The organism is Denitromonas halophila (assembly GCF_007625155.1).
Lineage (GTDB): Bacteria > Pseudomonadota > Gammaproteobacteria > Burkholderiales > Rhodocyclaceae > Nitrogeniibacter > Nitrogeniibacter halophilus.
Genome location: NZ_VMNK01000023.1, coordinates 1 through 115343, shown reverse-complemented (window position 1 = coordinate 115343; position 115343 = coordinate 1). Strand labels below are relative to the sequence as shown.

Annotated in this window: 93 protein-coding genes, 3 tRNA genes and 1 other RNA gene (1 of these 97 running past the window's edge); 73 read left to right on the top strand and 24 right to left on the bottom strand. The window is 61.0% G+C overall.

What is annotated here, in order from left to right; translation table 11 throughout:
• Positions 1–885: the 5' portion of an ABC transporter substrate-binding protein gene (locus FHP91_RS20565; RefSeq protein ID WP_246116394.1), read on the bottom strand. 276 nt of this gene lie to the left of the window's left edge; 885 of the gene's 1161 nt are visible here — the first part of the coding sequence; the start codon lies at positions 883–885; the stop codon falls past the left edge of the window.
• 302 nt (positions 886–1187) lie between these two features.
• On the opposite strand from FHP91_RS20565, the gene FHP91_RS20560 reads away from it, so the two are divergent.
• From FHP91_RS20560 to FHP91_RS20515, 10 genes are all read left to right on the top strand, one after another.
• A complete protein-coding gene (locus FHP91_RS20560; protein WP_144311328.1) occupies positions 1188–3899 on the top strand; it encodes a PAS domain S-box protein in 2712 nt (903 codons plus the stop codon).
• Entirely contained in the window at positions 3874–4518 is a 645-nt protein-coding gene (locus FHP91_RS20555; RefSeq protein WP_144311327.1) for a response regulator transcription factor, read from the top strand. The genes FHP91_RS20560 and FHP91_RS20555 overlap by 26 nt, the downstream gene beginning before the upstream one ends.
• Before the next feature lie 184 nt (positions 4519–4702).
• Positions 4703–6583, top strand: coding sequence for a thiamine pyrophosphate-dependent enzyme (locus tag FHP91_RS20550; RefSeq protein ID WP_144311326.1), 1881 nt, complete (start codon positions 4703–4705; stop codon positions 6581–6583).
• A 2-nt stretch (positions 6584–6585) separates the two neighbouring features.
• A complete protein-coding gene (locus FHP91_RS20545; protein WP_144311340.1) occupies positions 6586–7194 on the top strand; it encodes an indolepyruvate oxidoreductase subunit beta in 609 nt (202 codons plus the stop codon).
• Positions 7195–7279: 85 nt separating this feature from the next.
• Positions 7280–8158 carry a bifunctional methylenetetrahydrofolate dehydrogenase/methenyltetrahydrofolate cyclohydrolase FolD gene (gene folD / locus FHP91_RS20540; protein WP_144311325.1) on the top strand — a complete coding sequence of 293 codons (879 nt, stop codon included), beginning with the start codon at positions 7280–7282 and terminating at the stop codon, positions 8156–8158.
• A 3-nt stretch (positions 8159–8161) separates the two neighbouring features.
• Positions 8162–8665, top strand: coding sequence for a 5-(carboxyamino)imidazole ribonucleotide mutase (gene purE, locus FHP91_RS20535; protein ID WP_144311324.1), 504 nt, complete (start codon positions 8162–8164; stop codon positions 8663–8665).
• 8 nt (positions 8666–8673) lie between these two features.
• Positions 8674–9837 (top strand): 5-(carboxyamino)imidazole ribonucleotide synthase, encoded by a 1164-nt coding sequence (locus tag FHP91_RS20530; RefSeq protein ID WP_144311323.1) that lies wholly within the window; start codon positions 8674–8676, stop codon positions 9835–9837.
• Positions 9830–10837 (top strand): L-threonylcarbamoyladenylate synthase, encoded by a 1008-nt coding sequence (locus FHP91_RS20525; RefSeq protein WP_144311322.1) that lies wholly within the window; start codon positions 9830–9832, stop codon positions 10835–10837. Before FHP91_RS20530 ends, FHP91_RS20525 begins: the two co-directional genes overlap by 8 nt.
• Positions 10838–10867: 30 nt before the next feature.
• Positions 10868–10943: transfer RNA gene (locus tag FHP91_RS20520), tRNA-Ala, on the top strand.
• 507 nt (positions 10944–11450) lie between these two features.
• The gene (locus FHP91_RS20515) at positions 11451–12371 is read left to right on the top strand and encodes a hypothetical protein (RefSeq protein ID WP_144311321.1); all 921 of its coding nucleotides are present in this window, start codon (positions 11451–11453) and stop codon (positions 12369–12371) included.
• A 381-nt stretch (positions 12372–12752) separates the two neighbouring features.
• Here the strand turns inward: FHP91_RS20515 and FHP91_RS20510 are convergent, their stop codons facing one another.
• Genes FHP91_RS20510 through FHP91_RS20480 form a run of 8 tightly spaced genes read right to left on the bottom strand, consistent with a single transcriptional unit; the run spans position 12753 to position 22756 of the window.
• Entirely contained in the window at positions 12753–13088 is a 336-nt protein-coding gene (locus tag FHP91_RS20510; RefSeq protein WP_144311320.1) for a M48 metallopeptidase family protein, read from the bottom strand.
• A 4-nt stretch (positions 13089–13092) separates the two neighbouring features.
• Positions 13093–16014 (bottom strand): type I restriction endonuclease subunit R, encoded by a 2922-nt coding sequence (locus FHP91_RS20505; RefSeq protein ID WP_144311319.1) that lies wholly within the window; start codon positions 16012–16014, stop codon positions 13093–13095.
• A 6-nt stretch (positions 16015–16020) separates the two neighbouring features.
• On the bottom strand, positions 16021–17808 hold the full coding sequence (locus FHP91_RS20500; protein WP_144311318.1) for an ATP-binding protein: 1788 nt from the start codon (positions 17806–17808) through the stop codon (positions 16021–16023).
• On the bottom strand, positions 17805–18842 hold the full coding sequence (locus tag FHP91_RS20495; protein ID WP_222105270.1) for an SIR2 family protein: 1038 nt from the start codon (positions 18840–18842) through the stop codon (positions 17805–17807). The genes FHP91_RS20500 and FHP91_RS20495 overlap by 4 nt, the downstream gene beginning before the upstream one ends.
• Complete coding sequence (locus FHP91_RS20490; RefSeq protein ID WP_144311317.1) at positions 18839–20017, bottom strand: restriction endonuclease subunit S; 1179 nt, start codon at positions 20015–20017, stop codon at positions 18839–18841. The genes FHP91_RS20495 and FHP91_RS20490 overlap by 4 nt, the downstream gene beginning before the upstream one ends.
• The gene (locus FHP91_RS21205) at positions 20014–20151 is read right to left on the bottom strand and encodes a hypothetical protein (RefSeq protein ID WP_186301654.1); all 138 of its coding nucleotides are present in this window, start codon (positions 20149–20151) and stop codon (positions 20014–20016) included. The genes FHP91_RS20490 and FHP91_RS21205 overlap by 4 nt, the downstream gene beginning before the upstream one ends.
• A complete protein-coding gene (locus tag FHP91_RS20485; protein WP_144311316.1) occupies positions 20148–21194 on the bottom strand; it encodes a virulence RhuM family protein in 1047 nt (348 codons plus the stop codon). Before FHP91_RS20485 ends, FHP91_RS21205 begins: the two co-directional genes overlap by 4 nt.
• Positions 21191–22756 carry a type I restriction-modification system subunit M gene (locus FHP91_RS20480; RefSeq protein WP_144311315.1) on the bottom strand — a complete coding sequence of 522 codons (1566 nt, stop codon included), beginning with the start codon at positions 22754–22756 and terminating at the stop codon, positions 21191–21193. Before FHP91_RS20480 ends, FHP91_RS20485 begins: the two co-directional genes overlap by 4 nt.
• A 474-nt stretch (positions 22757–23230) precedes the next feature.
• Between FHP91_RS20480 and FHP91_RS20475 the strand changes: the two genes are divergently transcribed.
• Entirely contained in the window at positions 23231–28360 is a 5130-nt protein-coding gene (locus FHP91_RS20475) for a RecQ family ATP-dependent DNA helicase (protein WP_144311314.1), read from the top strand.
• Between the two features lie 62 nt (positions 28361–28422).
• On the opposite strand, the gene feoB is transcribed toward FHP91_RS20475, so the two are convergent.
• Together feoB and FHP91_RS20465 are read right to left on the bottom strand one after the other, a co-directional pair.
• Entirely contained in the window at positions 28423–30201 is a 1779-nt protein-coding gene (gene feoB, locus FHP91_RS20470; RefSeq protein ID WP_144311313.1) for a ferrous iron transport protein B, read from the bottom strand.
• On the bottom strand, positions 30198–30437 hold the full coding sequence (locus tag FHP91_RS20465) for a FeoA family protein (RefSeq protein ID WP_144311312.1): 240 nt from the start codon (positions 30435–30437) through the stop codon (positions 30198–30200). The genes feoB and FHP91_RS20465 overlap by 4 nt, the downstream gene beginning before the upstream one ends.
• 229 nt (positions 30438–30666) lie before the next feature.
• Here FHP91_RS20465 and FHP91_RS20460 point away from each other — a divergent pair, with 229 nt between their 5' ends.
• Positions 30667–31632, top strand: coding sequence for an acetyl-CoA carboxylase carboxyltransferase subunit alpha (locus FHP91_RS20460; protein WP_144179095.1), 966 nt, complete (start codon positions 30667–30669; stop codon positions 31630–31632).
• The gene (tilS, locus tag FHP91_RS20455; RefSeq protein ID WP_144311311.1) at positions 31604–32977 is read left to right on the top strand and encodes a tRNA lysidine(34) synthetase TilS; all 1374 of its coding nucleotides are present in this window, start codon (positions 31604–31606) and stop codon (positions 32975–32977) included. Before FHP91_RS20460 ends, tilS begins: the two co-directional genes overlap by 29 nt.
• On the opposite strand, the gene FHP91_RS20450 is transcribed toward tilS, so the two are convergent.
• Both FHP91_RS20450 and FHP91_RS20445 read right to left on the bottom strand, forming a co-directional pair.
• Positions 32947–33588, bottom strand: a complete 642-nt coding sequence (locus tag FHP91_RS20450; RefSeq protein WP_144311310.1) for a response regulator transcription factor — start codon at positions 33586–33588, stop codon at positions 32947–32949. The two genes, tilS and FHP91_RS20450, sit on opposite strands and share 31 nt — an antisense overlap.
• Positions 33585–35555: a sensor histidine kinase gene (locus FHP91_RS20445; RefSeq protein ID WP_391527586.1), complete on the bottom strand. Its 1971-nt coding sequence runs from the start codon at positions 35553–35555 to the stop codon at positions 33585–33587. Before FHP91_RS20445 ends, FHP91_RS20450 begins: the two co-directional genes overlap by 4 nt.
• A gap of 139 nt (positions 35556–35694) precedes the next feature.
• Here FHP91_RS20445 and FHP91_RS20440 point away from each other — a divergent pair, with 139 nt between their 5' ends.
• From FHP91_RS20440 to FHP91_RS20360, 17 genes are all read left to right on the top strand, one after another.
• Complete coding sequence (locus tag FHP91_RS20440; protein ID WP_144311308.1) at positions 35695–36699, top strand: TRAP transporter substrate-binding protein; 1005 nt, start codon at positions 35695–35697, stop codon at positions 36697–36699.
• A gap of 213 nt (positions 36700–36912) precedes the next feature.
• Positions 36913–37338, top strand: a complete 426-nt coding sequence (gene ndk, locus FHP91_RS20435) for a nucleoside-diphosphate kinase (protein ID WP_144311307.1) — start codon at positions 36913–36915, stop codon at positions 37336–37338.
• Positions 37339–37410: 72 nt separating this feature from the next.
• Positions 37411–38508 (top strand): 23S rRNA (adenine(2503)-C(2))-methyltransferase RlmN, encoded by a 1098-nt coding sequence (gene rlmN, locus FHP91_RS20430; RefSeq protein ID WP_144311306.1) that lies wholly within the window; start codon positions 37411–37413, stop codon positions 38506–38508.
• On the top strand, positions 38505–39311 hold the full coding sequence (gene pilW, locus FHP91_RS20425) for a type IV pilus biogenesis/stability protein PilW (RefSeq protein WP_144311305.1): 807 nt from the start codon (positions 38505–38507) through the stop codon (positions 39309–39311). Before rlmN ends, pilW begins: the two co-directional genes overlap by 4 nt.
• Positions 39308–40300 (top strand): RodZ domain-containing protein, encoded by a 993-nt coding sequence (locus FHP91_RS20420; protein WP_246116390.1) that lies wholly within the window; start codon positions 39308–39310, stop codon positions 40298–40300. Before pilW ends, FHP91_RS20420 begins: the two co-directional genes overlap by 4 nt.
• 8 nt (positions 40301–40308) lie before the next feature.
• Positions 40309–41553 carry a flavodoxin-dependent (E)-4-hydroxy-3-methylbut-2-enyl-diphosphate synthase gene (gene ispG / locus FHP91_RS20415; protein ID WP_144179087.1) on the top strand — a complete coding sequence of 415 codons (1245 nt, stop codon included), beginning with the start codon at positions 40309–40311 and terminating at the stop codon, positions 41551–41553.
• Between the two features lie 30 nt (positions 41554–41583).
• Complete coding sequence (gene hisS, locus FHP91_RS20410) at positions 41584–42879, top strand: histidine--tRNA ligase (protein WP_144179086.1); 1296 nt, start codon at positions 41584–41586, stop codon at positions 42877–42879.
• A complete protein-coding gene (locus FHP91_RS20405; RefSeq protein WP_144311304.1) occupies positions 42866–43519 on the top strand; it encodes a YfgM family protein in 654 nt (217 codons plus the stop codon). The genes hisS and FHP91_RS20405 overlap by 14 nt, the downstream gene beginning before the upstream one ends.
• Positions 43519–44664 (top strand): outer membrane protein assembly factor BamB, encoded by a 1146-nt coding sequence (gene bamB / locus FHP91_RS20400; protein ID WP_144311303.1) that lies wholly within the window; start codon positions 43519–43521, stop codon positions 44662–44664. Before FHP91_RS20405 ends, bamB begins: the two co-directional genes overlap by 1 nt.
• Before the next feature lie 12 nt (positions 44665–44676).
• Entirely contained in the window at positions 44677–46005 is a 1329-nt protein-coding gene (gene der, locus FHP91_RS20395; protein ID WP_144179083.1) for a ribosome biogenesis GTPase Der, read from the top strand.
• 88 nt (positions 46006–46093) lie between these two features.
• Entirely contained in the window at positions 46094–46339 is a 246-nt protein-coding gene (hfq, locus tag FHP91_RS20390; protein WP_144179082.1) for an RNA chaperone Hfq, read from the top strand.
• A gap of 41 nt (positions 46340–46380) precedes the next feature.
• Complete coding sequence (gene hflX, locus FHP91_RS20385; RefSeq protein WP_144179081.1) at positions 46381–47538, top strand: GTPase HflX; 1158 nt, start codon at positions 46381–46383, stop codon at positions 47536–47538.
• 11 nt (positions 47539–47549) lie between these two features.
• Positions 47550–48794 (top strand): FtsH protease activity modulator HflK, encoded by a 1245-nt coding sequence (gene hflK / locus FHP91_RS20380; protein ID WP_144179080.1) that lies wholly within the window; start codon positions 47550–47552, stop codon positions 48792–48794.
• Positions 48794–49684 (top strand): protease modulator HflC, encoded by an 891-nt coding sequence (gene hflC / locus FHP91_RS20375; protein WP_144179079.1) that lies wholly within the window; start codon positions 48794–48796, stop codon positions 49682–49684. The genes hflK and hflC overlap by 1 nt, the downstream gene beginning before the upstream one ends.
• Positions 49681–49869 carry a DUF2065 domain-containing protein gene (locus FHP91_RS20370; RefSeq protein WP_144179078.1) on the top strand — a complete coding sequence of 63 codons (189 nt, stop codon included), beginning with the start codon at positions 49681–49683 and terminating at the stop codon, positions 49867–49869. Before hflC ends, FHP91_RS20370 begins: the two co-directional genes overlap by 4 nt.
• 12 nt (positions 49870–49881) lie before the next feature.
• Entirely contained in the window at positions 49882–51051 is a 1170-nt protein-coding gene (locus FHP91_RS20365; RefSeq protein ID WP_144311302.1) for an ATP phosphoribosyltransferase regulatory subunit, read from the top strand.
• Positions 51044–52354 (top strand): adenylosuccinate synthase, encoded by a 1311-nt coding sequence (locus FHP91_RS20360; RefSeq protein WP_144311301.1) that lies wholly within the window; start codon positions 51044–51046, stop codon positions 52352–52354. The genes FHP91_RS20365 and FHP91_RS20360 overlap by 8 nt, the downstream gene beginning before the upstream one ends.
• Before the next feature lie 122 nt (positions 52355–52476).
• On the opposite strand, the gene FHP91_RS20355 is transcribed toward FHP91_RS20360, so the two are convergent.
• Both FHP91_RS20355 and FHP91_RS20350 read right to left on the bottom strand, forming a co-directional pair.
• Positions 52477–52563: transfer RNA gene (locus tag FHP91_RS20355), tRNA-Leu, on the bottom strand.
• A gap of 136 nt (positions 52564–52699) precedes the next feature.
• Positions 52700–52786 (bottom strand) — tRNA-Leu (locus tag FHP91_RS20350).
• A gap of 36 nt (positions 52787–52822) precedes the next feature.
• Here FHP91_RS20350 and rnr point away from each other — a divergent pair.
• From rnr to ffs, 4 genes are all read left to right on the top strand, one after another.
• Positions 52823–55108: a ribonuclease R gene (gene rnr / locus FHP91_RS20345; RefSeq protein WP_144311300.1), complete on the top strand. Its 2286-nt coding sequence runs from the start codon at positions 52823–52825 to the stop codon at positions 55106–55108.
• A complete protein-coding gene (gene rlmB / locus FHP91_RS20340) occupies positions 55101–55853 on the top strand; it encodes a 23S rRNA (guanosine(2251)-2'-O)-methyltransferase RlmB (protein ID WP_144311299.1) in 753 nt (250 codons plus the stop codon). Before rnr ends, rlmB begins: the two co-directional genes overlap by 8 nt.
• A gap of 144 nt (positions 55854–55997) precedes the next feature.
• Positions 55998–57674 carry an AMP-binding protein gene (locus tag FHP91_RS20335; RefSeq protein WP_144311298.1) on the top strand — a complete coding sequence of 559 codons (1677 nt, stop codon included), beginning with the start codon at positions 55998–56000 and terminating at the stop codon, positions 57672–57674.
• Between the two features lie 78 nt (positions 57675–57752).
• Positions 57753–57851, top strand: an RNA gene (ffs, locus tag FHP91_RS20330) — signal recognition particle sRNA small type.
• A 56-nt stretch (positions 57852–57907) separates the two neighbouring features.
• Here the strand turns inward: ffs and FHP91_RS20325 are convergent.
• Complete coding sequence (locus FHP91_RS20325) at positions 57908–58822, bottom strand: ZIP family metal transporter (protein ID WP_222105269.1); 915 nt, start codon at positions 58820–58822, stop codon at positions 57908–57910.
• A 321-nt stretch (positions 58823–59143) separates the two neighbouring features.
• On the opposite strand from FHP91_RS20325, the gene dnaX reads away from it, so the two are divergent.
• From dnaX to FHP91_RS20275, 10 genes are all read left to right on the top strand, one after another.
• On the top strand, positions 59144–61006 hold the full coding sequence (gene dnaX / locus FHP91_RS20320) for a DNA polymerase III subunit gamma/tau (protein ID WP_144311297.1): 1863 nt from the start codon (positions 59144–59146) through the stop codon (positions 61004–61006).
• 28 nt (positions 61007–61034) lie between these two features.
• The gene (locus tag FHP91_RS20315) at positions 61035–61358 is read left to right on the top strand and encodes a YbaB/EbfC family nucleoid-associated protein (protein ID WP_144311296.1); all 324 of its coding nucleotides are present in this window, start codon (positions 61035–61037) and stop codon (positions 61356–61358) included.
• Positions 61359–61514: 156 nt separating this feature from the next.
• Positions 61515–62108: a recombination mediator RecR gene (recR, locus tag FHP91_RS20310; protein WP_144311295.1), complete on the top strand. Its 594-nt coding sequence runs from the start codon at positions 61515–61517 to the stop codon at positions 62106–62108.
• Positions 62109–62121: 13 nt separating this feature from the next.
• Complete coding sequence (locus FHP91_RS20305) at positions 62122–63345, top strand: CaiB/BaiF CoA transferase family protein (protein ID WP_144311294.1); 1224 nt, start codon at positions 62122–62124, stop codon at positions 63343–63345.
• 230 nt (positions 63346–63575) lie between these two features.
• Positions 63576–64169, top strand: a complete 594-nt coding sequence (gene petA, locus FHP91_RS20300; RefSeq protein WP_144311293.1) for a ubiquinol-cytochrome c reductase iron-sulfur subunit — start codon at positions 63576–63578, stop codon at positions 64167–64169.
• A gap of 3 nt (positions 64170–64172) precedes the next feature.
• On the top strand, positions 64173–65444 hold the full coding sequence (locus FHP91_RS20295) for a cytochrome b (protein ID WP_144179067.1): 1272 nt from the start codon (positions 64173–64175) through the stop codon (positions 65442–65444).
• Positions 65444–66211 (top strand): cytochrome c1, encoded by a 768-nt coding sequence (locus tag FHP91_RS20290; protein ID WP_144311292.1) that lies wholly within the window; start codon positions 65444–65446, stop codon positions 66209–66211. The genes FHP91_RS20295 and FHP91_RS20290 overlap by 1 nt, the downstream gene beginning before the upstream one ends.
• 93 nt (positions 66212–66304) lie before the next feature.
• On the top strand, positions 66305–66901 hold the full coding sequence (locus FHP91_RS20285) for a glutathione S-transferase N-terminal domain-containing protein (protein ID WP_144311336.1): 597 nt from the start codon (positions 66305–66307) through the stop codon (positions 66899–66901).
• A gap of 61 nt (positions 66902–66962) precedes the next feature.
• Complete coding sequence (locus tag FHP91_RS20280; protein WP_144311291.1) at positions 66963–67388, top strand: ClpXP protease specificity-enhancing factor; 426 nt, start codon at positions 66963–66965, stop codon at positions 67386–67388.
• Between the two features lie 117 nt (positions 67389–67505).
• Positions 67506–67961, top strand: coding sequence for a hemerythrin domain-containing protein (locus tag FHP91_RS20275; protein WP_144311290.1), 456 nt, complete (start codon positions 67506–67508; stop codon positions 67959–67961).
• An 11-nt stretch (positions 67962–67972) separates the two neighbouring features.
• On the opposite strand, the gene FHP91_RS20270 is transcribed toward FHP91_RS20275, so the two are convergent.
• A complete protein-coding gene (locus tag FHP91_RS20270; protein WP_144311289.1) occupies positions 67973–69238 on the bottom strand; it encodes a D-amino acid dehydrogenase in 1266 nt (421 codons plus the stop codon).
• A gap of 145 nt (positions 69239–69383) precedes the next feature.
• Between FHP91_RS20270 and FHP91_RS20265 the strand changes: the two genes are divergently transcribed.
• From FHP91_RS20265 to FHP91_RS20245, 5 genes are all read left to right on the top strand, one after another.
• A complete protein-coding gene (locus FHP91_RS20265; RefSeq protein WP_144311288.1) occupies positions 69384–70385 on the top strand; it encodes a class 1 fructose-bisphosphatase in 1002 nt (333 codons plus the stop codon).
• Positions 70386–70667: 282 nt separating this feature from the next.
• Positions 70668–74333, top strand: coding sequence for a trifunctional transcriptional regulator/proline dehydrogenase/L-glutamate gamma-semialdehyde dehydrogenase (putA, locus tag FHP91_RS20260; RefSeq protein WP_144311287.1), 3666 nt, complete (start codon positions 70668–70670; stop codon positions 74331–74333).
• Positions 74334–74491: 158 nt separating this feature from the next.
• Entirely contained in the window at positions 74492–75682 is a 1191-nt protein-coding gene (locus FHP91_RS20255) for a branched-chain amino acid ABC transporter substrate-binding protein (RefSeq protein WP_246116389.1), read from the top strand.
• A 97-nt stretch (positions 75683–75779) separates the two neighbouring features.
• Complete coding sequence (locus FHP91_RS20250; protein WP_144311286.1) at positions 75780–77510, top strand: autotransporter assembly complex protein TamA; 1731 nt, start codon at positions 75780–75782, stop codon at positions 77508–77510.
• 285 nt (positions 77511–77795) lie between these two features.
• The gene (locus tag FHP91_RS20245) at positions 77796–78818 is read left to right on the top strand and encodes a porin (RefSeq protein ID WP_144311285.1); all 1023 of its coding nucleotides are present in this window, start codon (positions 77796–77798) and stop codon (positions 78816–78818) included.
• Positions 78819–78909: 91 nt separating this feature from the next.
• Here FHP91_RS20245 and FHP91_RS20240 read toward each other — a convergent pair whose 3' ends face one another.
• Positions 78910–79680: an outer membrane lipoprotein-sorting protein gene (locus FHP91_RS20240; protein ID WP_144311284.1), complete on the bottom strand. Its 771-nt coding sequence runs from the start codon at positions 79678–79680 to the stop codon at positions 78910–78912.
• 44 nt (positions 79681–79724) lie between these two features.
• On the opposite strand from FHP91_RS20240, the gene FHP91_RS20235 reads away from it, so the two are divergent.
• Both FHP91_RS20235 and FHP91_RS20230 read left to right on the top strand, forming a co-directional pair.
• Entirely contained in the window at positions 79725–80474 is a 750-nt protein-coding gene (locus FHP91_RS20235; protein ID WP_144179107.1) for an ABC transporter ATP-binding protein, read from the top strand.
• A complete protein-coding gene (locus FHP91_RS20230; RefSeq protein ID WP_246116387.1) occupies positions 80383–81783 on the top strand; it encodes a DUF1302 family protein in 1401 nt (466 codons plus the stop codon). Before FHP91_RS20235 ends, FHP91_RS20230 begins: the two co-directional genes overlap by 92 nt.
• 43 nt (positions 81784–81826) lie before the next feature.
• On the opposite strand, the gene FHP91_RS20225 is transcribed toward FHP91_RS20230, so the two are convergent.
• Positions 81827–82636 (bottom strand): N-acyl amino acid synthase FeeM domain-containing protein, encoded by an 810-nt coding sequence (locus FHP91_RS20225; protein ID WP_222105268.1) that lies wholly within the window; start codon positions 82634–82636, stop codon positions 81827–81829.
• A gap of 255 nt (positions 82637–82891) precedes the next feature.
• On the opposite strand from FHP91_RS20225, the gene FHP91_RS20220 reads away from it, so the two are divergent.
• From FHP91_RS20220 to FHP91_RS20125, 20 genes are all read left to right on the top strand, one after another.
• A complete protein-coding gene (locus tag FHP91_RS20220) occupies positions 82892–83503 on the top strand; it encodes an XrtA/PEP-CTERM system exopolysaccharide export protein (protein WP_449240253.1) in 612 nt (203 codons plus the stop codon).
• A gap of 65 nt (positions 83504–83568) precedes the next feature.
• Positions 83569–85110 carry an XrtA system polysaccharide chain length determinant gene (locus tag FHP91_RS20215; protein WP_144311282.1) on the top strand — a complete coding sequence of 514 codons (1542 nt, stop codon included), beginning with the start codon at positions 83569–83571 and terminating at the stop codon, positions 85108–85110.
• A 10-nt stretch (positions 85111–85120) separates the two neighbouring features.
• A complete protein-coding gene (locus tag FHP91_RS20210) occupies positions 85121–86074 on the top strand; it encodes an XrtA-associated tyrosine autokinase (RefSeq protein ID WP_144311281.1) in 954 nt (317 codons plus the stop codon).
• Positions 86058–87569 (top strand): TIGR03016 family PEP-CTERM system-associated outer membrane protein, encoded by a 1512-nt coding sequence (locus tag FHP91_RS20205; RefSeq protein ID WP_186301653.1) that lies wholly within the window; start codon positions 86058–86060, stop codon positions 87567–87569. The genes FHP91_RS20210 and FHP91_RS20205 overlap by 17 nt, the downstream gene beginning before the upstream one ends.
• Before the next feature lie 3 nt (positions 87570–87572).
• Positions 87573–88652, top strand: a complete 1080-nt coding sequence (locus FHP91_RS20200; RefSeq protein WP_144311279.1) for an XrtA/PEP-CTERM system-associated ATPase — start codon at positions 87573–87575, stop codon at positions 88650–88652.
• Positions 88649–89812: a non-hydrolyzing UDP-N-acetylglucosamine 2-epimerase gene (gene wecB / locus FHP91_RS20195; RefSeq protein ID WP_144311278.1), complete on the top strand. Its 1164-nt coding sequence runs from the start codon at positions 88649–88651 to the stop codon at positions 89810–89812. The genes FHP91_RS20200 and wecB overlap by 4 nt, the downstream gene beginning before the upstream one ends.
• Positions 89809–90642: an XrtA system polysaccharide deacetylase gene (locus tag FHP91_RS20190; protein WP_144311277.1), complete on the top strand. Its 834-nt coding sequence runs from the start codon at positions 89809–89811 to the stop codon at positions 90640–90642. The genes wecB and FHP91_RS20190 overlap by 4 nt, the downstream gene beginning before the upstream one ends.
• Before the next feature lie 50 nt (positions 90643–90692).
• Positions 90693–91700, top strand: coding sequence for a FemAB family XrtA/PEP-CTERM system-associated protein (locus tag FHP91_RS20185; RefSeq protein ID WP_391527584.1), 1008 nt, complete (start codon positions 90693–90695; stop codon positions 91698–91700).
• Between the two features lie 2 nt (positions 91701–91702).
• Positions 91703–92899 carry a TIGR03087 family PEP-CTERM/XrtA system glycosyltransferase gene (locus tag FHP91_RS20180; RefSeq protein WP_144311275.1) on the top strand — a complete coding sequence of 399 codons (1197 nt, stop codon included), beginning with the start codon at positions 91703–91705 and terminating at the stop codon, positions 92897–92899.
• An 8-nt stretch (positions 92900–92907) separates the two neighbouring features.
• On the top strand, positions 92908–94446 hold the full coding sequence (gene xrtA, locus FHP91_RS20175; protein ID WP_186301652.1) for an exosortase A: 1539 nt from the start codon (positions 92908–92910) through the stop codon (positions 94444–94446).
• Complete coding sequence (locus FHP91_RS20170; RefSeq protein WP_144311273.1) at positions 94446–95636, top strand: TIGR03088 family PEP-CTERM/XrtA system glycosyltransferase; 1191 nt, start codon at positions 94446–94448, stop codon at positions 95634–95636. Before xrtA ends, FHP91_RS20170 begins: the two co-directional genes overlap by 1 nt.
• Positions 95637–95646: 10 nt before the next feature.
• Positions 95647–97554, top strand: coding sequence for an XrtA/PEP-CTERM system amidotransferase (locus FHP91_RS20165; RefSeq protein WP_144311272.1), 1908 nt, complete (start codon positions 95647–95649; stop codon positions 97552–97554).
• A complete protein-coding gene (locus FHP91_RS20160) occupies positions 97554–98036 on the top strand; it encodes a hypothetical protein (protein WP_144311271.1) in 483 nt (160 codons plus the stop codon). Before FHP91_RS20165 ends, FHP91_RS20160 begins: the two co-directional genes overlap by 1 nt.
• Positions 98033–98494, top strand: coding sequence for a glycosyltransferase (locus FHP91_RS20155; RefSeq protein ID WP_186301651.1), 462 nt, complete (start codon positions 98033–98035; stop codon positions 98492–98494). Before FHP91_RS20160 ends, FHP91_RS20155 begins: the two co-directional genes overlap by 4 nt.
• A gap of 62 nt (positions 98495–98556) precedes the next feature.
• Entirely contained in the window at positions 98557–99162 is a 606-nt protein-coding gene (locus FHP91_RS20150; protein WP_144311269.1) for a class I SAM-dependent methyltransferase, read from the top strand.
• A 116-nt stretch (positions 99163–99278) separates the two neighbouring features.
• Positions 99279–100484 (top strand): TIGR04063 family PEP-CTERM/XrtA system glycosyltransferase, encoded by a 1206-nt coding sequence (locus FHP91_RS20145; protein ID WP_144311268.1) that lies wholly within the window; start codon positions 99279–99281, stop codon positions 100482–100484.
• Positions 100481–101602 carry a glycosyltransferase family 4 protein gene (locus tag FHP91_RS20140; protein WP_144311267.1) on the top strand — a complete coding sequence of 374 codons (1122 nt, stop codon included), beginning with the start codon at positions 100481–100483 and terminating at the stop codon, positions 101600–101602. The genes FHP91_RS20145 and FHP91_RS20140 overlap by 4 nt, the downstream gene beginning before the upstream one ends.
• Complete coding sequence (locus FHP91_RS20135) at positions 101599–102948, top strand: phenylacetate--CoA ligase family protein (RefSeq protein ID WP_144311266.1); 1350 nt, start codon at positions 101599–101601, stop codon at positions 102946–102948. The genes FHP91_RS20140 and FHP91_RS20135 overlap by 4 nt, the downstream gene beginning before the upstream one ends.
• 28 nt (positions 102949–102976) lie before the next feature.
• Positions 102977–104335 carry a putative O-glycosylation ligase, exosortase A system-associated gene (locus tag FHP91_RS20130; protein WP_144311265.1) on the top strand — a complete coding sequence of 453 codons (1359 nt, stop codon included), beginning with the start codon at positions 102977–102979 and terminating at the stop codon, positions 104333–104335.
• Between the two features lie 8 nt (positions 104336–104343).
• Positions 104344–105291: a polysaccharide deacetylase family protein gene (locus tag FHP91_RS20125; protein WP_144311264.1), complete on the top strand. Its 948-nt coding sequence runs from the start codon at positions 104344–104346 to the stop codon at positions 105289–105291.
• Positions 105292–105295: 4 nt separating this feature from the next.
• On the opposite strand, the gene FHP91_RS20120 is transcribed toward FHP91_RS20125, so the two are convergent.
• Both FHP91_RS20120 and cysQ read right to left on the bottom strand, forming a co-directional pair.
• Positions 105296–107029 carry an SLC13 family permease gene (locus tag FHP91_RS20120; RefSeq protein WP_144311263.1) on the bottom strand — a complete coding sequence of 578 codons (1734 nt, stop codon included), beginning with the start codon at positions 107027–107029 and terminating at the stop codon, positions 105296–105298.
• Between the two features lie 18 nt (positions 107030–107047).
• Positions 107048–107815 (bottom strand): 3'(2'),5'-bisphosphate nucleotidase CysQ, encoded by a 768-nt coding sequence (cysQ, locus tag FHP91_RS20115; RefSeq protein WP_144311262.1) that lies wholly within the window; start codon positions 107813–107815, stop codon positions 107048–107050.
• Positions 107816–108729: 914 nt separating this feature from the next.
• On the opposite strand from cysQ, the gene cysD reads away from it, so the two are divergent.
• Together cysD and cysN are read left to right on the top strand one after the other, a co-directional pair.
• A complete protein-coding gene (gene cysD, locus FHP91_RS21555; RefSeq protein ID WP_281281813.1) occupies positions 108730–109680 on the top strand; it encodes a sulfate adenylyltransferase subunit CysD in 951 nt (316 codons plus the stop codon).
• Positions 109680–111590, top strand: coding sequence for a sulfate adenylyltransferase subunit CysN (gene cysN, locus FHP91_RS20105; protein WP_144311260.1), 1911 nt, complete (start codon positions 109680–109682; stop codon positions 111588–111590). The genes cysD and cysN overlap by 1 nt, the downstream gene beginning before the upstream one ends.
• A 169-nt stretch (positions 111591–111759) precedes the next feature.
• On the opposite strand, the gene FHP91_RS20100 is transcribed toward cysN, so the two are convergent.
• The 3 genes from FHP91_RS20100 to FHP91_RS20090 all read right to left on the bottom strand — a co-directional run bounded on the left by FHP91_RS20100 (position 111760) and on the right by FHP91_RS20090 (position 115174).
• Entirely contained in the window at positions 111760–113046 is a 1287-nt protein-coding gene (locus FHP91_RS20100) for an ArnT family glycosyltransferase (RefSeq protein ID WP_144311259.1), read from the bottom strand.
• A gap of 79 nt (positions 113047–113125) precedes the next feature.
• A complete protein-coding gene (locus tag FHP91_RS20095) occupies positions 113126–113491 on the bottom strand; it encodes a hypothetical protein (RefSeq protein WP_144311258.1) in 366 nt (121 codons plus the stop codon).
• An 81-nt stretch (positions 113492–113572) separates the two neighbouring features.
• Positions 113573–115174: a UbiA family prenyltransferase gene (locus tag FHP91_RS20090; protein ID WP_246116386.1), complete on the bottom strand. Its 1602-nt coding sequence runs from the start codon at positions 115172–115174 to the stop codon at positions 113573–113575.
• Between the last annotated feature and the right edge of the window lie 169 nt (positions 115175–115343).

The following is a 115343-nucleotide window of genomic DNA, read 5'->3' as shown; positions in this document are numbered from 1 at the left end:
AATCCGTTCGCTGCCGTATGTTTCTCGATACCGCGTCAGAAAGGCACTGCGCCGAGCGGTGGTGTCTTCTGAAATGTAGGTTTGCGGCATGCGCGCGCCTTCGGCATTCGGCCCCGCTTCGTCGATGAAATTGGACATGCCGAGTGTCCAGCTTCCGATGAGCGGCACCCGCCAGTCGAGCACCGACATGGCGTTGGCGATATGTGCCAGTTCGGGGCCGATGCCGTAGGTCAGGATGGCCTGAACACCGGCGGCGCGCGCCCGGCGAAGGTGCGAGGTCATGTCCACATCGCGCAGATTGAAGCGCTCGATCACGGCCGGGCCGAGCCCGCGGATGGCCAGCGAGTGCACCAGATCGAGCTTGCCGAGCTGGCCGTAGTTGGTGGCATCGTGAAAAATGGCAATCTTGGTGAAACCGCGCCGATCCACCGCCTCTTCCACAATCATCTCCGCTTGCACGCGGTCATTTGCCGAGACCCGGAAAACGTAGTTGTCGGGATAGCGGGGGGGTTGGAACTGCTTGGTGATGAAGGTGCCGGTGGCCACGCTGGTGATGACGGGCACCCGGGCCTGCTGATAGATTTGCTGGGTGGCGAGGGCGACACCGGTATTGACAATGCCAAGGCCCGCAACCACTTTGTCTTTTTCGATCAGCTCTTGAATGACCTGCGCACCGCGTTCGTTGCGTGCCTCGTCGTCGCGCTCGATGAGCATGATCGGTCGGCCAATGACGCCACCGCTGGCGTTGAGCTCCTGGGCCGCCAGACGAATGCCGTCGCGCATGGACAAACCCATGGGGGCCGACCCACCCGTGAAGGGGCCTGTCACGCCGATCCGGATCGGCTCAGCGCTCCATGCTGGCCAAACCAGTAGCGAGCACAGCAATGCAGCGAGGCATGCGCGCAAGTTGGGGTCTCCTCCCGTTTTTTGACGACTGTAAGACCCGGCTCATGCGATGTGACATTGGCGAAAACCCCTAGAGTTGCCCGGATAAGTATGCCGTTAGTATGGATTTTTCCGTCAATGCCACGGGTGTGACCACAAACGGGCTGATCAACAAGACGGATAAATAAGCGGCCGCCCTAGGGAATCACCCGATGTCGCCGGAGGCGGGGGGCGGTGACAATGCCGATCAATCGCTTGCGTTGATTCCGTTTGCGAACCCCGTCTATTTTTGGCCGGAGGCCATGGCAAAACCCACAGCTGCGCGCGCTCAGGCGCGCACCGAGCTTTACTGGACCGTCCCCTACGTTGCGGTGGTGGTGTTTGCGGTCGCCATGTTGGTGCTGGTGTGGGTGCTGCAACGGCAGGAGACCGAGATCCAGCGCAATGCGATTGCGCGGGACGTGCAATGGGCCGAACAGACCATGCGCCTGCACATGCAGGGCACGGAAGAGTTCCTGACCCAGATGGCGCGCGATCTGGCGGCCGGGTCTCTGGATCTGGACAACTTCCAGCTGCGCGCCAATCAACACATTGCCAACAACCCGCAGCTGATCAACCTGGTATGGGTTGAGCCGGGCGAGGTAGTGCGCTGGAGCGCGCCTTTCGATACGACCGATTGGCTGGCCGGCGATGTGCTCACCAGCACCCAGACCGTGGCTTTCTTTCGGGCGCGAGAGATTGGGCGGCCGGCGTATGGCGACCCCTATGTCAATCCCCGTGGCGAGGCGGTCCTTGAACTCTATATTCCGGTGCGTCACGGGCGGCGGTTCATGGGCTCGATGGTGGCGGTGTATTCCATTGACCAGATCGTCCGTCATCTGGTGCCGTCCTGGTTCTCCGAAAAATACCGACTGGCGCTGATCGGTCCGCGTGGCGACACACTGGCGGTCAATTCGTCGGTGCAGGCGCTGGATGAGTCGGTGGCTTATGCGATCGCGCTCGACCCCCCGGCCAATGGCTTGATGCTGCGTGCCACCGCGTTTCGCACGGTGGGGGCGATCCCGCGCGCGCTGCCGACCATCATGATCATCGGACTGTCGGTGCTGATGCTGTGGAGCCTGTGGTTGCTGCGCAGCCACATGCGGCGCCGGGTGCGCGTCGAAAAAGAGCGTGATCGCCTGTTCAACCTGTCGCTCGATATTCTCAGCATTCTCAGCGCCGACGGCACCTTCCGGCGGTGCAACCCCGCGTTTGAACGCTTGCTGGGCTATCCCGTGGTGCAGATGCCCGGTCGTCCGCTGCTGGATTTTGTTCACGACGATGACATCGTCGCCACCATCGAGCAGTTGCGCCTGCTGGCCAACGGTCAGCCGGTGAGCTTCGAGAACCGGGTGCGCTGTGCCGACGGCCGCTACAAGTGGTTGGTCTGGAGCATCAACCCGGTGCTCGACGAAAAGCTGTTCTACGCGGTGGCCCACGACATTACCGGACGCAAGGCGACCGAAGAGGCGCTGCGGGCCGAGTCGGCGTTCCGGCGCGCCATGGAAGAGTCAGTCGTCACCGGCCTGCGGGCCATCGATTTGTCGGGTCGCATCATTTACGCCAACCCGGCATTTTGCCGGATGGTGGGCTTGTCGTCTGACGAGCTGGTGGGGGCGATGCCGCCTTTTCCCTATTGGCCCGAAGAAGATATTCCGCGCTGCCAGCACAATCTGGATGTCACGCTGGCGGGGCAGGCACCGCCGTCGGGTTTTGAAATGAAAGTGCTGCGCAAGAGCGGCGAGCGGCTCGATGCGCGTTTTTACCTTTCGCCGCTGATCGACGGCAGTGGCAAGCAGACCGGCTGGATGGCCTCGGTCACCGACATTACCGAACCCAAGCGCGTTCGGGCGGCACTTGAAGCGGCGCACAAGCGCTTCGAGGCGGTGCTCGACGGACTCGATTCCGCAGTGTTTGTGGCCGATGCACGCAACGACGAAATCCTCTATGCCAACCGTGCCTTCATGGCGATGCACGGTTTCGACGTGGTCGGTCGCCGCGCCCGTGCGGTGACCCAGCCGCAGCCCGAGCTGGGCGACTACCGGGTCGATCCGCGCAAGCTGCAGCCGGCCGATGTGCCGATGGAGTTGTTCGACGACGAGTTGCGCAATCCGCTGTCGGGCCACTGGTACCACGTGCGTGAGCAGGCCACGCGCTGGGTAGATGGGCGGGTGGTGCGCATGGGCATCGCCACCGACATTACCGACCGGCGGCAGATGGAAGAGATGAGCCGGCAGCAGGAAGAGCGGCTGCAGCGCACCGCGCGTCTGGTGACCATGGGCGAGATGGCCTCCACCCTGGCGCATGAACTCAACCAGCCGCTGGCGGCGATTTCCAATTACGCGATGGGTTGCGTCAAGCGCATGGAGTCCGGCGATTACCGTCAGGACGAGGTGCTGGCCGCCATGCAGAAGGCCAGCTTCCAGGCCGAGCGCGCCGGCAAGATCATTCGCCGGATTCGCGATTTCGTGCGCAAGAGCGAGCCGCGTCGTGCGGCCGTACCGCTGGATGAAGTGGTGGACGACGCGCTCGGTTTTGCCGAGATCGACGCCCGCAAGGCCGCCGTGCGTGTGCGTCGCGATATTGCGCCCAAGCTGCCGCCCGTTTACGCTGACCGGATCATGATCGAGCAGGTGCTGCTCAACCTGGTCAAGAACGGGATGGATGCGATGGGCGACACGCCGGACGACTGCCGGGTGTTGACCCTGTCGGCGCGCGTGGTGCGCGAGGGGCTGGTCGAGGTGTCGGTGGCCGATCGCGGTCACGGCATTCGCGACGAAGACGCCGAGCGTCTGTTTACCCCGTTCTTTACCACCAAGTCCGAAGGCATGGGCATGGGCCTGAATATCTGTCGCTCGATCATCGAATTTCATGACGGGCGCCTGTGGACCGAACCCAATCCCGAAGGCGGCACCGTTTTTCGATTTACGCTGCCCGTGGAGATTGCCGGTGAACGGAACGCCCGAAGCGCCTGAACAGATCATCTACATCGTCGACGACGACGAAGCCCTTCGCGATTCGCTGGTGTGGTTGCTGGAGTCGAACCGCTATCGCGTCGCCCAGTTCGCCTCGGCCGAAGCCTTTCTTGAGGCTTACCACGCCGACATGGCCGGCTGCATCGTGCTCGATGTGCGCATGCCCGGCATGAGTGGCCTGGAGCTCTACGAATGCCTGCGCGAGCGCCACGCCACCTTGCCGGTGGTGTTCATCACCGGCCATGGCGATGTGCCCATGGCGGTGTCGGTGCTCAAGAAAGGTGCGGTCGATTTCATCGAAAAGCCGTTCAGCGATCGCGACATGCTCAAGCTCATCGAGCAATGCCTCGCCACCGAGCGCGAAAGCCGCAGCCGTGTGCGTCAGGACGCCGTGGTGGCCCGTCGTCTCGACTTGCTCACCCAGCGCGAGATGGAAGTCCTCGAACTGATCATTGCCGGTCGGCTCAACAAGCAGATTGCGGACGATCTGGGCATCAGCATCAAGACCGTCGAAGTACATCGCGCACGCGTGATGGAGAAAATGGAGGCCAACTCGCTGGCTGAGCTGGTGCAATCCGTGATGACCTGCGAGGCGGCGCGAGGGCGTTTCGTCGACTGATCCCTTTGCGTGACGTTCGCTGCGTGCGTCGCGTTTGATTCAAATCAACTGTAATTCGTTGACCGATCGGTAAATTAATCCCCGGCCGTTAATGTTGACGGCGCGCGTCGCTCAGCGATGCAGGGCGGTCGGTGCGTTGCCAAGGCTTGGCGCGCGTCGTTCGCGGGTCCCGGAGGCAGCGTCCATGGCAGCAGTGCAACCCGCGCCGGCACATAGCCGGCAATTTCTTTCTGGCAACGAAGCGGTCGCACGGGCCGCCTGGGATGCCGGCGTGCGCGTCGCCGCCGCCTACCCGGGCACGCCTTCCACCGAGATTCTCGAAGTCCTCGCACGCTTCCCCGATCTCTATACCGAATGGTCGGTGAACGAAAAGGTCTCGCTCGAAGTCGCGCTGGGCGCCTCGATGGTGGGGGCACGTGCGCTGTGCGCGATGAAGCATGTCGGCCTGAATGTAGCCTCCGATGCCTTGATGACGCTGACCGTCACCGGCGTGGAAGGCGGCCTGGTGATCATCGTTGCCGACGATGTGGGCATGTCGTCCTCGCAGAACGAGCAGGACTCCCGTTTCTGGGGGCGCTTCGCCCACTTGCCGGTGTTTGAACCGGCCGATTCGCAAGAAGCCTATACGCTCACTCGCGCCGCGTTTGCCGTGTCGGAGCAGTTCCGCACCGCGGTGATCGTGCGTCTGACAACCCGCATCTGCCATGTCAAAGGCGCGGTCACGGCGGGCGAGCGCGAGGTGATCGAGCCTGCCGGTTTCGAGAAAGACCCGCCGCGCTGGGTGATGGTGCCCGGCCATGCCAAGCCGCGCCTGCCGCTGATGTTCGATCGCGAAGCCGCCTTGCGCGAGGCCGCCGAGGCGTCGGAATTCAATGTGCTGGAGCCCGGTAAGGACATGCGCGTGGGCTTCGTGACCTCCGGCCCGGCGGGCATGCATGTGCTCGAAGCCTTTCCCGATGCGCCGGTGCTGCGCCTCGGGTTTTCGTACCCACCGCCGATCGAGCGCATCCGCGCGCTGGCAGGGCAGGTCGAGCGCCTGGTGGTGGTTGAAGAAACCGAACCGCTGCTTGAAACCGAACTCAAGGCGGTGGGTATCGACTGTCACGGCAAGGACATCCTGCCCCGGCTCGGCGAGTTGCCGCCGAACATTCTCACCCCGGCCATCGACCGCCTGCTGCGCGGCGACGCGCCGGTCGAGATCGACCGGCCGGCGCCTCAGCCGGTGTTCCCGCGCCCGCCCACGCTGTGCGTGGCTTGCCCGCACCTGGGTGTCTATTACACGCTCTCACAACTGCGTAATGTGATCATCTCGGGTGACATCGGTTGCTACACGCTGGGCGCGGGCCACCCGTGGAATGCGCTCGATACCTGCATCTCGATGGGCGCATCGATGGGCATGGCGCTGGGTATGGACAAGGGGCGGGGCGCGAAAGACGCGAACAAGAAGATTGTGGCCGTGATTGGCGACTCGACCTTCATGCACATGGGCATGCAAGGCCTGCTCGACATCACCTGGAACCGAGGCAACGTCACCATCTTGTTGCTCGACAACCGCACCGTCGGCATGACCGGTGGCCAGGACAACCCGGCCTCCGGTCGCGACATCCATGGCCAAGAGGCGCCGCGGGTGGATTTCGTCCAACTGTGCGAAGCACTCGGTGTACGCCGCGAGCGCATCCGTAAGCTCGACCCCTACGAGTTGCCGACATTGTTCAAGGCGCTGCGCGAAGAGACCAAGATTGACGAGCCCTCGGTGATCATCACCGACCGCCCCTGTGTGCTGATCGGCGAGTACAAGCCCACCCAGGCCTACAAGGTCATTGACGACACCTGTACCGGCTGCGGCAATTGTCTCGATGTGGGTTGCCCGGCCATCCACGTAACGCGTCGCGGGCAGGAAACCAAACCCTCCGGCAAGGTCGTCGATCTGGCCTTTGTGCGTATCGATACTGCCGCCTGTACCGGCTGTGGCCTGTGTGTTCAGCCCTGTGCGCCCGAGGCGATCGTGCACGCGCAGAGGCTCCAGCCTTTGTCATTCATCCGTCAGCCCGGGAGTACCGCATGAGCATGTCGATTACCAATATTCTGGTCTGCGGCATTGGCGGGCAGGGCGTCATGACCGCGACGGAAATCCTCGCCGAGGCCGCGCTGTCGCTGGGCTTCGATGTCAAGAAAACCGAAGTGGCCGGCATGAGCCAGCGCGGCGGGGTGGTCACCTCGCACCTGCGCTTTGGCGCGCGCGTGCTGTCGCCGCAGATCGCGCCGGGCGACGCCGATCTGCTGGTCGGCTTTGAAGCCGCCGAGACCTTGCGCTGGGTGCACATGCTGCGTCCAGGAGCCGAGGTGCTGACCAACATCGGTCGCATCGTGCCGCCGGTGGTCAACAGCGGGCGCTATGACTACCCGGATGATCCGGTAGCGCAAATGACGGCGCTAGGCCTCACGGTGCATGCGTTCGACGCTACCGCCATCGCGCTCGAACTCGGTGAAATCCGGCTCGGCAACACCGTCATGCTCGGCGCCATGGCCGCTCGGTTACCGTTTCCGGATGATGTGCTGGAGCAGGCCGTGTTGGCCCGTTTTGCCCGGCGCAAGCCGCAGTTGCTTGAATTGAATCGTGACGCCTTCGCGCGGGGGCGTGCCGCGGTCGCCGTGGCGGCAGCACCGGCGGGATAGGCGCCAGCCGGAACGTCGCCATGCTGCTTCGCACAAGCCTCTGATCCTGCGATAGAATCACCGGTTTTTCCCGAGGGCAGTTTCGATGTCTGCACGCATTCTCGACGGCAACGCCTTGTCTGCCGATGTTCGCGCCCAGCTCGCTGAAAGCGTCAAGGAAGTCAAGGCGCGCGGCGTGACGCCCTGCCTGGTCGTCATCCTGGTGGGCGACAATCCCGCCTCGGCGGTATATGTGCGCAACAAAGTGGCTGGCTGCGAAAAAGCGGGCATGCGCTCGCTGCGTTTTGACTATCCCGCCGACACCGACCCGAAGCGTGTCCTCGACAAAATCGCCGAGCTCAATGCCGACGACAGCGTGCACGGCATCCTGGTGCAGCTGCCCCTGCCGCCGCAGTTCGAAGAAAAGGAAGTGCTCGAGGCCATCTCGGTCGACAAGGACGTGGACGGTTTTCATGCCGAGAACGTCGGTCGCCTGTCGCAAGGCCAGCGCGCCTTCTTCCCCTGCACGCCGCATGGCGTCATGAAGCTGCTGGCTGCCGGCGATATCGACGTGTCGGGTGCCGACGCCGTGGTCATTGGCCGCTCCAATATTGTTGGCAAGCCGATGGCCATGCTGCTCACCCAAGCCGGCGCCACGGTGACCGTCTGTCACTCCAAGACCCGCGATCTGGCCGCGCATACCCGCCGGGCTGACATTCTCATTGTGGCCATTGGCCGTCCGATGTTCATCACCGGCGAGATGGTCAAGCCGGGTGCGGCGGTGATCGATGTGGGCATGAACCGCATTCCCGCCGGGCTGCCCAACGAAGGCAAACTGTGTGGCGATGTCGATTTCGCGTCCGTCAAGGATGTGGCCGGCGCCATCACCCCGGTGCCGGGTGGCGTCGGGCCGATGACCATCACCATGTTGCTGGCCAACACCCTCGAGTCGGCGCAGCGCGCCGCCGAGCGCAAGGGAGTCTGAACAATGAGCGAAGACGTCAAGATCGGCATCATCATGGGCTCCAATTCCGACTGGCCGACCATGCAGGCGGCCGCGCGGATTCTGGATGACTTCGGCGTGCCCTACGAGGCGCGCGTGGTGTCGGCGCACCGCACCCCCGATCTGATGTTCGAATACGCCGAAGCGGCGCGTGGTCGCGGACTCAAAGCGATCATCGCCGGCGCCGGCGGCGCGGCGCATCTGCCGGGCATGGTGGCCGCCAAGACCACCTTGCCGGTGCTGGGCGTGCCGGTGCAGTCGCGGGCGCTGTCAGGGCAGGATTCGCTGCTGTCGATCGTGCAGATGCCCAAAGGGATTCCAGTCGCCACGTTTGCAATCGGCGAGGCCGGTGCCGCCAACGCCGCGCTGTTTGCCGTGTCGCTGATGGCCAATGAAGATGCTGCGCTGGCTGACAAGCTCGCCGCCTTCCGTCAGAAGCAGACCGACACCGTGCTGGCCATGGCCTTGTCGCCGGTCGAGCAGGGCTGACGCCGCGCATGAGCACGATCGACGCGATCCTCCCGCCCGCCACGCTGGGCATGCTCGGTGGCGGTCAGCTTGGCCGCTTCTTTGTTCATGCCGCTCACGAAATGGGTTACCAGGTGTGGGTGCTCGACCCCGACGCCAACAGTCCGGCGGGCCGCGCGGCGGACCGCCACATCCTGGCCGAGTACGAAGACTTCGCCGCGCTCGATCTGATGGCCGAAACCTGTGCCGCCGTCACCACTGAATTCGAAAACGTGCCTGCCGGCACGCTGGACTACCTCGCCAAGTTCATCCCGGTGCGCCCCGGCGCTGCGGCCGTGTCGGTGTGCCAGAACCGCATCGTCGAAAAAACCTTCCTCGCCGACAACGGCCTGCCGCACGGCGCATTTCGTGCGCTGCGCAGCGTCGATGACCTCAACGATCTGCCCGACGATCTGTTTCCCGCCATTCTCAAGGTCGCCCGCTTTGGCTATGACGGCAAAGGGCAGGTGACGGTGCACGACGCAGCGCAGGCGCTGCACGCCTTCAACGAGTTTGGCGGCGAAGCCTGTGTACTCGAAAAGCGCCTGTCGCTCGATTGCGAAGTCTCGGTGGTGCTCGCGCGCGAGGCCTCGGGCAGCGTGACCGTGTTTCCGGTGGCCGAAAATCGGCATCGCCACGGCATTCTCGATGTGTCGATCACCCCCGCGCGTGTCGATGACGCGCTCGCGGTGCAGGCGCGTCAGCTCGCCGAGCATATCGCCACGCAGCTCGGCTACGTTGGCACGCTGGCGGTGGAATTCTTCATTTCCGGCGGCGCGCTGTATGTGAATGAGATGGCCCCGCGCCCGCACAATAGCGGTCACGCCACCATCGACGCCAATGTCACCGATCAGTACATGCAGCAAGTACGCGCCCTGTGCGGCTTGCCGCTGGGCCTGCCGCGCGCCCACAGCGCCGCCGTGATGGTCAATCTGCTCGGTGACCTGTGGTATCGCACCGGCGACGAACGCGCCCACGAGCCAGACTGGTCGGTGCTGCACGCCGTGCCCAATCTGCGCCTGCATCTGTACGGCAAGCACCACGCTCGCGCCGGTCGCAAGATGGGCCACTTCACGGTGGTCGATACCGACGTCGAGGCCGCGCTGGTCGCTGCCCTGGCGGCTCGCACAGCGATCGGCATCACGGATGACTGAGCTGTCCCGCGCGCTGCGCGACGCGGTTGCCGCCTTGCGCGCCGGCCAGCTGGTCGGCCTGCCGACCGAAACGGTCTACGGCTTGGCCGCCGACGCCCGCAACCCGCAGGCGGTGGCGCGTATCTTCGCCGCCAAGGGCCGGCCAGCCAATCATCCGCTGATCGTTCATCTGGCCTCGGCCGAGCAACTTGACGACTGGGCGCGCGAGATTCCCGACGCCGCTCGCCAACTGGCCGCCGCCTTCTGGCCCGGCCCGCTTACCCTGATCCTCAAGCGCCAGCCCGATGTGCCCGATGCCGTCACCGGCGGCCAGGACACCGTCGGCCTGCGCGTGCCGGCCCACCCGGTGGCCCATGCACTCCTGGCGGCGTTTGGCGGCGGCCTCGCCGCGCCCTCGGCCAACCGCTTCGGTCGCATCAGCCCGACCACTGCCGACCATGTGCGCGAAGAACTCGGCAATGCCGTCGCCGTGGTGGTCGACGGTGGTGAATGCGAGGTCGGCATCGAATCGACCATTGTCGACCTCTCGCGTGGTGTGCCCGTCATGCTGCGCCCGGGTCGGGTCTCCATCGACGACATGCGTCGCGTGCTCGGCGCACCAGTGCTTACGCCCGACGCCGCCGACACCACCGCACCACGCGCCTCCGGCACGCTGGCCTCGCACTATGCGCCCGCCACCCCGGTGCGCCTGCTCGACGTGCCCGCCCTGTACGCTACCGTTGTGGCCGCCGCGCAATCGGGCCAACGCATCGGTGTGCTGTCACGCACCTTGACCGACGCCGCCCCGGCGAATGGTTCGGTCTGGCTGCAACTGCCCGGCGACCCGGCCGGCTACGCGCGTCGTCTCTATGGCGATCTGCGTCGGCTCGACCAGTGCGGCGCGACCCTGCTGCTGATCGAAGCGCCACCCACGAGTCCCGAATGGCAAGCCGTCAACGACCGCCTCAAGCGCGCTGCAGCCGATCGGCCCGCCGAGGGCGAGGGGCTTCCCAAGCCCTGAGGGCGGGACTATAATTTTTCGCTCAAGCGTGGGGGGGTAGCTCAGCTGGGAGAGCGCCGCGTTCGCAATGCGGAGGTCGGGAGTTCGATCCTCCTCCTCTCCACCACAAAACACCTGAAAATCAAACGGGTTGGCAAAGGCCAGCCCGTTTTTTTGTGCCTCACCTTTGCTTGTGCGAGCCCGCTTGCGCAAACCGGACGCAAGATAATCCGCTCGGGCGTCCTGAACAGACCCGCTCGTCAAAAGGCGCGGGCGCTCAAAAACTGCCGGTAGTGGTTGATCATTCACACCGTGTCTACACCCAGGACGGCGGAAGCGCCGGGCCATGGCGTTGACTGGGGCAGCTCACGTTCGGCATCAAACGATGGCCTTCAAGAAACCCCGCCGTTGGCCACTGCCGACCACCATGTCATCGGGTCTGTGCGAAAATCTGCGCAAGCGGATGAATCCGAAGCTTGGCCGGATAGCCTGGGCTCATGAAGAACGTCGAACCCGCATCTGCTGATAGATCCCGCGCTGAAAGACAGCACCCCGTCAGGCTACACATGCGCGCAACGGTATCGCATGCCGGCCATTCACTTCTTCTTTGTCGTTTGCCTTCTCGCCTATGACCATGAGCAAGACGAAAAAGACCGCGATCACTCTTCTCGTACTGTTTGTGGTCGTGTGCAGTTGGTATCGACCGATCACCCAACTGGCTGCGGAGAGCGTTGATGCCGGCTTGCAACGCTCGCTGATCAGCTTCGCATCGGCGCGAGCGCTCAACGGCGTGATTTCCGTGCTGCAAGGCACCGAGGTCGCCGTGCACCCGATGGGCTTCGGCGTGTCGCTCTCGATTGGCGAAATTCTTGACCCGATCAACGACCTGGTCGAATCGCTTTCATCGGTCATGCTGATGGCCAGCGTCGCCTTCGGCATTCAGAAGCTGCTGCTCACGATAGGATCGAACTGGACGGTTTCGGCGCTCGTCACAGCCGTCGCGCTGCTATGGTGTTTGCTGTTCGTACGGCGAAGCGCACCGCCCTGGTTGGGCAGCCTCATGCTGGCGCTCTTGTTTGTACGATTTGTGATGCCGGCGACGATGATCGGGAGCGCGTATGTGTTCGAACAGTTCGCCGCCGACGAGTACCAACAAAGTCAGGCCGCGCTGGACAGTACATCGACCAAGCTAAAGGCATTCTCTCTGGATGAGGTTGGCGGCGACGGGAAAATAACCGCTCAGGCGGGCGGCTCACCGCCGCCGGCTGCAGACCCCGAGGCGAAAGCCACGGGTCTTTTCGACCGGCTGGGCGACACGATGGCCGCGATGGGGAAAAGCGCAACCGACACCCTGTCGAGCTTCAAGGCCCCGACAGACAGAATGAAGAAGAAATACGACGATTTGAAAGCCGCGGCAGAAAGTGCAGCAGAGCGAATGATTCGCCTGATCGTTGTTTTCCTGATGCAGACCGTCGTCGTCCCGCTGTTGCTGCTGTGGGGGTTGTACCGACTGACCGTGGGCCGACCGCCAAGGAGCGCGCCGGCGCCGATCTGAGTGCAGGCGGCCCCTGGAAGGCCACCACACCTCGAAAGCGCAGCATCGGCCCGCCGCCGCGATTCGTCAGCCAATCAATCGCCACGGCGGTGCGTTCCTCGTTCGGACAACGGCTCAGAATCAGGCGCCGTCCTTGATCGTGGCTGAAAGCCGCCAGTCAGACGAATCAAACAACGAGGTCAGCATGCCGACCCGCTGCGGTCGCGAGACCGAGCTGAGATTCGAGCGCCTTCGGCTGAAGATTTGTCGCAGGTGATCAGGCGGCGGCGCCTCGGCCGGAGCACCAATCAAGAGCAGTCTGATTCAGCCAGTTCCTTGGCCCAGGACTGTCGTATGGTTTGCTCCGAGGTGGTCATTCAACGATAAGCTTAGCGGCGTGCGTCAGCGCGCCCGCTGTTGCGAAACGTTTTGCGCTATACGCTTTAACTCGTTTTCATGTGACTCATATTCACCCAGATGGGCGCGCATCAGGCTTTTCCAAAGTCTTCCATGGTTCGGAACAAAGAAGTGGAGCAGCTCGTGGACGATGACGTAATCCCATAGCTCGGATTTCAGGCCGAGCAGTTCGTCACTGAAGTTCAGGTGGCCGCTGGTGGAGCATGAGGCCCATTTGTTGCGCATGGGACGGACGCCCAGCCAAACAACGTTCACCTCCAGCTTGTCGGCCCAGCGGCGGACACGTTGCTTGAACTCGAGCTTCTGATCGGTCGCAGTCATCACGTCAAATCCGGTCTGCCTTGTCCAGCAGGGTAAACAGCGCGTTCACCATCGCTGCCACCCGATCCAGATCGTCAGTTTCCGCGAAGATGGCGAAGGTGACTTTCTTTCTGAGCTCGCGGAGGGCGTTTTCGCTTCGCTTCCAGTTCGGAAAATCAGCAAAGGCCTGGCGAATCTTGCGGCTGACCGCCTCGGCGTTCTCAATCTTCGCATCGAGCAGGCTGCGATAGACGAAATAGGTCAGGCCATCGAACGACTTCTCGGCCTGCTCCTTTTTGCGAATCTCATTCGTCTCAACTTCCTTGAGCAATGCCGCCAACGCCTCGGCGGTGCTGGTCTGGCGCTGCTCGAAGCTCTCCTGCACCGCCCGCGCGCGCTCCGCCATGGCAATGAGGTAGGGGTCATCACTGCCTTCCTCGGCCAGTTTTTCAATGCTTTTGATCAGGTTGATGACTTTGGTGCCGTCCCCACCGCGCTTGTTCTTGATCAGCTCAATCGTATTGCCATCGATCGCGACAATCTCACCCAGACCGCCCACGCCATAAGTGCTCACCTGCTCCTGCACCAGATGATTTGTCTTGGCCTGAAACTCGCGGTCTACCATCACGGTTTTGGTGTAGGCCTTGCGCACGACCTGATAGATCGCCGATAGCGTTCCATAGTTGGCAATGAACGGGCGCAGGAAGGCATCGGGCGAGATGATCTCGTAGAGCATCTCGATCTCCTTGTATTCCTTGAAGAACTCCTTGCGCCGCTCAGGATCGCGGAAGTGCTCGATCAGGGTATCCACGTCCTTGTCGTTGAAGTTGCGCTCGATCAGCCCGAGGTAGTCCGGGGCCTTGGACGCCATCTTGTTCTTGAAGAGCACCTTCAGCAGCTTGAGATCCTTGACGATGGCGTTGATCTCCTCGCTGTCGAAGGCCAGCGCCTTTTCCAGCTTGTCGAAGATGCCGACGAAATCCAGCACGAAGCCATGCGGCTTCACCATCTCCTGCGCCTCGTTCTCGTAGGGGCGGTTCACCCGGGCAATCGCCTGCAGCAGGGTGTGGTCGCGCATCGGCTTGTCGAGATACATGGCGTAGAGCACGGGCGCATCGAAGCCGGTGAGCAGCTTCTCGGTCACGATCAGTATCTTCGGCTGCTGGTCGAGCTTGCCGAAGCGCTTGCGGATCTGCCGCTCTCTTTTCGGGTCGAGGTGGAATTCCTTCAGCAGCTTGGCGTCGTTGCTGCTGCCGGTGTAGACCACTTCGGAATACTCCGGCGGCAGATACTGGTCGAGCGCGTGTTTGTAATGCGCGCAGGCTTCGCGGTCGACGCCGACGAGGAAGGCCTTGTAGCCGAGCGGCTCGACGTTTTCGCGGTAATGCTCGGCGACGAACTGCGCCACCTGCTGGATGCGCTCCTTGCCCTTGAGGAAGTTCTTCAGGTTCACCGCCCGTTCGAGAATCTTGTTCAGCTCCTCGATGTCGGCCACGCCTTCGGCTTCGGCCAGCGACAGGAACTCCTTGTCCAGCGTCTCGTGCGGCACCAGCATTTCGTTGGGCGCAAGCTGGTAGTAGAGCGGCAGCGTTGTGCCGTCCTCGATGCTGTCGGCGATGGAATACTTGTGCAGGTAGCCCTGGTCATCCTCGCAGCCGAAGGTCTTGAAGGTGCCCTTGCCATACACCGTCTTGTCCACCGGGGTGCCGGTGAAGCCGAGGAAGGTCGCGTTCGGCAGACCGGCCATCAGGAAGTTGCCGAGGTCGCCACCGGTGGTGCGGTGGGCTTCGTCGATCAGGACGTAGATGTTCGAGCGCGTGTTGAGGTCCGCCGGCATGTCGCGGAACTTGTGGATCATCGTCACGATGATGCCTCGGTAGTCGTCGCGCAGCAGCTGGTTGAGCCGGGCGATGCTGCTGGCGTGTTCCAGATTGCCCAGGCCAAGCGCGGCGAGGTTCTTCAGCATCTGATCTTCCAGCTCGTTGCGGTCGATCATCAGCAACACGGTCGGCTTGTCCGCCTCGGGTGCGCGGAACAGCCGCTCCGCCGTCTTGATCATGGTGAAGGTCTTGCCGCTGCCCTGGGTGTGCCAGACGAGGCCGCGCGTGCGCTTTGGGTCGAGGGCACGGCTGACGGTCGCCTCTACCGCGCCGGTCTGGTGCTGGCGCAGGATGTATTTGTTGAGTTCCTCGTCTTTCTCGGCAAAGACGATGTAGTCCTTCAGGAAGGCGAGCACCTGCGGAATGGCGCAGAAGCTCTTCACCTTGGCCTCCAGCTTGCCGACCTCCTCATCCTTCCAGTTGAAGATGTTCCGCCGCACCGTGTTCCAGCTCACCCCGTAAGAAAAGCCGATGGCGTCGGTGGCGGTGAACACCTGCTGCGACACGAACAGCTCGGGCGTCTCGCGGTGGTAACGGCGGATCTGGTCCACCGCCAGGGCAATCGCCTCGTCCTTGTTGGCGTTCTTGCACTCGATCACCAGCACCGGAATGCCGTTGATGAGAAAGACCACATCCTCCCGCGTGCCGAAGTGGCCGTTGTGAAAGGCCCACTCCTCGGTGACCTCGAAGACGTTGCGCGCCGGGTCGTCGTAATCGATCAGGATCAGGTCACGCTCGCGCTTCTCCTCGTGGTCGAAGAACTTGCCCCGGTTGCGCAGGTGCTCGACGAACTCGCGGTTGCCGTAGATGTCGGTGTGGAGATGGCGGAACTGGCCGAGCAAGGCACCCTCGGCCTCGGCATAGCGCGGATTGAATTCCCGTAGCTTGGCGTCGAGCAGGTCGTCGAAGAAGAGGGAACGGTTCTTGGCGCGTTCGGTGGGCGGAACTTCCGGATCGAACCCGCGCCGCTGCTCGGCTTCCTCGCGAGGCACAAACGTCCAGCCGATGGCCTCGGCGTAGCCGAGGATGCGGGCTTGGACGGTTTTGTGTTCGCCGGGTGTGGGCATGGGGTATCAGGTTCCAGACTTTGGTGCAGGAGTGGGAGGTTCTTGAATCGCTTGCTTTCTCCAGCTAGCGACCGAATCCGAGAGTTTCGCGATTTCCTTGTCTTCGCTCCACCTATCCCAAAACGGAACCGTGCCGCTGTTCGGTTGGCTCGTTGGCCGTTGAACTCTTACGCGAGTCGGGAGCAAACTTGCGTCGCCCACAACAAGTGCTTCTCCAGTATCAAGCACAGGAAGAAGCTCGCTGAAACCACCCAAGCTGTCAGGGAGTAAACGTCGAACCACGTTTTGGTCATCACCATTCGTCAATCGCATCGCGACCAAGTTGTTGCACTGGCTCAAGACAGTTCGATTCACCTCAGAAGGTCGCTGGCTAATCACGACCAGGCCAACGCCGTATTTGCGGCCTTCCTTTGCAATCCGCTCGAACGCGTCCACCGCGAAGGCCTCCCCACCACTGGATGACTGGCGTTCAGGAATGTAAAGATGAGCCTCATCGCAGAACAAGGCGATTGGGTGCCGATTCTCCGTCGGGGTCCATTGCTGTATCGAAAAGACTAGCTTCGCGACCAAGCTAATGATGAGCGGGAGCATGTCGGAGGGAACCTCCGAGAAATCCACGATCTTCACGCCCCCTAACCTATCTGCTTGGTCTTTAGTGCCAGCCACCAAAGCTGCGACGAGTTTATCGAGCCAATCAAACTCCATCGTATCCGCCGGGGCTTGGAACAGAAAGCCGAGACGACGATCTGTCTGCTTGTTCTTGAGCCTCTCGATAAGGCGAGAAAGTTTTCCGTTGAATGCACCTGCCTTCTCGGTGCCCGCTCTTGCGCCGGGTATCATTTCGGCATCCAGTTCTTCCAGGCGCGCTATGACATCAGCAATCGAGAACGGAATCGGGCTGTCAATTGTGAAATTGTCGAGCACTTCGGCATGTTTGCCGGCCTCCAAATAGTTGCGCTTCGCCTCGATAATTGTCCGCGACATGAGCATCGCCTGGTTCGGCGCGTTTTGATCACTGCGATCGACGAACATCGAGACCATCGCCTCGTAGGCCAGCAGCCAATAGGGAAGGTGAATCACGCCGTCCGCCAGCGTGCTCTTTGCGTCGAGGTCCTTTGGGCCGGCGATTCGAAGGTGGCGAATGCCATCGGCTTTCAGAGGGCGGTATTCGCCATGAATATCGAAAACGATCCCGTTCGCGTTGGGTAGCCCGGCCATGCACTCGAGCACGCGGGCAGTGGTCCAGGATTTGCCCGAACCTGTGCTCCCGACAATGATCGCGTGGCGTTGAAAGAACTTGTTCCCGTTCAGGAATGCCTCGGCCTTGTCGTCCAGAGTGTAGTGCCCAAGGGACAGGCGCTCTCCATCGCCCGAGATGTTGGCAATGACTCTCATGAAGTTCGTCAGCGCCTCCCCTTCGACAGCAAAACAGTTTGCGTCGATCTCGGGGACCGTTTCCAAGGTGCGAAGGAATACGTTGGAATCAGTGCCGAGCTTGTCCACCATCGTGCCGATTAGGGTGATCCGGACAAGATTTAGCTCGGCTGCGATTTTGAGTCCGTCCTCGTCTCCTTCCACTTCACCCAGCTCCCTAGCCTCGACGGAGTTGCGGGTGATCTTCTGAATAATTCCGATCAGGTGCTGACCCGGGCGGCTACTTTGGAGGACGGCAAGCCGGTTGACCTGCAGTTTTCGGAGCCGCTCTACGTCCGCCACTTGGACGATGACAATTGCCGTATCGACTGACTTCACATTGCCGAGGGCATCGCTGTCGCTGTATTTGAAGATGCTCATGAGATTACCAATTTTAGAAATTCACCAAGCTGCCAGATCGATTCTCCTGCGATCTCTTCACCGGTCGGAAATTCCCGGCTGTAGACTCGCGCACCGGACGGGGCTTCCTCGATCGCCAGATACTTTCCGCACTTTCCGCTGGCGAGAAACGCCTTCGCAGTCGCCGATACCCCCTTGGTCAGCAGGACCAATGGGACATCCTTTCCGCGGCATCTCTCGACGAGTGTTGTTTGGAGGTGCGTATCGTTGAAGCCGTAACCAACACAAAGATACGAATCGGCACCTTGGAGGGCTTTGTCCGCCTCCGATTTAATGGAATGGAACGGCTCATCGTGGGTGAGCCGATACTTCTCAATTCCTGGTGTGACGATCACGGGAAAGACATTTGTCGGACGCCTGGTGGCAATGGGCAGACCAACGACGACTCCGTCGTTGTCTCGGAACCAATCAAATGAGCCATGTACTTTCCAAATATTCACAGTGCGGGCTGGCGCACCTCCAAGATGAATCCTCGGCCGCCCGTTCACAGCCCGAGCCCGAATGTGCCCATAGTGAAAGCCCGTGTAATGCGCCAGCTTTCCGGCATCAGCTGCGTATTCTGCAATCCGGTCGTAGTTCGGCGTGACCACGTGAATATCGTTACGCGTGCTGTTGAACAGGTGGAGGAACAGTTTCGTGAGCGGAAACAGATCGTGGTCGACGATCGCCTGCTCAAAGACCTTTCGGTCGTAGGGCGCGAGGTAGTCCCATGTTGATTCAACGACGAGCGCTGTCAATAACTCGGGAAGTCGGACCTCATCAAGCGCGGTCTCAAGGTCGGTCGTTTTCAGCTTTGTTTGAAACTCAGTCCACTTGGCTTCGTCGTCCGGTTTTGAGGTCTTGGGGCATGCGACGCCGAGCAGATGGTCTTTCAATTGAGGCATCCCCGGGATCCCGTAAGCCGCCGATGCGCCACTCCCAAGGATGATAACGGGTGCCTTGCTGATACATTCCTGCGCGAGTTGGAGGACCGACGCTTTGGCGTCTGAGCTCATGCGGAAATCTCCAGTTCGTGAACGCGGGTCTTCGCGGTCATCAGATCGTGAAGGAGGCTTCGGGAGAGGTCTTGGAGTTGAATTTGTTTCTGTTCATGAATCTCCTTCTTCCGTTCGAGGTTTTGAATCGCTGAAGCGATCTCTGCCTGAGTCGCTAAATCGGGAAGTGGGATTTTGAATGCAGCGACCTCGTGGCCCATCAAGGTGCACGTTCCGTGACCCGAGCGCCCGACCTTCTTGAAAAGGTTTTCCCGTAGTGTCTCCAAGGCGTAGAGAAGGAAGTCTGAGCGGAGCTTGAGCCCAGGAATGATTGCCTTCATGTCTTGGTTGATGGCCATGGGAACTTCTGCGAGTGCGACGGGAACGGTCTTTGCCAAGATCATTCCGCGGACGACTACGAAGACAGAACCGGCGGGTGCGAGTTTGCTTCCGCTTTCGAGAGCTTCCTTTGAAATGTGATCTGCAACGTCATCGAGTCGCGGACGCTTCATGTCCTTCGGCGATACCCATGGAATTGTTCCCTTCCAGAATTCCGGATTCTTCTTCGATGGGGTTCCACCGCTCTGGAATCGACACACATCCGAGAGCGGGACCACCCCCCAGCTTTCGGGGACGGCGCCGATGTCGGTTTGTTTTTGGGGTTCGTTGCGGAGGCCTTCGGTGAAGAGCTTGTGCATGAGGGCTTTTTTCAGCTCGGTGGTGGTCTGAATGATCCGCTCCTGCGCTTCGATCGCCCGCTGCACCGTCGAAAGGATGTGCGCGATCTTCTTCTGCTCGGGGAGTGGGGGGAGCGGGAGCCTCCGCTCGCTGAGGATTGTGAAGTGGCGGTTGTAACCACGACTCGGAATCTCCAGCGCCAGCAACGCGAAGTAGTAAAACCTCGCGTCGTAAAGCTTTTTATTCGGAAGAAGAACCTTGGTTCCATCAGCCCCAAGCACGAACGGGAAGTCGACGTATTTGAAGCAGCGAGTGTGATCGCCGAATATGATCAGCGGCAGGTCGAAATCGATGACCTTGCTTTCGTCATCGCAGTAACCGGCAATGAACTTCTGCCCTTGGTCGACGACCGGGAAGCGACCAACCTCCGCGATGTCCTTTGCGGGGATTTGGTTTTGCCGACCGACCTTGTTCTTAACGAACGAATCGGGCACGGCGCATGTTTGCCATTCGCTCATACCCCGATCTTCTCCAGAATCCCCTTCAAGGCCATGTTTAACCGCAGATGTCGCAGATTGGCGCAGATCAAGAATTTCAAAAAACCATCTGCGTTCATCTGCGTCATCTGCGGTTGAAAAATCTTCCCGGTCATTCCGCGTCTCCTTCCACGTTGCCCATCCCCAGCACCTGGGCGTCGAAATCCGAGACAAACAGGCAATCCTGGACGATACGGTACTTCTCGAACTCGGATTCGGCGTGGGCCTTGGCGATTTCGGCGGTGACTTTGCCGGCGTCCTGCAGGATTTCCCGGTCGGTGGCTTCGATGAAGCGGTTGAGGCGTGTTTCCCAGTCCTGCATGGTCATGGGGATGTGCCGCTGGGCCATGTCTTCAGCGATATCGAGGTAGGCGTTGACGAGGCGGGCGAGTTGCGCCATCTCCGGTTCGGTGAGGTAGTTTTTGGCGACGCTGACATCGAACTTCTGGATCTTTCCGTGGGGTGCATCTTTCCATGTGCTCAGGCCCATGTGCTGTTTCCCGGCATCGGCCCGGTCCACGATGACCTCGGCGGCGGTGTGGCCGTGGATGGCCCAGTGGAGCTTGTTCTGCACGGCGGCGAAGAAGCGCTGGGTGGCGGTGGCGCTGCGGTCGTAGTCGATGGCGGTGGCGTAGATGTCGGTGATCTTCTGGTAGAACTTGCGCTCGCTGAGGCGGATTTCGCGGACGCGCTGGAGTTGTTCTTCGAAGTACTGTCTGGTCAGGACGGTGCCACCTGCCTTGAGGCGCTCGTCGTCCATCGCGAAGCCCTTGATGGTGAACTCCTTGACTACGGTGGTCGCCCATTTGCGGAACTGGACGGCCCGCTCGGAGTTGACTTTGTAGCCGACGGCGATGATGGCGGAGAGACTGTAGTGGCCGGTGTCGTAGTTTTTGCCATCGGCGGCAGTTATTCGAAATTTTCGAATAACTGCATGCTCCGTGAGTTCGTTGTCGGCGAAGATAGTTTTGAGGTGGTAGTTGATGGTGGGGGTCTTCACGTCGTAGAGGACACCCATCATTTTTTGCGTCAGCCAGATGTCCTCGTCGGCATAAACCACCTCGACGCCACCTTGACCCTGTGCAGCGACGAAGGTGAGGTATTCGACGGCGGATGAACGCGCGAGGGAAGTTTTCTTGTTGTCTGGCTTCTTTTTCATGCCGACACGCCCAGTTGTTTGAGGATGTCCCGCAATGCCTTGTCGGTCTCCCGCGCCCCGGCCTCGATCACGGCCAGTTCCTCGACGATCTCTGCAATGGGCCGGTAGGTTTCGGCATCTGAGGTGTGGATGTAGCGGCTGGGGGAGATGTTGTAGTCGTTTTTCGCAAGCTCGGCGTGTTCGACGATGCGGCTGAGTTTTTCGGCTTCGGTCCAGCCGATGAGCGTGTCGGCGATGCGCTGGATGCCTGCATCGGGGATGAAGTTCTTGGGGTCGCCCTTTTCAAAGACCTGGCTGGCGTTGACGAGGAAGACCTTGCCCTTGCGATCTTTCGGCTTGGCCTTGTTGAGGAACAGCACGATGCCGGGGGCGGTGGTGTTGTAGAAAAGGTTTTCGGGCAGGTAGAGGACGCTCTCGATGAGGTCGTGATCGACGAACCACTGGCGGACGGTCTTTTCCTTGTTGGTGCCGGCATTGCCCGATCCTCGCGAGGCGGCGCCGGTGTCGAGGACGACGGCGGCGCGACCGGTGGCGTTGAGGCTGGCATGCATGTGCTGCACCCAGCCCCAGTCGGCGGAGGATTTGCCGGGGAAGCCGGCCCCGGCGGGGAAGCGGTCGAGTTCGTCGTTGTCGTAGTCGGCCTCGGTGAACCAGTCCTGGTTCCACATGGGATTGGCGACGACGCGGTCGAAGGTGCGGAGTTTGCCCTGCCTGGTGCGGAATTTGGGGTTCTTGAAGGTGTCGCCGATCTCGATCTGGCCTTCCATGTCATGGATGATCATGTTCATGTTGGCCATGGCCCAGGTCTCGGGGGTGAATTCTTGGCCGAACAGTCTCAGCGGGGCGACGGTGCGCTTCTTGCCCTGGGTGCGTTCCTCCATGGCGATCTCGCATTTGACGAGCAGCCCGCCGGAGCCGCAGGTGGGGTCGTAGATTTCCATGCCGGGCTCGGGCTGGAGCACACGGGACATGATGGTGCCGACTTCGGGCGGGGTGTAAAACTCGCCGGCGCTCTGGCCGCCGCCCTCGGCGAACTTGCGGATCAGGTATTCGTAGCTCTTGCCGATGATGTCGGCCTCGACGTCGTCGAGCCCGAGGCGCTTGGTGCTGACAGCCTCGATGAGGTTGGAGAGGCGGTCGTCGTCGAGGTCGCGCTGGCCGTGGGTGGTGGCGTTGAAGTCGACGCGGTCGATGATGCCCTGCAGCAGCGGGTTTTCGCGGGCGATGGCGCGCATGTGGGTGGTGACGCCTTCGCCGATCTTGTCTGCGAGCTTGCGGATGACGGACCAGACCGGCTGCTCGGGGTCATCCGGCACGAGGGGGAGGTAGAAGCGGACGAGCTTGTGGTCGGCCTTGGCGAGCTGGAAGGCCTTCTTGCGCGAGCCGACTTCCTTGGCGATGCGATTCAGTTCATCGTCGAAGACATCGCAGAGGCGCTTGGTGAAGATCAGCGGGAGGATGTAGTCCTTGTATTTCGGTGCATCCTTTGCCCCGCGGATGGAGCAGGCAGCGTCCCAGATCCAGGATTCGAGGGATTTTTCTCTACCAGTATTGCTAGCCATCAGCGTAATGCCCTTTCGTGTTTACTAACTACTTATTGGTACAGAGTGAAAACTTGAGACATCCTGCCATCATACAAATGGGAAGGAAAATCCGAAGGACGGTTTTATACCGATTGCGGACTATATCAAAGCGGGCATCATCAGGCCGCTCCGGCCGAAGAGCCGCTGTAGCTCATAGTCAAAGCGGCCCATTCAGACTGCCGACCGGCGACGGCCAAGCGTCAGAGCTGCGCCGCTAGAAGTAGGAGTAGCGTGCTGATAGCACGCATTCGCGCCGGGCTCTGTGGTGATTCCAATACCGTATGCATTGCACCATTGTCAGCGACCCTTCACGACTATCATCGTCATGAGGGCTGAAACGTCGTTATCATGCGAGCTTGTCTGCAGATGCCGGCGTATCGTGCTTGCCGCGTGTTGGATTGTGCGGTGTCTGTATCAACGTCAACCCTGCCGAGGCGAGCGACAGAGCATCGAATGGCGCAATTAACGCAGCCCAAATGCCTGGTTCTGGATCTGGAAACCGTGCCGCCGCGGGACGGTGGGCCTGAGCAGATTATCAAGATCGGGGCCCTTCGGCCGGACACGGGCGAAACCCTTGAAGTCAATGCGGGCAAGCGGCTCGATGCGGCGCTGGCGCGACTGGAGCGTATGTGCGAGGGGGCGAGTTTCATTCTCGGCCACAATCTCGTTGCGCACGATTTGCCGGTGTTGCGCTCGGCGGCCCCCGCTTCGGCGGCGTTGCAGTTGCCGGTTGTCGATACGCTGCGATTGTCGCCCTTGGCGTTTCCGCAGAATCCGTATCATCGGCTGATCAAAGACTACAAACTGATCCGCGATAGCCTGAATTCGCCGTTGTCGGATTGCCGTGCCACGCTGACGCTTTTTGCCGATCAGCAAGCGGCGTTTGCGAAGCTGTTTGAGAGCAACGCGGATGAAATGCTTTGCTATCAGGCTTTGATTGCACCTCGCACCGGCCCGGGGCTGGGCAACTTCGTGTTTTCTCTGACTCGGCAGGCGCCGTTGTCGATAGCGGATGTCGCGCAGCGTATCCCTTTGCTGCTTGCTGAGACTGATCCGGCGCTGTCCCGGGCGCTGAAGGTGTGCAGCGTTCGACTCGGTCGGTTGATCGAGCAAGACCTGCAGCAAACCGAGCTTCACTGGTCGATCGCCTATGTGCTTGCCTGGTTGAGCGTGTCCGGTGGCAACTCGGTGCTCGCGCCGTGGGTTCGACATCAGTTTCCGGCCGTTGGACAGTTGATTGCCGAGCTGCGCGACCGCCCCTGTGATGACCCGGCCTGCTCGTATTGCAGCACGACCCACGACCCCCGGCGGGAGCTCAAACGCTACTTCGGGTTTGATGATTTTCGTTACGAGGCGGCGGGGCAGAGCGCGCAGCACGATATCGTGCTTGCCGGCATGCGTGGCGAGTCGGTGCTGGCGGTGCTTGCGACGGGCGGGGGGAAGTCCATTTGCTATCAGCTACCGGCGCTGAATCGCTATCACCGCAACGGTAGCCTGACGGTGATCATTTCGCCCCTGCAGTCGCTGATGAAGGACCAGGTTGATGGTTTGCTGGCGCGTAACGTGCAATGCGCTGCGGCATTGAACGGGCTGCTGACCATGCCGGAGCGCGCGGATGTGCTCGAAAAGATCCAACTCGGCGACGTGGGCATCTTGCTGGTGTCACCTGAGCAGTTCCGCAACAAGGCGTTCCGACGGGCCATCGCGAACCGGCAGATCGGTGCCTGGATCTTCGATGAGGCGCACTGTTTGTCGAAATGGGGCAATGATTTTCGGCCGGACTATTTGTACGCTGCACGTTTCATCCGCGAGTTTTCGGGCGCGGGCAAACTTGCGCCGATTGGGTGTTTTACCGCCACCGCCAAACAGGATGTGCTGGAGGATATTCGCGCGCATTTCCTGGATGAACTCGGTGTCAGCTTCAAGTCGTTCATCGGCACGCCGGAGCGCCCCAATCTGCATTTCGAAGTGTTTCCCGTCAGTGCGGGCGAGAAGTTCGCACGTACCCACCAGTTGCTTGCCGATGAGTTGCTGGCGCGCGAGGGCGGCGCGGTGGTGTTCGTGTCCAGCCGGAAGAAGGCGGAAGATCTGGCCGATTTCCTGATCGGCCAGAATTGGCCTTGCAAATACTTTCACGCCGGGCTGCAGCCGCACGAAAAGAAGGATATCCAGGAGGACTTCATTCGCGGCGGTCTGCGGGTGATTGTTGCGACCAACGCCTTCGGGATGGGGGTGGACAAGCAAGATGTGCGGCTGGTCATTCATGCCGATATCCCCGGTTCGCTCGAGAACTATCTGCAGGAGGCCGGCCGGGCGGGGCGGGATCAGGATGACGCGCGTTGCGTGTTGCTCTACGACCCGCAAGACATCGAGTCTCAGTTTGGGCTGAGCGAACGCTCCCGCCTGAGCTACAAGGACATTCAACAGATTCTCAAGAAGCTTCGCTTTGAGGCCGCTCGGCGCAAGGGGGGGCAGCTGGTGATTACCGCCGGGGAGATCCTGCAGGATGATGCGGTGCAGACCACCTTTGAGGCGGATGATCGCGATGCTGAAACCAAGGTGGTTACCGCGATTGCCTGGTTGGAGCGTGGCCAGTTTCTCCGGCGTGAGGAGAATCACACCAGGGTTTTTCCTGCCCGGCTTTGCTTGAGTGAAGAGGCGGCGGAGGCACGGCTTGAATGCGCGCGTTTGCCAGAGCGGCGGTGCGAGGAGTTTCGGGCGATTTTGCGTTACCTGTACGCCGCCGACGCGGATGAGCGCATCAACACTGACCAATTGATGCAACTGACCGAGCAGACCAGCGAGGAGGTCAGCGGCGCACTCCGGCAACTCGAAGCCCTTGGCCTGCTGGAAAACGATTCTCAGCTGACGATTTACCTGCGCTACGGTATGGCGGGCGCATCCAGCGAGCGCCTGAAAAACTGCTTGCAACTGGAGGCTGCGCTGTTCTCGGCGCTACGCGAACTGGCGCCTGACGCAGATGATGGCTCGTGGCAGGACGTGAATTTGCCGCCACTGACAGCCCAATTGCGCGAGCGCTGCGGGCAATCCGATGTGCTGCCCTTACATGTCTCCCGCCTGTTGCACAGCTTGGCGCTGGACCGCGACGGTGACAGCCAGCAGCGCAGCAGCTTTGAGCTTCGGCAATTGAATCGGGACTACCTCAAGCTGCGGATACGGGGTGGGTATACGTGGTCGCAAATCGAAGGCCTGGGGGAGAAGCGGCGCCGGATCGCGGCCGTGTTGTTGCCGTTTTTGCTGGCCAAGCTGCCGCCGAATCAGCGCGGCAAGGATTTGCTCGTCAACACTACTTTCGGTGAGCTGCAAAACTTGCTCGCGGGCGACCTCGAGCTCAACGCCACGATCAAACCGGAGCAGCGGCTGAAGGCGCTTGAGCATGTGCTGCTATACCTCCACCACCAGGAGATCCTGACGCTCAACCATGGTATGACCGTGATGCGGCGAGCCATGACCATCGACATCAACCCGGACAAGCACGGTCAGCGCTACGTGAAGGATGATTTTCAGCGCCTGGACGAACACTACCGGGAGCGTCGCATCCAGGTACACGTGATGCGGGAATACGCGGAAGTTGCGGTTCGGGAAATGGCCGATGCACTGCGCTTGATCATGCAGTACTTCACCTGCAGCAAGGACAGCTTTCTGGGGCAGTATTTTCAGGGCAAGGAAGACATTCTTCAGCTTGCCACCAGCGAGGGGTCCTGGAAGGCGATCACCGATTCGCTCAATGCCACGCAAAAAGCCATCGTAACGGAGCACCAGGATCGCAACCGCCTGGTGCTTGCCGGGCCTGGATCGGGCAAGACACGCCTTGTCGTGCATCGCATTGCCTATTTGCTGCGTGTGCGGCGCGTGCCCGCTTCGGCGATTATTGCGCTGACGTTTAATCGTCACGCAGCCAACGAGATCCGCACGCGGCTCTTCGCGCTGGTCGGCAACGATGCCGTGGGGCTGACCGTACTGACCTACCACGCCATGGCGATGCGCCTGACCGGGACAAGTTTTGATCGTCGGGACAAGGTGGAGGAGGGCGAGCTCGACGCCATCCTCGACCGGGCGGCGGATCTGCTGGAAGGGCGCACACTCGTTGAAGGCGACGATGATCTGCGCGAACGCCTGCTGCAAGGCTATCGCTACATTCTGGTCGATGAGTACCAGGACATCGACGATCGTCAATATCGACTCGTCAGCGGGCTGTCCAGGCGCTACGGCGAGCAGGAGGGGGACTTGTGCATTCTGGCGGTGGGCGACGATGACCAGAATATCTACCAGTGGCGCGGGGGCAGCAACCGGCATATTGAGCGCTTTTGTGAGGAGTACGCAGCAGAGGTCAGCTATCTCGTTGAAAACTACCGCTCCAGCCGCGCCATCATCGTGGCCTCGAACCTGCTGATCGAACAAAACCACGCGCGGCTGAAAGCCGAGCAGCCGATCCGCATTGATCAGGCCCGGACCGGTCAACCGGCAGGGGGCGAGTGGTGCGAGATCGACAAGGAGCGGCAAGGAAACGTGCTCCGCGTCTGCCTCCCCGGGGGCGACCGTGCGAGCGGAAATCTTCAGGCGCAAGCCGTGATGGCAGAGTTTCACAGGCTGGGCGCTCTGGAAGGACGGGACGACTGGCAGGGCTTTGCGGTGCTTGCGCGCAGCCATCGCTACCTCTGGCCGCTACAGGCCATGTGCGAGCAGCGCGGTATTCCTTATTTCCTGGCGTCGGACAAACAAGGCGCGCTGCCACTGGCGCGTCTGCGGCCATTTGTTCGACTTGTCACGCAGCTGCGGTCTGTCGATGAGGTTTCGCTGGACGTGTCGGCGGTCGCAGGGCTCGTGCGGAAACAGGCGCTTGACTCGGTTTGGTGCCAATTCTTCGAGCTCGCCTTTGAGCAGCTGGCGGTTGAATACGGGGCGTGTCAGCTTGCCCCCGCGACCGTGATTAACTGGCTCTACGACTATGCGCGAGAGATGCGCCAGCAACGGCAGCCCGGGCTTTTTCTGGGTACCGTTCACGCCGCCAAGGGGCTGGAGTTTCGCCATGTCGCCTTGCTCGACGGACAGTGGGACGTGGCCGCCGAGCAGGTGGAGGAAGGCCGGAGGCTCTACTACGTGGGAATGACACGGGCGGAGGAAACGCTGACGCTGTGCGATTTCGCGCCCGGCAACCCATTTGTCTCCACGCTCGCCCCTTGTGTTCAGACCCGTCGTTTTGAAGGCGCGCCTGATCCGGCCTTGGATGTTCGGTACCAGACGCTGTCGCTTGGGGATGTTGATCTTGGTTTTGCGGGCCGGCTGCGCACTGGTGCGCCAGTCCACGATGCGATCCGCAAGCTCAACCCTGGTGATCCGCTGGAATTGCGACCGGACGGAGACCGGCTCTTGATTGTCGACCGTGAGGGCAATCGGGTGGGGCGGACGGCAAAGTCCTTCAGACTGGCGCTCGCACCGGAAAGCTGCGAGGTTGCGGGCATCGTTACCCGCTACAAAGAGGACACCGAGCCGGCGTTCATGGCCACGGTGCGTTGTGAGCACTGGGAGGTTGTTGTGCCGCGGTTGCGTGGGCGGCAGTGAATCGGGGCGACGCGCGAACGCACGTCCGTATCCTGTCGTCCTGCTGCGTTGCAGGTGCCGTCTCAATGCGCCAGTGCGGAAAGTCCGGTGTAGGCGAGCCAGGCCACACCCCACGCCAAGGCCAGCGGCCATGCGACGGCGAGCGTGGTAAAGCGCCAGTCGCGCGATTCGCTTTGCAGCGTGGCGAGTGTCGACAGGCAGGGTGTGTACAACAGTGTGAAGAGCATGAAGCTGTAGGCCTGCGCAATGTTCATGTGCTGCGCGAGCGTGTCGCCGAGCGCGCTGGTTTCCTGGCCGAAGATGACCGCCATGGCGCCGATCATGACTTCTTTGGCAACAAAGCCGAAGAGCAGCGCGAGGGTGAGCTGCGCGTCGATGCCGATGGGGCTCAGTAGCGGTTGGAGCCAGCTGCCGATCTGACCGGCCCAGGAGGCGGTGCTGGCGGCGTCGACACCGACCGGTAGATGGGTGAGCAACCAAACCAGCGCAACGCCGGCGACGATAAAGCGGCTGGCGCGATGCACGAAGTGACGCACTTCGTGCCAACCGCGCAGCAGCACATGGCGCGCGGTGGGCAGGCGATAGGGCGGCAGCTCCAGCGCGAAGGGCTCGCGGCTGGCGAATTTCTTGCGAAAAAGCCAGGCGGTGAGCACGGCGGCGGCGATGCTGAAGAGGTAGAGGCTGAGCAGCGCCCAGGGCGCCCACACCGCCGGGAATATTGCTGCGCCGATGAACAGGAAGACCTGCAGTCGGGCCGAGCACAGCGACAGCGGAATGGTTAGCATCGTCAGCAGGCGCAACGGTCGTGCGCGCATGATGCGGGTACCCATCAGGGCCGGGACATTGCAGCCGAAGCCCATCACCAGCATGACAAAGCTGCGGCCATCGAGGCCGATGCGCGACATGAATGCGTCCATCAGAAAAGCCGCGCGAGAGAGGTAGCCGGAGTCTTCGACCAGGGCCATCAGGAAGAAGAACAGCACGATCAGCGGGACGAAGGTGGCAACGGTGCTGACGCCGTTGTAGATGCCTTCGATCAGAAAGCCGCTGAGCCAGGCGGGCAGGGGGGCGAGCAGTGGCACGAGCGCGGCGCCGCGGAACCAGTCGAAGGCCGCGCCGATGCCCTCTTGAAGCGGTGCGCCGAGCAGAAAGACGGCGTTGAAGACCAACGCCATGGCGACGATGAACAGTGCCGGGCCAAGTACTGGATGCAGGGCCGCGCGGTCGATGCGATCGGTGTGCCGGGCCGAGAGCGTGACTGGCGTGTCGATGCTCTGGTGCGCGAGTTGATCAAGTGCGTGCTCGAGATCGGCGTCGGCTAGTGCATCAAAAGAGGGCATGCTCGGCACGGTGTTGCCCAGCATGTGGCCGATCTGCGCGAGTGCCTGGGGCACACCATCACCAAGCTTGGCGCTGATGCTGTGGGCGGAAAAGCCCGTGTGTTCGGTGAAGGCGTCGCGGTCGATGCTGATGCCGAGGCGCCGGGCTTCGTCCGCCATGTTGAACAGCACCACGATTGGCACGCCCAGGGTGCGCGCTTGCAGGAAGAGGCGCAGTTGCCGCTCGGCCTGTGCTGCGTTGATGACCATGATCAGCAAGTCGACCGGTTGGGCGCTGAGGAAGTCGCGCACGACCTGTTCGTCTTCGGTATAGCCATTCAAATCATAGATGCCGGGCAAGTCGACGACTTCGACCATGTGAGCGCCGAGCAGGATGCGCGCGCGCATCAGATCGACCGTGATGCCGGGCCAGTTGCCGATGCGCGCCGAGGCGCCGGTGACGCGGTTGAATAGCGAGGACTTGCCACAATTGGGCATGCCCAGCAGGGCGACGCGTTTCACGCCCGGACCGCGGTTTCGGCGGTGTCGATCAAGGCGGCTTCGGTGTGTCGCAGCATGATGTCGGTGGTGCCGATACGCAATTGCAAGGGGCCATTCAGCGCGCCACGGCGAATGATGCGGACACTGCGTCCGATGCGGACGCCCAGCGCGTGCAGGCGTTGAACGAAGTCGTGGTCGGCGCGCAAGCCGACGACGGTGGCGTCCTGCCCGGTTTTAAGTTCTGAAAGTGCGCACATGATCGAAACGAGAATAATTGTTACTACGATTCGATTCTAGCCATGCGGCGACGCACAACATTGATCTAAATCGATTTATGTCGATTCTGTCAGGTGTGAACAGTGCCGCGAAAAGCGTGCAGGTGCCCGGGTTTCTGGCGTGAGGCGAGCCGATGGTGCGGGGGCTGGTTTGTGCGTCGGCAGTAAGGAGTACAATAGCGCCCTTTAAACGACGCTAAAGACGGATTCGATGAAGACCACATTCCTCGATTTTGAACAGCCCATCGCCGAGCTTGAAGCCAAGATTGAAGAGCTTCGTTTCGTGCAGGACGATTCTGCCGTCGACATCTCCGAAGAGATCTCGCGCCTGGAGACCAAGAGTCAGGCCCAGACCAAGGACCTGTACGCCAAGCTGACGCCGTGGCAGATCGCGCAGGTGGCGCGCCACCCGCAGCGGCCTTATACGCTGGATTACGTCGAGCACATGTTCAGCGACTTCCAGGAGTTGCACGGCGATCGCAGTTTTGCCGATGACCACGCCATCGTGGGTGGCATGGCGCGTTTCAATGGGCAGTCGTGCATGGTGATCGGGCACCAGAAAGGGCGCGATACCAAAGAGAAGATCCATCGCAACTTCGGCATGCCGCGGCCCGAGGGCTATCGCAAGGCGCTGCGCCTGATGAAGCTGGCCGAGAAGTTTTCCATGCCGGTGTTCACCTTTGTCGACACGCCGGGGGCGTACCCCGGCATTGGCGCCGAAGAGCGCGGCCAGTCCGAAGCAATCGGCCACAATCTGTTCGTGATGGCATCGCTCAAAGTGCCCATCATCTCCACCGTGATTGGTGAGGGTGGTTCGGGCGGCGCGTTGGCCATTGCCGTGACTGACCAACTGCACATGCTCCAGTACAGCACCTACTCGGTGATTTCGCCCGAGGGCTGCGCCTCTATTTTGTGGAAGAGCGCGGATCAGGCCTCGGTGGCCGCTGAGACCATGGGTATTACCGCGGCGCGCCTGAAGGCGCTCGGCCTGATCGACAAGATCGTGAACGAGCCGGTGGGTGGCGCTCACCGCAATCATCGCGCGATGGCGCAAACGCTCAAGCGCGCACTGGCTGACTCGCTCCGTCAGGTGGCCGACTTGAACCCGATGGAGTTGGTGGAACAGCGCCAGGCGCGGTTGATGAGTTATGGCAAGTTCAAGGAAGTCGCAAACTAAGTCCAGCTCGGCAATCCAGCGCGGGGTTGCCGATGTCCTCTCGCGGGCAGGCGTCCGCGCCGATCAGACCTTACAGCTCGCACTCAGCGGCGGCATGGATTCCATGGTGCTGCTCAGTGTGCTGGCGGGTTTGCGCGAGCGCTTCGGCTTCGCGCTGCGAGCGCATCATGTTCACCATGGTTTGAGCCCCAACGCCGACGACTGGGCCGCGTTCTGCGCGATCCGCTGTGCCGCGCTGGAGGTGCCGCTCAGCGTGTCGCGGGTGAGCGTACGACCCGCCGCCGGCGAAGGCTGGGAGGCGGCTGCACGGCGCGAACGCCAGGGTGCCCTGGCGAGCGAGGCGGCCGACTGGCGTGTGAGCGCGCATCATCTTGATGACCAGGCCGAAACGGTGATGTTCCGTTTGCTGCGCGGTGCGGGTGTGCATGGTGCGGCGGCGATGCGGGCGATTGACATGCTGCCGTCGGGCGGCGGTCGATTGCGGCCCTTGCTGGCGTTTTCGCGTGGTCAGATTCTCGCTTTTGCGCAGGCCGAGTCATTGGTCTGGGTCGAGGACGAGAGCAATACCGACCCGCGATTCTCGCGCAATTTTCTGCGTCACTCGATCATGCCCGCCATGGGCGAGCGATGGCCGTCTGCGGCGACCACGCTAGCGCGTGCGGCGGCCAATTTCGACGAGGCGGCGGGCTTGCTCGACGAACTGGCCGTGCAGGATGCCCAAGCCTGCGGATTGCCGTGGTCACGCGATGTGATGCGCAGCATGTCCGCGGCACGGCTGGCGAATCTGTTGCGCTGGCGCATGCGGGCGCTAAGTTTGCCGGTGCCCGATCAGGCGCGTCTGCACGAGGCGATTCGTCAGGTGCAGTCTTGCGCCAATGATCGACCGCTGACCTTGCCGCTTGGCGGCGCGGTGCTGCATGCCTATCGCGAGGTGGTGTGGGTGTCGCCGACCTATCCGGAGCTGCCCGAAGAAGGCGTGTTGTGGCCGGGCGATGCGGTGGTTTGGGGTGAGGGCGTGGTCGAGGCGATATCGGTGGTGGGTGCGGGCGTGTCGCAAGCGCGATTGGCGCAGGCAACGCGTTGCGAAATCATGGCGCGCTGGCCGGGATGTCGGGTGGCGCTGGTGGAGCGGCCGCGCAAGGATGTGCGCAGCCTCAGTCAGGGCGCCGGCCTGGCGCCGGTCGACCGCGACCGGGTGCCGATCTTGCGCGTGGATGGTCAGGTGGCCTGGATTGCCGGGCTCGGCGTGGCCGGCACGTTTGCCTGCCGCGCGGGCGAGGCGGGCTGGCGGTTTGTGTGGCGTCGGCCCGAGGCCTATTCGGCGGACGGCGTCGCGCTGTTGTAAAGCCCGGCCAAGGTGAGTTGCTGGGCCAGTTCGACGGCCGAGCGTACGCCCATTTTCTCGAATACCCGTGCCCGGTGAACCTCGACGGTGCGCATCGAGATGTTCAATTCGTCGGCAATCACCTTGTTGAATTTGCCTGCCAGGATCAGCCCCATGACTTCGCGTTCGCGACCAGTGAGCTGCTCCAGGCGGGCGGCGACGTCGACCCGCGCCGAACGCCGCGCCTGATTGCGGGCGTCTTCGTCGAGTGCGGATTGCACGATGTCGACCAGCGCGTTGTCGTCAAACGGTTTTTCGATAAAGTCGAAGGCACCACGCTTGAGTGCGCCGACGGCCATTGGCACGTCGCCGTGGCCGGTGATGAAGATGATCGGCAAGGTGCTGCCACGCTGGCGTACGGCGGTGGAGCAGTCGAGCCCGCTCATGCCTTGCATGCGGATGTCCATGACGATGCAGCCGCGCCAGTCTTCCTGGTAGGCGGCGAGAAAGTCTTCGGCAGACGCCCAGGTGGCACAGGGCACATTGCGGGTGCGGAACAGCCACGACAGCGCGTCGCGGATGGCTTCGTCGTCGTCGACGATGTGAGTCAGGGGTGTGGTGTCTGTCGTCATGAGGCTAGCGGCAGCGAGAAGGTGAAGATCGTACCACCTTCCGGATTGGGTTCGAACCCGAGCCGGCCGCCGTGCAACTCGGCGATGGAGCGGCAGATGTTGAGGCCCATGCCCATGCCCTCGTCCTTGGTGGTGAAGAAGGGGTCAAAGATGCGTCGCGCCGCGTCTTCATCAATGCCGCGCCCCCAGTCGGTCACCCGGAAAATGAGCGTGTCGCCGTCGGCCAGGGTCTCGATCCGGATGGTGCGCCGGGCACCCGGGGCGTCGCGCATGGCATCCATGCCGTTGCGGATCAGGTTGACCGCGACTTGCTCGAGCATGACCGGGTCGGCATTGACCGGCAGCGGCCGGTCGGCAAGGTGGGTTTGCAGCTCGACACCGCGCTTGCGCACATCGGGGTCGATCAGGCCGATGGCTTCGGAGAGGACGGCGTTCAGGTCGATGGTCTCGCGTTTCGGTTCGCTGCGCCGGACAAAATCGTGGACGCGCCGGATGATGTCGCCGGCCCGCCGCGCCTGCCGGGTGATTTTGCTGATGATGTCGTGCAGTTCCTCGGTGTCGGCGCGGCCCTCGTCGAGCCGGTTGAGGCAGCCCGCGCTATAGCTGGAGATCGCGGCCAGCGGCTGGTTGAGCTCATGCGCCAGGGTGGAGGCCATTTCGCCCATGGTGATCAGGCGCGAGGTGGCGTGCAGGCGTTCTTCTTGCTGTCGGGCCAAGGCTTCGGCGGCGGTCTGTGCGGTGATGTCGAGAAAGGAGCCCATCCAGCCGGTCTGCTCGCCAGTGGTGTCGATCAGCGGCGCTTCGAAAATGAGCATGTCGATGGCGTGGCCATCTTTGTGGCGAAAGTGGATTTCTACCCCTTCACGCGGCGCGCTGCCGGCCAGAATGCCGTCGTGAATGGCTTGGGTGCGTTCGAGGTGTTCGGGGTCCCAGTAGGGCATGGGTGGTATCGCACCGAGTAGTTCTTTTTCGGAATAACCGACCATCCGGCAGAAGGCGGGATTCACATAGGTGATCTTGCCGGTGTTGTCCCGGGCGCGTAGCCCGGTGAGCAGGGAGTCTTCCATGGCCTTGCGGAAGGCCATCTCACTGCGCAGGGCTTGTTCGGCGGCCTGGCGTCCGAGGGTGTGCTGACGCAGCTGCCACAGACTCCAGACGATGACGCCGCCGAGGAAGATCATGGCGCTGATCAGCAGTACCGGCACCCAGCGCGTGGGTGCCTTGTAGGCGGTAACTTTGAGCGTGAGGCCGTAGCCCGGCGGATCGAAGGGGATGGTGTATTGCTGGTGGCTGGCTTGCGCCGTCACCTTGGATTTTGCGGCGATCTCGTTGCCGTCCGGGTCGTGCACGCTGACCCGATACCGTTCGGAGAACCACCACGGCAGCTCGCGTACCACCAGTTGCTGAAGCGAATAGACGCCGACGACGGTGCCGGTGTGGCGGCTGCCGACGAAGATCGGTACATGTACATTGAAGCGCCAGTGGCCGCCAATGACCGGGTAGGTGGGTCCGTATATGGGGCGGCCGACGGCGCGGGCCAGGCGGTTGGTTTCGTTGGAGGGGATGGCGCCACGCGCTTCGCCGACCAGTACGTCGTCGGAGGTGAAGGGGCGCGCGGCGATGGTTTTGTCGTTTGCGTCCAGCCACAGGATCTGGACCAGACCGCTGTCGGGCTTGAGCAGTTGTTCGAGGCTGGCTTCGGTGCGCGGTGACATGGTTTGGGTGGCGAGCAGTTCGGTACCGATCTGCGCCAGCTGCTCTTCGTTTCGATCGAGGCGGAAGCGCAAATCCTGCTCCATCCACAGCACGTCGTTGATCAGCACTTCATGCTGTTTTTCGTCGTCGAAATGGCGGGTCATCCACGCCAGCGCAAGAATGGCGATCAGCATCAGGCCGATCGTCAGCGAGGGCAGACGCCAATACCAGGCAGGCGTAGATGGTAGGGGGCGGGTGCTTGGAGAGGGCATCGGCGGCAGGCTTGCGGTCATCCACAATAGCGGCGCAGGTCGCGCTCGGTCGACACTCTATCAAGGCCAGCCACGGTCGGGCGAGTTGTGGCCGGCAAGACCGCAAAGACGGTAGGTTAAAAAACGAAAGGAAGACACGATGACATTGCGTAGTTTGCTGGTGTTTGTGCTGTCGATGTGCGTGCTGGGCACAGCGCAGGCGGCCGATCCGATTGTTGTCAAATTCAGTCATGTGGTGGCGCCGAATACCCCGAAGGGGATGGGGGCGCTCAAGTTCAAGGAGCTTGCCGAACGTTACAGTGAGGGCGCGCTGCGGGTTGAGGTCTATCCCAACAGCACGCTCTACAAGGACAAGGAAGAGATGGAGGCGCTCCAGTTGGGCGCCGTTCAGATCATTGCGCCGTCGTTGGCCAAGTTTGGCCCGCTCGGTTTGCGGGTGTTCGAGGCCTTTGACCTGCCCTACATCTTTGATAGCTACGCCGAGTTGCACAAGGTCACGGGTGGCGCACTCGGGGCGCGCATGCTCGAATCGCTCGAGCCGCGCGGCATTACCGGCCTCGCGTTCTGGGACAACGGGTTCAAGTCCTTTTCGGCCAACGCGTCCATTCACAAGCCGGGCGATCTGCGCGGCAAGAAAATGCGGATCCAGTCGTCGAAAGTGCTCGATGGGCAGATGCGGGCACTTGGCGCATTTCCGCAAGTGACCGCCTTTGACGAAGTCTATCCGGCGCTCAAGGCGGGCGTGGTCGATGGTACCGAGAACCCGCACTCAAATTTTTACACTCAGCGCATGCATGAGGTGCAGTCGCACATGGTGATTACTGATCACGGCTATCTCGGCTATGCGGTGATTACCAACAAGAAATTCTGGGATGGCCTGCCCGGCGCGATGCGTGAGGTGCTGGCGCGTGCCATGCGCGAAGCCACTGAATACACCAACCAGATTGCCAAGGCCGAAAACGACAAGGCGCTCGATGCTATCAAGGCGGCTGGAACGACGCAGGTTTATGTCCCGACGCGAGAGGAGCGCCTGGCCTTCAAGAAAGCGCTGATGCCGGTCCACAAGGCGATGGCGCCGCGCATTGGCAAGGCACTGATTGAAGCGATTTACGAAGAAACCGGGTTCGACCCGGATGCACTATGAATCAAGGTGTGAGCCACGTGCTCGCGCCACCCCGAGCATCTCCCTGAACCTGCCGGCAACGGCGGGTTTTGATGCAAACCGTGTCCTTTGTTCCCGGCCCTTGTGGCCGGGTTTTTTTTAGTTACCGACGGGAGATGGGAGGAGTGACAAAATCTTGCTAAAATGCTCCGTTATTCTTTTTACGTCCAACCGGATTCTTCGGAGCAAAGTACCATGGCAATTGAACGCACCCTGTCCATCATCAAGCCCGACGCTGTCGCCAAGAACGTGATCGGCAAGATCTATCAGCGTTTTGAAGACGCTGGCCTGAAAGTGATCGCCGCCAAGATGGTGCATCTGTCTGTTGAAGAGGCCGGCCAGTTCTACGCGGTCCACAAGGCACGCCCCTTCTTCAAGGATCTGGTCGAGTTCATGACCTCCGGTCCGGTGATGATCCAGGCGCTCGAAGGCGAGGGTGCCATTGCTAAGAACCGCGAACTGATGGGTGCGACCAACCCGAAAGAAGCCGCGCCGGGCACCATCCGCGCTGACTTCGCCGAGTCGATCGACGCCAACGCGGTTCACGGCTCCGACGCCGCTGAGACCGCCGCCGTGGAAATCGCTTTCTTCTTCCCCGGCATGAACGTTTATAGCCGTTAATACCGGCCGAGGCTGAAACCGCATCGGCCCGGCTCCCGGGCCGATTGCATTTTCGCCAAAGGCACACACCCCATGACGAAACAGGTCAACCTGCTGGATTTTGATGTCGACGGATTGATCGACTGGTTTGCGACGCAAGGCGAAAAGCCTTTTCGTGCCAGGCAGGTCTTGCGTTGGTTGCACCGTTTCGGGGTGAGCGACTTCGATCAGATGACCGACGTCGCGAAGAGTTTGCGCGCTCGCCTGGGTGAGCAGGCCTGTGTGCGCACGCCCGAACCGGTACGCGACTCGGTGTCCACCGACGGCACCCGCAAGTGGTTGCTGGATGTTGGACAGGGCAATGCGGTCGAGACGGTGTTCATCCCCGAGACCGGCCGTGGCACCTTGTGCATTTCCTCGCAGGCCGGGTGTGCGCTCGACTGCTCTTTTTGCTCGACCGGTAAGCAGGGTTTCAACCGGAACCTCACGGCTGGCGAGATCATCGGCCAGCTTTGGTTGGCCAACCGCCTGCTCGGTGCGACGGCGGATGGTGATCGTGTGATCAGCAACGTCGTCATGATGGGCATGGGCGAGCCGCTGGCCAACCTCGACAATGTATTGGTGGCCTTGCGCCTGATGCTCGACGACCACGGCTATGGCTTGTCGCGTCGGCGCGTGACCGTTTCGACCTCTGGCATCGTGCCGGCCATGGATCGCCTGCGCGAAGCCTGCCCGGTGGCGCTGGCCGTGTCGCTGCATGCGCCCAACGACGCCCTGCGCGACCAACTGGTGCCGATCAACCAGAAGTACCCGCTCAAGGAGTTGCTGGCCGCGTGCAATCGCTACCTGGTCGCCGCGCCGCGTGACTTCGTGACCTTCGAGTATGTGATGCTCGACGGTGTGAACGACTTTGATACCCATGCGCATGAGCTGGTCGCCATCGCGCGCGAAGTGTCGTGCAAATTCAACCTGATCCCGTTCAACCCTTTCCCGAATTCCCCTTACCGGCGCTCGCCCTCCGAGCGCATCCGGCGCTTTGCCGGTATCCTGCAGGACGCTGGTATCGTGGCCACCACCCGCAAGACGCGGGGAGATGATGTCGATGCCGCGTGTGGTCAGCTGGCCGGTCAAGTCCAGGACAAGACCCGTCGTACCCAGCCCATTCATTTCACAGGTACCTCTCGCTCATGAAGACAGCGCACCTCCTTGCCGCCCTGGGATTCGCAGGCTTGCTTCTGTCCGGCTGCACGACCAACCCGTCGGCGCCTGGCAGCAGTGGCTCGCTCGATCTGCGGCCGGCGGCAGAGCGCCCCGTGGTGAGTGAGAACCAGGCCCGAGCGAAGATTCATACCGATCTGGGCATGGCCTATGTGACGGCGCAGCGCGTCGGTGTGGCACTGGATGAAGTGCGCACTGCCTTGGCGTATGACCAGACTTACGCGCCGGCCCATCACCTCCAGGCGCTCGTCTTTATGGCACTGAACGATCCGGCGTCGGCGCGCGGCGCCTTCGCACGTGCCGACGCGCTGGCCCCGGGCGACCCCGAGATCAACAACAGTTATGGCTGGTTTTTGTGCGTGCAGGGCGAAGTCGACGAAGGCATTCGCATGCTCGAGCAATCCGCCCGCAATCCTTACTACACTACGCCGACCCGGCCGATGACAAATGCTGGTTTGTGCCGCATGGGGCAAGGGCAGCTGGAAGCGGCCGAGACCTATTTTCGCCGTGCGATGACCTTGGATGCCAACAATATTCAGGCCGTCTTGAATCTGGCAGCCATTGCCTACCGCCGCAACAACCCCGAAGCGGCCCACGTGTATTTGAATACGGTCCACCAGAAGAGCCCGCCGACCGCCGAGTCGCTGTGGCTGGGTGTTCGCGTCGAACGGGCACGTAACGACAAAGAGACCGAAGCGAGCTACGGTAGCCAGCTGAAAAGCCGCTTCCCCACCTCGCCGGAATATCAGAAATTGATCGAAGGGAAATACGAGTGAGCGAGAACGCAGACATGCTCGACGTGTCAGCTGAACAGGCCGCAGCGGTGGTTGGTGTTGGCGACATGCTCCGCACGACCCGGGAGCATCATGGACTGAGCCTGGTCGATGTGGCGCAGGCACTCAAGCTGACCCAGCGCCAGGTGCAGGCACTGGAAGATGAACGTTTCGACGCCTTGCCTGGTGCGGCGTTTGCGCGAGGGTTTCTGCGCAACTACGCGCGTTTGCTCGGACTCGATCCCGAGCCCTTGATCCAGTCGCTCGCGCAAACCAGCGGTGTCGCTGCGCCGGCAGAGCTCGCGCCGATCAGCAATGCGCAAGGTACGCTTCCGAATGGCGACGGCGCCTTGCGCCCCTCGGCATTGCCAATGGCGCTGATTGCCGCGTTGTTGATGCTGGCGGTGGTGGGCGGGTGGTATTTCGATTGGTTCCAGACCACCGAGGATCCGGCTACCGGGGCCGCAGTGGCCGACACGCCGGTGGCACCGGCCGCGCTGACCCCTGTTGTGCCGCCGCCCGATTCCGCGCCTCTCGTGATTCCTGACGACGCGCCCACTGCTCAGGTCGCCCCCACGACCGCGCCAACTGCGCTTGAAGCGGTCGCTGTGCCGTCGATGCCTGGCGCGCCTGCACCGGTCGTGCCGTCGGCGCCGCAGTCGGATGCCGCGACGCCAGTGGCCGCGGCCGTTGTGCCTGTGCCGGCACCGGCGGCGCCCAAGCCCGAGGTGGCCGCGCCCGTCGAGCCGGTGAAGAGCTCGCGGCTGGTGTTCCGTTTCAGCAAGGAGTCGTGGGTCGAAGTGCGCGACGCGTCGGGCGAAATTATTTTCTCGCGGACCAACCGCGCCGGTTCGGTGCAAGAGGTCAGCGGAAAGCCGCCGTATCGCCTGGTCGTTGGCAACGCCAAGAGCGTTGAGCTCGAATACGGCGGCAAGCCGGTCGATCTGGCACCGCACACAAATGTCAGCGTCGCCCGGCTGACACTGGAGTGAGCGCATCAATGAACGGAGCGATTGACGGTCAGGCAGCGTTGCGTCGGCAGAGCCGGCAGGTGCGTATTGGCAAAGTGCTGGTGGGGTCGGATGCGCCGGTTGTCGTTCAATCGATGACCAATACCGATACGGCCGATGCCATTGCCACAGCCATCCAGGTGGCCCAGCTCGCGCGTGCCGGTTCCGAGATGGTGCGCATCACCGTTAACAACGAAGAGGCCGCACGTGCCGTGCCGGCCATTCGTGAGCAACTGGCGCGCATGAACGTGGACGTGCCGTTGGTGGGTGACTTCCATTACAACGGCCACAAACTGCTGACCGATGTGCCTGAGTGCGCCGAGGCGCTGGCCAAGCTGCGCATCAATCCGGGTAATGTGGGGGCGGGCACCAAGCGTGATCCGCAGTTCGCGTCGATTATCGAGATCGCCTGCAAGTACGACAAGCCGGTGCGCATTGGCGTCAACTGGGGCAGTCTCGACCCCTCGGTGCTGGCGCGCATCATGGATGAGAATGCCAGTCGCAAAGTGCCACTCGATGCCGGCGCGGTGATGCGCGAAGCGCTGGTCACGTCCGCACTCGAATCCGCCGCCAAGGCCGAGTCCTATGGCTTGCCGGGCGACCGGATCATCCTCTCGGCCAAAGTGTCGAGCGTGCAGGATTTGATCGCGGTGTACCGCGATCTGGCGCGTCGCTGCGACTACCCGTTGCACCTCGGTCTGACTGAGGCCGGCATGGGCTCGAAAGGCATCGTGGCGTCGACCGCGGCGATGGGCGTGCTGCTGCAAGAAGGCATCGGCGACACCATCCGTGTCTCGCTCACGCCCGAACCCAACGGCAGCCGTACGCAGGAAGTGGTGGTGGCGCAGGAGATCCTGCAGACCATGGGTTTGCGCGCCTTCACCCCGATGGTTACGGCGTGTCCCGGCTGCGGCCGGACCACCAGCACCTTTTTCCAGGAATTGGCCTCGCGCATCCAGAATCATGTGCGCGAGCAAATGCCCTTGTGGCGCGAGCAGTACGACGGTGTCGAGAACATGACGCTGGCCGTGATGGGCTGCGTCGTCAATGGCCCCGGCGAGAGCAAACATGCCAATGTAGGCATTTCGCTGCCGGGTACGGGCGAGACGCCGGCTGCGCCGGTGTTTGTCGATGGCCAAAAAACCGTCACACTGCGCGGTGGCAACATTGCCACCGAGTTCCAGGCCATCGTCGACGAGTATGTTGCGACGCGCTACCGAAAAAAAGCGGGCTGACCCGCGTAGAACAGAAGAAAGACAGCAGACATGAGTCAAAGCCTGCGTGCCGTACGTGGCATGAACGATATTTTCCTGGACGAAGCCGAGACCTGGGAGCAGTTCGAATCCTTGATTCGCGACTGGCTCAAGAGCTACGGCTATCGGCCGATTCGCACCCCCATTGTTGAGCCCACGCCGCTGTTTCGCCGCGCCATCGGTGAAGTGACCGACATCGTCGAAAAAGAGATGTACTCTTTTGAAGATGCGCTCAACGGTGAGCATCTGACGCTGCGCCCCGAGAACACCGCCTCCTGCGTGCGCGCCGTGATGCAGCATAGCCTGCTGCACAGCGGCCCGAAGCGGCTCTATTATTACGGCCCGATGTTTCGCCACGAGCGCCCGCAAAAAGGGCGCTATCGGCAGTTTCATCAGATTGGTGCCGAGGCGCTGGGCTTTGCCGGGCCGGATATCGACGCCGAACTGATTCTGATGTGCGCCCGGCTGTGGGATGATCTGGGCATTCAGGATATCCACCTCGAGCTCAATTCACTCGGTTCTTCCGAGGAGCGGGCAGTGCACCGGGCGGCCCTGATTACGTATTTTGAAGCGCATGCCGAGCAACTGGACGAAGAGGCCAAGCGCCGGCTGTACTCCAATCCGCTGCGTATTCTCGACACCAAGAACCCGGATATGCAGGCGCTGGTCGAAGCCGCGCCCACCTTGATGGAGTACCTCGGTGAGGAGTCCCTGGCGCATTTCAATGGTGTCCAGAGCATCCTCAAAGACAACGCCATTCCGTATCGCATCAATACCCGTCTGGTGCGTGGTCTCGATTACTACAATCGCACGGTGTTCGAATGGGTGACCGATCAGCTCGGCGCGCAGGGCACGGTGTGTGCGGGTGGCCGTTACGACGGCCTGATCGAGCAACTCGGCGGCAAGAGCGCACCTGCCGCCGGCTTTGCGATGGGTGTTGAGCGATTGCTCGCGCTTTGGCAAAGTTCGGGCGGCGAGCCCGAGCGCGAAGTGCCCGATATTTACGTGGTCCATCAGGGTGAGGCGGCGCAAACCTTCGCCTTCCGGGTGGCCGAAGACATGCGGGCGCACGGCTATTCCGTGCTGCTCCATTGCGGTGGCGGCAACTTCAAGGCGCAGATGAAAAAGGCCGACGGCAGCGGTGCGCCCTGTGCCGTGATTATCGGTGACGATGAAGCCGCCGCGGCTGAAGTGACACTCAAACCCTTGCGCGACGGCGGCGAGCAGCGACGCGTTGCCGCCGATCAACTGGCCGATGTGCTGGCCGACCTCCTATTTGCCGTGGAAGATGACGATGGCAGTCTATGACCTTGAAGAGCAGGAACAACTCGCCGAACTGAAGGCGTGGTGGGCGCAGTACGGCTGGATGGTGACGACGGTGGCGGTGATCGCCGCGGTCGCCTCGGTCAGCTGGCAAGGCTGGCAGTGGTATCAGCGCAAACAGACGGCCGAAGCGGCCGCCTTGTATAGCGTGGTGCAAAAGGCCGTGGTCGACAACGACGCGGCGGCGGCGCGCCAGGCGGCCGGCCAGATTCTTGAGAATTTTTCCGGTACGGCCTACGCACCGCTGGCGGCGTTGATGTCTGCCAAGGTGCAGCAGGCGGCAGGAGATACCGGCAATGCGGCGCTGCCGCTGGAGTGGGTCACCAAAAACGCCAGCGAGCCCGTCATGCGCGATATCGCCCGCCTGCGCCTTGCCGCCGTGCGCCTTGACGCTGGCGACACCGCCGCGGCGCTGGCCTTGCTGTCCGACGAGCCGCCGCCGGCCTTGAAAGTTCGTCATCACGATCTGCGTGGCGACGCTTTGGTTGCGGACGGCAAGATTGACGATGCGCGCAAGGCCTACCAGGCAGCGCTCGACGCCGCCGACGCGGTGATCGTGCCGGGCGACCGCAGTGCAGAAATCATCCGAATCAAGCTCGAAGCGCTTATGGGAGGTGCTCGCTGATGCGTTCATTCCGTTTGTTCACGGCGCTGGCCGCCACCTCCTTGCTGGTCGGCTGCAGCTCGCTCGATGCGCTTAACCCGTTCTCGACGCCCGCGCCGAAGATGGCGCCGCTACCGGAATTCAAAGCCTCGGCCACGTTGTCGCCGGTGTGGTCCGCCAAAATCGGCGAGGCCGATATCTACCGGTTTGAACCTGCGGTGCTCGATAGCGACGTGATCGCAGCCGGGGCAGCGGGCGATGTGGCCCGTTTTTCCGGTGGGCAGACCCGGTGGCGTGTGCGTGTCGATGGCGGTCTGACCGCCGGTGTCGGCGCCGATGCGGATCTGGCCGTGGTGGCCAACGGCGCGGGTGAAGTCGTTGCGCTGGATGCCAGCTCAGGCGCTGAACGCTGGCGCGCCAAGGTCAATGCCGAGGTGCTCGCCGCACCTGGCGTCGCCAAGGATTTCGTGGTGGTGCGCAGCAGCGACAACCGGGTGTTCGGCCTGGACCGTAAAGACGGCGCCATCAAATGGACCTACCGGCGCACTACGCCGGCGCTGACCTTGCGCAACCCCTCGGGCATGTTGCTCGAAAACAACGTGGCGGTGCTAGGCTTCCCTGGTGGCAAGCTGGCGGCGCTTGATTTGAACAACGGCGGACTGATCTGGGAGCTGTCGGTGGCCTTGCCTGCCGGCGCGACCGAGCTTGAGCGCATTGCCGACGTGGTCGGCGACCCGGTGCTGCATCGTCAGACCCTGTGCGCCGCGGCCTTCCAGGGGCGCGTCAGCTGCTTTGACGTGACCAACGGCAAAACCCTGTGGAGCCGGCCGGTGTCAGCTCGCGGCGGCATGAGTCGCGATGTTCGTCAGGTGTATGTCACCGAAGATACCGATGCCGTGGTCGCGCTGGACGCTTTCAGTGGCGCCAGCATGTGGCGTCAGGATCAACTCGTGCGCCGGGTGCTGACCGCACCTTTGGCCACCAGTGCTGGTGTGGTGGTGGGTGATACCGAAGGTTATGTGCATCTGCTCAGTCTCGAGAACGGCGCCTTCATCGGCCGCACTCAGGCCGATAGCAGCGGCGTCTCCGTGGCACCGCGCGCTGTGGGCGAGCTTGTGCTTGTGCAGACGCGTGCGGGTGGCATTCATGTGTTTCAGCCGCGCTGATAAAGGTCGAAAGTGATCCCTACGCTGGTACTGGTTGGTCGGCCGAACGTCGGTAAATCAACCCTTTTCAATCGCTTGACCAAAACGCGCGATGCGCTGGTTGCGGATCAGCCGGGCCTGACGCGGGACCGTCACTACGGTGTCGGCCGTCTCGGCTCGCGCGACTATCTGGTGGTCGATACCGCCGGTTTCGACCCGGTCGCCAAAGACGGCATCATGCACGAGATGGCGCGGCAGGCCGAGCAGGCCATCGCTGAAGCCGACGTGCTGCTGTTCATGGTCGACGGTCGCAGCGGCCTGACCCCGCATGATCAGGAAATTGCCAATCGGCTTCGCCGTGTCGATCGACCGGTGTTTCTGGTGGTGAACAAAGGTGAGGGCGCGAATCGTGCCGTGCTTGGCGCTGAGTTTCATGCGCTGGGCCTGGGGGCGCCGCTGGTCATTTCCGCGGCGCACGGCGACGGTGTGCACCCCTTGCTTGACGAAATCTTCGAGGTGCTGCCCCCCGAGACGCCGCCCGCTGAACTGGAAGACGTCGGGCCGCGTGTGGCGATCGTGGGCCGGCCGAACGTCGGCAAGTCCACCCTGATCAACACCTTGCTGGGCGAGGAGCGGGTGATTGCCTTCGATATGCCCGGCACAACGCGCGATGCAATTTCCATCCCGTTTTCACGCAACGGCCGCGAATACAAACTGATCGACACCGCCGGTCTGCGTCGGCGTGGCAAGGTGTTCGAAGCGGTCGAGAAGTTCTCGGTCATCAAGACGCTGCAGGCCATCGAGCAGGCGAACGTGGTCGTGCTGGTGCTGGACGCCAGTCAGGACGTGTCGGACCAGGATGCGCACATTGCCGGTTTTGTGCTTGAAACCGGGCGCGCCCTGGTGCTGGCCATCAACAAGTGGGACAGCGTTGACAGCTATCGGCGTGAGCAGATCAAGAGTGACGTGATGCGAAAGCTACCGTTCTTGAGCTTTGCCCGCCAGCATTATGTGTCGGCCTTGAAATCGCAGGGCATCAGCGGCGTCATGTCGTCGGTCGACAAAGCCTTTGCCGCAGCGATGGCCAAGCTATCGACCCCGAAGTTGACCCGCTTGCTTGAAGAGGCGGTGACCAAGCAGGCGCCGCCCAAGGTGCGGATGTTCCGTCCGAAGATGCGGTACGCCCACCAGGGCGGCAGCAATCCGCCGATTATTGTGATTCATGGCACGGGTCTGGAGGGAATTCCGGCCAGCTATACACGGTATCTGGAACGCATGTTCATGGAGGCGTTCAAGCTGCAGGGGACGCCGTTGCGTATCCAGTTCCGGTCATCGACCAACCCGTATAGCGATCGAAAGTAGCATCCACACCACCTCCGTCAGGCGCGCCGATTGGTGTTGCACTGCGGAATCAATTAAATTACGCCCACATAACGATAGAGGCTAAAACATGAGCAACAAAGGCCAACTCCTGCAGGATCCCTTCCTTAACGCACTGCGTCGCGAGCACGTGCCGGTGTCCATCTACCTGGTTAACGGCATCAAGCTGCAGGGCCAGATCGAGTCCTTCGATCAATATGTCGTACTGTTGCGCAACACCGTGACCCAGATGGTGTACAAGCACGCCATCTCGACGGTTGTGCCGGCCCGCCCGGTCAACTTCCAGCAGCAGGAGCCGGGTGAGCCCGAAGCCTAAGGTGTTGTTCATACCCATCGGGCAGATTGCCGGGGCGTCTTATGTTTGACCGCCCCGAAGCGGGAGAGCGTGCTGTCCTGGTGCAGATTGATCTGGGCCAGGACGCCATTGAAGAGCGTCTGGCCGAGTTGGTCTTGCTGGCACAGAGTGCTGGCGCGACGGTCGAAACCATCGTTCGTGCCAAACGCCGTGCGCCGGACCCGGCCTTGTTTGTCGGTAAGGGCAAGGCGCAAGAGATTGGTGACCTGCTCGCGGGCCATGAGGCAGATCTCGTGATCTTCAATCACGCCCTGAGCCCGGGCCAGCAGCGCAACCTCGAGCGCGTGCTGCAGTGCCGGGTGGTTGACCGTACGGCGTTGATTCTCGATATCTTTGCCCTGCGGGCGCGTAGCCATGAGGGCAAGCTGCAGGTCGAGCTGGCGCAACTCGAGCATCTGGCGACGCGTTTGATTCGTGGCTGGACTCACCTCGAGCGGCAAAAGGGCGGGGTGGGCCTGCGCGGCCCAGGCGAAACGCAACTGGAAACCGACCGCCGACTCATTGGCGCTCGGGTGAAGACGCTGCGTGGCAAACTCGAAAAGCTGGAAAACCAGCGCCGGGTTCGCCGGCGTGCGCGAGAGCGTCGCGACGTCTTGTCTGTATCGATTGTCGGTTACACCAACGCCGGCAAGTCGACGCTTTTCAACGCATTGACCAAGGCCGGTGCGTACGCCGCCAATCAGTTGTTTGCCACGCTGGACACCACCTCCCGCCGACTGTTTTTGGGCGAGGCGGGGAACATTGTGCTGTCGGACACGGTCGGATTCATCCGGGATCTGCCACATAGTCTGGTGGCAGCATTCCATGCAACGCTCGAGGAAACGGTCAACGCTGATTTGCTGGTGCACGTGGTCGACTCCGGCAGTGATGACCGGGATGCGCAAATTGCCGCTGTGAATGGTGTTCTGGGCGAGATCGGTGCGGGAGATATCCCGCAGATTCTGGTCTGGAACAAGATTGACGGCAGCGGGACGCCAGCCCGGTTTGAGCGGGACGGCTGTGATAGAATCGGCCGCGTTTTCGCGAGCGCCAAGACAGGCGAGGGGCTTGATTTGCTACGACTGGCGCTGGCTGAGGAAGCGGAGCGCTTTGCCGCAGGCCTGAGGGCAGATGATTCAGATCATCAGCCGTCTTCTCATTTCGATCCACTCCATTCCTAATGGAAACACTCATGTCGCTGAATGATCCTCGCTGGGGTAACCAGGGGAACGATCAGGAGCGGGACCGCCCAAAAGACGGCCCTCCTGACCTTGATGAATTGTGGCGCGACGTCAATCGTCGTCTCGGAGGTCTTTTTGGTCGCCGTAGCGGTGGTGGCGGCAATGGCAACGGCGGTGGTGGGGGCGGCATGCCGTCCCTGAGCCCACGGCAGTTCGGCGGTGGGCTCGGTGCGCTCATCGTGCTGGTGCTGCTCGTTTGGGGTGCCAGCGGTTTCTACATTGTTGATGCCAACCAGCGCGGGGTCGTGCTGCGTTTCGGCGAGTACAACGAGACCACCGAGCCGGGCCTGCACTTGCGCCTGCCGTTTCCGATCGAGAGCCACGAGCTGGTCGACGTGACCGGCGTGCGAACCATCGAAGTTGGCTATCGCGGCGCGGAGCGCAACAAGGTGCTGCGCGAAGCGCTGATGCTGACCGACGATGAGAACATCATCAATATTCAGTTCGCGGTTCAGTACATCCTGAAGAGCCCGGAAGACTATCTGTTCAACAACCGTCACCCGGACGAGGCTGTTGCGCAGGCCGCCGAAACGGCGGTGCGCCAGATCGTCGGCCGCAACCGCATGGACTTCGTACTGTACGAAGGCCGTGAGGAAATCGCCGTGCGTGCCAAGGACTTGATGCAGGAAATCGTTGACCGTTACCAGACGGGCATTCAGATCAGCCAGGTCACCATGCGCAACGCTCAGCCACCCGAACAGGTGCAGGCCGCGTTTGACGATGCGGTCAAGGCCGGTCAGGACCGTGTGCGTCAGACCAACGAAGGTCAGGCCTACGCCAATGACGTCATTCCGAAGGCGCGCGGTACGGCGTCCCGGCTGGCTGAAGAGGCGAGTGGTTATGCTGCACGTGTGGTGGCCAATGCCGAGGGTGAAGCGAGTCGGTTCTCCCAGGTGCTGGCGGAGTACCGCAAGGCGCCCAAGGTGACGCGCGACCGCATGTACATTGAGACCATGCAGGACATGTACTCCAACACCACGAAGGTCATGGTGGATACGAAAGGCAGTGGAAACCTGATGCTGATGCCGCTGGACAAACTGATTCAATCGTCGGGCGCAAGCGAGGCGGCGCGCGCTGAAGCCCGCAATACGACCAGCGTCGTGGCCGGGACCGAGACACCGCGATCGGCTTCGATTGGTGACGATGTGCGCAGCCGGGATTTCCTTCGTAACAGCCGTGAGTTGGGAGGCCGCTGATGCGTGAGCGTACACCGATCCTATTGGGGGCCGTGCTCTTTGCCTTGGCTCTTGTCTCCATGTCGATGTTCACCGTCGATAAGCGCCAGTTCGCCATCGTTCGTCAGTTCGGTGAGATCAAGCGGGTCATCAAAGAGCCGGGTTTGAATTTCAAGGTGCCGCTGGTCCAGAACGTGACTTTCTTCGAGAAGCGCATTCTGACCATGGATACGCCGGAGCCCGAGCGTTTCATTACCTCTGAAAAGAAAAACGTGCTGGTTGACCTGTTCGTCAAGTGGCGCATCTCCGATCCGCAACTCTTTCTCGAATCCGTCGGTGGCGATGAGCGGCGAGCGATTACCCGTCTCGAACAGACTGTGAACTCCGGGTTGCGCGAAGAATTTGGTAAGCGGACGGTGCATGAAGTGGTTTCGGGTCAGCGCGATGAGATCATGGAGCAGATGCGCGCCAAGGCCGATCAGGATTCCCGCAAAATCGGCGTGCAGATTCTGGACGTGCGACTGAAGCGGGTTGATCTGCCGACCGAGGTGTCCGAATCGGTGTATCGCCGAATGGAAGCCGAGCGCAAGCGGGTGGCCAATGAGTTGCGTTCAGAGGGTGCGGCGGAGGCGGAGAAGATCCGCGCCGATGCTGATCGTCAGCGCGAGGTCATCATTGCCAATGCGTATCGTGACTCCCAGCGTATCAAGGGTGAGGGCGATGCCAAGGCCACCGAGATTTACGCCGAAGCCTTTGGTGCCGACGCCGAGTTCTACTCCTTCTACCGCAGCCTGCAGGCTTATCGTCAAAGCTTTGCTGACAAGGGTGACGTGCTGGTGGTGGAGCCGAGCAGCGACTTCTTCAAGTATCTGAAAGGTGGCGCGACGCTTCGGAAAAGCCCGACGGAATGAAATCCTCCCTGATAACGGCCTTCGCCCTCATGTTGTTGATTGAAGGCGTGCTACCGTTCGTTTCCCCCGGGCGTTGGCGCGAGGTGTTCCGGAAAGCCGTTCTCATGGAGGATGGGCAGATTCGTTTTATCGGATTGAGCTCGATGTTGATCGGGCTCATTCTCCTTCTTGTTTTCAATGACTAAACGGCACGCGTGATGCGCTGGGTACTGCCAGAATATTTTCAGGATGTCCTGCCGCCAGAGGCGGACAAGCTCGAGCACCTGCGTCGGAAGCTGCTGGATGCCTTCCGCTTGCACGGCTACCAATTGGTTGTTCCGCCCCTGGTGGAATATCTTGACTCGCTCCTTACCGGGGCTGGGCAGGATTTGCGGTTGCGCACCTTCAAGCTGGTGGATCAGTTGTCGGGCCGTACTTTGGGTGTTCGCGCCGATATGACACCGCAGGTGGCGCGTATCGACGCGCATCTGCTCAATCGCCAAGGCGTGAGCCGCCTGTGTTATTGCGGTGCGGTGGCCCACACGCTGCCCGCCACGCTGACCGCCAGTCGGGAGCCGATCCAGATAGGTGCAGAGCTCTACGGCCACGCCGGTATCGAGGCAGATATCGAGATCATTCGGCTGCTTGCCGAGGTGCTGCGTATCGCCGAGGTGCCGACCTCACGGATCGATTTGGGGCATGTGGGCTTGTTCCGCGCGCTGGTCGGCCGCGCAGCCATGGATGACGACGCGGTGCGGGACCTGTTCGGCCTGTTACAAGCCAAGGATGTTCCGACTCTGACCGAGCGCTTGGCGCCGCTGGATGCCACGGTGCGCTCCGCCTTGCTTGCGCTGCCCAAGCTGTATGGTGATGCCTCGGTACTGATCGAAGCGCGCCGTGTGTTGCCCGATTGGCCGGAAGTCGTCACGGCATTGGATGAGCTAGATCGTATTGCCGCGGCCTTGCCGGGCTTGCCGATCAGCGTCGATTTGGCCGATCTGCGCGGTTACCACTATCACAGCGGTGTGGTGTTCGCGGCTTATGGTGGGCACTCGCCGAGTGCGCTCGCGCTGGGTGGTCGTTATGACGCAGTTGGCAAGGCTTTCGGACGCGGCCGTCCGGCAACGGGCTTTAGTCTGGACTTGCGTGAGCTGGTGCAGCGCCTGCCGGCGCCGGATCTGCCCGGTGCGATTCTCGCGCCGGCGAGCGGTCCGGACGGATTGAATGAAGCCGTGCGCGCCTTGCGTGCGCGTGGCGAGATTGTCGTCGAGACTCTGCCGGGCCATGAGGGCTCGTGGGGCGAGACGGGGTGTGACCGTCAAATGGTATGGCACGACGAGCAATGGCTGGTCGTATCGCTCGAGGGAGAGGGTGCAGCACATGGGTAAGAACGTAGTTGTTATCGGCACGCAATGGGGCGACGAAGGTAAAGGCAAGATTGTCGACTGGCTGACCGACCACTCGCAAGGCGTTGTCCGCTTCCAGGGAGGCCATAACGCGGGTCACACCCTCGTGATCGGCGGCCAGAAAACCGTCCTGCACCTGATTCCGTCGGGCATCCTGCGCGAAGGCGTGGCCTGCTACATCGGCAATGGTGTGGTGGTGTCGCCCGAGGCGCTGTTCAAGGAAATCGACAAGCTCGAAGCGGTGGGTGTGAATGTCAGCGAGCGCCTTCGCATTTCCGAAGCCTGTCCGTTGATCATGCCTTACCACCAGGCGCTTGATATCGCCCGTGAGGCGGCGCGTGGCATCAACAAGATTGGCACCACCGGGCGTGGCATCGGGCCGGCCTATGAAGACAAAGTGGCTCGCCGCGGTCTGCGTGTGCAGGACTTGATGCGTCCGAAGCGTTTTGCCGAGCAATTGGCGGAACTGCTCGACTATCACAACTTCATGCTGACCCAGTACTACCGTGCTGCGCCGGTGGATTTCCAGGAAACGCTGGATGCGTCGCTGGCCATGGCGCCGCGACTCGAAGCCTTGGTCGCCGATGTGCCGCGCGCGCTCTATGATGCGCACCGCGAGGGTGCCAACCTGCTGTTTGAAGGGGCCCAAGGGACGCTGCTCGATATCGATCACGGCACCTATCCGTTCGTGACCTCCAGCAACTGCGTCGCAGGTGCGGCAGCTGCAGGCGCCGGCGTGGGGCCGAGCATGCTGCATTATGTCCTGGGCATCACCAAGGCCTACACTACGCGCGTGGGCTCGGGGCCGTTCCCGACCGAGTTGTACGACGCCGAGAGCAAGCTGGATCCGGTCGGCAAGCACTTGGCCACCAAGGGCAACGAATTTGGTGCGACCACGGGCCGGGCGCGTCGCTGCGGCTGGTTCGATGCGGCTGCGCTCAAGCGGTCTATCCAGATCAACGGCGTGTCGGGTCTGTGTGTGACCAAGCTCGACGTGCTCGACGGGGTGGAAGAGGTCAAGCTGTGCACCGGTTACCAAATCGACGGCAAACTGTCCGATATTCTGCCGGTGGGCGCTGAAGAGACGGCGCGCTGTGTGCCAGTGTATGAAACGCTGCCGGGCTGGAAGGAAAGCACCGTTGGCGTCAAGGATTACGATGCGCTGCCGGCGACTGCCCGCGCGTATCTGAAGCGGATTGAAGAAGTGTGTGCGGTGCCGGTGGACATGATCTCGACTGGTCCGGATCGGGATCAGACCATCGTCCAGCGTCATCCGTTCAAGTAATCTGGCGTGGCGTAGCGGCGAGGATCTCGCCGCTACGCTGTGCTTGAGTCGGCGATGCTTGAGTCGCTTTTGAGCCGAGTGAACGTAAAAGAGCCGACCTTTCGGTCGGCTCTTTTTGAAACTGGTGCCCAGAAGAGGACTCGAACCTCCACATCCGTAAGAATACTAGCACCTGAAGCTAGCGCGTCTACCAATTCCGCCATCTGGGCAAGAGCGCAAATTATAGCTTCAGGAAAAAAAAGTGCAATTATTATTTCAAGAAAAACAGGGCTGGCGAACGCTGACTCTTTACCCGGTTCGGAAAAAGAAAAAGCCAGTCAGAAATCTGACTGGCTTTCCCGGATTTGGTGCCCAGAAGAGGACTCGAACCTCCACATCCGTAAGGATACTAGCACCTGAAGCTAGCGCGTCTACCAATTCCGCCATCTGGGCGAGCCGCGCATTATATCTGTTCAAAAAAGGTTGTCAATGAATCGACCCACAAAAAAAACAAAACCCCAGGTCAGCCAGGCTGAAGCCGCGCCGGTGCGCAAGTCAAAACGCAAACTCAGCGCCATTCGCCGCGCCGATCCGTTCTTTGCGCGCGAGACCGAGCGTTACGAATATCCCTTGCCGAGCCGGGAGTATGTGCTCCAGATTCTGGTTGAGGCAGGCCATCCGATGCAGTTGCCACAACTGGCCGAAGCGCTGGATATCCGTGCTGACGAAATGCCGTTTTTCGAGCGTCGGGTACGCGCAATGGAGCGCGAAGGTGAGCTGGTGCGTAACCGGCGTGATGCTTATCTCATCCCTGACAAGGCCGCGCTGATTCGTGGCCGGGTCGAAGGCCATCCCGATGGCTTCGGTTTTCTCATTCCCGACGACGGGTCGGGCGATGTGTTCCTCGGACCGCGCCAGATGCGTGAAGTGTTGCATGGTGATCGCGCGATTGTGCGTGTCTCCGGCATGGATCGCCGCGGCCGGCCGGAAGGTCAGATCGTCGAAGTGCTCGAGCGCGCCAACACGCGGGTGGTCGGCCGTGTGGTCAGCGAACATGGCGTACTCGTCGTGGTGCCGGAGAACCGGCGCATCGCACGTGACATCCTGCTCGCGCCGGGCGGCCGCAAGAAAAAGGTCGAGGCTGGCGAGGTGGTGGTGGTCGAGTTGGTCGAGCAGCCCAGCAAGCATGCGCTGCCAGTGGGCCGCCTGGTCGAGACGCTGGGGCGTTACGCTGACCCGGGCATGGAAGTTGAAGTGGCGTTGCGCAAGCATGAGCTGCCGTTCGAATTCTCGGCGGAGTCCAAGGCACAGGCCCGCGCCCTGCCAAAGGGCGTGCGCAAAAAAGACCTGGCCGGGCGGGAGGATATTCGCCATTTGCCGCTGGTCACCATCGATGGTGAAACCGCCAAGGACTTTGACGACGCGGTGTATTGCGAGCGTGTTGGTCGGGGCTTCCGCCTGTTGGTGGCGATTGCCGATGTGTCGCACTATGTTGAGCCGGGCTCGGCACTGGATTCGGACGCCTTCGACCGTGGCAACTCGGTGTATTTCCCGCGTCGCGTGATTCCGATGTTGCCGGAGAATCTCTCCAATGGTCTGTGCTCGCTCAACCCGCAAGTCGACCGTTTGTGCATGGTGTGCGACATGAACATTTCGCCGACCGGGGCAGTCAAGCAGTTCCGCTTCTACCCGGCGGTGATGTTTTCGCACGCCCGGCTGACCTATAACCAGGTCGCGGCGGCGCTCTATGAAAAAGACCCCGAGGTCCGAGAGGCACTGGCCGAGCGCCTGCCGCAGCTCGAAAACCTCGATCAACTCTTCCGTGTGTTGCTCAAGGCGCGTGCGAAGCGCGGCGCCATCGATTTCGAAACCACCGAAACCCGGATGATCTTCAATGACGAGGGCAAGATCGACCGCATCGTGCCCGAGGTGCGCAACGATGCGCACCGGGTCATTGAGGAGTGCATGCTGGCCGCCAACGTGTGTGCATCGGACTTTTTGCAGGCCAATCACCATCCGGCCTTGTATCGGGTGCACGAGAGCCCCAAGCCGGAGAAGATCGAACAGTTGCGCAGCTTTCTTGGCGAGTTCGGCCTGCAGCTCGGGGGCGGGGATGACCCCACGGCCAAGGATTACGCGGCCTTGCTGAGCAAGGTAAAAGACCGGCCGGACATGCCGCTGTTGCAGACGGTGATGCTGCGTTCCTTGCGTCAGGCGATTTACAGCCCGGACAACGTCGGTCACTTTGGCCTGGCCTACGAGGCTTACACGCACTTCACCTCGCCGATCCGCCGCTATCCCGATCTGCTGGTGCACCGCGCGATCAAGGCGGTGCTCACCGGCCAGCAATACCGTCCGGGGGACTGGGAGCAGATCGGTCTGCATTGCTCGCAAACCGAGCGCCGCGCCGACGAAGCCTCGCGCGATGTCGAGTCCTGGCTGAAGTGTTTCTACATGCAGGATCGGGTCGGCGAGGTGTTCACCGGCAGCGTGTCCTCGGTGGTACCCTTCGGCCTCTTCGTGGCGCTGGACAATGTGTTCATCGAAGGGCTGGTGCACATTTCCGAGTTGGGCGAAGACTATTTCCATTACGACGAGTCGCGTCACGAGTTGCTCGGTGAGCGTAGCGGCAAGCGTTTCCGTTTGTCGGACCGCATCACGGTGCAGTTGATGCGCGTCGATATGGAAACCACCAAGATTGATTTTCGTCTGGTCACCGAGACATCTTCCGGTGCGGGCGCTGGCAAACAAAAGAAAGGTAAACGACGTGGCTAATCCCTCCGGGCGCGAGACCCGCTTCATTTTTGGTTTTCATGCGGTGCGCTCGCGCCTGCGCAACGATCCCGAGGGCGTGGTCGAAATCCATGTCGCCGCGCAGCGCAATGATGGTCGCGCGCGGGATCTGGTCGCGCTGGCCGAGACGCAAAATGTCCGCGTGATCCCGACCGATACCGGCCGTCTTGACGGCATGGCCGGCGGGGCAGTGCACCAGGGCGTGGTGGCGCGGGTCGACGCGCGTCACAAGGTGCTACAGCTCGATGACATCCTCGATACGCTCGAAGGCCCGGCGCTGCTATTGGTGCTCGACGGCGTGACCGATCCGCACAATCTGGGGGCGTGCCTGCGTGCGGCCGATGCGGCCGGCGCACAGGCGGTGATCGCGCCCAAGGATCGCTCGGCCAGCCTCAATGCCACAGCCATCAAGGTCGCCAGCGGCGCGGCCGACACGGTACCTTATGTGACGGTTACCAATCTGTCGCGCGCGCTGCGCCAGATGCAGGACGCCGGCGTGTGGATCATCGGTGCGGCGGGGGAGGCCGAGCAAGACCTCTACGCCGTCGACCAGACCGGTCCGGTCGCCTGGGTGCTGGGCGCCGAGGGCGACGGCCTGCGCCGACTGACACGTGACACCTGCGATGTGCTGGCGCGCATCCCGATGTATGGCTCGGTCGATAGTCTGAATGTGTCGGTGGCCAGCGGCATCTGTTTGTTTGAGGCCGCAAGGCAGCGTCGCGCTTGATGCGAATCAACTAATCGGCTTCGATGCCGATTTCGGCTTGCATTACGTTGACGTCAACGGTATCAATGCGCTCTTGCCTGTACGGTGCCGTATGGCGCCGTGCGGCGATTCAGCCACGGATACACCGTTGAGGGAGACGTCTAGATGAGTGTTGTCGCCAAATTTCTTGAGGCCCGCGATTTTCTGCTGGCCAACCGTACCGACTACGACACGGCCTACGCCGGGTTTCAGTGGCCGCAGTTGAGTGAGTTCAACTGGGCCATCGATTACTTCGACGCCATGGCCAAAAACAACGACCAGCCGGCGCTATGGCTTGTCGAGCAGGACGGCAGCGAGTCGAAGCGCAGCTTTGCGCAGATGTCGGCGCGCTCCAATCAAGTGGCCAACTGGTTGCGCGCGCAAGGCGTATCGCGTGGCGATCACATTCTGATCATGCTCGGCAACGAGGTTCCGCTGTGGGAGACCATGCTGGCCGCTATCAAGCTGGGGGCGGTGGTGATCCCCGCGACCACGCTGCTCACGCCGGACGATCTGGATGACCGGATCGAGCGCGGCCAGGTCAGGCACGCGGTGATCGGACATGCGCATGTCGACAAATTCGATGGCAAGAGCGGCTTTACTCGCATTGCCGTCGGCGCGCCGTGTGAAGGCTGGTTGTCGTACGCGGACGCCGATGCGGCGGACGCGCACTTCACGCCCGATGGCATCACCCGGGTTACCGATCCGCTGCTGCTGTACTTCACCTCCGGCACCACCTCCAAGCCCAAGCTGGTGCAGCACAGCCATCAGTCCTACCCGATCGGTCATTTGTCGACCATGTTCTGGATCGGCCTGCAGCCGGGCGACCGCCACATGAACATCTCCTCGCCGGGCTGGGCCAAGCATGCCTGGAGCTGCTTCTTCGCGCCCTGGAATGCTGGCGCCACGGTCTTCCTTTACAACTACACTCGCTTCGACGCCAAAGCGCTGCTCGATGTGCTGGTCAAGTACGAGATCAACACCTTGTGCGCCCCACCGACCGTGTGGCGCATGCTCATCCAGCAGAATCTGGGCGCCTACAAGACCTCGCTGCGCGAGCTGATCGGCGCCGGCGAGCCGCTCAATCCGGAAGTGATCGAGCAGGTCGAAAAGGCCTGGGGGATCACCATTCGTGACGGTTTTGGCCAGACCGAAACCACTGCCCAGATCGGCAACCCGCCGGGCCAGCGGCTCAAGCCGGGTTCGATGGGGCGCCCGCTGCCGGGCTACAAGATTGCGCTCATCGACAGCGAAGGCAAACCGGCGGAGGAGGGTGAAGTCTGTCTCGACCTGTCGGCCCGTCCGATGGGGCTGATGCTTTGCTACGCCGGTGATGAAGCCAAAACTGCCGAAGTGATGCGCGACGGTTTCTATCACACCGGCGATGTGGCGCAGATCGACGACGAGGGCTACATCACTTATGTTGGTCGTGCCGATGATGTGTTCAAGGCCTCCGACTACCGGATCAGCCCCTTCGAGCTCGAAAGCGTGCTTATTGAGCACCCGGCGGTGGCTGAAGCGGCCGTGGTGCCCAGCCCCGATCCGGTGCGCTTGGCGGTGCCCAAGGCCTTCGTGATTCTGGTCGAAGGCCAGAGCCCGAGCGCTGAGTTGGCGCGCGACATCTTTGCCTTCACGCGCGAGAACCTGGCGCCCTACAAGCGCATCCGTCGCCTGGAGTTTGCCGATTTGCCGAAGACCATTTCGGGCAAGATCCGGCGCGTCGAATTGCGCAAGCACGAAGAGGCGCGCGGCGACAAAGGGGCGATGGAGTTCTTCGAGGACGACTTCCCCGATCTCAGGTAAGGAGCCACTCCCGGCAATTGACGCAGTGCGATAGACGCAGCGCCCACCGCCGGGAGAAGCTGATACAATGCCGTCCGTGGCGGGTCTCCTCGCATTGCAGCGCGGTGAACCTGGTCAGGGCCGGAAGGCAGCAGCCACAGCCGTTCCCTGCAAGTGCCGAGGGTCAGGCTCGCCACCCTGAACACCAAAAACGCCGATCCGCGAGGGTCGGCGTTTTCTTTGCGCTGCCTTGTTCAGGCCAGCGCGGTGTCGAGCAGCATCATCACGCAGAAGCCGATCAGCAGGCCCTTCGATGCGGCGCCCTCGTGGCCGCTGCGATGCGATTCCGGGATGATCTCGTGGCTCACCACCAGCAACATGGCGCCAGCCGCCAGCGCCAATCCCCAGGGCAAGGCGACGGCCGAGACCTGAATCAGGCTGGCGCCCAGCACGGCGGCGACCGGCTCGACCAGACCCGAGGCCGCCCCCACCAACGCGGCGGTGCCGGCCCGGTAGCCGGCGCCACGCAAGGCCAGCGCCACCACCAGCCCCTCCGGGATGTCCTGGATCGCGATGCCCATGGCCAGCGCAGCGGCACCGGCGCCATCCTTGGCGGCAGCCACACCAATGGCCAAGCCTTCAGGCAGATTGTGGAGGGCAATGGCGAACACGAAGAGCCAGACCCGAGCCAGCGTCTCGGTGTCGACGCCGTCGGTGCCGTTAAGGAAATGCTCATGCGGCAGACGGCCGTCCAGCCACAGCAGCGCGCCACCACCGGCCACGATGCCGGCGGCCATCACGCCGCCGGCGATCCACGGGTCGTTCCAGATCTCGCGCGCCGCATCCAGCCCCGGCAGCACCAACGAGAACGCGGTCGCTGCCAGCATCACGCCCGCGCCGAAGCCGAGCATCGCTGCCTGTGTGCGGGCCGACAAGGGCCGCGCGAACAGCACCGGCAGTGTGCCCAGCGCGGTGGCCATGGCGGCCAGCATGCCGCCGGAGAAGGCGCGCCCGACCACCGGGTCGGTGGCCATGCCTGAGGCGAACTGATACAGATCGCGGCCGTAGATGGCGATGCCGACAAGAAGCAAGGCCGCGCCGATCCAATGGCGGGGCAGGGGGTGCGGCATCAGCGTGTGGGACAGGAGACGAAGCTCGCGGGTGCTCATGGCGTTCTCCGGAAAATGATCTTGATGCCCCAGTGTCTCCAACTCGAGACATAGTTTCCAACGATAAATAACTAAGTCGCTTATAGCTCAGGTAAATGACTGTAGATCGATGGATGGGGCTCGATGCGACCGTCAGGTATGGCCAGAATCTGTGGGGCGGTCCGTGGCGGCGCTGCGGGCACACGAGTTGGCGTGTTGCCAGGAGGTGCCACCCGGTAAAGCATTGAAAATGTATTGATATAGTTATTGTTGTAGTTTTTGACTATTTCGAATGCCTTGCGACACTGCCGGCGAAACCGCCGCCTCTGCTAGAATCCCGCCATGAGTTATCAGGTCCTCGCGCGTAAATGGCGTCCCAAGGGTTTTGACACCCTGGTGGGGCAGGAGCATGTGGTTCGGGCGCTGACGCACGCGCTCGAAACCGGGCGTTTGCATCACGCCTACCTGTTTACCGGGACGCGCGGCGTGGGCAAAACCACCATCGCCCGAATCCTCGCCAAGGCGCTCAATTGCGAGACCGGTGTGACCGCCACGCCTTGTGGTGTGTGCTCGTCCTGCCAAGAGATCGACGCCGGGCGGTTTGTGGATTTGCTGGAGGTCGACGCGGCCACCAACACGCGTGTCGACGAGATGCGCCAGTTGCTCGAAAACGCGGTATACGCGCCGACGCGGGGCCGTTTCAAGGTGTACGTGATCGACGAAGTGCACATGCTCTCCAACTCGGCCTTCAATGCCATGTTGAAGACGCTGGAAGAGCCGCCCGAGCACATCAAGTTCATCCTCGCCACCACCGATCCGCAGAAGATTCCGGTCACGGTGCTGTCGCGCTGCCTGCAGTTCAATCTCAAGCAGATGCCGCCGGGACATATCGTCGAGCATCTGTCGCGCATTCTCGAGACCGAAGCGGTGCCGTTTGATCCGCCTGCGTTGCGCCACATTGCCAAAGGCGCCAGTGGTTCGATGCGCGATGCGCTGTCGCTGCTCGATCAGGCCATCGCGCATGGCGCCGGCAAGGTCGAAGAAGCCGGCGTGCAGGCCATGCTCGGCTCGGTGGGTGAAGACCATCTGTTTGAAATTCTCGACGGTCTGGTCAGCAACGACGTGTCGGCCATGCTGGCCGTGGCCGAGGCCATGGATGCGCGCAGTCTGTCTTTTGATGCCGCGCTGCAGGCGCTGGCCTCGCTGGTGCAGCGCATCGCGGTGTTTCAGTTTGCGCCGAGTGCGATTGCCGACGAAGTAGAGCGCACGCGTTTGCAGCCCTATGTCGATGCCTTCGACCCCGAATTCCTGCAACTGGCTTATCAGATCGCGATCCATGGTCGTGACGAGCTGCCCCTGGCGCCGGATGAGCCCGCTGGTTTTGTCATGACGCTGTTGCGTCTGCATGCTTTCCGGCCCGCGCAAGCGGCGCCTTTGGCCGGCGGTGGTGGCAGCGTGCCGGCGCTCGCCGCGCGAACGCCAACCCGACCGATTGCGCCTGCGCTTGATTCGACACCTGGCGCCGCACCCGTTTCGGCCCCTGTCGCAACCGCAGCGCCGACTCGGCCGCCCGTGGCGGACAAGCCCGCCGCGGTCGCGCCGGTGGCAAAGCCCGCGCCTGAACCGCTTGCCGCCGCACCGGCGCCTAAGCCCGTGTCGCGAGGCGATGTCCCGCCTTGGGAAGATTTGCCCGAAGAGGCGCATGCCGCCTCGTCGGATGATGCCGGCGTATCAGAGCCGCCGGAGCGTGAGCCCGCTGAGGTCGCCGCGCCGGCGAGCGCGCCGGTGGCAGCGCAGCGCGCGTCCGCCGACGTGCCCTCAGGCGATGTCGACTGGCATGGCCTGATCGTAGAGATCGGCCTGAAAGGCCTGGTGCGTGAGTTGGCTCAGCACTGCGAATGGCTGGGTATGGCGGAGGGCAGTATTCGCCTGCGGCTGAGCGAAGCGCATCGCCACCTGATTGCCATGAACCGTGGCAATCTCGAACGGCTGCAGGCCGAGATTGATCGCCATTTTGATCGCCCCGTGAAGCTGAACATCGAGATCGGCGGCATCGAGGGCGAAACGCCGGCGCAGCGCGACGCGGCAACGCGTGAGGCCCGGCAGGCGCAGGCGATTGCCTCGCTGGAACAGGACCCTTTCGTACAGGAAATGATCGAGCGTTTTGACGCGACCTTGCAGGAAGCGTCGGTACGCCCCTTGTGACACACCGGATTGCACTGGAGAAAGCAACATGATGAAGGGCGGTATTGCAGGCCTGATGAAACAGGCCCAGAAGATGCAGGAAAACATGCAGAAGGCGCAGGAAGAGTTGGCGTCGATCGAAGTCGAGGGCCAGGCCGGTGCCGGCATGGTCAAGATCACCATGACCTGCAAGCACGATGTGCGTCGCGTTCAGATCGACGAGTCGGTAATGGATGATCGCGAAATGCTCGAAGACTTGCTGGCAGCAGCCGTCAACGACGCCGTGCGCCGTGTCGATGCCACCAGTCAGGAAAAAATGGCGGGGTTCTCGGCCGGGCTGAATCTGCCCCCCGGCTTCAAGATGCCGTTCTGAGTTTGACGATGGCTGTCGAGGGTGTAGCTTGGGTTGAGCGTAGCGAAGCCCAACACACATCCTGCCAACTCGGTACGCCGCATGTTGGGCTTCGCGCTGCTCAACCCAACCTGCACGGCATGTCACCGGCGCTTCAAAGGCACGACACGACCACCCATGACCCCTTCTACGCTTGATGCCCTCATCGAAGCCTTGCGCTGCCTGCCCGGGGTTGGGCCGAAGTCGGCCCAGCGCATGGCCTACCACATGCTGCAGCGCGACCAGCGCGGTGCGGCGCGGCTGGCGAGCGCCTTGAGCAAGGCGCTTGAGGTGCTGCGCCATTGCGCGCGATGCAATACCTTTACGGAAGACGACATCTGCCAGCGCTGCGCCAACCCGCAGCGCGATCCGCGCTTGCTGTGCGTGGTCGAGATGCCGTCCGATCTGGCCATGATGGAGCAGACGCATGCCTTCAAGGGCATGTACTACGTGCTCATGGGCCGCATGTCGCCGCTCGATGGCATCGGCCCACGGGAGCTTAAGCTCGAGAAGCTGGTCGAGCGGGCCACCGATGGTCAGGTTGAAGAAGTGATTCTGGCCACCAATTTCACCAATGAAGGCGAAGTGACGGCGCATACCGTCGGCGAGTTGATGCGCGCGCGCGGCCTGAAGGTCAGTCGCATCGCGCGTGGCGTGCCGGTGGGTGGCGAGCTGGAGCACACCGACATCGGCACCATCGCCCAGGCGCTGATCGAACGGCGTTCGGTCTGAGGTGAAAGCGCACATGTCTGATGCACCCAAGGCCGAGCAGGGCGTGAGCGACAAGCCGCTGCAAGGCGTGCGGGTGATCGAGTTCGGCACCTTGATTGCGGGCCCATTCTGCACCCGCATCCTGGCCGAATTTGGCGCCGAGGTGATCAAGATTGAGACGCCGGGCACCGGTGACCCTTTGCGCAAGTGGCGCAAACTGCATGGCGATACCTCGCTGTGGTGGTATGTGCAGGCACGTAACAAACAGTCGGTGACGCTCAATCTGAAGTCGCCAGAAGGTGTCGCCATCGCGCGTCAACTGGTGGCGAATGCCGACATCGTCGTCGAAAACTTCCGCCCTGGTGTGATGGAAAAACTGGGTTTGGGCTGGGATGTGCTCAACGCCGACAACCCAGGGCTGGTGATGGTGCGCTTGTCGGGCTTTGGTCAGACCGGGCCGTATCGCGATCAACCAGGTTTCGGCGCCATTGGTGAATCCATGGGCGGCTTGCGCTACATCACCGGCGACCCGGAGCTACCGCCGTTCAAGACCGGCATCTCGATCGGCGATTCGATCGCTGCGCTGTGGGCTGCGTTGGGTGCCTTGATGGCACTGCGTCATCGCGAGGTCGCCGGGGGGCAAGGACAGGTGGTCGATGTGGCCCTGTACGAGGCCGTGTTCGCCATGATGGAGAGCATGGTGCCGGAGTTCGATCACTACGGATTCATCCGAGAGCGCACCGGTAATGTGATGCCAGGGATTACGCCGTCGAACACGCACACCGCGCGCGACGGCAAGCACATCATCGTCGGCGGCAATGGCGACGCCATTTTCAAGCGTCTGATGCGCGCTGTCGGTCGGCCGGATCTGGCGGACGATGCGGCGCTGGCGGACAACGCGGGGCGTGATGCCCGCGCGGCTGAAATCTACGGTGTCATCGACGACTGGGTCGGTCGGCATGACGGACAGGTCGTCCTCGAGACGCTCAAGGCGGCCGATGTGCCCGTCTCAAACATCTACTCCGTGGCCGACATGTTTGCGGACCCGCAGTATCTGGCGCGACAAATGATCGAACGGGTGGGTTTGCCCGGTGGCGAATCGCTGGCGATCCCCAGCGTGGTGCCGAAACTGACGGCAACGCCCGGGGCGACGGAATGGATCGGCCCGGCCCTGGGGGCGCATACCGATAGCGTATTGAAGGGCTTGGGTTTGGACGAGGTGGCGATCAGTCAGCTTCGTCAGAAAGGTGTGGTTTGAGCGGGCGAGACGGATTCTCGGATGGAAAATTAGCCAGCTGCGATGTTGTTGCGCAGCATTTTTGGCGTGTTGGGCCTGATTTGTATCAAAAAACGCTTCCGACTTTCGTTGTAAGCGTTTGATTATAAAAGTTTTTGAAAGATCGGGGTTTTTTCGCGCTGCCATATTCGTTATACTCTCGCGGTTTTTGTATCTAGCATTTTTGCTTCCTTTTTGCGGGGAATGGGCTCATGAGCGTTGAGGAAAAGATGGACAGTGGCCGTCGGCAGTTGTTGCTGGCCACGTCGGTCGCAGGTGGCGCGGCAGCGGCGGCAACAGCCGTTCCGTTTGTGGCAAGCCTGACACCGTCGGAGCGCGCCAAGGCAGCGGGTGCGCCGGTCGAGGCCGACGTCAGCAAGCTGGCGCCGGGCGAGATGATGACGGTCGAGTGGCAAGGCAAGCCGGTCTGGATTCTGCGTCGCACCGAAGAGATGCTGGCGACCTTGGACAAGCTGGATGATCAGTTGGCCGATCCGGCGTCGGACAAGTCAGTTCAGCCCGAGTATGCCAAGAACAAGGCGCGTTCGATCAAGCCCGAATTCCTGGTTACCATCGGCATCTGTACGCACCTGGGCTGTTCTCCGTCCCAGAAGTTCAAGATTGGCGCCGAAAGTGGCCTGGGCGATGCCTGGCCGGGCGGCTTCCTGTGCCCCTGCCACGGTTCGACCTTCGACCTGGCCGCTCGGGTGTACGCCGGCAAGCCGGCCCCGACGAACCTGGACATTCCGCCGCACAAGTACCTGGCGGACACCAAGATCCTGATTGGCGAAGATGGGACGGCATAACTCATGACGACGAAATCTCAAGCTCTGCTGAACTGGGTTGACGAGCGTTTTCCGCTGACGTCGACCTGGAAGGCGCATTTGTCCGAGTACTACGCACCGAAGAACTTCAACTTCTGGTACTTCTTCGGTTCACTGGCGCTGATGGTGCTGGTGATCCAGATCGTGACCGGCATCTTCCTGGTCATGCACTACAAGCCGGACGCCTCACTCAATGCCTCTGGCGTGCCGGTGGCGTTTGCGGCGGTCGAGTACATCATGCGTGATGTGCCGGGCGGCTGGTTGATCCGCTACATGCACTCGACGGGCGCTTCCGCGTTCTTCGTCGTGGTGTATCTGCACATGTTCCGCGGGATGCTCTACGGTTCCTACCGGAAGCCGCGGGAACTGATCTGGCTGTTCGGCGTGGGCATTTTCCTCGCGCTGATGGCGGAAGCCTTCATGGGCTATCTGCTGCCTTGGGGGCAGATGTCGTTCTGGGGCGCACAGGTGATCGTGAACCTGTTCTCGGCCATCCCCGTGATCGGCCCGGACCTGGCGCTGGTCATTCGTGGCGACTTCGTCGTCTCGGACGCCACCCTGAACCGCTTCTTTTCTTTCCACGTCATTGCCGTGCCGCTGGTGTTGATCGGTCTGGTGCTCGCCCACATCGTGGCGCTGCACGAAGTCGGCTCCAACAACCCTGACGGTGTCGAAATCAAGAAGAAGAAAGACGCCAACGGTATTCCGCTCGACGGCATCCCCTTCCACCCGTACTACACGGTGAAGGACATCGTCGGTGTGGTCGGCTTCCTGTTCGTGTTCTCGGCTGTGCTGTTCTTCGCCCCTGAGGGCGGCGGGTACTTCCTTGAGTACAACAACTTCCTGCCGGCCGATCCGCTGGTGACGCCGCCGCACATCGCGCCGGTGTGGTACTTCACGCCGTTCTACTCGTTGCTGCGCGCCGTGACCTATCCGCTGTTCGGTCTGGACGCCAAGTTCTGGGGCGTGATTGCCATGGGCGCCGGGGTGGTGATCTTCGCCTTCCTGCCGTGGCTCGATCGTAGCCCGGTCAAGTCGATCCGCTACAAAGGTCCGATCTTCAAGACGGCGCTGGTGCTCTTTGTGATCATCTTCTTCATTCTTGGCTATCTGGGCGTTCAGCCGCCTGACAACGGTGGCATCAAGGACCGTACGACGCAGATCTGCTCGGTGCTGTACTTCGCGTTCTTCCTGCTGATGCCGTTCTACAGCAAGATGGATAAATGCAAAGCCGAACCGGAAAGGGTGACTTCCTGATGAAAACGCGTGCAATGAAATTCGTAAAGCGCCTGTTGGCGGCTGCTCTGTTTGCGCCAGTTGTGGCCATGGCCGCAGGTGCAGCGCTGCATCTGGACAAGGCGCCGGTCAGCACTGACCCGGCCGCCTTGCAAAATGGCGCCAAGGTGTTTGTGAACTACTGCCTCAACTGCCACGCCGCCAGCTTTGTGCGTTACAACCGCCTCAAGGATATCGGACTGTCCGAAGATCTGATCAAGGACAACCTGCTGTTTACCGCCGACAAGATCGGTGAGCAGATGAAGATCGCCATGACGCGGGACAACGGCAAGCTCTGGTTTGGTGCGCCGCCGCCGGATCTGACCCTGGTTGCCCGGGCACGTGCGTCGGGCGACGGCAGCGGTGCGGATTGGCTCTACACCTATCTGCGCCAGTTCTACCGTGATCCGAGCCGGCCCACTGGCTGGAACAACAAGGTCTTCGAAAACGTCGGCATGCCCCATGTGTTGTGGGAACTGCAGGGCGATCAGGTGGCCCATATTGAAGAAAAGGATGACGGTCACGGCGGCATGCACAAGGAAGTCTCGCTCGAACTGAGCAAGCCGGGTACGCAAACGGCTGCGGAGTACGACAAGACGGTTGCCGACCTCGTGTCCTTCATGGTCTGGATGGGTGAGCCGATGGCGGAAAGCCGCAAGAACATCGGCACCTTCGTTCTTCTATTTCTGGCTGGTTTGTTCGTCCTGAGCTACCTGCTCAAGAAGAACTTCTGGAAAGATATTCACTGATCGGCTGACCGCCATGTTGGCGGTCACCGGTGATCATTGGCGCCGTATGCCTTTTGGCATGCGGCGTTGAGCATTCATGGAGCTGTTACTGTCATGATGAATTTGTATTCCGGAACGACGGACCCTTTTAGCCACCGTTGCCGGATTGTGCTCTTTGAAAAAGGTATGGATTTTCAGGTGATCGATGTCGATCTCGATCACAAGCCTGAAGATATTGCCGTGATCAACCCGTACAACCGTGTGCCCGTGCTGGTCGATCGCGACCTCGTTTTACATGAGGCCAACATCATCAATGAGTATATTGATGAGCGTTTTCCGCACCCGCAGCTGATGCCGCCTGATCCGATCATGCGTGCCCGCGCGCGTCAGTTTCTGCACACGTTTGAGCAGGAACTGTTCGCCGGTATCGATCTGCTGGAAAAGAACCAGAAAGGCGCCGACAAGGTGCGGGCTCAGGTGCGTGAGCAGCTGACCCAGTTGGCACCGATGTTTGCCAATCAGAAGTTCATGCTCGGTGATGACTTCTCGATGCTCGACGTGGCCGTTGCGCCGCTGTTGTGGCGTCTGGAGCACTACGGCATCGATCTGCCAAAAGCGGCCGCACCGCTCATGAAGTATTCCGAGCGTGTGTTCAGCCGTCAGGGCTTTATCGATTCGCTGACCCCGTCCGAAAAGGTCATGCGCCGTTGATTTGACGCTGCGGGGATGGTGAAATCTTCGCCAGACCCGCAGCCGAGCTGCAGGAAATGGAATGTCAGACGTCTCTACAAAACCCTACTTGATTCGCGCGATCCACGCGTGGTGCACCGATCAGGGACTGACCCCGCATATTGCGGCGGTGGTCGATGAACATGTGCGTATTCCGCCCGGAACGGCACAAGACGGGCAGATCGTGCTCGACGTAAGCACTGACGCGACACATCAGCTCGACTTGGGGAATGACATCATCCAGTTTCAAGCTCGCTTTGGTGGCGTGGCGCAGTGGGTGCGCATTCCGGTCAGCAACGTCGTCGCCGTCTATGCCCAGGAAAATGGTCACGGGATGGGTTTCGAGGCCGAAACCTATGCCGGGGCGTCCGACGCCGATGTGCCGAACACCGCCGATGAGCCCACGCCGCCTACTGGTGGGGGAGACAAACCCGCCGCCGGGCGCAGCCACCTCAAGGTTATTAAATAAATCTGAATGCATACCGTGTCGCCGCCTGCCGGACGGCAGCGTGAGATTGACATGCGTCACCTCTTTGCTGTCGTGCCTTCGCTATAAACAAGGTCAGGACTCACCCCGGAGCGCGTTATGGCAATCATGGAATGGACCGACAATCTTGAGCTTGGGCTCGCCCCGATGGACGACACCCATCGTGAATTCGTCGATTGCTACAATGCGATGGTTCAGGCCGACGATGCCGAATTTCTGGACCGCCTGGACGCGTTTGTAGCGCACACTGTTGCCCACTTCGACCAGGAAAATGCCTGGATGGATAAGGTGAATTTCCCGGGGTGTCACCGGGCCGAGCACGACCGTGTGCTGGCCGTTGTCAATGACGTGCGCAAGCGTGTCGCCAAGGGCGATCTCGCGTTGGGGCGTCGTTTGGTGGAAGAGTTGCCGGCCTGGTTTGAAACGCACGCGACCGGGATGGATGCCGCACTGGCCTTCCATCTTCAAACTTTGGGCTTTAATTTCGAGACCGGCGAGATCGGCAATCCCGCAGCGCTGGCAGATGTCAGTTGCAGTACGGCAAAAGCGGATTGAGGGCAAACGCCCTAGTCGAAGCGCGCCGCGAGAAAAGGAAAGGCCGGTACCGGTGGCGTACCTGACATCAAGTCGGCCAGCGCCGCTGCCGAGCCGCAAGCCAGCGTCCAGCCGAGCGATCCGTGGCCGGTGTTGTAGTACAGATTGATCATCTTGCCCTTGCCGATCAGCGGGCGATTGCTCGGTGTCGAGGGGCGCAGCCCGCACCAGGGTTCGGCAGCCGACAAATCGGTTGCGCCCGGAAAGTTCTGGCCAACCCAGTCGAGCAGATTACGGCAACGCGCCGCGTCGATTTTCAGATCGTAACCATTGAGTTCGGCCGTTCCGGCCACCCGAAACTGATCGTCAAAGCGCGAACAGACGATGCGTCGCGCCTCGTCGGTGAGGCTGACTTCGGGGCAAAGGGTGGGGTCGATCACCGGCAGCGTGACTGAATACCCCTTGACCGGATAGACCGGCAGATATTCGCCCAGCGGCGCTACCACCAAGGGGCTGTAACTGCCGAGGCAGATCACATAGGCGTTGGCTTCGAGGCGTTCGGTCTGGCCGCCGGTGGTAGCAACTTCAACGCCGGTGACGCGCCCACCTTCGTGACGGATGTGCTCGATGGTCGTGTCGTAACGAAACGTCACCCCTTTGGTCTGTAATGCGTGCGTGAGCGCCACGGTGAAACCATGGGCATCACCGGACTCATCGTCGGGCGCATAGAGCGCGCCGGTCGGCGCGACCGGCAGTTGCCCGAGTGCGGGTTCAATCGCGATGCAGCGCGCCTGGTCGCAGGCTTCGGCATGAATGCCAAGGTGCGCCAATGCCTTGGCGCGTTTGAGGGGTTCGTCGGCTTCGCGGGCGCCGAAAAACAAATGCAGAATGCCCTTTTTCTGGTGGCGATAGTCGATTCCGCTGTCGTCACGCAAGTGCTGCAGCTGCTCGCGGCTGTAGCGGGCGAGGGCGGCGATGGCCGCGGTGTTGCGGTCGGTTCGCCAAGGCAGGCATTCGCGCAGAAACGCAGCACTCCAGAGCCATTGGCGCCAGTCGGCCCGTGGTCGGAAGCGCAGCGGCGCCGCGTCGTCGCCTAGCCAGCGCAGCACGGTCATTGGTGCCGAGGGGTTGGCCCAAGGTTCGGGATGGCTCACCGAAATCTGCCCGCCGTTAGCGAAACTGGTCTCCATCGCCGGCGCGCTCTGGCGCTCGACAACGGTCACGTCGAAGCCGGCTTTGTTCAGATACCAGGCGGAGGTGACGCCGGCGAGACCGGCGCCCAGAACCATGACGTGCATTCGGGGAATCGTGTGTGCTTTTGGAGAATTGGCACCGGCGCTGGCGCCGGAAGTGAGCCGGAATGATACCGCCAACGTGCAGTGAAGCGCCGAAAACGGGATAATTCGCCAGTCACGACACATGAACCCCCTTGGAGTCTGTTCCATGCAACGAATTTCGCTCACCCAGTTCCTCATCGAACAACAGCGCGCCGGGCGCACGACCGCCGATTTGCGCCTGCTGATCGAAGTGGTGGCTCGGGCGGTCAAGGCAATCAGCGTCAATGTCTCCAAAGGCGCGCTGGCCGGCGTGTTGGGCGAAGCGGGCTCGGACAATGTGCAGGGCGAGGCGCAAAAGAAGCTCGATGTGATCGCGAACGAGATCCTGATCCAGGCTAACGAGTGGGGCGGTCACCTGGCCGGCATGGCCTCTGAAGAGGTTGAGGATGTGCGCCCGATCCCGCGTGAGTTCCCCAAGGGCGGCTACCTGTTGCTGTTTGATCCGCTCGATGGCTCGTCCAACATTGATGTGAACATTTCCGTCGGCACCATCTTCTCGGTGCTGCGTTGCCCCGAGGGCTGCGTCGAGCCGGTAGAGGCCGATTTCTTGCAGGCTGGCCGCGAGCAGGTGGCGGCGGGCTACGCGCTGTACGGCCCATCCACGCAGTTGATCCTCACCGTGGGTGATGGCGTGCATGGCTTCACGCTTGATCGCGAGATGGGCAGCTTCGTCTATACCCACCCGTTTATGACGGTGCCGGTCGACACCCAGGAGTTCGCGATCAACGCCTCTAATGCACGCTTCTGGGAGGCGCCGATCAAGCGCTACGTCAGCGAAATGCAGGAAGGCAAGAATGGTCCGCGTGGGCGCGATTTCAATATGCGTTGGGTCGCCTCCATGGTGGCTGATGTACACCGCATTCTCACCCGCGGTGGTGTGTTCATGTATCCGGTGGATGACAAATGCCGCGCGCAGGGCGGCAAGCTGCGCCTGATGTACGAAGCCAACCCGATGGCAATGATTGTCGAGCAGGCGGGCGGCGCGGCGACCACGGGCCACGAGCGCATTATGGATATTCAGCCGCACAAGCTCCACCAGCGTGTGCCGGTGATTCTGGGCTCGAGAAATGAGGTTGAGCGGGTCTCTCGCTACCACGCCGAAGCGTAATTTCACGCACTCAGCGACCACCCACCGCGGCCCGATTTGGCCGCGGTTTTTTTTTGCGTGCCCCGCCTCCGTGTGGTGTCGCCGAGGGCGAATTTTTCCTTCTTGGTGCGCCGGTGGAACAGGGTTGCCAAGACGTTCAGACATGCCCCTGGCTTGATTTACCTGCGGCTCGGGAGTCCTTAGACTGCGGGGCTTGATGGTCGTGTGCCGTCGTCCGTTTGCACCCCCAACCCGTGTCACGCCGGGCATCGCAATGGCGAAACCGGTCCAAAGGAGTCTTGCATGGCCCTGTCACCCCAAAGCCGCGAAGCGGCGGCGCTGACGCCGGAAGATCGCGGCGACCTGCGTCTGGCAATTGATGCGGCTTACCGGACGCCTGAGCCGGATTGTGTGCCGATGTTGGTGGCGGCGGCCCGGACAGACGCCAAATTGGGTGCGCAGATTCATGCGCTGGCCCGCAAGTTGGTGGTGGGCTTGCGCGAGAAACGCAGCCGCTCGAGCGGTGTGGACGCACTGATGAAGGAGTTCTCGCTCTCCAGTCAGGAGGGCGTGGCCTTGATGTGTCTGGCCGAAGCGCTGCTGCGCGTGCCCGACCGCGCCACCGCCGACAGGCTGATTCGCGACAAGATCGCCCGTGGTGACTGGCGCGCGCACATCGGCCAAAGCCCGTCGCTGTTCGTCAACGCCGCAACCTGGGGCTTGCTGGTGACCGGGCGTCTGGTGTCCACCAACAGCGACAAGCGCCTCGGTGCGGCACTGAACCGGATCGTCGCACGTGGTGGCGAACCCTTGATTCGCAAGGGCATGGACCTGGCGATGCGCATGCTCGGCGAGCAGTTTGTGACCGGGCAGGACATCGACGAAGCCATCGAGCGCGCCAAGGCCTGCGAGAAGCGCGGCTACCGCTACTCCTTCGACATGCTCGGCGAAGCGGCCATGACCGCCGCCGACGCCGAGCGCTACACCCGCGACTACGAAACCGCCATCCATGCCATCGGCCAGGACGCCGGCCAGCGCGGCGTGGTCGACGGCAACGGCATCTCGGTCAAGCTCTCGGCGCTGCATCCGCGCTATGTGTGGGCGCAGCGCGACCGTTTCATGCGCGAGCTGCTGCCCCGCCTGAAAGCCCTGTGCCTGCTTGCCAAGGGCTACAACATCGGTCTGAATATCGACGCCGAAGAGGCCGACCGCCTCGACGCCTCGCTGGATTTGCTCGAAGCCCTCGCGCTCGATCCCGATCTGGCCGGTTGGGACGGCATCGGCTTTGTTGTGCAGGCGTACCAGAAGCGTGCGCCTGCCGTGCTCGACTTCATCATCGATCTGGCCCGTCGCAGCGGTCACCGGCTGATGATCCGTCTGGTCAAAGGCGCCTATTGGGACAGCGAGATCAAGCGTGCGCAGATCGACGGTCTGCCGGGCTACCCCGTCTATACCCGCAAGGTGTACACTGATGTGTCCTACCTGGCCTGCGCCCGCAAACTGCTGGCCGCGCGCGACGTGGTGTATCCGCAGTTTGCCACTCACAACGCTCACACGTTAGCGGCGGTGTATCACATGGCGGAAGGCAACTACCATGTCGGCGACTATGAGTTCCAGTGCCTGCACGGCATGGGTGAAACCTTGTACGACCAGGTCGTCGGTTCCGGCAAGATGGGCCGTCTGGTACGCATCTACGCGCCGGTTGGCAGTCACGAAACTCTGCTCGCCTATCTGGTTCGACGTCTGCTCGAAAACGGCGCCAATTCCAGTTTTGTGAACCGCATCGTCGACGAAAACGTACCCGTTGAAGAACTGATTGCCGATCCGATCGAGGTCGCCGAGCGTCTGGCCGGTGCGCCGCATCCGGCGATTGCGCTGCCGCGGGACCTGTACGGTGCCGCACGGTTGAATTCGGTCGGTTTCGATCTTTCCAGCGAGGCCGTCCGAGCGCGTCTTGCCGCGGCGCTGGAGGCATCGCGTGGCACCCCCGTCAATGTGCAGCCCATGGTAGTCGGTGCGGCAGTGGAGGGGGCCCCACAGAACGTGACCAACCCGGCGCGTCGCGATGATGTGGTCGGCACGGTCATCGAGGCGGATGCCGCCACGGTGCAGGCTGCGTTGGCGGCCGCTGCCGACGTTGCGCCCGAATGGGCCGCCACCCCGGCCCCACAGCGCGCCGTCATGTTGTTTGCCGCCGCCGATGCCATGGAGGCCGACGCTCCAGCACTGATTGCGTTGCTCGTGCGTGAGGCGGGAAAAACCTACGCCAACGCGATTGCCGAGATCCGCGAGGCGGTCGATTTCTGCCGCTACTACGGTCGTCAGGCAGCGGATCATTTTGACCCCGTGGCGCATCCGGCGCTCGGTCCGGTGGTGTGCATCAGCCCCTGGAATTTCCCGCTCGCCATCTTCACCGGTCAGGTGGCCGCAGCCTTGGCCGCTGGCAACCCGGTGCTGGCCAAGCCCGCCGAGCAAACGCCGCTGGTTGCCGCCAAAGTCGTGGCGCTGCTCCATGCGGCGGGCGTGCCGGTGGCTGCCTTGCAGTTCTTGCCGGGTACCGGCGAGGTGGTCGGTTCGGCCTTGGTGGCCGATGCGCGCACTTGCGGCGTGATGTTCACCGGCTCGACCGAAGTGGCACGCCTGATTCAACGCACGCTGGCTCAACGCGGCGGTGACATTCCGCTGATTGCCGAGACTGGCGGGCAGAACGCGCTGATCGTCGATTCCACCGCCTTGCCCGAGCAGGTCGTCGCCGATGTGATTGCCTCCAGCTACGATTCCGCCGGTCAGCGCTGCTCGGCGCTGCGTGTGCTGTGTCTGCAAGATGAAATCTACGATCGCACCATTGGCATGCTCAAAGGCGCGGTGTCGGAGTTGCGGATCGGCTCGCCCGAAGATGTCCGCAACGACATCGGCCCGGTGATCGATGCCGCGGCGCGTGAGCAGCTCGAAGCCCATGTGGCGTCGATGCGTGATCGCTACGAATGCTCGGCCATGCCGTTGCCCGAGGCGTGCTCCGCCGGCACTTTCATGGCGCCGACACTGATTGAGATCACCTCGCTGGCCAGCCTCAAGCGCGAAGTGTTTGGCCCGGTGCTGCATGTGTTGCGCTACCGTGCCCAGGATCTGGGTGTGCTGGTCGATGCGATCAATGACACCGGCTACGGCCTGACACTGGGGGTGCATTCACGCATCGACGAGACCATCGCCTTTGTGGCCAGCCGGGCGCATGTGGGCAATATCTATATCAACCGCAACATCATCGGCGCCGTGGTGGGCGTGCAGCCCTTCGGCGGCGAGGGGCTCTCGGGCACCGGCCCGAAAGCGGGCGGCCCGCTGTATCTGCACCGCTTGGTGCGCGGCGCCGCTGCGCCGCATGAGGCCGCCGCGCTGGCGCCGATCGCCGATCCGGTGCTGACGGCGTTTGCCGAGTGGCTGGATGGCCCGGCGCGGGCGTTCATCCGCGGTGATGAAGTGGTGTTGCTTCTCGATCACTTCGACGCCTATCGCCAAGCCAGCATGGCCGGGCGCGAGTTGGTGATGACCGGCCCGACCGGTGAAGACAACCGGATGCGCTTCCTGCCGCGCACGCAACTGGCCGGCGTGGCCGAGACCAACGCCGCCTGGCTGCATCAGATTGCCGCCACGCTGGCCACGGGCAGCCGGATTGCGCTGGCCGCGCGGCCGGGGCTGGAGACGATGGTCAACGCTTTGCCCGCGCCGGTGCGCGAGCGGGTGAGTGTGGTGGCCGATGTCATGGCCGCGCCTTTCGAGGTGCTGCTGTTCGATGGCGACGCGGCGCTTGCCGACGACCTGCGTCGCCAATTGGCCGGCCGGCCCGGTCCCATCGTGTCACTGCTGTGCCCGTCGGTTGCCTATGATCTGACCCGCTTGGTGATTGAGCGTACGGTCAGCATCAACACCGCCGCCGCGGGCGGCAACGCGAGTTTGATGGCGATTTCCAATTGATATGCGGCAGCGATATGCTGACTGCTGCACACGAATGCACGGGCTGTCATGGCCCGGAACTGGGACATGGCCCAAGCATCCATGATGAGACGGAAGGGCACCAACACGGCGCCCATGGCCGTTTGTACTGAACCACGACAAAACAAGGAGACGACCCCGTGGAACGTAGAATGATTCTCAAGCTGTCGGCGCTGGCAGTAGCAGCAGCCCTGGTCAGTGCCTGCGGCAAGGAAGAGGCCAAGGCACCGGCAACCGCTACAGCACCCGCCGCACCGGCCCCGGTCGCGGAAATGGTCGTGAAGCTCGGTTTTGCCGCGCCCTTGACCGGCCCCCAGGCGCACTACGGCAAGGAAATGCAGAACGGCGTCGTGCTGGCAGTGGACGAGGCCAACGCGAGCAAGCCGATGTTCGGCGACAAGCCGGTGCGTTTTGAGCTGATGTCCGAAGACGACATGGCCGACCCGAAGACCGGTACCTCTGTGGCCCAGAAGCTGGTCGATGAAGGTATCAACGGCATGATTGGTCACTTCAACTCGGGCACCTCGATCCCCGCGTCCAAGGTTTACTCTGATGCCGGCATTCCGCAGATCGCCATGGCGACCTCGCCGGTGTATACCGCTCAGGGCTACAAGACCACCTTCCGCGCCATGACCTCCGACACCCAGCAGGGCTCGGTGGCCGGCAAGTTTGCGGTTGAGAAGCTGCAGGCCAAGAAAGTCGCCATCATCGACGACCGCACCGCTTATGGTCAGGGTCTGGCCGACGAGTTCGAGAAAGCCGTCAAGGCCGCTGGCGGTGAAATCGTCAAGCGCGAGTTCACCAATGACAAGGCCACCGACTTCTCCGCCATCCTGACCAACATCAAAGGCACCGCGCCTGACCTGATCTACTACGGCGGCGCTGATGCGCAGGCCGGCCCGATGGTCAAGCAGATCAAGCAGTTGGGGATCGAAGCCAAGTTCATGGGCGGCGAGATGGTCAAGTCGCCGACCTTCGTGAGCCTGGGCGGCGAAGCCGCCGAAGGTGCCATTGCCTCGCTGGCCGGTGTTCCGCTTGAGCAAATGCCGGGTGGCACCGACTACGCCGCGCGCTACAAGGCCAAGTTCAACTCAGACGTGGAGATTTATTCGCCCTACGCCTATGACGCGACCCGCGCCATGATTGAGGCCATGAAGCAGGCTGGGTCGGCCGAACCGAGTGCCTATCTGCCAAAGCTGGCGGCGATTCAGTTTGCCGGTATCACCTCCAGCAATATCGCTTATGACGAAAAGGGTGACCTCAAGTCCGGCGGTATCACGCTGTATCAGGTCAAAGGCGGTGAATGGACCGTGATGGAAACGGTGCAATAAGTCCGTGGCAGTTCCCGGTAAAGAGGCGGCCTTCGGGCCGCTTTTTTTTGCGTCGGTCCTTTGCAATTGGGCGACGTTCTACAATGGCGCCATGACTATGATCTTTCGACCCGTGTGTCGCTGGGTGCTTGGGCTTTGTTGGTGTTTTTCCGCCGTCAGCTACGCTGCCGCACCCATTGCACTAGATGCGCCGGAGGCCGTCCGCGATCTATTGACCGCGCATCTGAGCACCTTGCGTGAGGACGCCTTGCCTAATGCAGCCGATGACCGGGAGCGGCAGGCGCTGATTAGACGAACCCGTAAAGAAGTTGAAGCCTTGCTGGCCACCGAGGGGTATTTCACCCCGACCGTATCGCGGGTTGGGGACAGTCGCTCACCAATGGAAGTCAAGGTGATACTTGGGCCGCGCGCCGAAATTTCGGTGGTGGACATCGCGTTTTCGGGTGCGCTTGCTGACCCGGCCCATGCCGATCGACGAGATCAACTCAAGCAATCCTGGCAACTGCCGGTTGGCGCGTCGTTTCGACAAGCGGATTGGGACGGCGCTAAAGGGCATTTGCTGGATGCGGTCGCGTATCGGGATTTTGCCGCCGCCCGTTTGGTGAAGACCCGTGCCGAGGTGGATCCGGAGACCGCCCGGGTGCGCCTGGCGGTGACGATCGATTCTGGCCCGGCGTTTACGATGGGGTCGCTCAATATCGAAGGGCTTCAAGACTATCCGTCCGACTTGGTGTCCCGTTACAACCTGATTGAGCCGGGCGACCCCTATGATCTGGATCGCCTGCTTGAGTTCCAGCGCGTGCTGCAGTCAACCGCTTATTTTTCGTCGGTTGTTGTCAATGTCGCCACGCGCGATGTGTCGCCCGAGCAAGTGCCGATTCAGGTCAGTGTGGTAGAGGCGCCGCCCAAGCGGGTCGGGCTGGGCGTTGGTTTCAGTAGTAACAACGGCTATCGCACCGAAGCGTCTTACCGTAATGCGAACCTCCTCGGCCGGGGGTGGATTCTGACTACAGGCTTGCGTTTGCAGCAGCGCGAACAGCTGGCCTATGCCGATGTGTTTCTCCCGCCCGAGCGCGGCGGGCGTCAGGATAGCTTCGGCGCCTTGACCGAACGCAGCGATACCCAGGGCCTGAAAATCACCAATAGTGCGATCGGTATTGCGCGCAAACACCAGCGCGATGACATCGAAACGCATCTCGCGCTCAAGCTCCAGCGTGAAACCTATGCGCCCGAAGGCGTTGAGGAGTCGAACCGCAAGGCGCTGTCGCTTAACTGGACATGGACCTGGCGCAAGGTCGATAACCTGCTCGATCCGCGTGAGGGCTTTGTCCTGAGCGGGCAGATCGGCGGCGGCGCCAAGGCGGCCTTGTCCGACCAGAACTTTCTCCGCTTGGCCGGTCGGCTTGTGCGCTATCAACCGGTGGGTGAGCGCGATGTGTTTATTCTGCGAGCCGATGGTGGCATCACACTCGCGCCGAGTCGCGATGACATCCCTCAGGACTTCCTGTTCCGCACCGGCGGCGCCCAGAGCGTGCGTGGCTACGCCTATCAAAGCCTGGGCGTGACGGAAGGGAGCGCTACCGTGGGTGGGCGCTATATGGCAGCGGTGAGCGCCGAATACGTGCATTGGCTCGACAACACCTGGGGTATCGCAGGGTTTGTCGACGCAGGCAATGCCACCGATGAGCGCGAGACCTTTCGCTTCAAGGCGGGCTACGGTCTTGGTGCCCGCTGGCGCAGCCCGGCCGGGCCGCTGGCGGTTGATCTTGCCTATGGGCATGACGACCGGACGTTGCGGCTGCATTTCGCGATTGCCGTGGCGTTCTAGTGGCTGCGAACGCCGGGTGCTGTGTAGGGTCGGCATCAGCCGACCTGACGGGTTGAAACCCGCCCTGGCGGGGCCCGTCAAATGCCAGGAGGTCGTCGACGGCGTTGGCTGATGGGGCGGATGTTGCGCAAAAGCAACAAACAGCGCCGAGATGTGGCGGTATTTAGTCAGGGTGCTTGCGGCAAGACGCGAAGGTTTGCAAAATTGCCACAACTTCTCGGCTTGAGAGGTCAGTCGGGCCCGGGCCACCCCCGGGATTCAACTACACAATCTTAGGAGAAATCCATGCAGAAGAAACTGATCGCCCTGGCCATCGCCGGCATGATCGCCGCTCCGGCCTTCGCTCAGTCCAACGTTACCGTTTACGGCATCATCGACACCTTCGTTGGTGTTGGTAAAGCTGGTGACGCCAAGTTCTCGGGCGTTGCTAACGGCGTGCTGAACGGCCCGCGCATCGGCTTCAAGGGCGAAGAAGACCTGGGTAACGGCCTGAAGGCCAAGTTCGTGCTGGAGCAGGGCTTCAACTCCGACGACGCTTCCCCGGCTTCCTCCAAAGAATTCCACCGTCAAGCTTGGGTTGGTCTGGAAGGCGGCTTCGGTTTCATCGGTCTGGGTCGTCAGTACTCGCCGGGTTACTATGCTTTCCGCAATGACGCCGTCGCCGCTGGTGCCCTGGATCCCGCAGCCATTCTGACGGGCGGTGGTCTTCAGGTCGACGCCGGTTCGGACGCTCGCTGGGACAACTCGGTCAACTACCAGTCGAAGAAATTCGGTGGTTTCAGCGGCCAGGTGATCTATAGCTTCGGTTCGACCGAAGCTGACGACAAGGCAAAGAACCCGAACCGCAACACCGATGACAAAGTCGGTCTGGGCCTGAACTACGCCAACGGCCCGCTGAACGTTGATTACATCTACATCAACGCTGGCGACTCGACCCTTGGCGACGACCACAAAGAGCACTACCTCGGTGCTGCTTACGACTTCGGCGGCTTCAAGCTGGTCGGTTCCTACCAGACCGCTAGCGTCGATGCGAATGACAGCGACGTGAAGGTGTATCAGATCGGCGGTATCGTTCCGGTCGGCATGGGCAACATCCACGTTGCTTACGGTGCCCGCAACGAAGATGCGCAGGATTCGGACAGCCGTTCGTTCACCGTGGCCTACACCCACAACCTGTCGAAGCGCACCATCGCTTACGTCGGTGTGAACCGCACCACGAACGACGACAACGTCGGTCTGGGCGCGCTGGCCAAGCAAGATGGCAAGAGCTCCAACGCTCTGGGCCTTGGCATCCGTCACGCTTTCTAATCGATTCGTCGATCTGAAAGTTGAAAAAGGCACCTTCGGGTGCCTTTTTCTTTACAAGCGCCGCGCTATGCGGCGCTTTGTTTTGGTGCTTTCAGTTCAGTTTCTTCAAATACTCTTTGGTGAATAGCTTGTCCGGCAGTGGCCGGGGGTTCATCGCGCTGTAGCTCATGACGGACACGTTGCCTGCCTTGAGCGCATCGGTCATGACGAGGCGGGTGGGGCGAATGGCGCCGGCCATCTCTTTGTAGTCCATGTATTCGCAGGTTTTCAGCAGCCGACCCGAAATCGCGTAGAACGCAGCCTTGATTGGGCGTGTCGTGGCAGCGTCAATCCAGTACTCAACCTTGGCATAGGTGACGCCGTCATCGACGGCGGTCAGTTCAAGCACATGCGCCGCTTTCCCTTCCATGGCTTCTTCACGCAGGTATTTCGCGGTGTAGTCACCGGTGAAGTTCGCGCGGGCGAGATCGCCGTTGGCGACCTGGCCGGTGAGCCGTTGCGCCAGAGACAGGCGAACGGGCTGAGAGACGGAGGGCATGAATATCCACAGATCCCGTTGTTTCATGAGCAGGATCTGGCCGCGCTCGCTGGCGGGCTCCATGGTCAGGACTACGGTGTCTTCGCGCCCCTTTGAGAGCACGCGGTAGCGATGATGGTCGGCGCCTTCGCCGTCGTTTTGGCGGCTTTCGATGTCAATGTCGACCTGGAAGCTTTCCTGCGGGAAGCGGATCGCATCGGTGCTGGCAAGCAGGGCGTTGGCGTCGGGCGCGTCCGCTGCGCTTGTCAATCCGCTGAGGGGCATGAGCGCCGATAAAACGGCGATGCGCAGGACCGTACGACGAAGTCGAAATGGCTGTGTCATGAGTGCTATCCTTGTGGCAGTGTCACTTCTATTACGGCAACGAAATGGCGATAGTTCAGGTCGAAAATGTCTCCAAGCGTTATCGCTTGGGCGATCAAACCGTGACGGCGCTGCGCGACGTGACTTTGTCCATTGAGCCAGGCGTTTTTCTGGCCATTGCCGGGCCGTCTGGAAGTGGGAAGTCGACAGTACTGAATATTATCGGTTGTATCGACACCCCTTCGAGTGGTCGTGTACTGATCAACGGGCAGGATGTGTCCGGACAGAGCCCCGATGATCTGGCGGATTTGCGTGCGCGAACGATCGGTTTCATCTTCCAGACCTTCAATTTGATGCCCGTGCTGTCGGCGGAAGAGAACGTCGAGTACCCGCTGCTGCAGTTTCCTGAACTCTCCAAGGCGGAGCGTCAGGAACGGGTCAAGCACTACCTGTCCATGGTGGGCTTGCGCAAGTATGCCTCGCACCGGCCGAATCAACTGTCGGGTGGTCAGCGCCAGCGGGTGGCGATTGCGCGGGCGCTGGCCACGCACTCCAAGATCGTGCTGGCGGATGAACCGACTGCGAACCTGGATCGTAAAACCGGTGAGAGCATTCTGAAGTTGATGAAGCAGATCAATCGGGAGTCGGGAACCACGTTTGTGTTTTCGACTCATGATCGGCGCGTGATGAATATGGCTGACCGTTTGGTGCGCATTGAGGATGGTGAAATCAAGGCGCTGGGGATGCGACAGTCCGATGGGTGGATGTTTGTCCAGGATCGTCGGGCGCAAGACGAAGAAGATCCGGAAATTTAGGGAGAAATTGATGAATCGATGGCGTTTGGGTGTCGGCCTCGGCCTGGCAGCGGTCACGGGCTGTGCGCTGGCCGCTGGCGATCTGGATGATTTGCTCGATGTGGCCAGGCCCGCTGACAGCGGTGGTGGTTTGCATGGGTTTGCCGAGTTTTCCGCTGCGCGAGCGTATAACTCGCCGTCGCACTGGTCCAAGCTGCGCGCACGCTTGAATCTCGAGAGCAGTGGGCGGCTGAGCGAGACGGTGAAGTGGAAGCTCTCGGGGCGATTTGACGCGGATGCCGCGCCGGATATCGAGTCGGATGTCTATCCCTCTGCGGTTCGCCGTGATCAGCGCAGTGAAGCGACGATTCGCGAAGCGTATCTCGATATCTCCGCGGGCAAGTGGGACTACCGCCTGGGGCGGCAACATGTCGTCTGGGGTGAGATGGTCGGTCTGTTCTTTGCTGACGTGGTGTCTGCGAGAGATACCCGCGAGTTCTTTCTCCCCGAGTTTGACCAGATGCGGATTCCGCAGTGGGCCGCACGTGCGGAGTATTTTGGCGACGGATGGCATGGTGAGCTGCTTTGGATACCGGTTGCCACGGTCGACAACATCGGAAAGCCGGGGGGCGATTTCTATCCTTTTGCTGCCGATGGTGCGCAGTTTGAGGGTGAGGATCGTCCCGATCAACGACTGGGCAACATGAATTGGGGTGCGCGGTTGTCGGCGTTGCTCAATGGGTGGGATGTCTCCGGGTTTTTCTATCGAAGCACCGATACCGCGCCGACCTTTTATCGCACATCGCTCGCGCCTTTGACGTTCGAGGCCCGTCATGACCGAATCAACCAGTTTGGAGCGACGTTCTCCAAGGATATGGGAGATTTTGTGCTCAAGGGCGAGGCCGTTCATACCGGGGGGCGACAGTTCAATACGACCGATCTCGCGGCACCGAATGGATTGGTGGCATCAGATACGCTGGACTACGTGGTCGGTGTGGATGTACCCGTCGGGCAGCGGTGGCGTGTGAACACCCAGTACTACGCGCGGCGCTATTTGAATCATCGCGAGGGCCTGGTGTGGGACAAGAGCGAGGAGGGCGCGACGCTGCTGGTGAATCGCCAGTTTGGTGACGATCTGGAGGTGGAGATGTTGTTGGTGTCGAGCTTGAACGGCGGCGGTTACATGTTGCGGCCAAAAGTCGTGTGGCAGATGGACGCCAATTGGCGCGGCACGGCCGGTCTCGACGTGTTTGGTGGTTCGGAGCAAGGGGTGTTCGGTCGGTTCGACCGCAGTGATCGCGCCTATGTTGAGGTGCGGCGCGCGTTCTGAGCGGGGCGGTGCGCTCGGGTTTTGTTCCTGAGTGATCGCGCCCTTACAGGGCAATCAGCGAAGGGTCGGCCTGCAGGCGCTTGAGCAGGCCGCGCTGTTCGTTGTCATTGAAGAAGTAGGAGTAAAGGCTTCGAGCGCCAGAATCTGGGCGCCCCGCTTGGCGATCGACCTGTTCGTCGACGTAGCTTAGAGGGAGGTGCAGGAGTACTGCCGGCGCATTTACCCGGGGGCAGATGCGTTCTTCTCCCGCGATCCGGAAACCGAGCATGCGCCGGTAGAAGGCCACATGGCGAGGATTGACCTCAATGAACAGGTCAGTTTTGTTATGGATCAGCCGGCCGAAGATGTAGGCCAGGTGAAAGATCGAGGCGAGGACTTCTTTTGAGTTGAAGGCCGGGTCGATGGCGAGTCGAGTCAGTTCGCATACTTTGGCGCCGGCCTTTCGTGCGGCGCTGATTTCTTTCGAGTACAACTCATCCGCCAGCAGGCCTTCGTCTGAATCCAGCTTCAGGGTCAGGGTGCCGAACATGGTGGTTCCGCGTGAGGCAATCAGCGTCAGCTGGTTGGGCTGGTCGTCAATGCGCGATGGGGCGTGCGTGAGCAGGCCGCGCCATGCATACATCCGTTGAATCAGCATGCTGACATTGCTTCGCTGGCCGTCGGCGCCATTGCCCAGGCGAATCTGAAAATCGCTGCGCGAAAGTACGAATTCACGGCTGTCCCGATCATCTGCGGGAGGGATGCCAAGCGAGTGGAGCGCGCCCGAATCGTTTGTCACGTTTCTTCGTGGAATAGCGTGATAAGCTGCTTGCAACCTCGGGTTGTTGGATTGACTTGCTTCGAATGTACTCACTTGGTGACCCTCTGATGACCGATCAGTTGCAGCGGAATGTGTCATGCCAGGTCGCGGTGCGCTCAGCCAAATAATGCCAATGGACTGAGCTGCGCGGCGTGTATTGCATCGTACTTTAGTCATTCTCGCGGGGGAAGGCTGTAAGCGTTTGTGTAATTGTTCCTTTTGGACCGTGCCCGGCGTCGCTAGGATTCCGATGGAATGTCGGAAGCCACTGCCGACACAATGACATTGGAGGGGTTGGAAATGAAGCTCATGCGAACCATGCTGGGGCTCTTCAGCGTTGCTCTCGCTTCGCTCGTAATGCTGTCGGGGTGCGCCAGCAACAGTTTTCCGCCAGCGCCCGCTGTGGCCGCTGATTCGGAGTACAGCTATGTGATCGGACCGGGTGATACGGTCAATATCGTTGTGTGGCGCAATCCGGAGTTGTCGATGTCTGTGCCGGTACGTCCGGACGGAAAGATCACCACGCCGCTGGTTGAAGACCTGCAGGCGATGGGAAAGGATGCCAGCACGCTTGGGCGTGACATCGAGAAGGCGCTGGAAAAGTACATTCGCGAGCCGGTCGTTACGGTGATCGTGACCAGTTTTGTTGGCCCGTATAGCGAGCAGATTCGCGTGGTTGGCGAAGCGGCCAAGCCGATGATCCTGCCGTATCGCCAAAAGATGACTGCGCTCGATGTGATGATTGCAGTGGGTGGCATGACCGAGTTTGCTGATGGCAACAAAGCGTCGATCCTGCGCACTGGCGAGGGAAACAAGCAGTACAGCGTTCGCTTGTCGGATTTGCTCAAGCGCGGCGATGTGTCGGCTAACGTTGAGATGCGTCCCGGCGATGTTCTGATCATTCCGCAAAGCTGGTTCTGATCTCCGTTCCGAACTGACCGGCCGCCGCGATGGCGGCCGGCGTACACAGAAGCAGAATTGAATCTATGGAAGACGTCCTCCGACAACTCGTCGCGTACCTGCGCGGCATGTGGCTATATCGCTGGTGGGGCTTGGCTGCGGCCTGGCTGGTCGGCGCCATTGCTGCGGGTGCCATCTATATGCTGCCCGACCGTTATGAATCATCGGCGCGGATTTTTGTTGATACGCAGTCGGTGTTGAAGCCACTGATGTCAGGTTTGGCGGTTCAGCCGAACGTGGATCAACAGATCACCATTCTTTCGCGGACGTTGATCAGCCGCCCGAACATCGAGAAGCTGATTCGCATGGCCGATCTTGACCTGACGGTCAAGACCAACAAGCAGCGCGAAGAATTGATTGTTGAGTTGAACAAAACGCTGCAGATCAAGGGTACGGGGCGGGACAATCTCTTCACCCTCTCGTATGAGGACACGCAGCCTGATCGCGCCAAGCGTGTCGTGCAGTCTCTGGTGTCTATTTTTGTGGAGTCCGGCCTCGGCGATAAGCGCAAGGATACGGATTCTGCTCGTCGATTCATCGAGGAGCAGATCAAGACTTATGAGCAGCGGTTGGATGAGGCGGAAAACCGGCTCAAGGACTTCAGAATCAAAAACATGCACTTGATGGGGGGCGGCAAGGATTACCTCACCCAGGTTGGGGAGGTTGCTGCTCAACTGGCGGCGGCGCGCCTCGCTTTGCGCGAAGCGGAAAATTCTCGAGACGCGCTGCAGCGTCAGCTCACCGGTGAAGAGCCCGTGCTTTTGCCGGAGAATACCGTCGAGCGCAAGGTGTCTATCCCCGAGATTGACGGTCGTGTTGATGCGTTGGAAAAAAATCTGGATGGTTTGCTTCAGCGTTACACCGAAGCGCATCCGGACGTGATTGGGACTCGTCGTATCATCGAGCAACTGAAAGAGCAGAAAAAGGTCGAAGTGGCTGCTCGCCGCAACGAAGGCGGTGGCTATGGCGACGTGAACTCCAATCCGGTCTATCAGCAAATGAAGCTCGCGCTGGCCGACGCTGCCGCCAATGTCGCGTCGCTCAGAGCGCGGGTGGCCGAATTTGAAGGCCGCCAGGTTCGCTTGCAGGAGTCAGCCAAGCTGCTGCCGCAGGTTGAGGCGGAGTTGGCCCAGTTGAACCGCGATTACGAGATCAACAAGAAAAACTACGAAACTTTGGTCAGTCGCCGTGAATCGGCCAACATGTCAGTGGAGATGGAGTCGTCGTCGGGCATGGCCGAGTTCCGCCTGATCGATCCACCGAGCGTACCGCTCAAGCCGTCAGCGCCCAATCGCATCCTGCTGATGCCGCTGGGCGGGGGCGCGGCCTTGTTGTTTGGTCTGGCATTTACGTTCATTCTCAGCCAGATGCGACCGACATTCCTGGATGGGCGGGATTTGCGCGAAATCTCAGGCTTGCCCTTGCTCGGCACGGTCAGTGCGACCGCTGATCCGGTGCGTAAGCGCCGGCGGCAGCGTCTCAATCTGGCCTTCTTTGGCGGTGTTGGAGGTTATGTTGGCGCATTTGGCGTGCTGACAGTGGCCATCGCCATGCTGAAACTTTCGTGAAGGTCGTGACATGAGTCTTATTGAAAAAGCTGTTGAACGGCTTGGGCAGTTGAAGCAGGCGGGGCAAGACGCCCCGGTTATTACGCCAGCATCTGTGCCGGTTGAGCCGGTTGAGCCGGTTGAGCCGGTTAAGCCGGTCGTTGAGGCCGTCCCGCTTCAAGAGCGTTCGCGGGTGGAAATCCATGCGCCAGAGGCGGAGCCGGTCAGTCGAGAGGTGAATATTGATCTTGACCGGCTTGCCCATATGGGATTTGTGACGCCAGATCAACAGCGCACTTCGATCTCGGAAGAGTATCGTGTGATCAAGCGTCCCTTGCTGCGGAACGCGTCCTCAATGAGAGGGACGAGTCGCGTCGCGAAGGGGAACCTGATCATGGTCACCAGTGCATTGCCGGGTGAGGGCAAGAGCTTTACAGCCTTGAATCTGGCCATGAGCATGGCGATGGAACTCGATCACTCGGTGTTGCTGGTCGATGCTGATGTCTCCAAACCCTCGATTCTCAAACAGATGGGCCTGCCGCAGGAGCGTGGCTTGATGGATGTGCTGGTCGACGGGACGCTCGATCTGCCGGACGTTATTCTGCGAACCAATATCGAAAAGCTTCGTATTCTGCCGGCGGGTACGGCCACGCAGCGGGCGACTGAACTGCTTGCCAGTGAAGGGATGAACCGCTTGCTGGATGAGATGGCCAGTCGCTATTCCGATCGGATTATTATTTTTGATTCGCCGCCCTTGCTGGTGACCACTGAGTCGCGCGTCCTGGCAACGCACATGGGGCAGATCGTGGTGGTGGTTGAGGCCGAGCGTACGACGCACGCAGCGCTGAAGCAGGCGCTGGCAACGATCGAGGCGTGTCCGATCAAAATGATGCTGTTGAATAAATCGACCGTCCAAGGGCCGGGGGGCTATTACGGATATGGCTACGGATATGGGCAAGAGCCGGAAGATGATAAAGCAGCCTGATACTCGTCGCGTGGTGAAGCGAAGCCTTGTTGCGCTGTTGTGCACGCTGGCGGGGAGTGCATGGGCGCAATCGACGGTGCTAATTACGCCGAGCGTAAACACGCGGATGACCTTTACGGACAACGTTGATACGTCGGCCGACGGGAAGAGCGATTTCCTGGTGGAGGTGTCGCCGGCCATCAACGTACGGCGGGCCTCGGGCCGGATCAACGGCAACCTGGACGCGTCATTGCGCAACGTGCTCTACGCCAACTCTGATGATCGCAACTCGACCTTCCTGGCCTTGCGGGGCCGGGGAGAAATCGAGGCCATCGAGCAGCTGCTGTTTGTCGATATGGGCGCTTCGGTCAGCCGAACGAATCAGTCGCTCTTCAGCGGGCGTTCAGGTGACGACCCCTTGAACACCAGCGAAGACAACGAGGTGCGTTCCTTCAACCTGGGGCCACGTCTCGAGTTCGCGTTCGGCAATTCCGCCAAGGGGCGATTAGGCTACAAGAGCCAATGGCTGAGTGGCGGTAGTGGCACGGTGAGCAATCGGCGAACCGATACCTTTTCAGGTGCGTTGCAGGATGGCGAGGCCTTCGGGCCCCTCGGCTGGTCGGCCTCCTACGACAAGGTCGATACGCACTATCGCGATAGCGATACAGAGGCTTCCCGGCAGAACGGTCGCGTGGGACTGAGCTATACGATTACGCCTCAGTTTATTCTCCGTGCGTCGGTCGGCCGCGAGTCAAACAATTACAATGCCGGCCGTACCGAAGAGGGCAGTACGCACGGTGTCGGCTTTGATTGGTACCCGACTACCCGGACCTCGGTCACCGCCTTTACGGAGAAGCGTCTGTTTGGTCGCGGCTATGATGTCAAGGTTTCGCATCGCGGCTCCCGCAGTAGCTGGCGATTAAGCTATGTGCGTGACTACACTTCGGCTGAAGAGTTGGTGTCGGAGTCGCTTGATGACTATTACTACCGTCTGATTTACGACAGCCTAGCGACACAGATCCCGAACCCGGTCCAGCGCGATGCGGCGGCTCGGTTGCTGTTGGCTCAATCGGGCATTACGGGCTCCGGTTTACAGTTGGGCTTTATCACCAATGCGCAGTATGTCAGCCGTAATCTAAGGGGTGATTTCACCCTGTCGGGCGTGCGTAATTCGCTGACATTTTCGGTCTATCGTACTGAACGTAGCCGCGTCGCTCAGAACCTCATCGTTTCGGCGACGGATGATTTCTTCAACAACGACCAGATTCGCGATAGCGGCGTGATCGTGTCCTTGAATCACAAATTGTCGGCGTTTTCAACGCTCACTGCGTCGGTGGGGCGCAACAACGTGCAAGCGACCACGCAGGACAACAAACGCACAACACTCAATCTGGGTGTTTCCCGAAAACTCGGTCCGAAATCGACCGGGGGGCTGATCTATCGGCACCAGAAGTCCGACGGCAGCACCTCATTCACCGAAAACGCGCTGACAGCGACGCTGGGCGTACGGTTCTAAGTCATGTATGAGAATTTCTACCGGCTGAGCGGGAAACCGTTTCAGCTCAATCCTGATCCGGCTTTCTTCTACGGCAGCCGCGGCCATCGCCGCGCCATGGCCTATCTGGAATATGGCTTGCACCAGAATGAAGGCTTTATCGTCATTACGGGTGAGATTGGCGCGGGCAAGACCACGCTGGTCCGTAGCCTGCTGCAAAAGCTTGATTCGAACAAAGTGGTGGCCGCCCAGTTGGTCAGTACGCAAATCGATGCGAACGATATTCTGCAGTTGGTCGCCGCGGCGTTTGGCGTGCCAAGCAAGGGGCTGGACAAAGCCGGGCTGCTGCTTGCGATCGAGACGTTTCTTGTTTCGGTCACGGCAGCCGGCAAGCGGGCGCTGCTGATTGTTGATGAGGCTCAGAACCTGACACCGCGCGCGGTCGAAGAGCTTCGCATGTTGTCGAATTTCCAGCTTGAAGAGCATGCACTGCTCCAGAGCTTTTTGGTGGGCCAGCCCGAATTCCGGGACATCATGCAGAGCCCCGAAATGCAGCAGCTTCGCCAGCGCGTCATTGCGTCTTACCACCTCGGTCCGCTGGATATGGAAGAGACTCGCGCCTATGTCGAGCACCGCCTGAAGCATGTTGGCTGGAAAGACGACCCGCATTTTGACAATGCGATTTTCCCATCGATTTTTCGGGCGTCGGGCGGCGTGCCTCGCCGAATCAACACTTTATGCGATCGACTGATGCTGGCGGGTTTCCTGCTCGAGAAACGCTCGCTCGGTGAATCCGAGGTGGACGAAGTCCTCGCGGAAATGAAAGAAGAGCAGCGCAGTGGCCGGGGCAGCGGTACGGCGCGTCTCGCACCATTGTCCAGCGTTGCCGCGCCGGCGGCGCTACCGTCGTTTGACATGGACAAGCTGAACGTCGATCCGGCAATCGCCCAGCAGTTCGCCCAACTGGCGGCCGGGTTTGACGCCGCGAGAATCGAGGCGCGTCTGGCGCAATTGGAGCGGACGATGTCCACCACGCTGGCGCTGATGAGCCAGATTGTTTCGGCCTCGACTGAGCACAACGACAAGGACGAAGCCGCTAAATGACTGAGTCTGTTGTCCCCCCGGTGATCTGCATTGTTGGTGCTCGCCCCAATTACATGAAAATGGCGCCGATCATGCGCGCCTTTGCGGCGCATTCTCCCGCGATTCCAACGCTGTTGGTGCATACCGGCCAACACTATGATGCGGCGATGAATGATCGACTGTTCACCGATCTGGAACTGCCGCGCGCGGATATCAACCTGGAAGTGGGCTCCGCCTCGCACGCGGTGCAGACCGCCGAGGTGATGAAGCGATTTGAACCCGTGATCGAAGCCCATGGTGCGCGCGCCGTGCTGGTGGTGGGCGACGTGAATTCAACGCTTGCCTGTGCGCTTGTTGCGGCCAAGCGTCACGTGCCGGTGATCCATGTCGAGGCCGGATTGCGCAGTGGTGATCGGCGCATGCCTGAGGAGGTCAATCGTGTCCTCACCGACCAGATCTCTGACATTCTCTATACCACCGAGCGCTCGGCGCATGACAACCTGGCGCGGGAGGGGATTGATCCCGCACGGGCGGTGTTTGTCGGCAACGTCATGATCGACACCCTGATGGCCAACCAGAAGAAGGCTGTCGCGCCCGAGGCCCTGGTGGCGCAGGCAGGGCTGGATCCGCAGCGTATCCGCGCCGGCTTCGGCGTGGTGACCTTGCATCGTCCGTCCAATGTAGACGATCCGGTCATGTTGCGCCGTCTGATCGAAACTTTGCATGTGGTCAGTCAGAAACTGCCGCTGGTGTTCGCATTGCACCCGCGAACCCGCAAGAATATCGAGGCGCATGGCCTGTCTGCACTGCTCGACGCGCCGGGTTTTCTCGTGCTGCCGCCGCAGGGCTATCTCGAAATGCTGGGTCTGATGGCCAGCGCACGTCTTGTGTTGACCGACTCCGGCGGCATTCAGGAAGAAACAACCGCGCTCGGCGTGCCATGCCTGACCATGCGGGAAAGCACCGAACGTCCGATTACGGTCACCGAAGGCACCAATACCATCGTCGCAGGTGACGCAAGCGCGATCATCGACGGCGTTGATGCCATTCTCGCCGGTGGCGGGAAGGGCGGCCGAATTCCCGAAGGTTGGGACGGATGTGCGGCAGAGCGCATCGCGGCCCATTTGTCCGCTTGGTTGGCCGAGCGCGAAGCGCTGGCGATGGCCGGGTTGCCTGCATGAGTATCGTCAACGCGCTGACCATCGACGTGGAGGACTACTTCCAGGTCTCCGCCCTCGCGCCGCATTTTCCGCGCCGGCAGTGGGATACCGTCCCGTGCCGTGTTGAGCGCAATGTGGATCTGATCCTGTCCTTGCTTCACGAATATGGCGCCAAGGGCACCTTTTTTACCTTGGGCTGGATCGCCGAGCGCTATCCGCATCTGGTGCGTCTGATCGCCATGGAAGGGCATGAAGTGGCCAGTCATGGCTATGCCCATCAGCGGGCGAGCGATCAAACACCGGACGCTTTCGGTGCGGATATTCGCCTCGCAAAATCGGTACTGGAGGATATTGCCGGCACCGAAGTCAAGGGCTACCGCGCGCCGAGTTTTTCGATTGGTGAGAGCAACCCCTGGGCGCATGACCGCATTGCCGAGGCCGGCTACCTGTATAGCTCCAGCGTCTATCTGGTCAAGCACGATCACTACGGTGTTCCGAATGCACCGCGCTTTCCGTATCGGCTTGAGAGCGGTCTGATCGAGATGCCGATCACCACCGTTCGCTACCTTGGGCGCAATCTGCCGGCCGGCGGTGGTGGCTATTTTCGCCTGCTGCCGTATTCGGCATCGCGGTGGTTGATCCGTCGGGTCAATGAGCAAGAGCGGCGCTCAGCGATGTTCTACTTCCATCCCTGGGAGGTCGATCCGGGCCAACCGGTGGTGCAGGGAACGACCTTGAAGACCCGCTTTCGCCACTACGTCAATTTGTCACGCACCGAGGGCAGACTGCGCCAGTTGATGTCCGATTTTTCCTGGGGACGCATGGACGAGGTCTTCCTCGACGCGGCGTAAGCCCTCGATTACGGAATGTCATGTCACACCCCGATCTAACGATTCACCATTTGACCGAGAGTGACCACGCTGCATGGGACGCCTTCGTGTTCAAGTGCCCCGACGCCACGTTTTTTCATCAGGCCGCCTGGCAGGGGCTGATGGAGGACGTGTTCGGTCATCGCACCCATTTTCTCTATGCGCGCCGAGGCGGCGAGATTGTCGCCGTTTTGCCGCTGGCCGAAGTGCAGAGCCGCCTGTTTGGCCATTCACTGACATCGCTGCCGTTTTGCGTCTACGGCGGGGTCGTTGGCGAGGCCACTGCGGTGCCCCTGCTGGAAGCCGAGGCCGAGCGCATCGCGCTGGCGCGGGGTGTTCAGCACCTCGAGTATCGTAATCTGGTCGCCCGCCACACCGACTGGCCGCGACAGGATCTGTACGTCACTTTTCGCAAGACGCTAGACCCCGATGTCGAAGCGAACCTCGCCGCTGTGCCCCGCAAGCAGCGGGCGATGGTGAGAAAAGGCATCAAAAATGGCCTCGTGAGCCACATTGACCCCGACGTAGAGCGGTTTTTCGCGCTCTACGCCGACAACGTCCGTCGCCATGGCACGCCCGCGCTACCCAAGCGCTTCTTTGCCTCGCTTCAGGATGTCTTTGGTGAGAAATGTGAAGTGCTGACGGTGACGAGCCCTGAGGGCAAGACACTGTCGAGCGTCCTCAGCTTCTACTTCCGAGATGAAGTCTTGCCGTACTATGCCGGCGACGACCTGGCTGCGCGGAGCCTCGCGGCCAATGATTTCAAATACTGGGCCCTCATGCAGCAAGCCTGTGCCCGTGGCGCGCGCCTCTTCGACTACGGGCGCAGCAAGATCGGCACCGGCCCCTACAGTTTTAAAAAGAACTGGGGGTTTGAGCCGCAACCTTTGTCTTACGAATACCGCTTGTACAAGCGTGACGCCGTGCCGCAAAACAATCCCATGAATCCCAAGTACCGCGCCTTCATTGCGATGTGGAAGCGCTTGCCCTTGCCCGTGGCCAATGCACTCGGCCCCTACATCGTGCGGAACCTGGGCTGAGCATGGACAAACCGCCACTGCTCTATCTGGTCCATCGCATTCCGTACCCGCCCAACAAGGGCGATAAGCTGCGGTCGTTTCACCTGCTGAAGCATCTCGCAGAGCATTTCGAGGTGCACCTTGGGACATTTGTTGATCATCCTGACGACTGGCAGCATGTGCCAGCGCTTGACCAGTGGTGTGCCTCTGCGCATGTGGGGCGGCTCAATCCGGTTGTCGGGCGCATCAAGAGCTTGACCGGCTTGTTTGGTGGCGAAGCACTCACCATTCCTTATTATCGTGATCGCGCCTTGTCGAGCTGGGTGCGCGATACGGTGGAGACCCAGGGTATTCGGCAGGCCGTGGTGTTCAGCGGTGCGATGGCTCAGTATCTGGAAGGCGTTCATCTCGACCGCACCTTTATCGATTTTTGTGATGTCGATTCGGCCAAGTGGACCCAATACAGCGAGTCTCGCCGGTGGCCGATGTCATGGTTGTACCGCAGGGAAGGGCGTTTGCTTGGTCGCTTCGAACAGCGCTGGGCCGAACGGGCAGATTACGCCAGTTTTGTCACTCGCGCGGAGACAGACCTCTTCTTACAGGGTGTTCCGCAGTTGGGCGGCAAAACATTGGTGGTCGAAAACGGTGTGGATGCGGAGTTCTTTTCTCCCGTCAATGGGGGTGTTTCTCCATACGAAGCGGCCGGCCCCCATCTGGTGTTTGCCGGCGCCATGGACTACTGGCCCAATATTGATGCTGCTTGCTGGTTCGCCAACGAGGTGTTGCCGCTCGTTCGGGCGCGTCATCCAATGGCGCACTTTCACGTTGTCGGAATGAACCCGGCGCCGTCGGTCAGGGCGCTCGACGCGCTCGAAAATGTTCACGTGACCGGCACGGTGCCAGACGTCAGACCCTATGTGCATCATGCCGATGTTGTTGTGGCCCCGCTGCGTGTGGCAAGAGGTATCCAAAACAAGGTGTTGGAGGCCATGGCAATGGCTCGACCCGTGGTTGTCTCCAATGCGTCCGCAACTGGCTTGCGTGGCATGGTCGGCCTGACCCATGAGGAGGCCGAGACGCCGGGCGACTACGTGGCCGCCATTGAACGCTGCCTTGAGCCAAAGGCACGCGACATGGGGCAGCGAGCACGTGATTTGATCTTGAACGCTTATGCTTGGCCAGCCCACCTGTCTGCCGTTTCCCAATGTTTGACCGCTTGACGAATTCAATGACAACCGATTCCATGCCCATCGACGTAAAAGAGAACGAGCCGGGTGAGCGCGGAATGCTTGCGCATAATCTTGGATTGCTACTGATCCTGCTGCTGGGTTGGTTGCTTGCGTTCTGGCCGAGTTTTCGCGATATGGCGGAACTGTGGATGCGATCAGGCACCTTTGCACATGGCATGGTGGTGTTGCCGATTTCGGCCTACCTGATCTGGACGCGTCGGGGGCCATTGAACGCTGTCGCACCTCAACCGGCCTGGTCGATGCTGTTGCCGCTGGTTGTGGCCATTGTGATTTGGTGTGCCGGGGTCGCATTCAGTATTGCAAGTGTTGAGCATTTGGCAGCCACTGCTGTTCTTGTGCTGCTGGTCTGGCTGTGCGTTGGGCACCGGTTTTTTCGTGTAATCGCATTCCCCATGCTGTTCTTGTTTTTCATGGCGCCGGCGGGGGATTTCCTGGTGCCGACGATGATGGATTACACGGCCGAATTTACCGTTCGCGCATTGCGTCTGACGGGCGTGCCTGTGTTCCAGGAAGGACACTATTTTGTTGTGCCAAACGGCCGTTGGTCGGTCGTAGAGGCCTGCAGCGGCATTCGTTATCTGATTGCGTCGTTCATGGTCGGCACGCTCTACGCTTACCTTAGCTATCGCAGCTTGATCAAGCGAGCCATGTTTATCGTGGTTGCGCTGCTCGTGCCGGTCATCGCCAATTGGTTTCGTGCCTACATGATTGTGCTGATCGGATACCTCAGCAATAACGAACTTGCCGTGGGGGTCGACCACCTGATCTATGGCTGGGTGTTTTTTGGGGTGGTGATCATGGTCATGTTCTGGATTGGCAATCGTTGGGTCGATCCGGATGAGGTCCAGCAAGTCCACGGCTGGAAGGGTCAGACTGGGACCCCGCGTGCAACTGTTCTGCTGGGCGTAGTCGTGGTTGTTCTTTTGCTTGCCATGACAGCCTGGGCCGGTGCTATGGTTCGCCCGACCAACAGCGATCTTCAGCTAGGCATGAGCCCGCCGGCACTCGCTGAGGGCTGGGACGTCGATCCTGATACTCAGGTATTTCGCCCCGATTATCACGGCTTTCGCGGTGAGTCCGGCACCGTTTATCGCCGAGACAGTGATGTTGTCAGTCTGTACGTCGCGCTCTATGCGGATCAGGCGCCGGGACATGAAATGGTGGCCTGGTCAAATCAGCTCCGGCCTGAGAGAAAGACTTGGCGGATTGTCGAAGAGGCTGACGATGCCATGCCTGTCGGTCAGACAAACTATGCGCGCCTGATTGGTCCGGCCGGTGCGCTGAATATCTGGCATTGGTATCGGATTGGTGAGCATGTTGAAGGTAACGATTATCTCGCCACCTTCCGTATTGCCTTGCGTCGATTGAGTCTGGGTCGGGATGATGGTGCGCATCTCGTCATTGCCGTTCCCGGGGATGACAAGGCTGAAGCTCGCAAGCTTGCGGTGGCGTTTCTTGAGGAGAACCACGGGCAGATCGGGCACGCGATTGATGCCGTTTTTGAGGCAAAGGATTGATGACGGAGGTGGCTGCTCCGCCGCTTGTGGCGCATGTGCTCTACAGCTTTCGTATCGGTGGCCTGGAGAACGGTGTCGTCAATCTCATCAATCGCATGCCGATTGGTCGATATCGCCATGTGGTGATCGCGCTGTCGGACTGTGACAGCGATTTCATCAAGCGAGTGACTCGTCCCGATGTTGAGTTCATCTCTCTTCACAAACCTCCGGGGCATGGTTTCAAGCTTTTCGGGGCGATGTATCGGTTGTTGCGAAAGCTCAATCCGGCCATTGTGCACACACGCAATCTGGCGGCGCTTGAAATGACGTTGCCTGCCTGGATTGCTCGGGTGCCGGTGCGCATCCATGGCGAGCATGGCTGGGATACGTCAGACCCAGGCGGTGCGTCGCGGAAATATCGTCTTCTGCGGAGGCTTCATTCGCCATTCGTGACACAGTACATCGCCTTGTCAGCGCAGCTCTCGTCATATTTGACCCAAGGTGTTGGCATTGCGGCTGCTCGGGTGACACGGATCTGTAACGGTGTCGATGTGATGCGCTTTTTGGTGCGGGCAGAGCGTACCGAGTTGCCGGACGCTCCGTCGGAATTTTTGAGCGGTGGTGGCCTGTTTTTCGGTACGGTCGGGCGCCTTCAGGCGGTCAAGGATCAGCTCAATCTGGTGCGTGCGTTCGCCGCGTGGCGTGCGGCGGGTAGTGCTGAGGCACTCGCGGCACGCTTGGTGCTGGTGGGTGATGGTCCGCTCCGTGCCGAAGTTGAAGCGCAGATCGCCGCGGCCGGGTTGAAGGATGTCGTGTGGTTGGCTGGTGCGCGGGATGATGTGCCGGCGATCATGGCCGCGCTCGACTGCTTCGTTTTACCATCGCAGGCGGAAGGCATTTCAAACACCTTGTTGGAAGCGATGGCATGTGGTTTGCCCGTGATTGCGACCCGGGTTGGGGGGAATGAAGAGCTGGTGGTCGACGGCGAAACCGGATGGCTAGTGCCGCCGGGCGATCCAAGTGCTTTGGCCGAGGCCATGTCCAGCATGGCGAAAGATCCGGCGCGACGTCAGCAGATGTCTCATGCGGCGCGCGCACGTGCCGTGACGCAGTTTAGCCTTGAAGCGATGGTAGATCGCTACTTGGCCCTGTACGATCAAACGCTGGCCCGAACCGTTGTGGTGGGGTCCGAGATGAATTCAAGAACCTGAGAAGCAATCTATGTGCGGCATTGCCGGTCTGTTTGATCTGGAAGGACGTCGGGATTTTTCGCGAGACCTCGTCACGCGCATGAGCGACGTGCAATACCATCGCGGTCCGGACGAAGGTGGTTATCACTTTGAGCCGGGCGTTGCGCTCGCGCACCGCCGTTTGTCGATCATCGACCTGGCAACCGGTCAACAACCGCTGTTCAACGAAGATCACTCTGTCGCAGTGGTCTTCAACGGTGAGATCTACAACTATCAGTCGTTGGTTCCCGAGCTTGAGGCGCTGGGCCATGTGTTTCGCACGCACAGCGACACCGAAGTCATCGTTCATGCGTGGGAGGCGTGGGGCGAGGCCTGCGTCGAGCGTTTTCGCGGCATGTTTGCCTTCGCGCTGTGGGATCGTAACCGGCAAACCTTGTTTCTGGCCCGTGATCGACTCGGCGTCAAACCCTTGTTCTACGGGGTGATGAAAGACGGCAGCTTTGCTTTTGGCTCAGAGCTCAAAGTGCTGATGGCGCATCCCGGGCTGGATCGACGCATCGATCCGCTGGCGGTCGAAGAGTATTTTGCGTTGGGTTATGCGGCGGAGCCACGCACGATTTTCAAGGGCGCAGCCAAGCTCGATCCCGGTCATACGTTAACCCTCCGGCGCGGCCAGCCGATCCCGGCGAGTCGGCCGTATTGGGATGTCCGCTTTACGCTCGACAACCCGATCAGCCTGGATGATGCCGTGGCCGAGCTCAATGAGCGGCTTCACGAATCGATTCGCCTGCGCATGATTTCCGAAGTGCCGCTGGGCGCATTCCTTTCTGGTGGGGTGGATTCGAGCGCCGTGGTGGCGACCATGGCGGACCTGTCGTCCGGGCCGGTCAATACCTGCTCGATCGGCTTCGACGACCCGGCCTTCAACGAATCCGAGTTTGCCAAGATGGTGGCCGATCGCTACCACACCAACCACCACACCGAAACCGTCATGTCCGACGATTTCGACCTGATCGACAAGCTCTCCGCGCTCTACGACGAGCCCTACGCCGATAGCTCCGCCATCCCGACCTACCGGGTGTGCGAACTCGCGCGCAAGCATGTCACCGTCGCCTTGTCGGGCGATGGTGGCGATGAGAGCTTTGGGGGCTATCGCCGCTACCGTCTCCACATGATGGAGCAGCGCATGCGCGATGCGATGCCGCTGGGGCTGCGTCGGCCGTTGTTTGGCGCGCTCGGTTACGCCTATCCCAAGGCCGATTGGGCGCCGCGCATGTTTCGCGCCAAAACCACCTTTCAGGCCATCGCGCGGGATTCGGTGGAGGCCTATTTCCATTCAGTGTCCATCCTGCGCAACGATCTGCGCAGTCAGGTTTTCTCTGATAGCTTCAAGCGGGAGTTGGGCGGATACAACGCGCTGGAAGTGTTCCGGCGCCACGCCGGCAATGCCCAGACAGAAGACCCGTTGGCGCAAATCCAGTATCTCGACCTTAAGACCTATCTGGTGGGTGATATCAACACCAAAGTCGATCGCGCCAGCATGGCTCACTCGCTTGAGGTGCGCGAACCTTTGATGGATCACCCGCTGGTGGAGTGGCTCGCCGGCCTGCCGAATGATCTGAAAATCCGCGGCCAGGAGGGAAAATTCCTGTTCAAGAAGTCCCTTGAGCCAGTCTTGCCGAATGACGTGCTCTATCGTCCGAAAATGGGCTTTGCCGTGCCGCTGGCACGTTGGTTCCGTGGTCCCCTCAAAGACCGCGTCCGTGAGCGTCTGACGGGTGCGGTCATGGCTGACTCCGGCGTGTTCGATATGGCGGCTTTGACGCGCATGGTGGACGATCACCAATCCGGACGCCGGGATTACAGCGCGCCACTTTGGACTTTGATGATGTTCGAGTCGTTCCTGCGCGGGGGCGGGAGCGGAGCCGGAGGGCAGTAATGCGACCCACGGTATTGCTCTATGTGCCCGGCGGTGGCTTTCAGCTTGAGTCGCAGATGTTGCTCGATCAGCTCGAAGGTGTGGATCTCGCGCTGATTTTGCCGGGTGATTCCGTGATTTCCCCGTGGATGGAGGCGTTTCCCATTCACCGTGTTGTGCCGTTGGGAACTCGCGCGCAGCGCAGTCGCTGGCACACCATTCGTCGATTTGGCCGCAACTTGTGGCAGAGCCTCGGTGTGCTCAGAAGCGTGAAGCCCGACTATGTGGTGTGTATTGGTTCGTCGATCTGCGTGCCGGGCTTTGCTGTCGCCAAGCTGATGGGCGTGCCGAGGGTCTACATCGAAAGCATCACGCGTACCGATTCGCTATCCGCGACGGGTCTTCTTGTCGAGCGCCTCGGGCTCGCATCGCGTTTCTATGTCCAGTGGCCTGAGCAAGTGGCCGGTCGTAGTGATCGACATTACCAAGGGTGCGTGTTGTGATCTTCGTGACGGTCGGAACGACCCACTTCGATGCATTGATTCGCGCGGTTGATGAACTTGCCGGGAGCGGAAGGCTGCCCGGGCCGGTGGTGTTTCAGATCGGCTCGGGACAATACGAACCCGTTCATGGTGCCTTTTTTCGTTTCAAGCCGAGTATCGATCAGGAGTTGAGCGAGGCCGATCTCGTCATCACGCATGGCGGCGCGACGGTTTTTTCCCTTCTGGCGCAACGCAAGCGCTTTGTGGCCGTTGCGAATACATCGCTGGATGGCAATCATCAGGCCCGTTTCCTGGCCTTCCTGGGGGCGCGATCGTCGATGACCTGGACCGATGCGCCGGATGAGGTCGGAGCCTGCGTTGAGAGGGTGCTTGTGAGCGAGCCCGCGCGTCTTGAGGCGCCGTCGCTTGCGCCGGATCTATTGGCATACATGAGAGTGTGCAACAATCGAATGGCATGAGTCCGGACGCTGGCTATTCAGCCATCCGCGCGCTTGTGTTCGTGCTCGTGGAGGGCCTGTAAATGATTGAGAATTATCGCCTCGACACCATCCGCAACAAGACCCGGGGAAAGAAAGTCTTGGATGTCGGCTGTGTTGATCACCGCTCCGCCAACGAGCAGGGCGAGGAGTGGTTGCACCGTGTGATCCGTGAGCAGGCAGCAGAGCTGGTAGGGCTGGACTTTGAAGCCGACGAGGTGCGCAAGCTCATTGAACGTGGCTACAACATCGTGCATGGCGACGCCGAGGTCAAAGACCTTGGGCAGACCTTCGATGTGGTGGTGGCCGGCGAGTTGATTGAACACCTGGAAAACCCGGGGCGGTTTCTGCGCAATATGCGCAAGCATCTCGTGCCGGGCGGTGAGTTGATTCTCACCACGCCGAATCCGTTCTATCCGAAACGTCTTGCCGAGATACTGCTCGGGCGGCATGCGCAGGTCAATCCGCAGCATGTGTCGTGGTTCTGCCCGCAGACATTGAAGGCAATGATGGCCAGAACCGGTTTTGTCGACATCGAAATCACGCCCTTTAATAACTCCCAACGAATGCGCGGCGCGGTTGAAGCGCTAAGCCGGTTTCGACCGTGGTTTGCCACCAATTTGCTGGCCTGCGCGCGTAATCCCGGTTGATGGGATTGGCTCAGTGCATCGGATGGGAAAATTTAACGGTTGGCTGCCAGTAGGGGCGGCCGTTCGGTCAAAGTACGTTACCCTGATTCCCCGATAGCAGCGATTGTTTTCCGGGCATGAAAACGCTTCACATCCTAGATCACTCCATTCCCTTGCACAGCGGTTACACCTTCCGCACAGCCAACTTGCTGCGCGAGCAACGTGCGCTTGGCTGGGAAACTCATCACCTGACCTCGCCGAAGCAGGGGGCTTGCAGCGCAGCGTCCGAAGAAGTGGACGGCCTGCTGTTTCATCGCACGCCCGTGCCTGCCATGCAGTGGCCGGTGGTGGGTGAAATGGCGTTGATGAAAGCCACCGAGCAGCGACTTGACGCTTTGGTGACGCAGATTCAGCCCGATGTGCTGCACGCGCACTCGCCGGTGCTCAATGCATTGCCTGCCTTGCGCGTGGGCCGCCGTCGTGGCATCCCGGTGGTCTATGAGGTGCGCGCCTTTTGGGAAGACGCGGCGGTGGACCATGGCTCGACTCACGAGGGCAGTGTGCGTTATCGGCTGACGCGGGCGCTCGAGACCTATGCGCTGCGCAATGTCGACCATGTGTTCACCATCTGCGAAGGCTTGCGCAAGGACATCGTCGGGCGGGGGATTCCGGCAGGCAAAGTGACCGTGATTCCCAATGCGGTCGATGTCACGCAGTTTCAACCCTGCGGCGTGCCCGATGCCGTGCTCAAGACCGAGCTCGGACTCGATGGCTGTGATGTCGTCGGGTTTATCGGTTCCTTCTATGCCTATGAGGGCCTCGATCTGTTGCTGGATGCGTTTCCGCAGATGCTCGTCCAGCGTCCCAATCTGCGCTTGTTGCTGGTCGGGGGGGGCTCCCAAGAGACCCGTTTGCGCGCTCAGGCCGCGGCTTTGGGTGTCGCCGACAAGGTGATCATGCCGGGGCGGGTGCCGCATAGCGAGGTCAAGCGTTACTACGATCTCATTGATGTGCTGGCCTATCCGCGCCACGCGATGCGCCTGACCGAACTGGTGACGCCGCTCAAGCCGTTGGAGGCCATGGCGCAGGGGCGAATCTTCGTTGCTTCGGATGTCGGTGGTCATCGCGAGCTGATTCGCGACGGTGAAACCGGCGTGTTGTTCCCGGCGGGAGATGCGGGGGCGCTGTCCGATGCGATCTGTGCGCTATTCGATCGCCGCGACCAATGGGGTGCAATGAGCGTGGCCGGTCGCCACTTTGTGGAAGAGGTCCGCAACTGGAAGAACAGCGTGGCGAACTACATTCCGGTCTACGGTCGTCTGGCCGGCGCTGACGTTGCATGAGCTTCAAGTCTTTGAGTCTCGTTGTTGTTGGGCCCTTGCCGCCGCCTGCCGGTGGCATGGCCAATCAGACGCGTCAGCTGGCCGAGTTGTTGCGCAGCGAGGGCGCGCGGGTCACGGTGGTACAAACCAACGCGGCCTATCGTCCGCAGTGGGCCGGTCGATTGCCCGGTGTGCGGGCGGGGTTTCGTCTGGTGCCGTATCTCGTCGATCTGTGGCGCGCCTGCGGCCAGGGTCGGTTGATGCATCTTATGGCGAATTCCGGCTGGTCCTGGCATTTGTTTGCGGCGCCAGCGATTGTCGTGGCCCGCTTGCGTGGGGTGCCCGTGGTCGTGAATTATCGTGGTGGTGAAGCCGGAAGCTTTCTGAGTGGGTCGGCCGGTGTCGTGCGCCGGGCCATGCGCCACGTGGCCGCGCTGGTCCTGCCATCGGGTTATTTGCAGGCGGTGTTTCAAGGCTATGGCATGGCGGGCGAGATCGTGCCGAACATCATCGATCTCGAGCGTTTTCGCCCGTCTGGCGCGGCCGTCGCTGGCACGGCACCTCACATCGTGGTCGCGAGAAATCTTGAGACTATCTATGGCATCGACGTGGCACTGCAGGCCTTTGCGCAGATTCGCCAGACGGTGCCTTCGGCGACGTTGTCGGTGGCCGGATCCGGGCCGCAGTTGACCAGTTTGCAGGCGCAGGCCGAGGCGCTGGGCATTGCCTCCGCCGTGCGATTTACCGGTCGCCTGGATCGGGATGAGATGGCCGATCTCTATCGCTCGGCGGATGTCATGATCAATGCCAGCCGCGTCGACAACATGCCCAATTCGGTACTCGAGGCGCTGGCCAGTGGTGTTGCTGTGGTGTCGACTGACGTCGGCGGCGTGCCGTATATCGTCGAGCACGAGAAAACCGCATTGCTGGTGCGGCCTGACGCACCGGCGCCGATGGCGCAGGCGGTGGTTCGTTTGCTGGAGGATGAGGCCTTGCGACAACGCCTGGTCAAGACCGGGCTTGCTGATGTGGTGCGCTATCAGTGGGCGTCGGTCAGCGCTCAGTGGCTGGCGGTGTATCGACGGGCCTTGGGCGGTTTGCCGGCGGTCGATTCTTCGGTGGAGGGCGCGCGGTCATGAGTGTCTACACGCGATTTGTGTCTCAGGCGGTGTTTCCCTTGCAGGAGCGGCTCAAGAAGCACGACACCGTGCGCGTGCGCCGCGCGATGGAGGCCTCCCAATGGTGGCCTGCGGCGCGACTCGAAACCTTTCAACTCGATCGTCTGAGGGCTTTTCTGTCGGATGTTAGCGCGCATGTTCCGTACTATCGGCAAGTCTTTTCGGCGGCGGGATTCGATCCGGCCACGATCAGCCGTGTGGCCGACCTGCAGCGATTGCCCTTCCTGACCAAACCGGTCATCCGAGCCAATACTGACGCTTTGCGTGCGGACGATGCACGTGGGCTGGCGCGGTTTAATACCGGCGGCTCCAGCGGTGAGCCGCTGATATTTTTCATCGGTGATGAGCGTGTGACCCACGATGTGGCCGCAAAATGGCGCGCCACGCGATGGTGGGATGTCGATATTGGTGATCGTGAGATTGTCGTTTGGGGCTCGCCGATTGAACTTGGGGCACAGGACCGGGTACGTCAGTTCCGCGATGCGCTGATGCGTACCGAACTGATGCCGGCGTTTGAAATGTCGGAGACGAAGCTCGACGGTTTCGTGGCCCGCATTCGCGCGCGTCGTCCGGCTATGTTGTTTGGCTATCCGTCAGCGATCAGCCATATTGCCCGGCATGCCGAAAAGCGGGGTATCCGGCTGGATGACCTGGGCGTTCGGGTGGTGTTTGTGACCTCTGAACGTTTGTACGATGACCAGCGCGAAAGCATCGAGCGATTGTTTGGCTGCCCGGTGGCCAACGGCTACGGCGGTCGCGATGCCGGCTTCATAGCGCATCAGTGCCCGTCGGGCAGCATGCACATTACGGCCGAAGATATTGTCGTCGAGATCGTCGACGCGTCGGGCCAGGTGTTGCCGTCAGGGCAGTCCGGTGAAATCGTCGTGACCCATCTGGCGACGCGTGATTTTCCGTTCATCCGCTATCGCACCGGGGATATTGGCGTACTTGATGACACGCCCTGTGCCTGTGGTCGCGGCTTGCCGGTATTGAAAGAAATCCAGGGCCGGAGCACGGATTTTGTCATCGCGCTCGATGGCACCGTGATGCATGGCCTGTCACTGATATACGTATTGCGCGATATTCCCGCTGTGCGAGCGTTCAAGATCATTCAGGAAACACTGACCCTGACGCGGGTTCAGGTAGAGCCGGGCGAAGGCTTTTCGGACCGGGATGTTGCGTCGATTCAATCTGGCCTGCAGGCGCGCCTCGGCGCCTCGGTGGAGATCGTGGTGGAGCAGGTGGCGCAAGTGGCGCCAGAGCGCTCTGGCAAGTTCCGCTATGTCATTAGCAAGATTGCAGGGTAGATAGGGTGATGAATACAGGAGTTGCAACGTGCGGGATCTGATTGTCACCGTCCTATTTATTGTGGGAGCGGTTGTTGCGCTCAAGCGGCCGTATTATGGCGCTTTGCTGTGGGTCTGGATCGGTTTGATGAACCCTCACCGCCTAGGCTGGGGTTTTGCGTACAGCTTGCCTTTTGCCATGGCTTCAGTGGTCATCATCGCACTGGGTATGTTGTTCTCCACACGCTCGATACGGTGGCAATCCGGGGCCCCTGTCGTTGTGCTGGTTTTGATGATTCTCTGGATGACGTTGACATCGTTCACCGCCATGCTGCCCGAGCCCAGTCAGGCCAAGCTTATCGACGTGCTCAAGGTACTGGGAATGACACTGGTGGTTGGCGCACTTGTAGCCAATCGCGAACAGATTATTGGTCTGATCTGGGTCGTTGCGGGGTCCATCGCCTTTTTTGGTGTTAAAGGCGGCATTTTCACCCTGACGACGGGCGGGGAGTTTCGCGTGTGGGGGCCGCCCTCAAGTCTGGTTGAAGGTAACAATGAACTCGCATTGGCGCTGATTATCTCTATCCCGTTTCTCTATTTTCTTGCAAAGCAGGCGACCGTCGCGCGTGAATTTGTGTTGGTTCGATTTCTGCCGGAGAAATGGTTGCGTCGGGGTTTGATGGTGTCGATTTTGTTGTGTGCGGTTGCCGTCATCGGCAGTCATTCCCGCGGCGCGCTACTGGCGATTGTTGCCATGGCGGCCATGATGTGGTGGCGCAGCCGGTCTAAGGTGTCGATGGGATTTTTGTTGCTGGCCCTGACGCCGGCGATTCTTCTTTTGATGCCGGAAGAGTGGTTTTCCCGTATGGGAACGATTGAAACTTATCAGGAGGATTTGTCGGCGCTGGGTCGGATCAACGCTTGGCATATGGCCATCAATATCGCGAACGATCGCATTTTTGGCGCTGGTTTCGCTACGGCTTCGCCCGTTGTTTTCAACGCCTATGCACCTAATCCCGATTGGGTTTTTGTAGCACACAGTATCTATTTTCAGGTTCTCGGCGACCATGGCTACATCGGTTTGGGGCTATACCTGCTTTTCTGGATCCTGACCTACCGCGTGGCCGGCCGTTTGGCCGCGATGGAAGGGCGTGGTGCCCGCTTCGAGTGGGTTGCGATGCTTGGGAACATGACCAAAGTGAGTTTGGTCGGATTTGCAGTCGGGGGCGCCTTCCTGAGTCTTGCTTACTGGGATATGCCGTTCTATCTGATGATTATCCTGCTTGCGACCGAGCGCTATGCAAAAGAAGTGTTGGTCAAGGCGCCAGAAGACGTCGTGCCTTCTGCTGAGGTGGGAAATGGTGAGACGCCATCTCACCAACGCTCCTCCATCGTTGCGACGGGTTGAGATTCGTGATGTTGATGCGATCGGCGTTTCATCTGGCCAGTACCCGGGGCGGTAACGCCCGCTTGAGCATTTTTGTCTTTCATCGGGTATTGCCGACGCCTGACCCCTTGTTTCCGGCCGAAGTGGATGTTGCCGCGTTTGATCGGATGCTCGGGTGGATTTGCCGCTGGTTTCGTGTCGTCCCGCTCGCCGAGGCCATTGACCAAATGCGGCGGGGTGACCTGCCGGCTCGGGCGGCCGCCATTACCTTTGATGATGGCTACGCGGATAACCTCACCCATGCGTTGCCGATCCTTCAGCGACATGGCGCGTCGGCGACGCTGTTTGTGGCGACCGGGTTCCTGGATGGTGGCCGCATGTGGAACGATACGGTGATTGAATCGGTACGTCGTACACCACTCGCTCAACTTGATCTGTCCGCGATCGGTCTCGGCGTGATCGCGACCGGGACGATTGCCGAAAAGCGCCAAGCAATTGACTACCTGATTCCGCGCACCAAGCACCTTCCGCCAGATTCGCGTCAAGCGCAGGTGGCGGCGATTGCCAATGCCTCGCAAGCGATGTTGCCAGATGATTTGATGATGCGTTCGGATCAGCTTCAGGCGTGGCATCGGGCTGGCATGGGGGTGGGGGCGCATACCGTGACACATCCCATTCTTGCTACCACCGAGCTGGATTCGGCGCGACAAGAGATGGCGGATAGCAAGACGCAGCTTGAAGCCTTGCTCGGTGAACGCATTGGTTTGTTCGCTTATCCGAACGGAAAGCCTGAGCAAGACTATCGCTCAGAGCATGCCAGGCTGGCGGCTGAGCTGGGTTTTGATGCGGCCGTGGCAACGGTTTGGGGCGTCGCCAAGCGCGATAGCGATGTGTTCCAACTCCCGCGCTTCACGCCGTGGGACCGAACGAAGTATCGTTTCGGTTTAAGGCTTCTACAGAATCTGTTGTCGAGCTGAGCTTTCAGGGGAAGAACGGAAACACCCGCGGCACCAGCAGCAGTACCACCGTTCCATAGACCAGCGCGACCGGTGTGCCGGTGCGCACGAAGTCCATCACCCGGTAGCGCCCTGGCGAGTAGACCATCAGGTGGGTTTGATAGCCGAAGGGGATCAGGAAGCCGGCGCTGGCGCCATAGGCCACCAGCATCACAAACGGGGTGGGGTCGGCGCCGAAGGCGTGGGCGGTCGACAGCGCAATGGGGAAGGCCAGCGCGGCGGCAGCGTTGTTGGTGACTACTTCGGTGAGGACCACGGTCATCAGGTAGATGCCGATGAACGCGCCCCACACGCCCAGATCGCCAAAAACATGGGCGACAACGTCCGAGATGATCGCTGCGCCGCCCGAGGATTCGAGCACGCGTGCGATGGCCAGGGCGGCGCCGATGACCAGAATCAGTTCAAACGGAAAGCGCCGACGAATCTCAGCCATCGAGAGCAGGCCGCTGGCCAGAAAGGCGCCAAGCAAGAGCAGCAGCCCAGCAAACAGGGGCAGCACGTTGGTGGCGGCAGCGATGATCACGCTGGCGAATCCGCCGACCACCCAGCGGGTTTGCGGATTGGTGAGCTTCGGGTGCAGCGGGGCGCCGCCCACACGGTGAAAGTTGCGTGCCAGATTGCGGTGCTGTGCAAAATCGGCGCCAGCTGCCAATAGCAAGGCGTCTCCGACCCGGAGCGGTATCCGGCCGAGTTGACCGGTCAGGCGTTTGTCGCCACGGCGGATGCCGACTACGCCCGCATCGAACATGGTGCGGAAATCGACCTCGCGCAAGGTCCGGTTCGCCAGTTCCGAATCGCTGGAAATCACCACTTCAACCAGATTTGACCGCAGCAGATCATCGGCGCGCGTGCCGAACACCTGCAAGCCGGGGAAGCGGTCGATGACCTGCATTTTCTCGACTTCACCGGTGAAGATCAGCACATCGTCGGCATGCAGGATTTCTTCGGGCGACACCGGTGAAATGAGCCGTCCGCTGCGAACGATCTCAACCAGGAAGAGTCCGTCGAGGTTGCGCAATTTGTTTGCTTCAATGCTGCGACCGATGAGGGGCGAGCCGGCTGTCAGGCGGGCTTCCAGAAAATAGGCCTGGCGCGGGCCACCGTCGTCGCCGGTGCGCACGGGTAGCCAGCGGGCGACGAGCGTCAGGCAGACGATGCACGCCAGGGCCACGGGGACGCCGACCGTGGTCATTTGGAACATCGAAATCGATGGCAAGCCAGCGCGCTCGGCGAAGGAATTGACCACCAGGTTGGTGGAGGTGCCGACCAGCGTGGTGATGCCGCCTAGCACGGCTGCGTAAGACAGCGGCAGCAGCAAGCGCGACGCGGGGTGATGGCGCTGGCGGGTGATGGTGCCCAGCAAGGTGCTGACCACGGCGGTGTTGTTGAGAAAGGCAGAGCAGGCCGCGGTGATCAGACACATGCGGAAGGTGGCGAGGCGTTCGCCGCCCTTGAGGAGCGTGTCCGAGAAGTGCTCGATGAGCGGCGCGCGTTCCAGTACCAGCGAGATCAGCAGCAACAAGAGCAAGACGGCCAGCCCGGGGTTGGCGTAGCTCTCAAGGAGTTCTCGCTCGCTGATCAAGCCCAGCAGATGGTAGCCACCGGCCCAGCCACAAAATAGCAGTGCTGGAGACAGGCGGCCATGCACCAGCAGCGCGACCAGCAGGGCAAGTGAGAGCAGAACCCAGGTGGCGGTCATGAAAGGGCGTTGCGCCGGTCAGTTAGCCGCGCCCGCGGCGACAAAATGCGGATTGGCGAAGTCGGGCTTGCCGTAAGTCAGCGGTGCGTCATCGGCGCGGGTGAGTCGCCCGCCTGCGGCCGACAGCACGGCATGACCGGCGGCGATGTCCCATTCCATGGTGCGGCCCAGACGCGGGTAGAGATCGGCCTCACCGGCGGCGACCAGGCAGATCTTGAGTGATGAGCCCGCGCCGCGCAGTTCGGCGACCTTGCGTCCGGCCAGGAACGCGTCGAGCGCCGTGGCGTCGCCGTGAGAGCGGCTGGCGACCACGGTGAGGCCTTCGGGCGGCACGCTGCGGACGGTGATTGGACGGCGACCGTCGGTGTCTTCGATGAAAGCACCGTGGCCGACCGCACCGGCAAACAGGCGGCCCAGCGCGGGCGCCAACACGACACCGACGGTCGGCTGGCCGTTTTCAATCAAGGCGATATTGACGGTGAACTCGCCGTTGCGGCTGATGAATTCCTTGGTGCCGTCGAGCGGGTCGACCAGCCAGAAACGTTCTCCAACACTCGGGATCTTGCCGGCGGCGGCGGCTTCTTCGGCCACGATGGGGGTGCCGGGCAGCAGCGCCGCGAGGGCGGGCAGAATCAAGGCTTCGGCGCGCTCGTCAGCTTCGGTGACCGGTGATTGATCGGTTTTGCCGCGCACCGAGAAGTCCGATCCGTAGATCGTCATGATCAGCTCGCCGGCATCGCGGACGATGGGTATCAGGCGGTCGAGCAGGGCGAGGCGATCAAGCATTCTGGGACTCCGTGGGCGGGGTTGATGGGGCAGGTTAATGCAGAAGTGCCCTGTTGGCGACGCTGCAGTTAATTATTTAACACTGAGTTGGAGCAAATAAATGTTTAATATATCACTATGCCACTTCGATTGAATGATCCATGCCGCCGCGTTTGACCGGTGATGCGCTGAACCAGGCCCGGCGTCGGGCGGTTGAGTTGCGCCGACAGGGGCGAACCCTGGCCGAGGTGGCGGCGGCGACGGGTCTGTCGGTGCCGACGGTTGTCGCTGCGGCGAAAGCATTTGCGCAGGGAGGTTGGGCGGGCGTTGATGTCCGTCCGCAGGGGCGGCCGGTCGGGAGTGGTCGCGCGATCGACAAGGCGATCGAAGCCGAGATTCGCGACGCGTTTCTGGCGTGCTCGCCGGAGAGCGCTGGCGAGGCGGGCGGGCTGTGGCAGCATCAGGCGGTTGCCCGCTGGCTGGTGCGTCGTTTTGATATTGACCTGGGTGAGCGCACGGTGGCGCGGTATGTGGCGAGCTGGGGCATTGATCCGCCCGACTGGCAAACCATTCTTCGCGCATCTGCCAAACACGATGCGGCTGAGCCCTCGGCGCTTGATTCGCGCGCGCGCTTTTGGTGTGGCGAGCAGCGCCTGGACACGACGCGGACCGTGCTGTTTGCGCGTGGACCACGCGGCCGTTTGTATTGGCGTATCGTCGCCGTGCCGTTGCAGGCGCCGGCCGTGGTCGATTTTCTGGAACGGATGTGCGCTTTGGCTGCGCGGCCATTGCAGTTGCACTGGGTGGGGGCCGATATTACGCAGGTCGGGGCGGTGGCTGGCTGGCTGATGGCCAATACGGCGCGACTGGTGCTGGTGCGCCATCGCGTGCCCGAGGCACCGCCGGCAGTATCGTATGATTCGAACAATGCGGCGTTGGCGCAATCGGCCAGCGACGATCAACACGGTTTTCGCAAGAGGACAGCAATGACATTGACCCATTTGCAACGGCTTGAGGCCGAAAGCATCCACATCATGCGCGAGGTGGTGGCCGAGGCGGACAACCCGGTCATGCTCTATTCAATCGGCAAGGACAGCGCAGTGATGCTGCATCTGGCGATGAAGGCCTTCTACCCGGCCAAGCCGCCGTTTCCGCTGCTGCATGTGGATACGCGCTGGAAGTTTCGCGAGATGTACAGCTTCCGCGACAAGATGGTGAAGGAGCTGGGACTCGATTTGCGGGTGCATATCAACCCCGAAGGCGTCGAGAAGGACATCAATCCCTTCACCCACGGCTCGGCGATCCACACCGATATCATGAAGACCGAAGGGCTCAAGCAGGCGCTCGACATGTACGGCTTTGATGCAGCCTTTGGCGGCGCCCGGCGCGACGAGGAAAAATCGCGCGCCAAGGAGCGCATCTTCTCCTTTCGCAGCGCGCAGCACCGCTGGGATCCCAAAGTGCAGCGCCCCGAGTTGTGGAAGCTCTACAACGCCCGCAAGCACAAGGGCGAGTCGATGCGGGTGTTTCCGCTGTCGAACTGGACCGAGCTGGACATCTGGCAATACATCTACCTTGAAGACATCCCCATTGTGCCTTTGTACTACTCGGCGGAGCGCCCGGTGGTCGAGCGTGACGGCGCGCTGATCATGGTCGACGACGAGCGCATGCCGCTCAAGGCCGGCGAGGTGCCGATGATGCGCAAGGTGCGCTTCCGCACCCTGGGCTGCTATCCGCTGACCGGCGCGGTGGAATCCGAAGCCGACACGCTGCCGGCGATCATCCAGGAAATGTTGCTGACTAAAACCTCGGAGCGCCAGGGGCGGGTGATCGACCACGATTCGGCCGCGTCCATGGAAAAGAAAAAGCAGGAGGGGTACTTTTAATGGCCCACGTATCCGATCTCATCGCCTCCGATATTGGCGAATACTTGCGTAGCCACGAGCACAAAAGCCTGCTGCGCTTCATCACCTGCGGCAGCGTGGACGATGGCAAGAGCACCCTGATCGGGCGCCTGTTGTTCGAATCCAAAATGCTGTTTGAAGACCAGATGGCTGCGGTTGAAGCCGACTCGAAAAAGTACGGCACCCAAGGCGAGGATATCGATTTCGCCCTGTTGGTCGATGGCCTCGCCGCCGAGCGTGAGCAGGGCATTACCATCGATGTGGCCTACCGCTTCTTCTCGACCGACAAGCGCAAGTTCATCGTCGCCGACACGCCGGGGCACGAGCAATACACCCGCAACATGGTCACCGGCGCCTCGACGGCCGACGTGGCCATCCTGATGGTCGACGCGCGCAAGGGCATCCTCACGCAGACCCGACGCCACAGCTACCTGGTGTCGCTGATCGGCATCCGCCACATCGTGGTCGCCATCAACAAGATGGACTTGGTCGACTACTCGGAAAAGACCTACCGCAAGATCGTCGAGGATTACCGCGACTTTGCCGCCCGGATCGGCATCGAGGATGTCACCTTCATCCCGCTGTCGGCCTTCAAGGGCGACAACATCATCGCCCCCAGTGACAAGCTGCCCTGGTATCATGGCACCACGCTGATGGGCTTTCTCGAAACCGTCGAGATCGATGAAGAGCGCATGCAGAAGGCGCCGTTCCGCCTGCCGGTGCAGTGGGTGAACCGTCCCAATCTCGATTTCCGCGGCTTCGCCGGCACCGTCTCCAGCGGCGTCATCCAGCCGGGCGACCGCATCCGTGTTCAGCCCTCGGGCAAGGAAAGCACCGTCGCGCGTATCGTCACGCATGATGGCGATCTGCCGCAGGCCGTGGCCGGCCAGTCGATCACACTCACGCTGGCCGATGAGATCGATGTCTCTCGTGGCGACGTCATCTCCATCGCTGAACACCCGGCCAGCTCGGCCGATCAGTTCGAAACCACCATCGTCTGGATGCATGACGAACCGCTGCTGCCCGGCCGCGCCTATCTGCTCAAGATCGGCACCAAAATGGTCAGGGCGACGGTTACCGAAATCAAGTATCAGGTGAACGTCAACACCATGGAGCATGTCGCCGCCAAAAAGCTCGATCTCAACGGCATCGCGGTGTGCAACCTCAGCCTCGACCGCCAGATCGCCTTCGACGCCTACGCCGACAACCGCGATACCGGCGCTTTCATCCTGGTCGACCGGCTGAGCAACAGCACCGTCGGCGCCGGCATGATCCATTTCGCCCTGCGCCGCTCGCACAACATCCACATGCAGCATGTGGATGTCGACAAAGCCGCGCGCGGCGGCATGAAAGGCCAGAAACCCTGCCTGCTGTGGTTCACCGGCCTCTCGGGCGCCGGCAAATCGGCGATTGCCAACATGGTCGAGAAGAAGCTCCACGCCATGGGCCGTCACACCTACCTGCTCGATGGCGACAATGTCCGCCACGGCTTGAACAAGGACCTCGGCTTCACCGACGCCGACCGCGTCGAGAACATCCGCCGCGTGGCCGAAGTCGCAAAGCTGATGGTCGACGCCGGCCTGATCGTCATCACCGCCTTCATCTCGCCCTTCCGCTCCGAGCGGCGTATGGCGCGCAGCTTGGTGGAAGAGGGCGAATTCCTCGAAGTGTTTGTCGACACCCCGCTCGAAGTCGCCGAAGAGCGCGACCCGAAAGGGCTCTACAAAAAGGCGCGACGGGGTGAGTTGAAGAACTTCACGGGTATCGATTCGCCGTATGAAGCGCCGGAAGATGCGGAGGTTCGACTCAAAACCGTCGGCAATTCGGTTGAGGCGTCAGCGGACCAGGTGATTGAAGCCTTGCGGCGGCATCATATTTTGGGACCGGGCTGAGGCATACGGCCGCCGCACCAATGGAGATCACCGGTGCGGCGGTTGGTGCATGTTAGCCATACGGTGTCTGACCGGTCGTACCCAGAACCTCGGCGAAGTTTGGTCCTAGCGGGAAGCGTGATGCAGCACGGTAGGGAAAATTAGACTGGCGAGTGTCTTGGCAGGCTCGTCAAGAATTGGTTTTCAGCGGTGCCACCTTGGGCTTAGGCGTTTGAGAGGCCCTGCCTCTTGAACGTCCCAGGGCCGAAAATAGGGATTCAATTGCGAATGCGGCAATGATACCCACCACCGGCATGATGGGCTCACGGTATCGGAATATTACATAGAACAACATGTGCACCGCGGTGTAGCCAGCTATGGCAAGCCATAGCGTTGCGAGTTGCCCTCTATTTGCCCGGCACAGTGCTGCGCTGCCAAGTGCCGCCAACAGCAGGATCACAAATTGGATCGCCCACAACCCACGAACAATGGTTTCGGCACGGCTTGGTTCGCCTTTGCCTGTATGAAAAGGTGGTGTCCAGAAATACATGGCCTTCCGGAGTGCCAAGGCGGTGAAGTCTCCTGGGTTCTCCGTTATCCAGGTGATCGCGTCCTGTTTCAGCGCTTCGGATGCTTTGACCTCTCCTTGGGCGCGCCGGAAAGCTTCCCAGTTCTTTCCCCGAGGCGTGTCGACAATAGAGACAAACATGCCCGTAGCCGACGGATTGTTGCCCAGGTAGAGATTGAAGCCGCCGTTGGTGTTTAGCACGGGCGCGCCCAGAACGTTCATATTCCGGGCGATCCACGGCGCCGATATAGCGCTTGCGCCAGCCAGAATACAAAGAAGTAATACCGTGCGGCGCGAGGTCGGTGCTGGACTGAGCCAGAGTGCAAATGCGACGGCGCCCGCCAGTGATAGCGCCGCACTTCCCGTCAAGGCAAGCGCGCCGAATAGCAGGCCACAAGCCACAGAGGGGGCCATCGAGGGGGTTTTTGATAGTCTGAGCGCGCACCACATGACTCCTAACATCAGAGGAACCATGAGATTTTCTTTTAAAACGTAGACGCTGTAGACGCTCGCAGGCAGGTAGACGGCCCATATTGAAGCAGCGATGAGGCGTGTTGCTCTGTTACCGCCGGCTTCTTTTGCAACTTGGTAGCAGAGGACAATCGACAGGCCACCCAGGATCAGGTTGGCAATCCTTGCCGCAAGGATGTTGTCTCCAAATAATGAAAAGATCGGTGCGAGAACAAATAACGGGTAGCCCACGCTGTACATTGCGTGATCGCCCTGAAGGTCGACGATTCCATTTCCGGTGACAAGGTTCAGCGCCATGCTCGTATAAGCTAGTTCATCACTTTCCGGCGTGTGGCTGTAGAGCACTATCGCTGCGGCTCTCAGCGCAAGCCCGACGCAAACGACCAATGAAAGCCATATCCATTCGCGGTGCCCGGTTAATTTAGGAGCGCTATACATTGACGTTAGTCTTCGAGAAAAGTGTGAGTACTCGTTCAGATGGGTGATGCGCCCGTGTGCTGAGCCCACGCGCGACCCGCTAGCTGTGACCGACCATCGCCACGCCGATACAGATCATGCTTACCCCAACAAATCGAAGCAGTGTGATCTGTTCGCCCATCAAAAGGCCGACGGCAACCGTCAGGGCAAAACCCAGCCCGACCATTGGGTATGCCTTGCTGACATCCCATTGAGCCAGCACGGAGAGCCAGACGATTGCGCCGATGCCATATAGGGCGAATCCAGTCACGATCTGCATGTTCGTTGCGAGCTCGAAAATTGATTTCGCACTTAGCGAGTTTTCACTGAATTGCTTTGCAACAGAGGATGTCATCCCCGCTTTCAGGAAGAACTGCGCAGAAACCGACAAAAAAATGCTAAGTAGGGCAGCGAATAGTACTTTCATGCGGCATTCCAATCTTGAGGCGGCTTGCAGCTGATGCTTTCGTTGAAGACGTGCGCACCCTGTCTGCCGAAGGAGAGATAGCTACGTGCTTTCGATCACCATGAAATGCGCTGTGAGCATCAGGGTGATCAGACCAATTACGGTGATGCGGCTTCCGAAATCCTTGACGGCATAAACGATCGGGTCGTCATACATCTCACCTCGTGACGTTTTGATGAGGAGTCTCGTCAGCCAGTAGATCAAACCAATAGCTACCAGCCAAAGGAGGTCAGGGGTTGCATAGCGAGCTCTTGTCGCGGCGTCGCTTATGAAGAGGCCGAAGATAACGACTGAACATAGTGCGGCCCCGACCCCCAACGGCCAGATGACGGACAGATCGGTCACACGGTAGTCACGCCCCTGCGTTGCGTCCTTCCCCATCTCCTCAAGTGCGATGAGTTCGGCGCATCGCTTGACGAGCGCCAGACTCAAGAAAATGAATACGGAAAATGCGAGCAACCAAGAGCTGGTAGGGATGCCGGAGCCCACGGAGCCGGCCAGAATGCGCAGGGTATATAGCAAGGACAGGACGATCACGTCGATGATGACGTACTCCTTCAGTATCCAGCTATAGGCGCTTGTGATGATCAGGTAGAGCAGAAGCAATTGTGCAAAGGCGGCTGATACATACAGCGCCATTGCCAACGAAAGCGTCAGCGCCACGGCAGCGGCGCATAGCCCTTGCGATATCGGAATGGAGGCGCTTGCGAACGGCCGTAGCCGCTTTCTAGGGTGGGATCTGTCGTTGTCTAGATCAAGCAGATCATTGACGATGTAGGTAGCAGATGCTGCAAACGAAAACGACAGAAACCCAACCGCAACAGCAGATAATTTACTGATATCAAAGAATGAAAAAGCTGTCAGGAGTGGTACAAACAGTAATAAATTTTTTGACCACTGATGAACGCGAAGTGCCCGAAGCCACACCGTGATACCACCAGTGTCCGCAGGAAACTCTTGCTCAATCGCAACGATTTTCCGAACGTTTTTGGCAAGACTCGGCGATACAGAGACCAGGATGGCTGATTCCGCTGCGCGCCAGATCGGCAAATCTGCTGCGCTGTCACCGGCATAGACGAACCGATCACCAACATGCGCCTGAATTGCACTCAGTTTCGCCGAACCCTTCAGATTGATACTGTTTTCTGTCGCAAGTACTGCATCAAAGAGGCCAAGGTGCTCAGACACCGCTAAGGCGATCGATCGATGTGCAGCCGTCGCCAACACGATTTTCCGTCCCCCGGATTTTTGCTCGGACAAATAGTTCAGTAGGGATTGGCGGTAGGGCAGGTGCTCTGACGCGATGCGTACTTTTCCGGCAACGGCTTCTTTGAAGAGCGCTTTTCCTTTGAGCAGCCATAGCGCAATCCACACGAAGTTGAGCGGGGATAACTTGATCAGTTTGATCAACGACTCGATCAGTGTATCGGTCGGCGTGAGCGTGCCATCCAGATCGACAACCAGTGGAATATCTGTTTTCGATGACATCGATCCCTCAAACTGCTTTACTGGTTCTCCATCAAGCCAGCCGCTCTGTGAGTCGAAGTGAATAGCGACCCATTTTTCATCATGGCTCTGGCCGGAGAATGGCCTAAGGATACGACGAATGGGCAGCTTTCCATGGTGAATATTGTCACGATGCAATCGAGGTATGCCGCTAGAGTCGCGACGGGGGGTAATCCCCCCGGAAATTAGTCGCCGCCAGAAGTAGAATTTTCCACTTGCAGCAGGAGGAAGTTCTACGTGAAGACATCGCGTTTTTCAGACAGTCAGATCATCGCCATTCTCAAGCAGGCCGAGGGTGGCACGCCCG

Bases quoted from the DNA above. Each gene is read 5' to 3' on its own strand.
- FHP91_RS20560 (WP_144311328.1), top strand. From the start codon at position 1,188: ATGGCAAAACCCACAGCTGCGCGCGCTCAGGCGCGCACCGAGCTTTAC.
- FHP91_RS20550 (WP_144311326.1), top strand. From the start codon at position 4,703: ATGGCAGCAGTGCAACCCGCGCCGGCACATAGCCGGCAATTTCTTTCT.
- FHP91_RS20545 (WP_144311340.1), top strand. From the start codon at position 6,586: ATGTCGATTACCAATATTCTGGTCTGCGGCATTGGCGGGCAGGGCGTC.
- folD (WP_144311325.1), top strand. From the start codon at position 7,280: ATGTCTGCACGCATTCTCGACGGCAACGCCTTGTCTGCCGATGTTCGC.
- purE (WP_144311324.1), top strand. From the start codon at position 8,162: ATGAGCGAAGACGTCAAGATCGGCATCATCATGGGCTCCAATTCCGAC.
- FHP91_RS20530 (WP_144311323.1), top strand. From the start codon at position 8,674: ATGAGCACGATCGACGCGATCCTCCCGCCCGCCACGCTGGGCATGCTC.
- FHP91_RS20525 (WP_144311322.1), top strand. From the start codon at position 9,830: ATGACTGAGCTGTCCCGCGCGCTGCGCGACGCGGTTGCCGCCTTGCGC.
- FHP91_RS20515 (WP_144311321.1), top strand. From the start codon at position 11,451: ATGAGCAAGACGAAAAAGACCGCGATCACTCTTCTCGTACTGTTTGTG.
- FHP91_RS20510 (WP_144311320.1), bottom strand. From the start codon at position 13,088: ATGACTGCGACCGATCAGAAGCTCGAGTTCAAGCAACGTGTCCGCCGC.
- FHP91_RS20505 (WP_144311319.1), bottom strand. From the start codon at position 16,014: ATGCCCACACCCGGCGAACACAAAACCGTCCAAGCCCGCATCCTCGGC.
- FHP91_RS20500 (WP_144311318.1), bottom strand. From the start codon at position 17,808: ATGAGCATCTTCAAATACAGCGACAGCGATGCCCTCGGCAATGTGAAG.
- FHP91_RS20495 (WP_222105270.1), bottom strand. From the start codon at position 18,842: ATGAGCTCAGACGCCAAAGCGTCGGTCCTCCAACTCGCGCAGGAATGT.
- FHP91_RS20490 (WP_144311317.1), bottom strand. From the start codon at position 20,017: ATGAGCGAATGGCAAACATGCGCCGTGCCCGATTCGTTCGTTAAGAAC.
- FHP91_RS21205 (WP_186301654.1), bottom strand. From the start codon at position 20,151: ATGACCGGGAAGATTTTTCAACCGCAGATGACGCAGATGAACGCAGAT.
- FHP91_RS20485 (WP_144311316.1), bottom strand. From the start codon at position 21,194: ATGAAAAAGAAGCCAGACAACAAGAAAACTTCCCTCGCGCGTTCATCC.
- FHP91_RS20480 (WP_144311315.1), bottom strand. From the start codon at position 22,756: ATGGCTAGCAATACTGGTAGAGAAAAATCCCTCGAATCCTGGATCTGG.
- FHP91_RS20475 (WP_144311314.1), top strand. From the start codon at position 23,231: ATGGCGCAATTAACGCAGCCCAAATGCCTGGTTCTGGATCTGGAAACC.
- FHP91_RS20465 (WP_144311312.1), bottom strand. From the start codon at position 30,437: ATGTGCGCACTTTCAGAACTTAAAACCGGGCAGGACGCCACCGTCGTC.
- FHP91_RS20460 (WP_144179095.1), top strand. From the start codon at position 30,667: ATGAAGACCACATTCCTCGATTTTGAACAGCCCATCGCCGAGCTTGAA.
- tilS (WP_144311311.1), top strand. From the start codon at position 31,604: ATGGCAAGTTCAAGGAAGTCGCAAACTAAGTCCAGCTCGGCAATCCAG.
- FHP91_RS20450 (WP_144311310.1), bottom strand. From the start codon at position 33,588: ATGACGACAGACACCACACCCCTGACTCACATCGTCGACGACGACGAA.
- FHP91_RS20445 (WP_391527586.1), bottom strand. From the start codon at position 35,555: ATGCCCTCTCCAAGCACCCGCCCCCTACCATCTACGCCTGCCTGGTAT.
- FHP91_RS20440 (WP_144311308.1), top strand. From the start codon at position 35,695: ATGACATTGCGTAGTTTGCTGGTGTTTGTGCTGTCGATGTGCGTGCTG.
- ndk (WP_144311307.1), top strand. From the start codon at position 36,913: ATGGCAATTGAACGCACCCTGTCCATCATCAAGCCCGACGCTGTCGCC.
- rlmN (WP_144311306.1), top strand. From the start codon at position 37,411: ATGACGAAACAGGTCAACCTGCTGGATTTTGATGTCGACGGATTGATC.
- pilW (WP_144311305.1), top strand. From the start codon at position 38,505: ATGAAGACAGCGCACCTCCTTGCCGCCCTGGGATTCGCAGGCTTGCTT.
- ispG (WP_144179087.1), top strand. From the start codon at position 40,309: ATGAACGGAGCGATTGACGGTCAGGCAGCGTTGCGTCGGCAGAGCCGG.
- hisS (WP_144179086.1), top strand. From the start codon at position 41,584: ATGAGTCAAAGCCTGCGTGCCGTACGTGGCATGAACGATATTTTCCTG.
- FHP91_RS20405 (WP_144311304.1), top strand. From the start codon at position 42,866: ATGGCAGTCTATGACCTTGAAGAGCAGGAACAACTCGCCGAACTGAAG.
- bamB (WP_144311303.1), top strand. From the start codon at position 43,519: ATGCGTTCATTCCGTTTGTTCACGGCGCTGGCCGCCACCTCCTTGCTG.
- hfq (WP_144179082.1), top strand. From the start codon at position 46,094: ATGAGCAACAAAGGCCAACTCCTGCAGGATCCCTTCCTTAACGCACTG.
- hflX (WP_144179081.1), top strand. From the start codon at position 46,381: ATGTTTGACCGCCCCGAAGCGGGAGAGCGTGCTGTCCTGGTGCAGATT.
- hflK (WP_144179080.1), top strand. From the start codon at position 47,550: ATGTCGCTGAATGATCCTCGCTGGGGTAACCAGGGGAACGATCAGGAG.
- hflC (WP_144179079.1), top strand. From the start codon at position 48,794: ATGCGTGAGCGTACACCGATCCTATTGGGGGCCGTGCTCTTTGCCTTG.
- FHP91_RS20370 (WP_144179078.1), top strand. From the start codon at position 49,681: ATGAAATCCTCCCTGATAACGGCCTTCGCCCTCATGTTGTTGATTGAA.
- FHP91_RS20365 (WP_144311302.1), top strand. From the start codon at position 49,882: ATGCGCTGGGTACTGCCAGAATATTTTCAGGATGTCCTGCCGCCAGAG.
- FHP91_RS20360 (WP_144311301.1), top strand. From the start codon at position 51,044: ATGGGTAAGAACGTAGTTGTTATCGGCACGCAATGGGGCGACGAAGGT.
- rnr (WP_144311300.1), top strand. From the start codon at position 52,823: ATGAATCGACCCACAAAAAAAACAAAACCCCAGGTCAGCCAGGCTGAA.
- FHP91_RS20335 (WP_144311298.1), top strand. From the start codon at position 55,998: ATGAGTGTTGTCGCCAAATTTCTTGAGGCCCGCGATTTTCTGCTGGCC.
- FHP91_RS20325 (WP_222105269.1), bottom strand. From the start codon at position 58,822: ATGAGCACCCGCGAGCTTCGTCTCCTGTCCCACACGCTGATGCCGCAC.
- dnaX (WP_144311297.1), top strand. From the start codon at position 59,144: ATGAGTTATCAGGTCCTCGCGCGTAAATGGCGTCCCAAGGGTTTTGAC.
- FHP91_RS20315 (WP_144311296.1), top strand. From the start codon at position 61,035: ATGATGAAGGGCGGTATTGCAGGCCTGATGAAACAGGCCCAGAAGATG.
- recR (WP_144311295.1), top strand. From the start codon at position 61,515: ATGACCCCTTCTACGCTTGATGCCCTCATCGAAGCCTTGCGCTGCCTG.
- FHP91_RS20305 (WP_144311294.1), top strand. From the start codon at position 62,122: ATGTCTGATGCACCCAAGGCCGAGCAGGGCGTGAGCGACAAGCCGCTG.
- petA (WP_144311293.1), top strand. From the start codon at position 63,576: ATGAGCGTTGAGGAAAAGATGGACAGTGGCCGTCGGCAGTTGTTGCTG.
- FHP91_RS20295 (WP_144179067.1), top strand. From the start codon at position 64,173: ATGACGACGAAATCTCAAGCTCTGCTGAACTGGGTTGACGAGCGTTTT.
- FHP91_RS20290 (WP_144311292.1), top strand. From the start codon at position 65,444: ATGAAAACGCGTGCAATGAAATTCGTAAAGCGCCTGTTGGCGGCTGCT.
- FHP91_RS20285 (WP_144311336.1), top strand. From the start codon at position 66,305: ATGATGAATTTGTATTCCGGAACGACGGACCCTTTTAGCCACCGTTGC.
- FHP91_RS20280 (WP_144311291.1), top strand. From the start codon at position 66,963: ATGTCAGACGTCTCTACAAAACCCTACTTGATTCGCGCGATCCACGCG.
- FHP91_RS20275 (WP_144311290.1), top strand. From the start codon at position 67,506: ATGGCAATCATGGAATGGACCGACAATCTTGAGCTTGGGCTCGCCCCG.
- FHP91_RS20270 (WP_144311289.1), bottom strand. From the start codon at position 69,238: ATGCACGTCATGGTTCTGGGCGCCGGTCTCGCCGGCGTCACCTCCGCC.
- FHP91_RS20265 (WP_144311288.1), top strand. From the start codon at position 69,384: ATGCAACGAATTTCGCTCACCCAGTTCCTCATCGAACAACAGCGCGCC.
- putA (WP_144311287.1), top strand. From the start codon at position 70,668: ATGGCCCTGTCACCCCAAAGCCGCGAAGCGGCGGCGCTGACGCCGGAA.
- FHP91_RS20250 (WP_144311286.1), top strand. From the start codon at position 75,780: ATGATCTTTCGACCCGTGTGTCGCTGGGTGCTTGGGCTTTGTTGGTGT.
- FHP91_RS20245 (WP_144311285.1), top strand. From the start codon at position 77,796: ATGCAGAAGAAACTGATCGCCCTGGCCATCGCCGGCATGATCGCCGCT.
- FHP91_RS20240 (WP_144311284.1), bottom strand. From the start codon at position 79,680: ATGACACAGCCATTTCGACTTCGTCGTACGGTCCTGCGCATCGCCGTT.
- FHP91_RS20235 (WP_144179107.1), top strand. From the start codon at position 79,725: ATGGCGATAGTTCAGGTCGAAAATGTCTCCAAGCGTTATCGCTTGGGC.
- FHP91_RS20220 (WP_449240253.1), top strand. From the start codon at position 82,892: ATGCGAACCATGCTGGGGCTCTTCAGCGTTGCTCTCGCTTCGCTCGTA.
- FHP91_RS20215 (WP_144311282.1), top strand. From the start codon at position 83,569: ATGGAAGACGTCCTCCGACAACTCGTCGCGTACCTGCGCGGCATGTGG.
- FHP91_RS20210 (WP_144311281.1), top strand. From the start codon at position 85,121: ATGAGTCTTATTGAAAAAGCTGTTGAACGGCTTGGGCAGTTGAAGCAG.
- FHP91_RS20205 (WP_186301653.1), top strand. From the start codon at position 86,058: ATGATAAAGCAGCCTGATACTCGTCGCGTGGTGAAGCGAAGCCTTGTT.
- FHP91_RS20200 (WP_144311279.1), top strand. From the start codon at position 87,573: ATGTATGAGAATTTCTACCGGCTGAGCGGGAAACCGTTTCAGCTCAAT.
- wecB (WP_144311278.1), top strand. From the start codon at position 88,649: ATGACTGAGTCTGTTGTCCCCCCGGTGATCTGCATTGTTGGTGCTCGC.
- FHP91_RS20190 (WP_144311277.1), top strand. From the start codon at position 89,809: ATGAGTATCGTCAACGCGCTGACCATCGACGTGGAGGACTACTTCCAG.
- FHP91_RS20180 (WP_144311275.1), top strand. From the start codon at position 91,703: ATGGACAAACCGCCACTGCTCTATCTGGTCCATCGCATTCCGTACCCG.
- xrtA (WP_186301652.1), top strand. From the start codon at position 92,908: ATGACAACCGATTCCATGCCCATCGACGTAAAAGAGAACGAGCCGGGT.
- FHP91_RS20170 (WP_144311273.1), top strand. From the start codon at position 94,446: ATGACGGAGGTGGCTGCTCCGCCGCTTGTGGCGCATGTGCTCTACAGC.
- FHP91_RS20165 (WP_144311272.1), top strand. From the start codon at position 95,647: ATGTGCGGCATTGCCGGTCTGTTTGATCTGGAAGGACGTCGGGATTTT.
- FHP91_RS20160 (WP_144311271.1), top strand. From the start codon at position 97,554: ATGCGACCCACGGTATTGCTCTATGTGCCCGGCGGTGGCTTTCAGCTT.
- FHP91_RS20150 (WP_144311269.1), top strand. From the start codon at position 98,557: ATGATTGAGAATTATCGCCTCGACACCATCCGCAACAAGACCCGGGGA.
- FHP91_RS20145 (WP_144311268.1), top strand. From the start codon at position 99,279: ATGAAAACGCTTCACATCCTAGATCACTCCATTCCCTTGCACAGCGGT.
- FHP91_RS20140 (WP_144311267.1), top strand. From the start codon at position 100,481: ATGAGCTTCAAGTCTTTGAGTCTCGTTGTTGTTGGGCCCTTGCCGCCG.
- FHP91_RS20135 (WP_144311266.1), top strand. From the start codon at position 101,599: ATGAGTGTCTACACGCGATTTGTGTCTCAGGCGGTGTTTCCCTTGCAG.
- FHP91_RS20125 (WP_144311264.1), top strand. From the start codon at position 104,344: ATGTTGATGCGATCGGCGTTTCATCTGGCCAGTACCCGGGGCGGTAAC.
- FHP91_RS20120 (WP_144311263.1), bottom strand. From the start codon at position 107,029: ATGACCGCCACCTGGGTTCTGCTCTCACTTGCCCTGCTGGTCGCGCTG.
- cysQ (WP_144311262.1), bottom strand. From the start codon at position 107,815: ATGCTTGATCGCCTCGCCCTGCTCGACCGCCTGATACCCATCGTCCGC.
- cysN (WP_144311260.1), top strand. From the start codon at position 109,680: ATGGCCCACGTATCCGATCTCATCGCCTCCGATATTGGCGAATACTTG.
- FHP91_RS20100 (WP_144311259.1), bottom strand. From the start codon at position 113,046: ATGTATAGCGCTCCTAAATTAACCGGGCACCGCGAATGGATATGGCTT.
- FHP91_RS20095 (WP_144311258.1), bottom strand. From the start codon at position 113,491: ATGAAAGTACTATTCGCTGCCCTACTTAGCATTTTTTTGTCGGTTTCT.